The sequence below is a fragment of the Actinomadura sp. 3N407 genome (assembly GCF_052245875.1).
Classification (GTDB): domain Bacteria; phylum Actinomycetota; class Actinomycetes; order Streptosporangiales; family Streptosporangiaceae; genus Spirillospora.
Genome location: NZ_JBQQBP010000023.1, coordinates 1 through 98557, shown reverse-complemented (window position 1 = coordinate 98557; position 98557 = coordinate 1). Strand labels below are relative to the sequence as shown.

Below are 98557 nucleotides of genomic sequence, written 5' to 3'. Positions count from 1 at the left end.
TCCGTCATACCCTGCGGACATAGGGGCCTCCATCCTCGACGGGATTGGTGTGATGACCCCGAGTGTCCGCCGGATACCCGGAACCGTCACGGGGAGCGGAGGCCCCGCTCCTTCATCGCATCAGAGGCCTTGCTTGTGTTGTTGACGAGTGAGGCTTCAGGTCTGGTTGGGCGATATCCGGGCGACGACCTTGTCGCCTGACACCATTCCCGTGTCCCGGACGCCGAGGCCATGATGGTCATTGCCCGGCGCACCCGGACCGATTCGCGCTTCCCTCGCCGCACGATCTGATGCAGCCTGCGGCCTCGGCCAGCCTGCGTGCCCGTACCGGCTCAGCCCACCCACACCACCTCACTCTCGACAACATCACGCTGCTATCGAGGGTGGGCCTCACCGGCCTCGACACCGTGGACGCCGACAGGCGTGTGACGAACGCGGTGACCTTAAGCGGTCAACGCACTAGCCAAATTTGGTTAATGCGAGCCATGCCGGTTACCCTCCCGGAGGAAGCTAACCAAATTTGGTTAGTCGCCTACTGGAGGGGATCGGATGAATCCCGTACGGCTGCTGGTCCTGGGAGCGCTTCGCAGGCGCGGGCGCGCGCACGGCTACCAGCTCCGCGCGGACCTGGAGTCGTGGGGCGCGCACGAGTGGTCCACCGCCACGTCCGGCTCGGTGTACCACGCACTCAAGAGCATGGCCGGCCAGGGCCTGCTCAGTTCGTACGAGACCGTGCCCTCGGAGGCCGGCGGGCCGCCGCGGATCGAGTACGAGCTGACCGGCGAGGGCGAGACGGTGTACTTCAGCCTGCTGCGCCGGGCCTTGGCCGACCGCGAGCCGTCCCTCGACGTGCTGGGCGCCGCCGTCGGCCTGATCGAGGACCTCCCCCGCGAGGAGGCCCTGCGGATCCTGCGCGAGCGAGCCCTGGCGATGGACGAGTGGCGGGCGAGCATCACCGAGCACCTGCCCACCGGCACCGATCTGGAGACATGGGGACCGGTGGGCGAGGTGCTGTCCCTGTGGCTGAGCACCGCCGACGCCGGCGCCCGATGGACCCGCCGCCTGATCGGGCGCCTGGAGGAGGGCACGTTCACCATGGCCGGCGAGGACCCCGCTCCCACGACGGAAGGCAAGTGACGATGGCCGGCGAGATCACCGTGCCGCTGCTGCCCTGCCGGGACATCGACGAGGTCGCCGAGTTCTACGCCATGCTCGGCTTCACCCGCACGTACCGGCAGGTCCGTCCCAACCCGTACGCCGCGTTCGAACGGGACGACTTCCAGCTGCACTTCTTCGGCATGCGGGACTTCGTTCCCGAGGACTCCTACGGGACCTGCCTGGTCCGCGTCCCTGACACCCGGGAACTGTTCGACGCGTTCGCGGCCGGGATGCGCGAGGTCCACGGCAGGCTGCTGGTCTCCGGGATTCCCCGGATGACCAGGCCGCGCAAGCGCCGCAACTCCGGGAACCACTCCGGCTTCACCGTCATCGACCCGGGCGGGAACTGGATCCGGATCATGGCCGCCGGACCCGCCGCCGGGGACGCGGACGCGGCCGCCCCCGGCAGGCTCGCCACGTCCCTGAGCAGGGCGGTCGTCATGGGCGACTCCCACGGCAAGCACGTCCGGGCAGCCCAGATCCTGGACGACGCGCTCAAGCGCGCCAAGGACACCGCCCCACCGACCGAGTTGGTCGAAGCGCTCGCCTACCGTGCCGAACTCGCGCTCCGCGCCGAGGATCGCGCCACGGCCGGGGACGCGCTCGCCCGGGCCCGCGCGATCATCCTCTCCGGAGCCGAACGCGACCGGGTCACCGACGCCCTGGCATCCCTCACCGACGTGGAGAGGGTGCTCGACTCGGGGTGAACGTATGTGGTCACCGCACTAGAAGGTTGGGCTCGATCCTTCCCTGCCCGAGGGCCGCCCGTTCGACGAGCACTGTGAGAGTGATGCCCTGAGCAGAGCTGAGGCTTTCTTTGTTGGGGTGTTTCAGCACTTCCCGGGCGGCGAAGGCGTCGCCGGATCTCATGGGCGCTGAAGTCGGCCGTTGGGATGGTGGAGTGTGCGGCACTGAAGTCACCGTTCATCGCCTGGCTGATGATCGCCATCTGGGTGGCTTCATCGATCCCTTCACCGGGCACCGCGTGTTCGGCGGCGTTGCGAGCCGCTCGCTGCCACTGCCGGGCAGCGACCAGGCCCTGGGTGCCGTCCTCGCGGAGGACGGTCCTGAGCCATGGGCCCACGTTGGCGCGGGCGCCGTCGGAGGTAGTGAAGCCGTCGAAGCAGATTGGCGTGCCGCGGACGTCGACGTCACGCCGTGCTGGACCGCGCCGATTCTGTGGGGCGGCGGGGTCTGCTGGTCGGTCACTGGAGGAGATGCGCGAGTTCGGTGAGCCCCTCGGCATCCCCGTCGAGGAGGCGTGCACCGAGGTCACGCGGGTCGTACCGCAGCGCCGTCCGGCCAGTGCCGATGAGGTGGCGCGGGCCGTGTGGTGGCTGCTCGGGCGGGACGCGTCCGCGGTCAATGGGGCCGTCCTGACGGTCGACGGCGGCACCACGATCGTCGGTCCCGGCACGCTCGCCTTCGACTTCGCCCCGCGAGACGCACGAGTCGCCCCGCCGCAAGGGTCGGTGGCCGGGCGACTCGTGCGGCAACGGTTCTCAGGCGTGGTTGTGGCAGCACGCGCCGTGCTTGAGTCGTGCGGCTCTGCGGGCGTTGCGTCGGGTGACGGCCGCGGGTGCGATGGCCGGGGTGGCCTTGCCGTCGTAAACGACCCTGCCGCCGAGGACGGTTCCGGTGATGGGCAGCTCGACCAGCGAGGACGCGTCGGTGCCAAGGAGATCGCCGCCAACGATGCACACGTCGCCGGCCATGCCGGGCTCCAGCGTGCCCTTCCAGCGCTCGGCGCGGTCCTGCCAGGCGCCCGTCCTGGTGTAGCTCACCAGCGCTTCCCACTCGGCCGTTCGCCGCTGGAAGCGGGGCTCATCTTCCTGCCGTTCTCCGTGACGCTGCTCTTGATCGGTCCGCTGACCGGCAGGCTCCAGGAGAGGTTCCCGGCGTCCGCCCTCATCGCTGTGGGCTTCGCGGTATCGGCGGCGGGGTTCCTCACCATCTCCCGGATCCGGCCGGGCAGTGACTGGCCGGACGTCCTGCCCGGATTCGCCCTCATCGGGTCGGCGGGGCCCTGGCCTACCCCCCGCTGCTGGGCGTGGCGGTGGGCGTCATGACGCCCGCCCGGGCCGGCATGGCCTCCGGCGTCGCCAACTCCTTCTTCCCACTGGGCACCGCCGCGGCGATCGCGGCCTTCGGGACCCTGTTCTCCGGCGTCTTCGCACGACGGATGAGCGACGCCGAGCTCGTCCGGACCGGTGTTCCCGCGCAGCAGGCGGAGCAGTTGCGGGCCGCCGTCACGGCGGGCCGGACCGAAGCCGTGCAAGCTCTTCCGCCCGCGCTCGCCGGGCGGGTCGGCGACCTCGCTCGCGCGACCTTCGCGCAGGCCCTGGCCGACGTGTGCGTCGCCGCGTCCGTCGTCTGCGCGTTGGCCGTGCTGGTGAGCCTCACCCTGGTCCGCGCGCGGGACCTTCGGCACGCCGCCGCGGGAGACGTTCCGGCACCGCCGCCCGTCGCTCCGTCAGCCCCACTCACGATTCGCGTTGAAGAACGTCGAGCAGCGCCTCGATGGCGGCGGCATCGCCGGTGACGGCCGCCTGACCGTCCGCAACGGCCGCCGACAGCGAAATGGTGCGGTTGTGCGTGAGCCGCTGCCAGGTCTGGAAGTCGCATTCGAGCGTCGCGTCATGCGATCCGGTGACACCTTCTGACGCCTGGAAGCCAGCTGCGGTCGCAGCGAGGTTCCAGGACGGCGGCGTCACATCCGGCACCGTCAGCGCCACGCGGACGTCCCGGGCCAGCCCGGCCGGGTCGTAGACGGACTTGAAACCGTCGAGCTGCCAGCGGAAATACGTCGAGGGGTCACCACGGCCGAAGTCCAGCTTCTCGGACGTGCGGTCGGTGGCGATCATCTGGTCGGCCCAGGCCGCGGCCGGGACCTTGATGTAGACCCCCTTGGCCTGGAAGCACAGTTGTGCCGGATCGTCCTGATGGGCATCGAGCCTGACGATGACGGCACGCGTGCGTTCCTGCTCAACCCGCATCCGAAGTGTCAGTGGTCTCTGGGTGAGCGTTGGAGCGCGGAAGTCCAGCTCGACCCGGCGGGTCATCGCGGGCGCACCGGCGACCTCGGAGGCCACCAGCCCCATGGCCTCGTCGACCTGCGCGCCCACGTAGCCCCCGTGGACGACGCCCGGCCCGCCCTCGGTGTCCTGGGGAGGTACATGGACGATGACGCCTTCCTCGCCGTCCCACTCGCCCACGAGTTTCAGACCGGACTCATTGATCTCGCCGCAGCCATAGCAGCGAGGGTAGTGGTGATCCGTTTGGGCCCTGCCATCCCTGCACCTCCAGGCGCCTGTTGAGATCGTTCTGCTCCATTCGGTGCGCGAAGCCTCTAAGGCCGGTCAGCCCAACGCGTTCGACCTCTGGGACCCCGCCAAGCCCTGATCACCACCGTCCCGGCCACCGGCTCCTTCCCTCCCCACCCCGATAGCCGCCGCCCGCGGCCCGGCCTGCGCGCCGAGCACCGGACCGCGGGCGGCACGGAAGGCCTGCCATGCCAGCCGACACCGTGCCGACCGACATCACCCCCGATGCATTTACCAGGCCCTCGCCTTCCTCTCCACCGGCATCTACTTCAGCGGGCTCACCTACATCAAGCTGGCGGCCACGGATACGCGGCTACTCCGCGAACCCCAGCCTCTGCCATTGACACGGGAACCGCTCACCAGCAGAACCTGGCTCACCGGCGCGGCCATGCCGGGCGTCGGAGCCACCGTCCAGGTCCGCGGCGCCGGGCGGAGCCCGCCCGGTGGCGTGGTGCTGGGACGATCTCAACGTCCATCTCGCGCCGGAGCCGGCCGAGCTCAACCGGGCCGAGGGCATCTGGTCCCTGCTCAAATGCGCGACGGTCAACTTCACCGCCGGCGACGTCCGCGGCCTGGTCCGCATCATCAAACGCAAACTGAAGAAGATCCAGTACCCGCCCCACCTCATCGACGGCCGCCTCGCCGAGATCGGCCTAACCATCGAACCCTGGTAGGCGAGCGGGCACTACGAGTTCAACCTGGTTAATGGCACGGAAGATCTCGCATGGGCGACGGCAAAGCTCATCGGCTCGGCCGTGCGTCCCTTCCGGGACGCGGGTAGGTGCTGCCCGCGTCCAGGGAAAGGGCAAAAGGGGGATGCCATGCCATACGTCACCGCTTCGGACGGCACCGAGATCTTCTACAAGGACTGGGGTGCCGGACGGCCCGTGGTCTTCAGTCACGGGTGGCCGCTCAACTCCGACAGCTGGGAAGCGCAGATGCTCTTCCTCGCCGACCACGGGTACCGCTGTATCGCGCACGACCGCCGCGGCCACGGCCGGTCCGCACAGGTCTGGAGCGGCAACGACATGGACCACTACGCCGACGACCTGGCCGCCGTAGTGGACGCCCTCGACCTGCGCGCCGCGACATTGATCGGGTTCTCCACCGGCGGTGGCGAGGTCGCCCGCTACATCGCACGGCACGGCACCGGACGAGTGGCCCAGGCGGTGCTGGTCAGCTCCGTCCCGCCGTACATGGTCAAGACCGACGACAACCCCGGCGGCGTCCCGATGGAGGTGTTCGACGGTCTGCGCGCCGACTCCATCGCAGACCGGTCCCAGCTCTACCGCGATCTGGCCGACGGGCCCTTCTTCGGCAACAACAGGCCCGGCGCCTCGGTGTCGCAGGGAATGCGCGACGCCTTCTGGCGCCAGGGCATGCAATCCGGGCACAAGAACGCCTATGACTCGATCGCCGCGTTCTCGGCCACCGACTTCCGCGGCGATCTGGCCCGGTTCGACGTCCCAACGCTGGTCGTTCACGGCGAAGACGATCAGATCGTGCCGTTGGCGGTCGGCGGGCAGGCCTCGGCGGCCCTGATCAAGGACGCCGAACTCAAGACCTACCCGGCCGCCCCGCACGGCATCACCGACACCCACAAGCAACAACTCTGCGAGGACCTCCTCACCTTCCTCAACACCCACCATCAGTGAGGTCGAGGGGCTTGGTCCGAGCGTCGCCACCGTCCCCACCGGGGACGCCGGCCGGCAACCGGATCGCGTTCGCCGAGGACCGATTCACCCCACATCGCCCGGGTATCGAGCGGTGAGATCGTCTGGGCGCCGACCATCAAGGAGGCGTTCCTGCCGTTCACGCGGGGCAGCGGAATTGCGCTAGGCCGGGTCAAGGGGCATCGGCCCTGGGGTTCAGCGGTTGTCGCGGGCCGCGCGGCGGATGAGGGCGGCGACCTCTTCGGGCTCGGCGACAGCCACCGCGTGAGGCGCCCTTGACGGTGACGGTGCGGGCGTTGGCGCGCTCAGCCCTCCACCGTCGGGCCTTGGTCGGGTCAGGATCGGGCCAGCAGGGGTGTCAAGGGCAGGCGAGTGACCGGTTCGGTGAGGCGATGAGTGCGCGAGCCCGGCTGCAGCCTGGCCACCAGCCAGCCCATCGCCCCGAGCATCACCGGGGTGAAGCGTTCGACGGCGCAGTGCGTCGCATTGGCGACCAGCCAGATCGTGGTGTTGGGAGCGGGGTAGAGCGCGGTGGTGTCGCTCCGCGGGATGTACTGGTCCATTGAGCCGTTGACCGCCAGCAAGGGCGCGAGCGGTGGGCTGTCCAGGAGTCCTTGGTCGCGTAGGGAGAAGCCGTCCACCAACGCGGGTATCTCCTGCGGCTCAGGGAGCCTGTCCCAGCCGATGGCGTGCGCGAGGATGCCGGGCATCCCGTAGGGCAGGGTGAGTACGTCGACGCGCTCGCCTCCCGCACCCGTGGGCCCGCCGATGTCGACGGCCGCGTCCACCTGCCCGAGTATGGCGAGCTTTGCCGCCCAGTGCCCGGCGAAGCTCAGGCCCAGATAGCCGACCGGAAGGTCGTGAACCTCGCGAAGCCGCTGGATGGTCGCGCTGATCACCAGGTCGCTGTCGGGACGTAGCGGGAGCTTCGACTCTCCGGTGCCGGGCATGTCCACCGCGGCGACGAGCAGGCCGGTCGCGCGCGCGAAGATGACCGATAGCCGATGCAGGTCCATCTTCCAGGTGTCCACGCCGCCCGACAGCACCAGCAACCCGCGGCTCGTCCCCCTCGCTCGCTGGAACAGGTGGACCGGCACTGTGGTCGTGCCGTCCTCCTGCGGGACTTCCAGGACGGTGCGCTCGAAGCGGACGGGAAAGGTATCGGCTGCTTTGAGGTAACACGCCAACTGCCGTTGGTAAGCCTGCTGCCGTGCCGGCGTGGCCAAGCAGGGAAATCGTGCCGCGCCCCAGCACAGTGCGGCCCGAAGCCATCGTTCCTCGCGCTCGGCCTGTTCGGCGAGGCTCGCCCACACGGGAGTCCAGCCGTGCGGGCCCTCACTCCACATGTCACGCGTTCGCTTGCGCGCCTCGCTGATCAACCGTGTCGGGATTCCCATTGCTCGGAACTGAGAGGTCCGTTCATCGAAGACCGCGGAGGGGGCGGCAGGAAAGGTGAACATGCCGTCTAGGATGTGAGCAATCCTCAGCATTCGACAACTCGCATTGGGGGCGGGAGTGAGCGTGCCCCGCAAAAGGCCCCGCCAGCAGCGGTCCCAGTTCACGGTCGAGGCGATCCTGGAGGCCGCTGCTCAGCTTTTCCAGCGGTACGGATACGCCGCGACGACCACCAACAAGATCGCCGAACGCGCTGGAGTTTCGATCGGGTCGCTGTATCAGTACTTCCCGAACAAGGACGCAGTGCTGTACCTGCTCGGAGAACGCCACGTCCAGGACATGGAGAAAACGCTGACCGCGGTCCTGGCCGACCTGCGCATCACCGAGCCGCCCCTGGAACCGACTGTCCGCACGCTGGTCACCGCCCTCACCGACATCCACCGCACCGAACCCGCGATGCACCGGCTGCTGTTCGACCAGGCCCCCCGCCCACCCAGCGGGGCCCGCCGGCTCCGCCAGATCGAGAACGCCATGGCCGCCGAGGTCGAGTACCACATGCGCCGTCTCACGGTCGGCGAACCGGATCCCCATCTGACCGCCGTTCTCCTCGTCCAGGCCGTCGAAGCCCAGGTACACGGGGCCGTCCTCGATCCACCACCGGGCCGCACCATGGACGACTGCATCGACGCCATCGTCGACCTGTGCCTGCGCGCCCTCCGCACCTGACCGGCGAAGACGGAACAACGCCACCTCGTTGAACTGGGCGCGTCTGCGGCGAGCTAGGGCGTGTCTCCCAGCACTGCCGCGAGGCCTTCTTGTAGATCCTTGACGAAATACTCGGGAACCTCCAGCGATGGGAAATGTCCCCCGGTTTCGGGCGACCTCCATCGGACGATCCGTCGGTATCGCTCCTGTGCCCAGGCGCGCGGATACTTCTCGATGTCGCGGGGATACATACTGATTGCCGACGGGACGTCGACCCGAAGTTCGGGGTCGAGCGAGTTGTGGCTTTCGTAGTAAATGCGGGCCGATGATGCGCCGGTCCGTGTCAGCCAATACAGGGTGACGTTGTCAAGAACCCTGTCTCTGGAAATCGTCTCGAACGGGCTGTCCTCGGTATCTGTCCACTCAGCGAACTTGTCAAGGATCCAGGCAAGAAGCCCGACTGGTGAGTCGACGAGCGAGTAGCCGATGGTCTGCGGTCGGGTCGCCTGCTGCTTCGCGTACGCCGCGCGGTGGCGCCAGAAATCGCGGGTCTCCTCGGTCCATTCGCGCTCGGCCGCCGTCAGCCCGTCCGTTGTCAACCCGGGCGGTGCCTGCGCGAACGTTGTGTGGATGCCGAGCACGTGCTCCGGGAACCTGCCGCCGAGGATTGTGGTGATCACACCTCCCCAGTCGCCGCCGTGGGCTACGAACTTGCTGTAGCCGAGCCTTCCCATCAGTTTCACCCAGGCGGCCGCGATCTTTTCGGTTCCCCATCCGGTGGTGGCCGGCTTGTCACTGTAACCAAAACCTGGCAGCGACGGGACTACGACGTGGAACGCTGGCGCGTTCGCGCTTTTCGGATCTGCCAGTTCGTCTATTACATGGGTGAACTCAGCAATGCTGCCTGGCCAGCCGTGCGTCAAGATCAGAGGGGTGGCGTCTGCGCGGGTGGATCGGCGGTGCAGGAAGTGGATTCCCAGATCGCCGATGGTCGCGCGGAACTGGCCGATCCGGTTGAGGCGCGTTTCGAACGACCGCCAGTTGTACCCGGTGCGCCAGTAGTTCACGACATCGACGAGGGCTGCGAGAGGAACGCCCTGATCCCATCGGCGCGGGTCGGGCGCGGGGCGATAGACCGTCTCAGCTTCCGGCAGCCGTGCTGCGGCCAGTCGCGCGCGCAGGTCGTCGAGGTCAGTGTCGGTTGCGTGGGCTTCGAATGCTTGCACGTCGCCGGTTCGACGGTTCATGAGATTCCCACGCCGGGGTGAGCTGACGTGGTGACAACGCCACGGTCGAGGGCGACCGCAGCGTCGGTGACGCACCGGTGTGTGGACATGAGACCTCCTGGTCATCGATGGAACCGGCTGGGACCCTGTCGGAACCGGCTAAGATGGTTCTAACAGATCGCGACGTCGGCGTGCAACCGGCTAAGGTGGTTCCATGCGCGCTCAGTTCCCTGACTTCCGTCTCGGCAAGGTGCTGGCGACCAGCTTCACGGCGACCCTGACGGAGCGTCGTGGCAACGCTGTGGAACGCATTCCCACGCCGAACCGACTCGTCGACTGGCTGGCGGTGAGTGGCCTCGCCGTGGAGTCCTGCACTACCGCCCAACTCGAACGCGCTTGGGAGCTGAGGGAATCAATTCACGCCGCCGCGACAGCGGCCGCGCGCCGAGACCCTCTCCCTGTGTCTGCTGTCCAGGTCATCAACGACTGCAGCGCCCAGGGTCGGGCCGCGGCTATCTTGACGCCCGAGGGCAATCGGCGATGGCGACTTGGCTCGGCCTCCTCCGTGGAGGATGCCCTAGGCGTTATCGCCGCCGACGCGATCAGCATCATCGCAGGCGAACGAGACGGAAAATTGGCCTTGTGCGCATCCCCTACCTGCCAAGCAGCCTTCTTCGACACCAGCCAGAGTCGCACCCGCAAATGGTGTGAGATGAACACGTGCGGGAATCGTCAGAAGAAGGCGCGCTTCAATGCCTACAAGCACGAAAACCTCGGATCAGCAAAGTAGTCGTTGCTTCGGTGCATCCAGGTGGGCTCCACGTCTGCGGCATGCCTGTCGTTTTGGGGGCACTCCAACGGCACTACTAAAAGGGCCCGGGGAGGCGGACGCCCGGGACCACCGCGCGATCGCGGTCGCGTTCCGCTCGAATATTGGGGCACGTGGTCTGACCTGTGGCCATGGGGCGTGGTGATACTCGCTGGTCATGCCTCAGATCATCTTCGATCACCTACACCAGACCGACCGACTCCGCTGACCAGACCGAACTTGATCCAGAGGTACTGACTACTCCTCCTGCGGGTCGTGTCCGGCCTGCGTCAGGCCGACGATGGCGAAACGCGTACGAGGGTCTCTCCAGCTCACGCCAGAAACCCGCATACCGGGTTGGCTAGTGCTCATGGCGGCCCCCGGTCAGGCGCCAGCCTTGTCCGCTCGACCGTGCGTGCCAGAGCCTGGCGTAGGACCCGCCGGCGGCGATGAGGGATTGGTGCGTCCCGGTCTCGACAACGCGACCGCCGTCGACGACGGCGATCTGATCGGCGTCGACGACGTTGTTCAGCCTGTGTGCGATGAGCAGTACCGTGCTGTGCTGGGCGAGTTGGCGGATGGAGCGCCGCAGGTAGCGTTCGTTCTTCGGGTCGAGCGCGGCGGTGGCCTCGTCCAGCAGCACGATCGGCGCTCGCTTGAGCAGTGCCCGCGCGATCGAGACTCGCTGGCGCTCGCCGCCGGACAGGGACACCCCGCCTTCGCCGACTCGGGTGTGCCGGCCGCGCGGGAGACGGGCGACGATCTCGTCCACCCCCGCGAGTCGGGCCGCTTCGGCCAGTTCCGGGTCGGTGGCCTCGGGCCGGCCGAGCCGGATGTTGGCCTCCACGGTGTCGTCGAACAGGTAGACGTCCTGGAAGACCAGGGCGAGCTGGCGAGTCAGGTCCTCGGTGCGCAGGTCGCCCACGTCGGCACCGCCGACCCGGACGGCGCCGTGCTGGGCGTCCCAGAACCGGCTGATGAGCCGGATGACGGTCGTCTTGCCGGAACCGGACGGCCCGACCAGCGCGGTCACCGAGCCGGGCGGCACGGTGAGCGAGAAGTCGCGCAGGACCGGCGTCCCCGGCCGGCGAAGCGGAACGCGAGCGCGATCAGCGCGACAGCGGCCGCGGGCGCGACGGCTCCGTCGAGCGCGAGCCGGACGCACGCCAGCATGAGCGCCGTGACCGCGAGCTGCACCGCGAGCCCGCCCACGCTCAGGCCCACCACACCATGGCCGAGGGTGCGGCGGCGGGTTCGCCGTTGCTCCTCGATGGCCTCCTGCAGTGGCCGGTAGCCGTGGGCGCTCCGGCCGAACGCGCGCAGCACCCACTGGTTCCGACCGAACTCGATGACCCGGGTGGCGGCCTCGACGTCGGCGATGTGGTTGCGTGCCTCCCCGCTGGCCACGCTCGCGGCGCCGAAGCGGAACGCCAACGCGAGTACGGGAATGGACAGCGCGGCGGCGAGTCCGAGGCGCCAGTCGTACCAGAACAGGGCGACCGTCACGGTCGCCGGCCCCGCGACGGCGATGATCAGGGGCGCCAGCAGGTGGGCGAAGATCCCGGTGATCATCATGGTGCCGTCGGTGGCCACGCGGGACAGCCGTCCGGTGCGGTCGGAGTCGAACCAGCCGAGCGGGAGGCTCACGAGGTGGTCGCCGAGGCGCTGGTGCATCGTCGACAACGTCTGCAATGCCGCGGCGGAACCGCGCATGGTCTGCACGTACCGCACGACGCCGGCCGCCGCGGTCACGATCGCCAGGGTCAGCAGGTGTGCACCGATGGCGTCCCGGTCACCGGACGCGAGGTCCGCGACCACCGGCACGAGCAGGGCCGCGGCGATGCCGCTGAGCACGCCGTACGCGACACACCAGGCCACGTAGCCGGTCAGGATGTGTGCTCTGGCCGGGCCGAGCACAGCCGCAGATCGCTGATCACGCCGGAACCTCCTCGTGTGCCCACATGCGTGTGTACTGCCGCCGCGCGGCCAGCAGCTCGGTGTGGGTACCGGTCTCGACCACTCGCCCGCGGTCGAGCACGACGATCCGGTCCGCGCGGGTGATGGTGGCGAGCCGGTGCGCGATCACCAGCACCGTGCGTCCACCGGCCAGGCGGGACAGCGCGTCCTGAATCGCGGCCTCCGACTCCGGATCGGCGAAGGCGGTGGCCTCGTCGAGCACCACAACGGGTGGGTCGGCGAGCAGTGCCCGGGCGATGCCGACCCGTTGCGCCTCACCACCGGACAGGTGGGCGTCCTGCCCGACGACGGAGTCATAGCCGCGCGGGAGAGCGGTGACCCGGTCGTGGATCAGTGCCGCGCGACACGCGTCCCGGATCTCGGTGTCGGTGGCTTGTGGTCGGCCGAGCGCGACGTTGTCCCGGATCGAGACGCTCAGCAGCTGCACGTCCTGCAGCACGAACCCGATGTGGCGGTAAAGCTCGGCCGGGTCGATGTGCCCGACGTCGACGTCGCCCATCGCGCTCTTGCGCAACCGTCCGGAGGAGTTCCGCGCGAACCAGCCGAGCGGGACCCGGCCCAGGTGGGCGATCATCCGACGGCGCAGGACCGCCTGCAGCCGCACATCCGCCACATGCGTGATCGTCAACGCCGCGCTCATGAACGCCCCCGCAGCACCAGCCCGAGGACGATCAGCACCGCCACCAGCGCCACCCGGTCCCGGTCCAGCGGCGTCGCCAGCAGCGCCCCCGCCAGCTCGACCAGCCCCACAAAGGGCGCCAGCCCCGCCAACGCGCCCAGGGCGCTGAGCACGCACGCCAGCCTGATGCGGCCGGCGATGGGGCGGCGCAACCGTCTGAGCGCCCGCGCCGCCGTCCGCTGGTCACCGTCGTCCACGGTCTGCCCGGTCATGAGGTCATTCGCCATCGGTCGTGAACCATGTCCACGAGCCTGGCGCGGCTCACCCGGCGGCGTCTTGAACGAATGTTCCGCTGTCGTGGCCGCCCTCATACCAGGCGCGGTACAGCGACGCGGGCGTGTATCCCGCCAGTTCCCTCAGGTCACGGGTGAGATGGGACTGGTCGGCGTACCCGAAGCGCGCCGCGGCGTCGGCGGCCGCCGTCCCCGCCATGATGGCCTCGATCGCGGGGGAAAGGCGCACGATCATCGCCGCCCGCTGGGGGTCACCCCGATCTGGGCGGTGAACCGCGACCACAGGCGCTTGCGGCTCTACCCCGTCTCGGCCGCGAGGTCACCCGTCCGGCGCCGCCCACCACTGGCCACGAGCCCGCGCCAGACGAAGGCCACCTCCGGGTCGACCGAGCGGTTCGTGTGCAGCTCACCGTCGAGCACCAGCACGATCGTCAGCCCCGGCTCGGGCAGCACCCGCATGTCCAGGCCCTGCCCGGCACGGTCGTGGTAGCCCTCCAGTTCCACGCCGTCGTACTCGGGCCGGCCGGCCGGACGACCTCCCAGCCGCCACCCTGCTCAGCGTGCAGAACCATGACGGGGCCGGGCGCCGGTGATGCCGGTGTCGATGAGATCGATGGGTGATCCCGCAGGGCGGTTTCCGTACATACTCCGACAGTATCCATCGAAGAGAAGCCCACCATGCGTTCAGGTGGCTCAGCACCCGGGCACGAGCAGCCTCGCGGGCAGCCTCCGCCCACGCGATCCCCTCCACCGCCGGCCATGGCCGGCCGACCACGCGGCCCGGGCCGCGCCTTCGCCCGCGGCCAGTGGGTCGCACGTCCCCATGCTGAGAGGAGATCGAGCGGAACATTCGTTCAATACCCCGGCGCGCAGCGACGGTGACAGTGGGCTCAAGGTGCACGTGATCAGGCGAAGCCGCCAACGGAAGGGTCCAGGGTCACCGGCACGTCCGCCGGTATTCCTCCCGCGGCACGTGTCAGCCGTAGCCCTCCGGGCGACCGCACGCCGCCTTGAGCTTTGAGTTGTTGATGAGGACGCCCTCTCCCTCGATCTCTTCGCCGTACGCGGCCGAGCTTCTGCCCGGAGGGACCCTGCGCAGGAAGGCGGCGACCCGGTCGATCTTGGCCGCGATCCTCTTGGATTCCGCGGGGCCGTCCTTGTCGAGCCTCTTGCCCGCGTTACGGATCTTGGACGCGGCGTCCTCGAAGAACTGGGCGTCAGAGGAGGAGAGCGGGCGGTAAGGCGAGGAGAGGGCGTAGGGGTCGGAGGGTTTGTATCCGTTGAAGTCGGCAGACCACTTCCTGTGCAGGGCATCTAACTCATCGAAGACGACATTGCACGGAACGAATCTCTCCTTCAGCCCACACCCGGTGGACAGGAGAAGCGCGCCCGAGAGGGCGAGGGCACCGGCGAACTTGAGGGCGGTCATGCGCTGGTCCGTCTCCTTCGGAGAGGTGAGGTGCAGGGTTCCACACGTCTTTCAGGCTTTCTTCGACGCACGAGGATCAAGTCAGGTTCATGACCACATGTAAGAAAGTGGAAGGTTCAAGGTGCTCGCCATACTCGGGGCGGCCCCGAGAGCCCAACCGAGTCACCGTTCCGGCGACCGCGGTAAACGTGGGTCGAAGAAATACCTGCTCACCGAGCGGGCCAGGCCGCCGCTGACTGTTGGATTCCGGCGGGGACGCGACCTCGACCGGCCCGCCTCGAAGGCCTTCGAGGCGGGCCGGAGCCTTCTCAGAGTTCGGAGACCAGGATCTGTGCGAAGGCCCGCATTCCCGTAGCGTTCGGGTGGAACGGGACGGCGAGGCTGGCCGGAATGTAGGGCTCGACCCACCGGTCGGCCGGGGAAGCGCAGGCGGTGTGCCCGCTCCCCCGCCCGGCGAGATCGACGTAGTCGGCGCCGGCGGCGCGGGCCCGCTGGGCGAGCATCGCGTTCAGGCGGTCGACGGTCTGCTGCACGTAGGTGGCGTCACCCGGCAGGATCGGGACGGTCGGGTAGCAGCCGCCGTGCGGTAGGTAGGCGGGGTAGCCGACGACGACGATCCGGGCGTGCGGGGCGCGCTCGCGGATGCCGTCCAGCATCCCGTCGATCGCGGGCGCGAGGGCCTTGATCTGGGACTCCCAGGTGTCGTGGCCGTCCTCTCGGTAGTCGTACCGGCAGGGGTCGGGGTTCGCGCCCAGGGCGAGGCAGTGCGCGACCATCCGGAACAGTGAGATGTCGTTGGCGCCGAGGTGGACGGTGACGAGGTCGGTGCCCTCCGTCAAGGCGTCGAACTGCGGCGGGACCCTTCCCAGCAGGGTGCTTTGGGGTCGAGTCAGGTCGGTCGTCTCGGCGCTGGTGCAGGTCACGTCCGTGAAGGAGCGAACGTTGAGGGCGGCGGCCGTCAGGGACGGGTAGTTGCGGCGGGAGCGAAAGCAGCCGGGTCGGCTCGGGTCCTGGGCGGGGATGAGCGGACCGGCGGCGGCCGAGTCGCCGAGCGCGACGTAGTCGATGGTGCGGGCGTCACCGGCGTGGGCGGGGACGGCTGGGGCGAGGGCGCAGACACAGGACGCCAGACCGGCGATCACACGTCGGATCATGGGTTGGCCTTTCGGGGGTGGGCCTCTCCCGGCGGGACGGCCCGCCGGGAGAGGGGACGGTCAGCCGGGGATCTGGAGGGCCTTGGCGTTGCGGCGCCAGTCCGACCACCGGGTGTCGGAGCAGAGGCCGCAGGACGGGCCGAAGAACTCGGTCCGGGCGTTCGGGTCGTCCATCAGCCAGTGGCGCAGCCAGGCGGTGGCCGGACCGCGGAACCCGCCGCCGCCCCAGGCCGCGGTGAGGTGATTCGCGCCGCGCAGTTCCGCGTAGACGGCCGGGATGTGGTCCGAGTCGTTGTAGAGGGCCTTCACCATGAACGGGAAGACGATGCTGTCCTTCTCACCGGCCATGTAGAGGGCCGGCTCGTCGATCAGGTCGGGGTCGGTGAGCGGGCCGGGTTCGATCCCGACGGCCGTGTCAACCCGGGGGTCGACCGCGGCGTTGATCGCGCCCGCGCCGCCCTGGGAGTGGCCGGCGGAGGCGATGCGGCCCAGGTCGACCTTCTGGTGGAAGACGCTGCCCGGGTCGGCGTTGCGCTTCGTCAGCGTGTCGATGCCGTGCCGCATGCTGAGTCCGGAGTTGGCCTGGGTGGAGTTGGACGCGGCGACGATGAAGCCGTGGCTGGCCCAGTGCCGGAGCAGAGCGCTGTAGACGCCGGGCACGACGAACGTGCCGTTGCCCCAGATGATCACGGGGTGTTTCTCGCCGTGCGTTCCCATGTGGACGGGGCGGTAGAAGGTGGTGACCGCCTCGATGTCCACGTGGACGTCGTAGGGTCCGCGGTCGGCCCACGCGTGGCCGACGGTCGGGATTCCGTGGGGGGTGGTGTCCGCGGCGGCGGGGCCCTGCAGGAAGGAGGCCGTCAGCGCGACGGCCGCCAGCAGGGCGGTTCCTCTTCTCTTCATAGACGCACATCGTGAACGGGCGCCGGGGCGTTGTCTGTCCGCAATCGCGGCAAAGTCCCCGTTCACCGGTTGTGCGTTCGCCCAACGGTCAGCCGGTCAGGTCCAGTGCGGTCAGGGCGGCGACGAGCAGGCGGGAGCCGTCGGGGTCGGCCGGGTCGAGGCCGGTCAGGGCGGCGATGCGGCGCAGCCGGTAGTCGAGGGTGTTGCGGTGGACGTGCAGGTCGAGCGCCGCCTGCCTCCGGTTGTTGCCGTGGAGGGCCACCGCCCGCAGCGTCTCCATCAGGTCGGGCCGGTCCCGGATCGCGTCGAGCTGGGCGGCGAGCTTGGCCAGCCCGTGCCCGGGCCTGGACAGCTGGTACTCCAGCAGCACGTCCTCCAGCCGGTACAGGCCTGGCGGGCGGTGCAACCGGACGACCAGTGCGGCGACCTCGCGGGCCTCATCGGCCGCGGCCGGGATCTCCTGCGGCGCCGCGGCCGTCGCGTGGGCGGCGGTCGCGGGCCGCTCCGCCGCCTTGCCGAGCAGCACGACCAGGTCCCCGAGGCGGGGGTCCGGCGGTCCCGGCAGCAGGATCGTGCCGCCGTTCTCGTCGAACGAGGCCAGGACGTGCGACTGGGCGTGCGCGTTCAGCGTCGTCTCCAGCGCCCGCAGCAGCGGCCGGACGTCGCCGGGCTCCGGGGCCGCGCCGCCCAGCCGCAGCACGACCACCGTGTACTCCGTGGCGAGCGCGACGCCCGCCCGGGCCGCCAGGCCCCGCGCGCGGTCGCCGTTCAGCAGTGCGGTGACCAGGGCGTGCCGGGCCTCCCGCCGTTCGCCGTACAGCTGCTGCTGTTCCTGGACGTGCGCGAGCGTCACGGCGGGCACGACCGAGCGCAGGTGGCCGAGCAGGTGCAGGCCCAGTTCCTGGAGGTCGCCGGCGTCATCCGGCCCGGCCTCCTCGGCCGCCGCCCGCCAGCACACCTCGGTCGCCAGGTGGTAGGCCGACAGGGCGGCCTCCAGCGGGACGCCCTCCTCGGCTCTCCGCGCCGACCAGCTGATGATCTCCGCCTGTTCCTCGACGCTCGGCGCCCGGCACTGCCGGAGCGTCTGCACGATCATCCGCAGGTTCGCCTCGACGGCGAGCCGCACCGGCCCGTCCAGGACCTCCGGCGGCTGGAGCGCGTAGAACGGCACCTGCCGCCGGAACTCGTCCACGATGCGCAGGGCCAGCCGCGGCGACTGATCGGCCAACCAGAAATGTAGTTTCGGCTCGTCCATCATGACTCCAGGGGTGGGGAAGACCGATGCTCTCCCAGTCGCGGGCCACGGTCCATGGGCGATGGCACCATGCCGGAATCCCCCGGCTTGGGCGTGCGCCCAACGGCCGTCAGGACGTCTTCAGCTGCAAGGCCCGGACGGCCGCGTAGAGCGCCGCGGTGTCGCGGGGCCGGTCCGGCGAACGGCCGGTGAGCTGGGCGACGCGGTCGAGCCGGTTGCGGACGGTGTTGCGGTGGCAGTAGAGCCGGGCCGCGACCTCGGTGGTGCTGCCTCCGGTGTCGAGCCAGGCGGACAGGACTTCGAGCAGCGCCTCCCGGTCGGGGTGGGTGAGGACCGGGTCCAGCACGGTCGTGAGGAGCCGGGCGGCCAGGTCGGGGCTCGCCGCCACCAGGGCCGCGGCCGGATCGTCGGCGATGGTGCCGGCGCCGCGCGAGCCGGGCCGCATCGAATCGCGGGCCAGGACGGCCAGACGCTGCGCGTCGGCGGTCTCGCGCATCCCCTGGTAGCAGGGGCTCACCCCGGTCCGGCCGGACGCCGCGCGGTCGAGGGCCTCCATCGCGCGGCCGGCGTCGTCGGCGGCGGGCAGGGCGACCACACCCGCCAGATGGTCGGCGCGGGGCCGCCACACCGATCGCATGCCGTGCCGTTGCAGCGCCCGCTCCAGGGTGGGCGCGTCGCGGCGGTCGGCGACAACGCACAGGTAGGGGCCCCGGGCCGGCAGGCCGATCGCCTGCGGGGTGCCGCCGAGCGTGCTCCAGTCGGCGACGCGCCCCTCGAACAGGGCGTCCAGCAGGATGAGGCGCCGGCGCTCGTCGTCGCGGGCCAGCTCGACGAGCGTCTCCCGGTAGACGTCGTTGACGGTCTGGGACGCGAGGTCGCAGACCGCCCACAGCGTCATCGTCAGCTGGGCGATCTCTTCGAGCGTCACCCCCGGCACGATCTTGGCCCGGCCGATCAGCGCCTCGCACAGCAGCCGGCCGCCGACGAGATAGGCGTGCAGCAGCGAGGCGATCGGAACGCCCTGTGCGGCGCGCCGCCGTGCGTTCTCCCTGGTCGAGTCGGTTCCGATCGGCCGTCCCCGCGACAGGCAGGTCAGCAGCTCGAAGAGGATCTGCTCGTTGAACACCCGGACGTCCGCCCGCCGCTCCCGGCCCAGCCCGGCGTAGAAGGCGTCCTCGGTGAGGATCGCCTGGAAGACGTGGTCGGCGAGGGCCGCCACGTCGTCCAGCAGTTCGCCCGCGCACCGCGCGAGCAGGGGTGAGACCACGATCTCGGCGCGCCCGTCAGTCATGGCGCGCCATCTAAGCAGCGGCCGCGGCCATGTGCCAGTGCCCTGGCCAGGGCGCGTGATCGGGGTCGCCCGCCCATGGACCGTGATCGGTCCGCGCCCCGACCATCGTGCCGTCCCGTTGCGAGGAGGATCATGCTGAACCTGTCGGTCGTGCTGGAGCACGGCGCGCGAGAGCATCCCGACCGCACCGCCCTGGTGAGCGGCGCGGCGCGGCTGTCCCATTCCCGGTTGAACGCTCTGGCCTGCCAGGTCGCCGCCCTTCTGGCCGCACGGGGGATCGGGCCCGGCGACCGGGTCGCGGTGAGCTGCCCCAACATCGCGTTCTTCCCGATCGTCTATTTCGGTGTGCTGAAGGCGGGCGCGACCGTGGTCCCGCTGAACGTGCTGCTGACGTCCGACGAGATCGCCTACCACCTGGCCGACTCGTCGGCGCGGGCCTACTTCTGCTTCGAGGGCACAGCGGAACTGCCGATGGCGGTGCGCGGCCGGGCCGCGTTCGACGAGTCCCCGGACTGCCGGCTCTTCGTCGTCCTGCCCGCGGACCCGCAGGCCGAACTGCACCCGCTCGGCGAGACGCTGCCCACGGCGCTGGCCGGCCTGCCCGAGGAGCACCCGACGGTCGCGACCGCCCCCGGCGACACCGCCGTAGTCCTCTACACCAGCGGCACGACCGGCCGTCCCAAGGGCGCCGAGCTCAGCCACGAGAACATGGTCCTGAACGCGATCGTCGCCGACGACCTCGTCGCCCGCACCGGCCGGGACGCCTTCCTCGTGTCGCTGCCGCTGTTCCACTCGTTCGGCCAGACCGTGCTGATGAACATGGGTCTGCGCAGGGGCGCGACGCTGGTGCTCCAGTCCAGGTTCGACGCGGCCGAGGCACTGGCGGTGATGGACGCCGAACGGGTCACGCTGTTCGCCGGGGTCCCGACCATGTACTGGGCGCTGCTGGGCGAGGTGCGGCCGACGACCGTCCCCCAGCACCTGCGAGTGGCGGTGTCGGGCGGCGCGGCCCTGCCCGTCGAGCTGCTGAACCGGTTCGAGAAGGTCTTCGGCCTCTCCGTCCAGGAGGGGTACGGGCTGTCGGAGACCTCGCCCGTCGCGGCGTTCAACCCGCCCGGCCGCCCGATCCGGCCGGGGTCGGTGGGACGGCCGGTGTGGGGCGTCGAGATGAAGCTGATCGACGACGTCTGGAACACCGTCCACGGTGCCGGGCCCGGCGAGATCGCGGTGCGCGGCCACAACGTCATGAAGGGCTATCTCGGCCGCGTCCACGCCACCGCCGAGGTGCTCCGGGACGGCTGGTTCCGCACCGGGGACATCGCCCGCCGGGACGACGACGGCTACTACTTCATCGTCGACCGGGCCAAAGACCTGATCATCCGGGGTGGTTTCAACGTCTACCCGCGCGAGATCGAGGACGTCCTGGTCTCCCATCCGGAGGTGAGCCTCGCCGCCGTCGTCGGCGTCCCGCACACCGCCCGCGGGGAGGAGATCAAGGCGTTCGTGGTCCGCGAGGCCGGCGCGGACGTGTCGGCGGCGGAGCTGTCCGCCTGGTGCAGGGAGCGGCTGGCCGCCTACAAGTACCCGCGGCTGTTCGAGTTCCGCGACGGCCTGCCGCTCGGGCCGACCGGGAAGATCCTCAAGCGGGAGCTCCGGTGAGCGGGCTGACCGTCTCCGGGCTGGAGGTGTCCTACGGGGCGGCCGTCCGAGCGCTGCACGAGGTGTCCCTGGCGGTGCCCGCCGGGTCGATCGTCGCGGTGCTCGGCGCGAACGGCGCCGGCAAGTCGACGCTGATGCGCGCCGTCTCCGGAACGCTCCGCTTCCACGGCGGGCTGGTGGAGTCCGGCGAGATCCGCTACGGCGGACGCCGGCTGGACGGCGCCGCGCCGCACACGGCCGTCGCCGCCGGGATCGTGCAGTCGCCGGAGGGACGCCGGGTGTTCGGCCGGATGACCGTCGCCGACAACCTGCGGGCCGGTGCCCTCACCGACCGGCGCCACGCGGCACGGGCCCGCCACCGGGTCCACAAGCTGTTCCCCGTGCTCGCCGAACGCTCGGCACAACGGGCCTCGCTGCTGTCCGGGGGCGAGCAGCAGATGCTCGCGATGGGCCGCGCGCTCATGGCGTCCCCGAAGCTGCTGCTCCTCGACGAGCCGACGCTGGGCCTGGCGCCGCTGATGACCGCCCGGATCGCCGAGACCATCACCGAGATCAACGATCAGGGGATCTCCGTGCTCCTGGTCGAGCAGAACGCCGCCCTGGCGCTGCGCCTGTCCTCCCGCGCCTACGTGCTGGACGTCGGCCGGGTCGCGCTGTCCGGCCCGTCGGCCGACCTGGCCGCCGGCGACGAGATCGGCCGCCGCTACCTCGGCGTCACCGATGATCGGGCCCCGCTGGCGGCCCGCCGCGAGATCACGAGGTGGCCCGCGTGACCTCCGGTCCCCCGCCGGCGGACGGGCACGGCGAGACGGCCGGTTCCGGCAGGGCGGTCGCGGCGCCGCCGCCCGTGCCCGCGCTGACCGTCCGCGACCTGACGGTGCGGTTCGCCGGGCTGACGGCGCTCGACGGAATCGGCTTCGCGGTGGAGCCCGGCACCGTCCATGCGGTGATCGGGCCGAACGGCGCGGGCAAGTCGACCTGTTTCAACGTGCTGTCGGGCCTCTACCGGGCCGCGTCCGGGAGCGTCCGGTTCGGTGACCGGGAGCTGACGTCGCTGGCACCGCACGAGATCGCCGGGCTGGGCATCGCACGGACGTTCCAGAACCTGGCGCTGTCGGCGGAGCTCACCGTCGAGGACAACCTGATGCTCGGCCGCTACCGGATGACGCGCACCGGGTTCTGGTCGGCGGGGCTGCGGCTGCGCCGAGGACGCCGGGAGGAGCGGCGGCACCGGGCGCGCGTCCGGGAGATCGCGGAGTTCACGGGCGTCGCGGAACGGCTGGCCGAACCGGCCGGATCGCTGCCCTACGGCGGCCGCAAACGGGTGGAGCTGGCCCGCGCCCTGTGCGCCGAGCCGTCGCTGCTGATGCTGGACGAGCCGGTGGCCGGGATGAACGCCGCCGAACGGCTGGAGATGGCCGAGCTGATCGTCGCGGTCCGCGCCGGCCTCGGCATCTCCGTCCTGCTCGTCGAACACGACATGGGCCTGGTCATGCGGCTGGCCGACGAGGTCACCGTCCTCGACTTCGGCCGCACGATAGCGGCCGGCCCTCCGCGGGACGTCCAGCGCGACCCCGCGGTCCTGCGCGCCTACCTGGGAGAGGAAACCCCTTGACGCGTCTGCTGGAACTACTGGTCAACGGAGTCAGCCTGGGCGCGGTCTACGCGCTCATCGCGCTCGGCTTCGTGATCATCTTCAAGGCGAGCGAGGTGGTCAACTTCGCCCACTCCTCGCTGCTGCTGCTCGGCGCCTACGTGATCGCCATCCTCCACGACGACCTCGGCTTCGCGGGCGCGGTGGCCGCCGGGATCTGCGCGGCGGCGGTCTGCGGCGCGCTGGTCGAGTTCGTGCTCCTGCGCCGCAGCCGGGTCCGCCGGGACGTGCTGGCCATCGCCACCATCGGCATCGACATCGTGCTCACCACCGAACTCGTCCGGCGGATCGGCCCGGACGTCATGTCCCTCGGCGACCCGTGGCGCGACCGGGTCGTCCACCTCGGCGGGATCACGATCGCCCAGACCCGGCTGGCGGCGCTGCTCGTGGCGGCCCTGCTCATCGGGGCGTTCCTCGCCGCCTTCCGGTACACCCCCTGGGGGGTGGCGATGCGGTCGGCCGCGGAGGACTCCGAGACCGCGGCGCTGATGGGGGTGCGGCTCGGCCGGACCATGATGTCGGCGTGGGCGGTCGCCGGGGCGCTCGCCGCGGTGGCGGCGATCTTCCTCACCGCCTTTCCCACGCCGGGCCTGGACCGCACCACCTCGATCGCCGCGCTGAAGGCGTTTCCCGCCGCGATCCTCGGCGGCCTCGACTCCACCACGGGCGCGCTGGTCGGCGGGCTCCTGATCGGGGTGACCGAGTCGCTGGCGAGCGGCTACCAGGGCGACCTGGCATTCCTCGGCCGGGGCCTCGGCGACGTCGCGCCCTACACGGTGATGGTGCTCGTTCTGCTGTGGCGCCCGGCCGGACTATTCGGGACGCGCGAGGTGTCCCGTGCCTGAACGCCTCCTCCTCATCGCGGGCGCGGCGGTGCTGGCCGCACTCCCCTTCCATCTGGACGCGTCCTGGCTCCAGGCCGGCCTCTTCGCGATGGCCGCCGCGATCGGCGCCATCGGGCTGAACCTGCTCAGCGGCTCCACCGGGCAGCTGTCCCTGGGGCACGCGTTCTTCCTGGCCGTCGGCGCGTACGGATACGTCTTCTTCGCGGCCGACGGCACCGCGGAGACCGCCGGGCTCGGGCTGCCGACCCCGGTGGCGGCGGTGCTGGCCGTCGTGTCGGCCGGCCTGGCCGGGCTGCTGTTCAGCCCGATCGCCGGACGGCTCGGGGGCGTCTACCTGGGCATCGCCTCACTGGCGCTGATCTTCCTCGGACAGCATCTGCTGTTCAACCTGGAGAGCGTCACCGGCGGCTACAACGGCCGCGACGTCCCCGCGCTGCGGCTGGCCGGGTTCGCCTTCGACGGCCGGTCCGACCTGTCCGTGCTGGGCGTGCCGTTCGGTGCCATGGAACGGCTGTGGTTCCTGGGCCTCGCCCTGGTCGCCGCGGCGGCCTTCTTCGCCCGCGGTGTGCTGACCGGGCGTCCCGGCCGGGCCATGAACCTGATCCGGGACCAGCAGACGGCCGCCGCGGTCATGGGCGTCCCGGTGGCGCGCGTCCGGTCCGGGGTGTTCACGCTGTCCTCGATGTACGCCGGCCTCGCCGGGGTGCTGCTCGCCCTGGCCTTCCAGCGGACCGTCCCGGACTACTTCGGCATGATCCTCTCCCTGGAGTACCTGGCGATGATCGTGATCGGCGGGCTCGGCTCGGTGGGCGGCGCGATCGCGGGCGCGGCGTTCGTGACGCTGCTGCCGCAGATCCTCACCAGGTACGGCGACTCGCTGCCCCTGGTCGCCGCGCCCGGCACCGACGGGATCACCCCGGCCGACGCGGCCCGCCACCTCTACGGGGCCGCCGTCGTCGGCACCGTCCTCTTCCTGCCCGGCGGGCTCAGCGGGCGGTGGGCGCGGCTGCGCACGCCGCCCGGCCGCCGCCGTGCCCCCTCCCTCCACCACAACGCCGTCATCGCGCGGCCGGATACCGAGGAGCCCAACCCATGACGATCCGCACCTCACTCATCGTCGGCCTGGCCGTCGTGACACTGGCCGCCGCGGGCTGCGGCGGCAAATCCGGGAACGCCTCCGGGCGGACCGGTGACGACGGCGTCAAGGCCGGTCCCGGTGTCACCACCGACAAGATCACGGTGGGGGCGCTCACCGATCTGACCGGGGTCTACGCCTCGCTCGGCAAGAGCCTGACCCAGTCGCAGCGGCTGTACTACGACCAGCTCAACGCCGCGGGCGGCGTCTGCGGCCGGGAGATCGAGCTGCTGGTCCGCGACCACGGCTACGACGTGCAGAAGGGGGTCTCGGCCTACACCGAGATCGCGCCGAAGGTCGTCGGCATCTCGCAGGTGATCGGGTCCCCGATCGTCAGCGCGGTCCTGCCCCGCCTCGCCGAGGACGAGATGCTGGTGATCCCGGCCGCCTGGCCGTCCTCGCTGCTCGACCAGGAGTACGTGCAGATCGTCGGCGGCACCTACGACATCGAGATGATCAACGGCATCGACTTCCTGCTCGAGCGGAAGGGGCTGGAGAAGGGCGACAGGATCGGCCACATCTACTTCGAGGGCGAGTACGGCGAGAACGCGCTCGCCGGATCCAGGTACGCGGCCGGCAAGGCCGGGCTCACGCTGGTCGAGCAGAAGATCAAGCCGACCGACACCGACATGACCGCTCAGGTCACCGCGTTGAAGAGCGCGGGCGTCACGGCGATCCTGCTCAGCGCGGGACCGAAGCAGGCCGCGTCGCTGGCGGGCGTCGCGGCGGCGGGCGGCTTCGCGGTGCCGATCGTCGCGAACAACCCCGGCTATACGCCACAGCTGCTCGGCACTCCGGCGGCGGGCGCGCTCGAGAAGAACTTCTACCTGGTCAACGAGTTCCAGGCACCGAACTCCAACGCCCCCGGAATGAAGGCACTGACCAGCGCCTACAAGGCGAAGTACCCCGGGCAGACGCTCGACAACGGTGTCTCGTTCGGTTACGTCGCGGCGAAGGTGTTCGGCGAGGCGCTCAAGGACGCGTGCGCCGCCAAGGACCTCACCAGAAAGGGGATCCTCAAGGCACACCGCGCAGAGACCGCCTTCGACAGCGGCGGCATCGCCGCGCCGCTGGACTTCTCCAAGGTGGGGCAGGTCGGCACCCGCCAATCGTTCATCCAGCGTCCCGACGCGAAGGCCGAAGGCGGGCTGGTCACCGTCGGAGAGCCCCTGACCTCGCAGCTCGCAACCGGCTACCCGATCCCCTGACCACGACTCGACGCACGCCCAGGGCCCGCCTCACCGACAGGTCAAGGCGGGCCCTGGCCATGAGTCGCCACGGGCAAGTAGGCCAGTCGCAAGAGCACAGCCGCGGTCGGCCAGGTGCCGGGCGGTGAGGATGGAGCGGGCGACTGGACCGCCTACCCGGATGATTTTCAACTTATTGACATTTTGACGGATTTTCTGCGGCGAGAGTGTAGGATTCGGTGGTCTCTTCAGGGTATGCGCCCCGGTCGGGTTCGTATGGAGGTAACTCTTGCCCTGGGGAATGTCCGATCTTGGTCGTCACCGTGCCCCGCGGACGCGCCGGACCCCGCTGAGACACGCCGCTCATGCGGCCCGCAAAGTGCGTGAGGGCGTCACGAGGGCGGGCCGTAGATTACGAGAGCGCGGCAGTCGTTACGGCTTGTACGCGCTGGCCGTCGGGTTGGGCTGCTCGCTGCTCAGCGGGATCGTGGTGTTGCTGACCTGGACTTCCGGCCAGTGGCCTTTCAGGGAGGGCCGGATGATGCTGCCGCTGCCGCTGCCCGAGAGATCGAGTTCTCGATCGAAGGAGCCGTCCCCCTCGCCGTCCGCCTCAAGGGAGACGCTCACCCCCGCCGTCACGCCCTCGGCCAAGCCACGGCGAGGCGGCGGCCCGTCCTCACCGTCGCCGCGGCCGACACCGAGCCGCACGGTGCCCGCGCACTCCCGCATTCAGGCGGAGGACGGCGTGGCGCAGTCGGAGGTCCGGTTCGAGCACACCGCCGACGACGGGGGCGGGCAGAACGCCACCCGGATCGGCGACGGCGACCAGTTGCGCTTCGACCGTGTCGACTTCGGTCCCCACTCCGCACGCCTCCTGCGGGCGCGCATCGCGTCCGGCGCCCCGCAAGGGGTGAGCGGCATGGTGCACGTACGGCTCGACCACCCGAACTCGGTGTCCATCGGAACGTTCTCGGTCGACAACACGGGTGGATGGCAGTCCTGGAGGACGGTTCCCGCCAACATCACCCCGGTCAGCGGGGTCCGCACCGTCTACCTCACGTTCGAGAGCAGCCAGCCCGCCGACTTCGTGAACCTCAACTGGATCAAGTTCGTCAAGAGATGAGCCGCGAAAGCGGCATCGCGGTCTGTGCCGGTGCCGGGGCCACCATGCCCGCACCGGGACGGCGAACGCACCAGCCGCCTGCCCGATTCGCCCCGGTGAGTGTCGTCAAGATCATTCGGCCCCACTGATCGTCATGAGGCCTGGCCCAGCTCGTGGTGTGGTCGGCTGGGCCTTCGTGGCCGTCGACGACTGTTCGGCTACCGCGGGCCTTGAGACGGCCCGGCAGGTGGATCGCCGTCAACGCTCAGGCTGACGCTCGTAGGAGGCGGCGATCGCGGCGGCGCGGTCGCGCAGGGCGGTGCGCAACCACTGCGGGGCCAGGGCCTCCGCGCTCGTGGCGAGCTGCCACAGCGCCCATTCGGCGTGTCTGGGATCTTGGAAGGTCACCTCCAGCCGCAGCCGGCCGTCCGCTTCGGATTCTTCGGCGCGGACGGCCAGCGCGGTGCCCACCAGGTGCTCCCGCCGCGCCGGGTTCACCCGCACCAGCACGGTGACCTGGTCGCCGCCGGCCCGAAACCGCGTGCTGCGTTCCTGCCAGGCCCGGTCCAGATCGACCCGGTCCGGTCGCTGCGCGGGTTCGGCGAGTTCCTCGGCGGCCAAGACCCGGGACAGCCGGTAGGTGCGGTCCGCGCCAGACCTGGTGGCCAGCAGGTAACCCTGGTCGCGCACGGTGACCAGGCCGATCGGGTCCACCGTGCGCCACTTCGGCGCCTGGTCCACCGCCGCGTAGCGGATGCGCAGCTTGTGTCCGGCGAACACCGCGCGCCGGACCTCGGCCACGATCGCGTCGGGCACCTCCTCAGCGACCAGCCGGCGCGAGAGCAGGTCGGTGTCGGGGTCGATGAGCAGTCGCCGGGCCGCGCCCGCCGCGGTGTCCCGATGGCCTTCGGGTAGCGCGTCGACCACCTTGAGCATGGCCGAAGCGAGCGCCGAGCCGAGACCGAACGCCTGCGCGCCGCGCCGCGATCCGGCGACCAGGAGGGCCAGCGCTTCGTCGTGGTTCAGTCCGGTGAGCTCGGTCTGGAAACCGGGCAGCAACGCGAAACCGCCGTGCCGGCCGCGTTCGGCGTAGACCGGGACGCCGGCCGCCGACAACGCCTCGATGTCGCGCAGCACGGTCCGGGTGGACACCTCCAGCTCGCGGGCCAGCACCGTCGCGGACAGCCGACCCCGCCGGCGCAGCAGCAGCACCAGCGATACCAACCGGTCGGCGCGCATACGAGCACTTTACCGAAATACACGACACAGGATGTCGTGATTTGCCGGGAGGCTTATCACCATGACGAAGAAGGTGGCGGCTACCGAGCCGATGGACGTACGTGATGTGGATGAATCGAGTGGAGTCGATGTGGCAATGGAGCGAACGGCGGTCAACCCGTGGGCGTGGTCGGCGGAGCTGGGGTACAACCAGGGTGAGATCGTCTCCGGGCACACGCGGACCCTGTACTGCGCCGGGCAGACCGCGATGAGCGGCGACGGCGAGCCTCAGCATGCCGGTGACATGGCGGCGCAGTTGGGGCTGAGCCTCGACAACCTGGAGGCCGTGCTCGGCGAGGCCGGCATGTCCCTCGCGAACCTGGTCCGGCTCAATGTCTACACCATCGACGTCGATGTGCTTTTCCAGCACTACGGCGTGCTGGCGTCGAGGTTGGGCGCCGCCGGGGTGGCACCGGCCACCACGATGCTCGGGGTGACACGGCTGGCCATCCCCACTCTGATGGTCGAGATCGAGGGGACCGCCGTCGCGTGATGCGGCCTCACCGCCTCCGGCAGGGCTGCCGGCTGAACCGTACGAGTAGCGGGCAGGTGGGTGATTTCCGGTGCCCAGAATGGTGACGATCGGCGTCTATGGCTTCGACGGCGATTCCTTCCTGCAACGACTGCGGCTCGCGGACGCCCGCCTGCTACTCGACATCCGACAGCGCCGCGGTGTCCGCGGACCCGAGTACGCCTGGGCGAACTCACTCCGGCTACAGGCGGCCCTCGCCCATGCCCGGATCGCCTACGAGCACCACCCGGAGCTCGCCCCGACCACCGAGCTACGCCGGCTCCAGTACGCCGAGGATGACCGCCAAGGGGTCGGCAAGCGCTCGCGCCGCGAACTCGACGCCGAGTACACCCGCCGCTACACCACCGAGATCCTCGACCGCACCGACCTCACCCCGATCGTGTCGGGGCTGCCGAGCAGCGGGACCGCAGCGCTGCTCTGCGTCGAGCACGCCCCCGAGGCCTGCCACCGCTCGTTGATCGCCCGGCGGCTGACCGAGCAGCACCGCGTCACGATCGAGCACCTGCGCCCGTTGTGACGCGTGGATTCCTCAGACCGAGTCGGTTGCGTCCACGGAGGTGGTGATGATTTTGCCCTAGTCAGAGGGCGCGTGACGGGAGACGGCCATCGCGTGATCCTTCGAATCGACAAGATCGGAAGGAGAGAACGCGATGGCCGTGGACAACAGCGTGGACGCAGCCGGCCGACCGGGGCAGATCGGTGCGTGTGAGCCCGATGTGCTGCGGTCGATGGTCACGACGATGGCCGGCGCTATTCGGGTCCGGCGGCGCTCTGGTCGAAGAGGTGAACAGCGTTGCCGGCCGGGTCCAGGAAGGTCGCGCCCTTGCCGTCCGGCATCTCGATGTCGCCCCGCCAGTCGAGCTGCGGATGCGACTCCCGGAAGGCGTCCACGCTGTCGACGGCGTAGAAACCGCCGGCTCCCCATCGCGGCCCGGTGTCCGGTGGCACGTCGAACATCAACTCGACCTCCGAACCCGGGATCTTGAACGCGACGGTCGACTCGCCCTCACGCCAGGACTCGTCGAATCCGAGCGAGTCGCGGTAGAAGGCGACCGACTCCTTGAGGTCCTTCACAGGTTGGTACAGGAACGTCAATTTCATGCGACCAGCGTAAACCGATTACGGTCTAGCGTCAACGAGTTATGCTTGCTCCATGCGCGAATGGGTCCCGATCCCCGGTTCGGCCAAGGCCCGGCTCATCGAGGCGGCCATCCATCAGTTCGAGCTCACCGGCTACGAGGCCGTCAACGTCGTCGACCTGGCCGGCAAGGCGAGCGTCACCACTGGCGCGCTGTACCACCACTTCGGCTCCAAGCTCGGCCTGTACCTGACCGTCCGCGAGGACATGGAGAAGCGGATCGTCGAACGAATGGAGGGAGCCGCCGAGGCGGTCGGGAGCCGAGGGCACCCAGCGGTGCGCGCCGCGCTCCTGGTGGCCTTCGACGCCGCCGTCCGGTTCACCGTGTGCCGGATCCTTGGGGAGCAGCCACCGGTAGAGCGCGACGACCCGGTCGCCACCGCGCTGCGACCCTTGCTGCCGAAAGACAAGGCGCCCGCCGCAGACGTACTGGCCGCGGCCTGGCGAGCCGCGCTCATGGCCGTCGCCACAGGCTCGTCCTCGACGGCGGCCCGTGCGTCCCTGGTGTACGTCCTCGACCCACGTGGGTAAGCGCATGCCGATGACCAGGCGCTTGAAGGACGACCACGACGCGGGGAGAGAGGCGACTTGGCGGGACACGCTCTCTGCTGAGTACGCGCTGAAGGCCGTTCTTGCCGATAACGTTCAGCAGCGCAGCCGCATCGGGGAACTCCTCGGCCAGATCCGCGACCTCGAAGCACAGCTTGCCCGACCTTCCACCGACCGCACATGCCGGCCCAGACCGGACCGGGGCCCGGGAGCGTTCGCTCCCGGGCCCCGGCGTGCCGCTCGTTCGAGTCAGCGGTCACTCATCGCGATACAGCGACAGGCACACCATGTCGGGCTCGAAGCCCAGTCCCTGCCAGAACCGGTGGTCGTCGCGGGCATCGGCGCAGGACAAGTAGCGGATCGTGACGGCACCCCGATCCCGCAGCCAGGTGACGGCGGCCTCGGCCAGTGCCCGGCTGACGCCCCTGTCACGCTCCTCCGGCACCACGTACAGGGAATCGATCTCCCCGGAAAGACAGGGCAACAGCCCGTCTCCGTTGTCGGTGCGGCCGTTCACGAAGCCGATGATCTGGCCGCCCTCCACGGCCACGAGGCAGAACGAGTCGCGGTGCCATCCTGCCATCGCGAGCATGCGTGACAGGTTGCGGATGCCCTGCTCGGTGAGCGGGCCACCGTCTTCGATCTCACGGCACATGCGATCCCACAGGCCGCCGACCGTGTCGCCTTCGCTCTCGTGAATCCGTCTGATCTCCATGACCTTCCTTCCGTTCCGTTCGCCTGGTGCGCGTGCGGGAACGGCGACGGAGGAGCTCGAGGCCACAGAGCGTTGCGGTGTCTCTAACGTCAACCTGGCATGGCGCCACCTTAACCCGATACCCAAGCGCAGATCGACGGGATCTTCTCGATCCATATCGATCTTCCGTCACGTATTCGTGGAGTGGCGGGCCGCCCTCGTAAGGGCGGCCGCCCGTGGGTGTCCTATGCGGCTGCCGTTGCGTTGGAGCGTCTAGCCGACGCGTTCGCTTTCTGCCATCTGCGAGGTCTGCAGTTCCCGCAGTCCGGCGGCGAACGACTGGAGTATCTGGGCGTAGCCGTGGCTCAGCTCGGCCGTCAGGGCCAGGCGGTGCGCGGGGAGCCCCCGCTTGATGGTCTCTTCGTGGCGGATGACGGCCTGGCATGCGTCGAACATGCGCAGCAGTGTCCGGCCCGCGTCGGTGAGGCGCAGGGACGGGTCTTTGCGGAGTCGTTCGAAGGTGGCGGCGAGTTCCGAGACCGCCTCGGTCGACGGCTGCTCCGGCGTGTCGAAGGGCTCGGCCCGTCTGGTCTTCACGGCGTGGCGCGCGGGGATCGGGTCGTCGCCGCGGCGGATGCGGTCGCGTACGTCCGCCGCGGTCGCGGGGGAGATGCCGGCCGCGCGGGCGATCTTGCGGAGGGAGGCGTACGGGTCGCTGGCGAGCAGTTCGGCGGCGCGCTCCCTGCCGACGGCGCCGTCGACCGGGCGGGCCCGTCCGTCCCTGCCGATCCGGACGGTGGGCTGCGGGATGTCATCGGCCATCCGCCGCCGCAGCGCGGCGACCTTCTTCCCCGAAAGCCCGACCACGATCGCGACCATCCGGTCCGACCATTCGGGGTGGGTGACGAAGATGCGCTCGGCCGCCGTCATCCGGTCCTGTTGCGAAAGGGGAAGGCCGTGCTGGATGTTGGCGGTGACCGAGAGTACGAACATGTCGGTCTCGGTGCCGTGGAAATAGTGGGCGTCGATCGCCTTCTCGCCGCGCAGCATCGCGGCCCGGAGCCGGTGCATGCCGTCGATGACGGTCCGGGAGGGCATGTGCACCACGATCGGGGGGAGCGTCGCGCCCGACTCGGCCAGGGTGCGCACGTGCTGCGCGTCCTCGCCTTCCAGACGCGGCGATCCCGATGTCACCAGTGAATTGATGGGCACCCGTACCACTGGCGAGCGCTCGATGTCCTCCCGCTGGAGTGAAAGATGCCTGACCAGTGCGCTCTCACTGGAAAGTGAATCATGTACGGTCCTTTCCAAGGCGACCAATCCCCCAATGAAATGGTTGAAGAAGTCCAACAGAGAGAATCACTCACCGCTCACTGCGCCGAGGATCTTGGCAGAGTCCACGGCAACCCAGCGCGGGGAAGTAGGGTCACCAAAAGGCAGCGTTCGGTTACTCCGGTCCGAACCGCCGCGCCGGTGCCGCCAGATCCGGAGGTGCCTCGCTTTCCGGTGGTGAAGGATCCCGGCGCGGTTCCGTGCTCGACGTTACCGAGGGGCCCCTTACCGATCGCCAACCGGCGAGACGGGGGCCGTTAGCCGATCATGGTTCGGAGATAACGCGTGACGGTCCGTCAGGGAACGGATCTGATCGGCTGGACGAGGAGGCCGCTCAGAACGGCCATGCCGGCAGCGAAGAGGAAGAGCAGGGAATAGCCGCCGCGCGCGACGGCATCTGCCGCGATCACCGGGGCGACGGCCACGGCGCTGCTGCCGGCCATGTTCATCAGTCCCAGGTCCTTGCCCCGGTCCTGGTTGCTTCGCAGGAGCTGGGTGACGAGGGCCTGGTCGACGGCGAGGTAGGCGCCGTATCCGGCACCGAGCACGCATGCCGCGACGACGGCCATCGTCCACGTCGAGACGAGCGCCATTCCCGTCAGCGCGGCCCCCATCAGGAGACCGGCGAGGACGACGAACACCTTGCGCCGTTCGAGACGGTCGGACACCCGCCCCACGACGAGGCTCACCACGACGACCCCCGCCGTGTACACCAGGCTGAGCACGGCCACACCCGCCGCCGGGTCACCCACCTTGATCTCGTCGCGGAGGAAGTAGAGCAGGTAGAGCGTGGCCAGCGACGTCGCGAACTGCGCCGCGAACCGTCCCGCCCAGGCCCACGCGAAGTCCCGCCCCAGGGACGGCAGGTCGGGGAACCACCTGGTCCGCGGCGCGATGCGGGCCGGCACGTCCCGTCCGATGAACGCGTACGGCAGGGCGAGCAGCGCGACCACGACGGCGACCAGCAGGTATCCCCGCCGGAAGGAGAAGCCGGAGGCCAGCAGCGTCCCGAGGACGAGCCCGAGCGGCTGGGCGAAGCCGACGATGGCGAACACCGTGCCGCGCCGGTTGATCGGCACGCGGTCCGGGACGAGCGCGCACAGGGTCGCGTGGATGCCGCCGGTGCCGCCATGGACGATGATCCAGCAGACGGCGACGGTGATGATCGATGTCTGCCAGGGAAGGGCGACGAGGGCCGCCACGCAGAGCGCGGTACCGCCGATGACCCAGGAGCGGCGTTTCCCGAACCGCCATCTGGTGCGGTCGGAAAGGGCGCCCATGAGAGGCGCGGCGAGCACGGCCGCGACGGCGCCCAGGGTGGTCACGACGCCGAGCAGCCATACCTTGCGGGACGGGTCGATCGCCTCGATCTGGCTGGGGAGCAGAATTTGCGCGGACGCGAGCAGCCCCATCCACATTCCGAGTGTGACCACGAACAAGGCCAGCACCCATAGGTACGGTAATGGGCTGGATTCCTCACGGCTTTCGGCGGGGGACGCTTCTATGGAAAGGGGTTTCTCCATCCGGATCCCCCGACCCTCCAGCTAGGCGAGCTATGTGGTCCATAACCTAGCAGCGTGACTGCACGTCAGTCAGGGCGTTGCCTTCGCGCCATTCAGTTGATGATCTTGGCATGTCGCGCCGATGACCTCGCCGGATGTTCTCGCGGCCCCGGAGGGCCGCAGCAGGGCGGGGGTGATGTCGGCCAGGGCGCGGACGCCGGCGAGGGACATGGCGTCGGTCAGCTCGCTGAGCAGGATGTTCAGCACGTCCGTGACCCCGTCGGGGCCGTCGGCGGCCAGGCCGTGCAGGACGGGCCGGCCGACGAGCACCGCTCGGGCGCCGAGGGCGAGTGCGGTGAGGACGTCCCGGCCGCGGCGCACCCCGCCGTCGAGCAGGATCGGGATGCGTCCGGCCACCGCCTCCGCGATCTCCGGCAGCACTTCGACGGTGGCGGGGACGCCGTCGAGCTGGCGGCCCCCGTGGTTGGACACCACGACGGCGTCCGCCCCGGCCTCGATCGCGAGGACCGCGTCCGAACCGGTGAGGAGCCCCTTCACGACGATCGGCAGCGGGCTGACCGAGCGCAGCCAGGCCAGCACCGACCAGTCGAGGTCGGGATCGAACTCCTCCCGGGCGTGGCGGGACGGAACCGCGAAGCGGTCGCCGCCGGACAGGTTGGCGGGGACGACGCCCGCCGGAAGCCGGAAGCCGTTGCGCACGTCCCGCAGTCTCCGGCCCAGGTGGGGCGCGTCGACGGTGAGGACGAGCGCCTCGACCCCCGCGTTCTCCGCGCGTTCGATGAGTCCGCGCGTCACCGCACGATCACGCAGGCAGTACACCTGGAACCAGAGGGGAACGCCGCGCTCGGCGAGTTCCTCGACCGCGCGGCCCGCGAAGGTGCTGACCACCACCGGCACCGCCGCCGTGGCGGCCGTCCCCTGGACGGTGGCGACCTCCCCCGCCGGGTGCACCAGGGTGTGGTAGGCCACCGGGGCGACGGCCAGGGGTGCGTCCCAGCGCCTGCCGAGGATCTCGGTCGTGATGTCCGGACTGCTCGCGCCGCGCAGGACCGACGGCCGCAGCCAGTACCGGTCGAACGCCCCGGTGTTGGCCGCGAGGGTCCGTTCCTCCCCGGCGCCGCCTTCGAGGAAGTCCCAGATCGCCGGATCGAGCCGCGCCCGGGCGGAACGCGCGTAGTCGGCCAGCGTCAGTCGCATCGCGTCTCCCCCGCCGTCTTCGCACGGCTCGATCGCGGCCATCGCTAGTCCAGGACGACGGGGCCGCTCGCCCGCTGCCGTTCCACGGCCTCGTACAGAGCGTGGATGTTGTTGCTGCCGAAGGTGCGGGCGCCCCGGCGGTCGATCAGCTCGTAGAACAGCGTGCCCCGGGGGTGCCGCGACTCGGTGAAGATCTGGAGCATGACGCCCGCGTGGTCGCGGTCGGCGAGGACGTTGAGTTCGCGCAGTTCGTCCACGGTGATGCCGATCGGCCCCAGCCGGGGCGTCAGCATGTCGTAGTAACCGGACGGCGTGGCGAGGAACCGCACGCCGCTCTCGGCGCTCTTGCGGACGGCGGTCGCGATGTCCCCGGTGAGGAAGGCGACGTGCTGGACCCCGGCGCCGCCGTGGGCTTCCAGGAACGCGTCGATCTGGCCCGGGTCCCGGGTGACGTCCGGTTCGAGGATGGTCAGGGTCAGCCGCTCGGACGCGCTCTGGACGACCTTGGAGTCCATGGCCTGCGAGCCGACGAGGATCCGTTCCTCGAAGGTCAGGCTCAGGCCGAAGACCTCCTGGTACCGGCGCACGGTGTCGTCCAGGGTCCCCGCGGGGACGCAGACCGCGAAGTGGTCGACCGTCGTGAGCAGTCCCCCGCCGCCGCGACCGCAGCCGACCTCCTGGATGAAGGAGGCGAACGGACCCGCCGGGTCGTCGCGGGAGACGAAGCGGTGCTCGACGTCGCCGAACCCGATCACCGAGGCGAAGACGACCTGGGCGCCGCCGCGGCCGAACGACTCCGGCGGCGCGACCGGAACGGCTCCGCGCACCACCGCATCCGCGAAGGCCGCTTCCGCGTCGTCCACCCGGAGGCCGATGACGCCGACCCCGGCGCCGTGCCGGCGGACGTACTCGGCGGCACGATGGTCGGTGCCGGTGGCGGAGGTCAGCAGCAGGGTGATCTCGTCCTGCCATAACAGGACCGACTCGCATCCGCGCGTCCCCTTGCCGGCGCTGCGGCCCGCGAGCGCGAACCCGAATCCGTCCCGTAAGTGCACGGCCGCTTCGTCGACGTCCTCGACGAACAGCTCGATATGGTCAATCGCTGTGATGTCCACCTGCCACCTCCGTGAATGCAGTCGGTCTCATGGCCGCCCGTGCGCCGGGCGGCGCCGCCCCGGCCTCGGTCTCGATGAAGCGGGCCAGCCGGGAGACGCCCTCGTCCGCTTCCGCCCGCGTGAGGTAGCTGATCGACAGCCTGATCGTGCGGGACCCCCCGCCGTGCGGGTGGAAGTACGCCATCGGCGTCCAGATGACCCCGAAGTCCTCCGCCGATCTGACCAGCGCGGCGTTGTCGGCCGGGAAGGGGACCTGAAGGGTGAGGAAGAAGCCCCCGGTGGGCGCGTTCCAGCACACCCCGAGTTCGGCCCGGCGTTCGGCGGGGAACACGCGTTCAAGGGCGTCCAAGGTGTACCGCATGGTGTCCCCGTAATGGGCGGCGGATCTCGAGTTCAGGTCCGAGACGCGGCCGCCGCACTCCAGCAGGGCGCCCGCGACCGCCGCCTGGCTCAGCGCCGAGGTGTTCACCGTCAGCATGCTCTTGATCTTCGCCAGCTCGTCGGCCAGCAGGCCCCGCGTCCCGTCCTCCCTCAGCACCGGCTGGTCGGCGATCGCGTACCCGACGCGCGCGCCCGGGAAGATCGTCTTCGCGTACGACCCCAGGTGGACGACCCGGCGGCGCCGGTCGAGCGACTTCAGCGACTGGATCTGGACTCCCGGGCTGACCAGCCGGTACGGGCTGTCCTCCAGGACGAGGACGTCGAGCCGGTCGGCGAGGTCGAGCAGTTCGTGCCGGGTCTCCAGCGGCATGGTGACCCCGGACGGGTTGGAGTGGTCGGGAATGACGTAGATGGCGCGAGGCCGGCGCCCCCGCGCCCGCTCGGCCGCGATCGCGGCGTCGACGTCGGCGCATGACAGCCCGTCCTCGCGCTCCTCGACGACGGCGACCTCGGCGTCCAGCAGCCGGGCCGCCCCCGTGATCCCCATGTAGCTCGGGCTGGACACCAGCAGCACGTCGTCCGGGCCGGCCATGAGCGCACGCAGCGCCAGGAACATCGCCTCCTGGCAGCCCACCGTGACCACGATCGAGTCCGGCGGCACGTCGATGCCCTCGTCCGCGCGGAGCGAGGCGGCGATCAGGTCGCGGATCAGGCCCGCGGACGGCCCGTACTGGTAGACGGTCTCGCGCACCTGGGCCGGCGAGCGTCCCCCGGACGCCAGGTGGTCCAGGTAGCGCCGGACATGGGTGAAGATCTGCTCGGTGTCGAAGAACCCGCCGTAGGGCCGTCCCGGGGCGAAGGAGACCGCCTCGGGATATCGCAGCGTCACCTCGTTCAGGAAGTTCATCGTGTCCATGACCGGGTCCGTGACGCTGGCGTGCAGGTCCGCCGCACGCAGCACGCCGCCGCCGCGCGCCGGCTCCGGGGGCGTGGCCGCGGTGTCTCCGGCCGCTTCGACGAGGCCGGTCCCGATGTCGGCGACCGACGCCAGACCGGCGGACGCCATCGCGTCCTCGAACTCCTCCAGCAGGGTCGCCAGCACGCAGTTCACGCCCTCGGCGGCACCGACCGCCAGGCCGTGCAGCACCGGGCGCCCGATCAGGACGGCCTCCGCGCCGAGGGCGAGCGCGGCCAGCACGTCGCGGCCCCGGTGCACGCCCCCGTCGAGGAGCACCGGCACGCGCCCGGCGACCGCCGCCGCCACCTCCGGCAGCACGTCGAGGGCGCCCGCGGCGCCCTCGATCCTGCGCCCGCCGTGATTTGCCACCACGATGCCGTCCGCGCCCGCATCGATCGCGCGCAGCGCGTCCTGGCCGGTCAGGACGCCCTGCACGATGATCGGCAGTGACGTCAGCGCACGCACCCGGCCCACCTGCGCCCAGTCGAGGCCGGGAGCGGACCCGGCCGCCTCCGGCGCGGTGGCGGGGACGCCGGCGGCGAGGACGAGCGCCTCGAAGCCGGCCCGCTCCGCGCGTGCGATCAGGGCCCGGTCCGGTGGACGGTCCCGCGGCCGGCACATCTGGAGCCAGAGGGGGACGGTGCTCTCGGCGGCGAGCTCCTCGACGGGGCGGCCGGCGAAGGCGCTGATCACGACGGGGACTCCGGCCGCGGCCGCCGTCCCCCGGAGGGTCGCGAGCTCCCCCGACGGGTGGGCGAGCGCCTGGTGGGCCAGCGGCGCGATCCCCACCGGCGCGTCCCAAAGCCGGCCGAGGATCGTGGTGGCGGTCTCCGGACGCCCCGCCCCGGACGTGGTCGAAGAACGCAGCCGGACACGGTCGAAGGCGTCCGGATCGGCGGCGAGCGCCCGTTCCGCGCCGGCGCCGCCCTCGAACAGGCTCCAGGTGGCGGGCGGCAGGCGCGCCTCGGCAAGCCGCGCGAAATCGCTCAGGGTCAATTCCATTTACCCGACCTCCGGTACGGGAAGCGCGCACGGCAGCGAAATCGATTGTGGCGACATCTGCGTCTGGCGGATTTTGTCACCGCGGGCGAACGTCCAACATGACCGATGTTCGCGCTCACCGGATTGATCTGCCGGACAATGATCGGCGATCGGCGGGCCCCATGGCCAACTGCGCCGGCGGTGCACTTGAACAGAGTCGCCGAACCATCGCGCCCCGTTCACCGGCGGCAGAATGCGCTGTTCGAAATCCGTTCTCCGATCACCGTGCGCATCGCCGCCGTCACCGCTCGGGCGGGACGGGAAGCGACCACCCGCGGGTGCGGAGCTCGGCGATCAGGTGAGGGGCCGAATCCGGCGCCACCGACAGTTCGACCACGCCGACCGGACGTCCCTGCAGATGCTCGATCGAGATGTCCTCGATGTTGATGCCGGCGACCCCGGCGGCCTGAAGGATCAGTGCGAGCTCACCGGGGCGGTCGGCGACCAGGACCGTGACGGTCGTGAGGCGTCCGGCCGATCCGCCGCGCTTGACCGGGATCCGGCCGTGCCCGGTGACGCCCCGCGCCAGCAGATCGGTGACCGGCGGCTCCCGGCCGGCATGCGCCCGCAACGCCGCCGCGGCCCTGGCCAGGTCGTCCGACACCGCTTCGATCACGTCGGCGACCGGACGGGCGTTGGCCGCCAGGATCTCCTGCCAGAGCGACGGCGCCCCGCCGGCGATGCGGGTGACGTCGCGGGCGCCCTGCCCCGCGAGGCCGACCATGCCCTCCGGCGCGTCGGCGAAGCGGGCCGCCATCGCCGCGGACACCACGTGCGGCGCGTGCGAGACGAGGGCCATCGCCCGATCGTGCCCGGCGGCGTCCATGACGACCGGGGTGGCGCCGCAGCCGGTGACGAGCTCGGTGACGCTCTCCACGGCCGCGCGGTCGGCGACCCCGGCGGGGCACAGCACCCACGGACGGCCGTCGAAGAGGCCGGGACGGGCGGCCAGCGGGCCGGAACGCTCGCTCCCTCCCAGCGGGTGCCCGCCGACGAAGATCCGCAGATCGCAGCCGAGCCGGGCCGCCTCGTCCAGCGGAGGGACCTTGACGCTCGCCACATCGGTGTACGCCGCCGCCAGGCCGCGTTCCTGGGCGTCCAGCAGGGTCCTCGCGACCGCGGACGGCGGGACGGCCAGCACGGCGACGTCGGCCGACTCCCCGGACCACGGGGCTCCGGCCCCGAGCTCCGCGGCGAGCCGCGCGGCCGCCGGGTCCCGGTCGATCAGCAGGACCTCGGCCCCGGCCTGCCGCATCGCCAGCGCGATCGACGTCCCGATCAGCCCGGTACCGATGACCGTGATCCGCTTGAGCGCGAGCCGGGCTCGTCGCGGGACGCTCACGAGGCCGGCCGGGCGGCCCGCCGCCCCGCGTCCGCGGCGAATTCTTCGACGTGATCGATTATGGAGATATTCACGCGCCACCCCATCGGTGCCAATCTCGCCGGACGTGGTCGGTGACAATCACCGCGTGGCCGTTCAACCGTGCGATCGCGGCGCTTGAACACGTCCACATTGCACCGCCGCGTGGCGATCCGCGCGGCGGGTCCCGATTGAATCACCGATCTCTCAGGGCGCGCATCGCGCGACCGCTCTTGACACGGTCAGGGCGCTCAAGAAGGATCCGCGAGGTCAGATATGCGGACGGGGGATTTCTGTTGAGTACACGGGGAGCGTCGCCTGCGCCGACGGGGCGGCCACTTCTCGTGCCGGTCACGATAACCGCCACGAAACCCCTGCTTCCAACGCATGTAAAAGGCTTCCTGTGGGTGGACGCCCTTTTCCGGGCCACACGGCTGGTCGCGGACCCCGAGTACCACTGGAATCCGCGTACCCCCAATCTCACCGGGCAGACGATCCAGTTCTGGGACTACCTCGACCGCCGGCACGGGGGCCTCGACTACGAGGACGTCTCCCCGCACGCCCTCGGGCGGCTCTATGTGCGGTTCCATTCGTCGGGCGATGCGCTCCCGCTGAACACGCTGCGCCACTACGTCGCCAGAGTGGAACGGGACGGCTGGGTCCACCCGGCCACGCGCCGCATGACCCGCCACTGGAAACGGCACCTCGACCTGCTGGGCGTCCGCGACCCCGGTCTCCGGCGGGACCGGCCGCTGGGGATGTCGACCGATGAGGTCGTCGATCGGCTCGCGAGCCGACGGCTGTGCGTGGACAACCGCCGCCACGGCGGCCCCGTCTACCTGGACGGCACGCGGTGGGGCATGCCGTTGCGCAAGGTCATCGGCATGGACGGGCATGCCAACTACCTCCTGGTGATCCTGCGGGACCTGCTTCCACGCCTGGTGCCGGGACGCCGGGTCCTCTTCGTGTACGACGACGACCTCTCCTACGACTACGCACTCCTCAGCCGGGTGACCGGCGCCTTGGGAGCGCGGCCCGCGCGCCTGCCCCTGGGGCGGGTTCCGCTGGACGGAACCGTCCGCGCGAGCCGGTACGGCGGGTGGGACGACGTCACCATCGACCGCCTTTCCGAGCTGTGCCGCACGGAGTTCGATTCCACTGCGTACCGGCTCGGGATGCGTCTGTACTTCATCGCGATGCTGAAGCGGACGTCGGGCGAGCCGTTCCGGCTGGACCTGCTCCGCCGGGCCCTGTCGCGCGCCGAACGGATGGTGCGGGACGCGCATCACGGCGGGTCGCCGTCCGAGCGGGCCGGCGCGTGCGTCAAGCCGTCCGGATGGGTCGATCCCTACCGGCTCACCGACGGCCTGTTCGCCCGGCGCTCCCGCCCGGCTCCCCTGGGCCTGCTCGACGCGGTCTTCCTGTGATCGATTCCGAGGAGAGGCGATGTCCGCCGACGAACGTGCCGATGCCTACCGGCGCAGGGTCCATCTGGAGAGCCGCGCGTTCCTCGGTTCTCTCGGCGATCCCCGCGGAGCCCAGTCAGCGGTGCTCGACGAGATCCTCAAGGCCGGCGCCGGCACCGCGTTCGGCCGCGAGCACGGCCTGGATTCCGTGCGCGACGCCGACGGCTTCCGCCGTGCGGTGCCGATACGCGGTCACGAGGAGTTCGGGCCGTGGCTCGACCGGATCCACGCCGGGGAGAGGCGCGTCCTGACGTCCGAGGACCCCATCGCGTTCTTCGCCAGCAGCGGCACCACCGGGGCCGAGAAGACCATCCCGGTGACCGGCGGCTTCCTGCGCCGCTGCTTCCTGCCGTTCTACTTCGCGGGTTTCGCCCAGCTGGTCGAGCACCACCCGGACCTGCCGGCGCGCGACGACGCCGTCCTCAACCTCTGGCAGGACCCGCACTCTCCGACCGGCCGGACGAGCGCCGGCCGGCCGCACCTCGGACCGAGCCAGCTCGACTACGGCAAGGTCGGCGAGGAGCTCGCCGTGGGGCTCGGCAACCGGGCGCCGTGGAGCCGGCTGCCGGACCGGTTCGGCGGCAACGGACCGTGGGAGCGGACCTACCTCCGCATCCGGCTCGCCGCCGAGCACGACGTGCGCGGCGTCATCGCGGTGAATCCCGCCATCGCCGCGGCCCTCCCCCACCAGCTCCGCCTGTGGTGGCCGCGGCTGGTCCGGGAGATCAGGGACGGGACGCTCGGGGGCGCGCCGTTCCGGCCACCGGCACCCGAACGCGCGGACGCGCTGGAGCGCCGCGCCGAACGCCGGGGACGGCCGGCCCCGGAGGCCGTGTGGCCGCGGCTGGAGCTGCTCCTGACCTGGAACACCTACGTCGCCCGGCTCTACCTGCCGAGCCTGCGGGAGGAGTACGGGGCGCGGATCGCGGTCCGTCCCGCCCCGATCGGCTCCTCGGAAGGGCCGCTGGCCATCCCGGCGGCCGACCGGCCGGCCGGCGGCCCCCTGGCCGTGACGAGCTGTTTCTACGAGTTCGTCCCGGCCGATGAGGAGATCGACCCCCGCGGCGCCACCCTCCTCGCCCACGAACTGGAGGAAGGACGGGAGTACCACGTGATCCTCACCCACCTCGGTGGCCTGTACCGGTGCGCGCTGCGCGACATCGTCCGGGTGACCGGTTTCGCGGCGGCGACCCCCGTCGTCGAGTACTCGTGCCGCAAGGGCCTGGTCTCCGTCGCGGGCGAACGATTGCGCGAGTCCCATGTGCTGCGCGCGATGGCGGACGCCTGCGCCGCGGCCGGCGGGGCGATCCGCAACCTCGCGTACCGCGCGCGGCCCGGCGACGGCGTTCCCGGTCACGAGGCGGCCGTCGCCTTCGACGAACCGCGTCCCGAAGGCAGGCTGCGCGCGTTCGGAGACGCCCTCGACGCGGCGCTGGCGAGGGAGGCGCCCGCCTACGCCGGCGCGCGACGGGCGGGCGGCCTCGCCGCGCCCCTGGTGAGACCGGTGCCTCCCGACGCGTTCCTGCGGGAGTGGCGCCGCCGGGTCGAGGGGGGCGAGCGGCCGCCGCGCGTGAAGGACAGGGTGTTCCAGGACGATCCCGAGTTCTGGGCGCGGCTGACCGCACCCGCGCAGGCTCCCGTCCACGCGGCCGGACCGGACGTGCGCCATGGCTGAGGGAATCGAGGCCCCGGCCGGCACTCCGGGACCTTCCGGCGGGTCGTACCCGGTCATCCCGGGCCGCGGGGAGTACACGGAGCAGGCGAGAAGGGCCAGGCTGGAGTGGCTGCGCGAGACCTCGGGAGCCCCCCTGCGCTCTCTGCAGCACTCGTCGATCGATCAGCGCTCGCTCCCCGGGAACGTGGAGAACGTCGTCGGCGGCGTCGAGATCCCCGTCGGGCTCGCGGGCCCGCTGCTCGTGAACGGCGACCACGTCCAGGGGCTCGTCACGGCACCGCTCGCGACCACCGAGGGCGCGATGGTCGCCTCGGTGGCGCGCGGAGCGAAGGCGATCACCCTGGCCGGCGGGGCCGTGACCCGCGTCATCGCGCAGCGGATGCCCCGGGTGCCGGTGTTCGAGTTCGATGGGCTGGGGACGGCGGCGGAGTTCGCGCGCTGGGTCGCCGGCCACAAGGGCGAGCTCGACCGGCAGGTCGCGGCGGTCTCCCGGCATTCGCGGCTGGTGGAGCTCGACCCCGTGCAGCTCGGACGGGTCGTCCATCTGCGCTTCGTGTACGAGACCGCCGACGCCAGCGGGCAGAACATGACGACCGCGGCGACCTGGCGGGCCTGCCGGTGGATCCACGACCGGCTCTCCGCGACGGCGCGCCCGCTGCCGGTCTGGTTCGCGATCGAGGGGAACCTCAGCGGCGACAAGAAGTTCGCCCACGTCAACATGATCGGGGGCCGTGGCACCCGGGTCATGGCCGAGTGCGAGCTGGACCGCGCGGTGATCCGCCGCGTTCTCAAGACCACCCCGGAGGCGATCGACCGGCTGTACCGGATCAGCGTGGTCGCCGCGCAGCAGGCCGGCATGGCCGGACACGACATCGACGCCGCCAATGTCATCGCGGCCATCTTCACCGCGACCGGGCAGGACATCGCCAGCGTGTACGAGTCCGGAGCCGGGTTCTTCTCCGTGGACGCCGCCGGCGGCGGGCTGCGGGCGACGCTCGTCCTGCCGAGCCTGGTCACGGGCGCGGTCGGCGGGGGCACGGGCCTGCGGCAGCAGCGTGACTACCTCGCGGCGCTCGGCTGCTCCGGCGACGGGACGGCCGCCCGGTTCGCGGAGATCATCTGTGCGTTCGCGCTGGCGCTCGACCTGTCGACCCTCGCCGCGATCGCGGGCGGCCAGTTCGCCGACGCGCACGAACGGCTCGGCCGCGGGCGGCGGGTCGACTGGCTGCGTCCGGCGGACCTCGGCGCGCCGCTCCTCCAGCCGATGCTGGCCGACGTCCTGGACGCCCCGGGCCTCCGCGTCACCGGCGTCGTCCCGATCGAGGACGCCATGGGGTCGAGCCTCGTCACCGAGCTCACCGCGCGCGGCGAGCGGCGCAAGACCGTCGGCGTCCTTCCGCTGCGCGTCACCTGGGTCCGGCGGGACGGCGACGACCCGAAGCAGACCGACGTGGTCGTCAAGGCCAAGCCCCTCGACCGGGAAGTGATCATCGAGGCCGCGAAGCTCGCCTCGCTGTGCGGCGGCAGGCTCGCCGACGTCTATCCCCGCTGGCGCGACTGGACCGGGTTCAAGGGCGTCCACACGCGCGAGCCCGCCGTGTACCGGTCGGCCGAGCCCGCGCTGCGCGCCGTGCTCCCCACCACCTTCGGGACGTTCGAGGACCCCGCCCGCGAGGCGTACGTGATCGCGATGGAGCGGCTCGGCTCCAACGTGATCCTCAAGGACACCGCCGACAGGCCGGGCGGCTGGGAGGAGGCGCACATCGCGGCGGCCGTCCGCGGCATCGCGAGCGTCCACCGCGCCTGGCTGGGCCGCGAGACCGAGCTTCGCGGCGAGGGCTGGCTGGGCGAGGCGCAGACCGCGGAACGGATGACGGCCATGCGGGAGCTGTGGTCGGCCCTGCTCGAACACGGCACGGCCGAGCACCCGGAGATGCTGGACGAGGCGGGATCCCGCAGACTGCGCCAGATCATCGACGGGATCCCCGACTGGTGGGGACGGCTGGAGGCCATGCCGCGCACCCTCGTCCACAACGACTTCAACCCGCGCAACGTCGCGCTGCGCGCCGCCGACCTGAGCCTGGTCGCCTACGACTGGGAGCTCGCCACGCTGCACCTGCCCCAGCGGGACGTGGCCGAGTTCCTGGCCTTCGTCCTGCCTCCGGACGCCTCCGGCTCGGACGTCACCGCTTTCCTCGACCTCCACCGGGAGGCCGTCGGCGGCGGGATCGATCCGGCAACGTGGCGCGAGGGGCATCGCCTGGCGCTGTGGGACTTCGCCGTCACGCGGCTGCAGATGTACCTGATGGTGCACACCCACCGCGCGCTGCCCTTCCTGAGCCGCCTGGTCGCCACGACGCTGCGCCTGATCGCGATCGAGGACGGCGTGCTCGGCGAGGCGGACCGGTGACGGCCACCGGCCCCGCCGCCCTGCGGGTCGCCGTGCTCGGGATCGACGGGTCCGGCAAGAGCACTCTGGTGCGGCTGCTCGCGGATCGGCCGCGGGGCGCCGGGCGCCGCGTCGTCCTGTCGTGCCTGCGCGCTCACGAGAATCCCGACGCCCCGCTGCAGGACCTGTCCCGCCACCTGGACACGCTGTCGAAGGAGGCCGACCGGCTCGACAGCCCCGACCTGAAGCTCGCCGTCCTGTACCTCCAGATGTGCACCTACGGGGTGGCGGAACGCTTCTTCACCCGGGAGCTCGCGGCACGGGTCGTCATCACCGAGCGCCACCCCCTCATCGACGCGCTCGCCTACCTGCCGCTCTATCGCCGGGCCATCGAGCGGGTCGACGGCCCCGGCCGCCCGGCCGTCCTCCGCGAGCAGCTCGCCGGCCTGTCTCCCCCCGCCGCCGAGGCCGCGCTCGCCTGGTGCCGGGCCCTCGGCGAGGGGCCGGGCGGCCGCGCCGTGCGGCTCGACACGCTCGGCGCCGAGCTCACCGGGCTGCTGGAGCTGCCCGCCGAGCGGTGCGTCGCCGAGCTGTCCGCCAGGCTCGGGGTCACCCCGCCGGACGTCGCCGTGCTGCTCGACATCGACGTGGACACCGCGCTCGGACGGGTGGCGTCCCGCGGCGGCCGGCCCGAGATGCACGAGCGCGCCGATGTGCTCGCCCGGGTCCGCGAGAGCTACGACCGGGCGCTCGCGGCGTCCGGCACGGTCCGCGTCCACCGGGTGCCCGTCGACGGGAGGCCGCCCGAGGAGCTCGCCGCCGAGGTCGCTCGGCTCATCGGCGGGTGAGCCGCGGATGCTCTCCCAGGACGACCTGCGCGCGCACTTCGAAGAGCGGATCGGGCGAGCCGGCCGGGCGCTGCCGGACCCGCGCGACGCCGGGCGCATCGGCTCGGTCGCCGTACTGCGGGACTTCGCCCCCGGCACGTTCGTGCGGTCGGCGCTGGCGTTCGCCCGCGGGACGCGCGGGGACCGGGGGGCGGCCTGGTACGGGAACTTCACCAGGACGATCTTCCTTGCCGGGGACCCGCTCAACCTCGCCGAACGCCATCCCTGCGAGCACCTGTCCCCGGACGGGAACATCGCGTGGTACGGCCCCGGGCCGCTGGCGGGCTACGACGCGCTGCGGCGGCTGCTCCGGCCGTTCCAGGGCCCGCTCGGCGTCGCGGTCCCGTTCGCCCAGCAGATCCCGGTCGCCGGCGGGAACGCCGCGGGGAGCGGCGGCGCGCTGCTGGAGGTCTCCGCCGCGGGACTGGCGGTGGAGGACTATCTGATCAACGTCAACCACCTGGTCGCGGAGGCGGTGCTGGACGGCCTGCTCTGCGGCACCGGCCGGCTGCTGATCCGCCATGTCCCCCACGAGCCGTACCGGTCCGCCGGGTACGACCGGATCCGGGTGACCGCCGATCCGCACGTCCCGGGGAGGTTCCGGGCCCACGCCCGCCTGTCCGTCGAATGACGGTCCGGCGAGGGGCCCACGCGGCCGGACAATACTCCAGAGTTTCGAATATTAAAAGCGATGTCCAACTGTGCCGGTGCGGCAGTTGGACGGGCATTGAACCGCCGACAGATCGCATCGGTATTGATCGGTCGGCGTGGGCGATGACATGGTGGGCCCCGGCCCTTTTCTCGGTCACGCGGCGAGCCGCACGCCGTTCAGCGCCATAAGTCCTCAACGAGAAACGAGCAGCCTCTCATGCCATTCGTCAGGACCAACGGTATCCGGCTCTCGTACCAGCGCTCGGGCGAGGGCGAACCGGTGGTGCTCATCATGGGCTCCTCCGCCGCCGCCCACACCTGGAACATGCACCAGACGCCGGCGCTGAACCGGGCGGGGTTCGAGACGGTCACGTTCGACAACCGGGGCATGCCGCCGTCGGACCGCCCCGAGGGCGACTACCGCCTCGCCGACATGGTCGCCGACACCCGGGGACTGATCGAGGGCCTGGAGCTCGGGCGGTGCCACCTCGTCGGGGTGTCGCTGGGCGCGCTGATCGCGCAGGAACTGGCACTCGGCCGGCCGGACCTGGTGCGGTCGGCGGTCCTGATCGCGACCAGGGCGCGGTCGGACGCCCTCCGGCGCGCGCAGTCGGCCGCCGACCGGGAACTGCGCGAGAGCGGCACCCGGCTGCCGACCGGATACCGCGCCGTCACGACGGCGACCGAGATGCTCTCGCCCGCGACGCTGAACGACGACCGCGCGGTCTCGGCCTGGTTGGAGCTCTTCGAACTCGCCGGCGGCGGCACCGCCGGCGGCCAGGCGGCGGCGGCCGACGACCTCGGGGACCGGCGCGCGGCGCTGCGCGACGTCACCGTTCCGTGCCGCGCCATCGCGTTCTCCGACGACCGCATCTGCCCGCCCCATCTCGTCGCCGAAGTGGCGGACGCCATTCCGGAATGCGAATTCCTGGAGATACCCGACTGCGGCCATCTCGGATACCTGGAACGCCCCGAAGTGATCAACTCCGCGATCATCGGTTTTCTCGACGAGAACAGCGACCAGGTCGCGGCGAGCGCGGGCGCCTGAATCCACCCGGTCCCGACGCCGGCCATGACAGGGAACAGGATTTATCGTGACCATGATAGGCGGCCCGCCCGTGGGTCAGCTCAGATCCGAGCCGCGCGACGAGCTACTGAAGGGCAGGCGGGTCGGGCGCGGAACGGCCAGGCGAATACTGCCGTACGCGCGGCCGTACCGGCGGCAGATCGCACTGCTGCTGGCGGCCACGGCCCTCAGCGCCTGCATCGCGGCCGCGAACCCGCTGTTCCTCAAGCTGATCATCGATCACGGCATCATGCCCCGGAAGCTCGGTGTCGTCGTGGGGCTCAGCCTGGGGCTGGCGGGACTGGCCCTGGTGGAGGCCGGAGCCGCCTACCTCCAGAACCGGTACTCGGGCCGCGTCGGCGAGGGTCTCGTCTACGAGCTGCGCACCGAGGTGTTCGCGCACGTGCAGCGGCAGCCGGTGGCGTTCTTCACCCGCGCGCAGACCGGCAAGCTCCTCAGCCGGCTCAACGCCGACATCATCGGCGCGCGGCAGGCCGTGACGACGCTGCTGACGCAGGCGATCTCCGCGGTCCTGACGCTCCTGCTGGTGCTGGGCGCGATGTTCTACCTGTCCTGGCAGATCACCGTGGCGGCCATGCTGATGGTGCCGGTGTTCCTGCTCCCCGCGCGGCTCATCGGGCGCAGGATGCAGCGGCTCACCAGGACGATGATGGAGCACGACGCCGAGATGATCTCCATGATGAGCGAGCGGTTCAACGTCTCGGGCGCGATGCTCTCCAAGCTCTACGGCCGCGCGCCGGAGGAGCAGGAGCGGTTCGCGCACAGGGCCGCGCAGGTCCGCGACGTCGCCGCCAGGACGGTCGTCTGGGGCCGGATGCTCCCGGTCATCGTCATGGTGCTCACCTCCTTCACCACGGCCCTCGTCTACGGGCTGGGCGGTGGGCTCGTCATCGACGGCGCCGTCCAGTTCGGCACCCTGGTGGCGATGGTGGCGCTGCTGCTGCGGGTGTACGGCCCCATCAACCAGCTGTCCACCCTCCAGTCGTCCGCCCTGATCGCCCTGGTGAGCTTCGACCGGGTCTTCGAGGTGCTCGACCTGGAGCCGCTCATCACGGACCGGCCCGGCGCCCGCGTGCTGGCCGTCCCGGCGCCCAACGGCCACGGCCCCGCGGCCGTACCGGACATCCGGTTCGAGGACGTGTCCTTCCGGTACCCAGCCGCCGGGGAGGTGTCGCTGGCGTCGCTGGAACCGGCCGCCGTGAGGGAGTCCGCGCGGGCGGGCGGCGACGCGCCGGTCCTGCACGACCTGAGCTTCCACGTCCCGCCGGGGAGGCTCACCGCCCTGGTCGGCCCGTCGGGCGCCGGCAAGACCACCATCACCCACCTGGTGCCCCGCCTGTACGACGCGACCTCCGGCACCGTGCGCGTCGGCGGGCACGACGTCCGCGATCTGACGCTGGCGTCGCTGCGCGAGAGCATCGGGGTGGTGACCCAGGACGCCTACCTCTTCCACGAGACGGTGCGCGCCAACCTCGGCTACGCCCGTCCCGGGGCCGAGGAGCGGGAGCTGATCGAAGCCTGTGAGGCCGCGCTGATCTGGGACACCGTCCGCGCGCTGCCCGAGGGGCTCGACACCGTCGTCGGCGAGCGCGGCCACCGCTTCTCCGGCGGGGAGAAGCAGCGGCTCGCGCTGGCACGCCTGCTGCTGAAGGCGCCCCCGATCGTCGTGCTCGACGAGGCCACCGCCCACCTGGACTCCGAGTCGGAGGCGGCGATCCAGCGCGCGCTACGGATCGCGCTGGCCGACCGCACCTCGCTGGTGATCGCGCACCGCCTGTCCACCATCCGCGAGGCCGACCAGATCCTGGTCGTCGACGCCGGCCGGATCCGGGAGAGCGGGACCCACGACGAGCTGCTCGCCCTGGACGGCCTGTACGCCGACCTGTACCACAGCCAGTTCGCCCACCAGGCCACCGGCGGGCCGGACGGCCCCTAGCCCACGATCGCCGGGGCCGCGCCCGGGCCCGTCCAGAAGGACCTGTCCGTTCCACCAGAGAGGGAAGGCTCCACCATGAAGACCCGTACCCGTACCGGCGTCCGCGCCCTGGCCGTCATCGGCATCGCCTTCGCGACGATGCCCCTGACCGCCGCGGCCTCCCACGCCGCTCCCCCGTCCCGCACGGACTGCTTCACCACCGAGGAGAGCCACGACTTCGGCCGCGGCGAGGTCACCGTCTGCCCCAACGGCGACGGCACCTACCGCGCCACCGGCTGGGTCGAGGACCTGTTACCCGGGGACGGCGCGTTCAGCGGGCCGGACGGCGGCTGCGTCACCTGGTACCTCTACTCGGCGACGAAGTACGAGAGCTTCACCACTACGGCATGCCCGCACTTCGGCGGTCCCGCGAAGCTGGAGTTCGACAACGTGGTGAAGCCCGACCACCCGATCACGAGGGCGAGCCTGGGGACCTTCTGGGCCTGACGCCGGGCCCGGAGTGAACGGTGCCGCCGGAATCCGCCCCGTCACGAGCGCGCCGTGCCGCGCGCTCCGCGGAGGCGCTCATCGACGGAGGAGCGGCCGTCCGCATCGCCGATGCGGTCGAACAGCTCGCGCGCCTCGACCCAGGCGTCCAGGGCCGCGTCGCAGTCGCCGGCGGCATCGCGGGCGTCCCCGAGGGTGCGCAGGGCCCGCGCCAGGAACGGGACCCAGCCGCGCGTGCGCCACACCTCCACCGAACGCTCCAGGCACGCGACGGCGCCCGGGAGGTCGCCCTCCGCCATGTTCAGCTCGCCGAGCACGCCGAGCCCGTCGGCCAGGTGGTGGCGGAAGTTGCCCGCCAGGCTGAACGACAGCAGCCGCTCCAGCGTCGGCCTGGCCTGCTCGTCCCCGGTCGCGACGAACAGCTTGGCGAGATACAGGAGCGAGAACGCCTCCAGGTAGCGGTCCTCCAGGTCCCGCGCCATCATGACCGACGCGTCCAGCTGCTTCCTGCCCGCATCGATGTCGCCGCACAGGGCACGGGCGGCCCCGAGGAACTGCACGACCGTCGCGATGAAACGCGGATTGCCCAGCTCCTTGGCGACCACGAGCGCCTGCTCCAGGCACTCCAGAGCACTGTGGGGATCGCCCTCCCCGTGCACGACGGCCGTGACCTGCAGGGCGCGGGCCTCCCCACCGACGTAGCCTGCCTCCCGCGCGGCGAGCAGTGCGCGCTCCGCCAGTTCCAGCGCTTCGCGGTGCTCGCCGTCGGCCACCCGGCCCCAGACCATCGCCACCATTGCGTCGACCGTCCCGGCCGCATCGTCCAGCTCGGTGAAGAGGTCGAGCAGCCGCGCGGCCATCGTGCGCATCCGAATCATCGCCGGCCCGGACCCGACCGGGGACGTCCAGGTGGTGACCTCCAGCAGCCCGCGCAGCAGCACGGCCTCGCCGCGCTTGTCACCCGTCTCCCGGCACAGCGCCAGGGCCCGTTCGTGCATGCGGCGCCAGTCGTCGTACAGGCCCCGGACATCGCAGTACCGCTCCAGGGCGGCCGCCAGATCCCAGGCGAACTCGGTGAACCCCAGGTCGACGGCCTGCCCGGCCTCGGCGACCAGCGCCGCCCGCTCCGCGCCGAACCAGCGCATCGGGTCGGCCAGCAGCCGGTTCCTCTCCGGGGACGGCGGCGAGTGACGCGGGGCGGGGCCGTGCATGAGGGCGTAGCAGGGCCCCGGCACGTGCTCCGCGGCCTCCTCGGCAAGCGCCAGCCACCCTCCCAGAGCGCGCCGCAGCGCCGACGCGCGCTTCTCCGCCGGGACGTCGCGTTCGGCGAGCTCACGCGCGTACAACCGGAGCAGGTCGTGCAGCTTGTATCTGAGCTCCCCCGTCTCGTCCACGCCGGCGACCCCCACGAGGTGCGCGTCCACCAGCGTCTCGAGATGGTGCCGCGCGTCGGACAGCGGCAGCTCGACCAGCGCGGCGACCGTCCAGCACGCGAAATCGGGGGCGTCGAGCAGCCCGATCAGCTGGAACGCCCGCCGGGTCCGCGCGGGGAGCAGCCGGTAGCTCATCTCGAACCCGGCCCGCACCTCCAGGTCACCGGCGACCAGCTCGTCGAGGCGGCGCCGCTCCTCGCGCAGGACGCCGGCCAGATGCGACGGCATCCAGTGATCGCGGCCCCTCAACCGGGCCGCCGCGATCCGCACCGCCAGCGGCATGTGCCCGCACAGCCTCGCGATCTCCACCACGACGTCCGGTTCGGCCGCGACACGCCGCTCCCCCACGATGTTGGTGATCAGCTCCACCGCCTGGGCGGACGGCAGGACGTCGAGGTTCAGCAGCTTCGCGCCCTCCAGGCCGATGAGCCGGTTGCGGCTGGTGATGAGCACGGCCGCGTCCGGCGTGCCGGGCAGCAGCGGCCGCACCTGGGTCTCGTCGGCGGCGTTGTCGAGCACGACCAGGATCCTGCTGCCGGCCAAGCGGCTCCGGTACAGCGCCACGCGCTCGTCCAGGGACGGCGGGATGCCCGCGCCGGACATGCCGAGCGTGCGCAGGAAGCGGCCGAGCAGCTCGGCCGGCTCGGCGGGCTTGGCCGAGTCGCCGTGCAGGTCCGCGTACAGCTGCCCGTCGGGAAAGGAGCCCGCGACCCGGTGGGCGATGTGCACGGCCACCGTGGTCTTGCCGACTCCGCCCATGCCCGAGACCGTGGTGACGGTCACGGCCCGCTGCCGCGGCGTTCCCGCGGCCCCGACGAGGCTCTCGGTCAGCTCCGCCACCTCGGCCGTCCGGCCGGTGAAGTCGGGGATGTCGGGCGGCAGCTGGGCGGGCAGCAGCGTCGCGGGCGGCTCGGCCGCAGCGCCCGGATCGTCGACCGTGCCGTCGGCCGACAGGACGCGCATGTGCGCACGCTGCACGTCCCTGCTCGGTTCGACGCCCAGTTCGGCGGCGAGGTGCTCGCTGAGCCGCCGGTAGACATGCAGGGCCTCCGCCGGACGCCCGCCCGCCGTCAGCAGGTCGATGAGAGCGGCATGCAACGGCTCGTCGAACGGGAGTTCCTCCGTCAGCGCGCTGACCGCGGCGACCGCACCCTCGAGGGCGCCCGACGCCAGCGCCGCGGCGGCGAGGTCCATCGCCGCCTCGCGGACCTGGTCCTCGAGACCACGGACCAGCGTGTCCGTCCGGTCGATCCGTGAAAGACCGGCCAGCAACGGCCCCTTGCGTTCGGCGAACGCGACCGAGAGCGACCGGCACCGCCGCTCCGGCTCGGACAGGGATCGCGCCTCGCCGGCCAGCGCCAGGAACCGGCCGAGATCCGACCGGTCCGCCGCACAGTGGAGCAGGTATCCGTCCCGATAACTGATCTCGATCCGGTCCGGCCGCCCGGTTTCGAGGGACGCCAGCCATTTCCGCAGACGCGACACTCCGACGTGCACCGATTCGCGGCTCGTCTCCCGGCCCCGGTCGGTCCAGACGAGCTCGGCGAGCCGGCCGGTCGGCAGCGGCTCCCCCCGCGCCAGGACCAGCACACCCAGGAGCCCCTGGAGAACCGGAGAGCTCGGCGGCGCTACCTCGGCGCCGTCAACGCTGACGGCGAGCGGCCCCAGGACCCGGAAGAAAACACCCTCTGCACCCACGCCTCGACATCCCCGTCGACCGTCAACCAGAAGTCGCCCACCACAGCCCTGTCAGCTAAGCAGCGAAAACGCGAACATCTCGCGGGACTCGAAGCACATAAGAACATCGCGGACGCGCCCGGGGAGCCGACCCGGGCAACACCCCGGCCGTCCACCCCGGTTCCGGCCGCAGAGAAAACACAGGCGCACATGAGCAGTCCGATCCACATTTCGGGAGCGACCGCGGACCGCGAACAGCAGCAAAACCTACGAATACACCAGAAGTGCAAATATCGAAAACCACTTGATGGGAAACGCGCTTACGACAAGAGGTCTCTCCACTGCGAATTCACAAGCCCCGCACCCTCGGCAATGTCGAATGATCTCCGTGATCCGAACGTAGCACAACCTGTGAGGACTCCTCACCCCTTCTACTCGTGGAGATTTCGCCCGATCCGGCCAGGCCGGACACGACCTGGCGGCCGACCGCACGGCGCCACCGAGAAGGGGTCGGCCGTGACCAGGCGTTCTCGATTCCGGCGATACGCGGGCCGCGACTACTGAGTACCACTACGTAACTCTGGGTATTGCCGGCTCGGCACGGGCAGGCCCTGCCCTACCCTTCGAGCCAGCCATGCTTCCGGGCCAGCCGCAGGACCCCTTCACGAAGCCCGAGAATCTGGGATCCGGTCAGCTCGGGAGAACTCGCGAGGAAGAGCTCGGTGAGCTCAGTTCGCATTTCCTCCACGGTCAGGACATCGCAGAGACCGTCCTGATCGTCGCTCGCCGGATCATCGGCGGCCGACGACGCGGCCACGCCGGCGGGGACACCACGCGCCCCAGGTTCCCCACGGGCGAGCCGGATGGCGTACGCCTTCTTCCCCCGTTCCCCGTCCACCACTTCATACGCGACCCGCACCCCCGGCGAAAGCTGCACCTCGTCGCCGTCGAATTCGTTGATATGGAGGAACACGTCCTCCCCACCAGCGTCCGGCGCGATGAAGCCGAACCCACGGCTCCTTTCGAACTGGAGGATCCTACCTGTCTGAGCCACGAGAACACGACCTCCTGAACGGGGCTCCGAACACCCCGGAATCTCTCACACGACCAAGATCGTCGACTGACGATCGTACCCCTGGCGCTCTCCCGGTCGGTCAGCCGTCCAAGTGAGCACCCGCGGCGCTTGGACACATCGCGCCATCCGGCACTTCCGGTGGCGCACACCGGCGCCGGGCCGGCGTCCCATGAACACGGCGTGCCGTGGACACGGCGTTCAATGAACACGGATGGACGTCCGCCACCCGCAAGCTTAAAGTCGAACCCGCACCAGCCCCCTTAGCCCAACGGAAGAGGCAGTCCCCTTAAAAGGGACGAGTTGTCGGTTCGAATCCGACCGGGGGTACCAGTCTCTTCCACCTGGAGCGGCGAACGGCTCGTCCAGGCCATACCCGCACGCACCGGGCGCCATGCGTCCTTCGGCGACGTGGCGTTCCACCGGTCGTTCGCGCCCATGTTCAACTGCCGCACCGGCACGGTCGAACGCGCCGCCGCGCCATGCGCCATCTCGCCGATTCCGCGGTGATCGCGCAATCGGCGCGTCCTGGACCGTTACTCATGGCCCGATTAGGATGCGGCCATGAATCCTGCCGATATTGCCGACGACACCATATGCGAGGCACCCGTATTCGTGCTATCAACGGCCCGGTCGGGTTCGACTCTCCTCAGATTCATTCTGGACAGCCATCCGGTGCTGGCCTGCCCGCCGGAGAGCGATGTCGCGCTGGCCTTCAGATACCTCCTCCGGACCTGGACGATCCTGGAGCAGGCCGCGTCGGGCACAGGAGAGCAAGGGATTCCGGCCGCTTTTCCGGAGCACATCACCGCGGCGGTGCGGGAACCGATCGACAAGGCTTTCGGCGACTACCTGCGGAGCGTCGGCAAAACACGGTGGTGCGACAAATCACCGGATTCCGTCTGGGACGCGGAACTGCTCCCCAGGCTCTATCCGCGGGCGCGGTTCATCTGCCTGTACAGGCATCCGATGGACGTGATCGCGTCGCTGGTCGAGAGCCATCCGTTCGGCCTGGGCGACGGCCTCGCCTCAAGGCACCAGTCCCTCGCCGCGCAGTACCCCGGGAACATGGTGGCCACGGCCGGCGCGTACTGGCAGGCGCATGTCGAGCGGATGCTGACGTTCGAGGCGATGCATCCGGAGCGGTGCCTGCGGATCCGGTACGAGGACCTGGCCACCACACCGGAGGCGACCGCCGCGAAGATCTTCTCATTCCTCGGCATCGCGCAGGTTCCCGGCATCACCGAGGAGTGCTTCCGGGTCGAGCACGCACGGCAGGGCCCGGGTGACAAGAAGATCTGGCTCACCGACCGCGTGTCGGCGGACTCGCTCGGCCGCGGCATCCGCATTCCCGTGACCTTCCTGCCCGCGCCGATGCGCAAGGACGTCAACCGGCTCCTCGAGATGCTCGACTACCGACCGGTGGACAGGGCCTGGAACGAGGCGGTCGGCCGTACGGACCCGCGGGCGGAGCGGGCGCCGAGCCGTCCCCTCGCGAGCGGCGACCGGGATCCGGCCCCTTCCGCCCGCGAGATCGACGGCAGGCTGAGGTCCCTGACTCCGGACGACCTGCATCCGATCAGGGAGCGATGGCCCTTCCTCGCCGGGCAGGTCGTGCGGATCGTCGTCGACGACTCGGACGGCCGATCCCAATCGCTCGACTGGAAGTTCTCCCCCGCCGGGACGAAGGCCGCGTTGCAGCGCCTGCCCTCGGCGCCGTCGCCATCGGAGAGGCGCGGTGACCCGATCACGCTCGCCGCGGACCCGGCGACCTGGGACGCGCTGATGGCCGGTACGGCGAATGTGGACGTCGAGCGGAAGGCCGGCCGGCTCCGCCATTTCCAGCGGGTGCCGGTCCGCGGAGGGGCCGCCACTCGCTGGGACGAGATCCACGCCGTGTCCGCCCTGCTGGGCCTGGCGCCCGTACCAGCCCTCAAGCCCTCCCCTGGCGCGGGCCAGGAGCGCGTCATCGACGGCATGGCCAAGGGGTAGAAGCGTCGAAGCGCCGCACGACCGGTCACGCCGGTCGTGCGGCGCCTTTCCGTGCCCTGCGATCGGCAGGGCGCGGGTGATGGAGTCGCCTTACGGCGGGCGCGGCATCCGCCGACCCACTAGGGCGCCGCCTCGGGCCGGGCCTCCGGCCCCGCGCCCAACGGCCCGCTGTCGATCGCGACCCAGCGGTGCCGCCCGACCGGCAGACCCTCCATCATGTCCTCACTCGTCAGCGTGAGGACCGAACCGCTCTCCCCCACCTCGGAGGCGATCGCGTCCGGGGGCTGTGCCGGGTCGATCCACACATAGGCCGCGCCGGCCCTCCACGCCCCCACGACCGCCGTGACCAGCCCGGCCCCGCGCGGCAGGCACACACCCACCGCCGACCCCGCGCCCACTCCCCGGCCGCGCAGCCACCGCGCCAGCCGGTCCGCCCGCGCGTCCAGCTCCCGATAGGTGAGGCCGTCGGCCGCGACGGCGTCCGGGGTCCGTGCGGCCTGACCCGCGAACACCTCCGGCGCCGACGTTCGCGGCGGCTCGGCCGCGGCGTTGTTCCACTCGACGAGGATCGTGTGCCGCTCGGCCTCGTCCAGCAGGTCCACCGCGCCGACGGGCAGGGACGGGTCCGCCGCCACCGCCGACAGGACCCGGGTCCAGTACCGCGCGATCCGTTCGGCCGCCGGCTCGTCGAAGAGGTCGGCGGCCACCGTCACCGACCCGCGGACGCCCCGCGGCGCGCCCTCGTCGTCGAAGGTCTCCTCGACCATCACGTCCAGGTCGAACTTGGCCGCCGGACGAGCCGTCGACAGCGGCTCCACGTCCAGGCCCGGCAGTTCGAGGCCCGGTATCGAGGACCCCCGCCCGGCCGGCGAGGAGCCGGTGTTCAGCTTGGTGAGGACGACCTGGAACAACGGATGCCGTGCCAGCGAACGGGCCGGCGCCAACTCCTCCACGAGCCGTTCGAACGGCACGTCCTGGTGCGCGTACGCGCCCAGGCTCGCCTCCCGCACCCGGGCCAGCAGCTCGGCGAACGTCGGGTTCCCGGACAGGTCACTTCGGATCACCAGCGTGTTGACGAAGCATCCGACCAGGTCGTCCAGCGCATCGTCCGTCCGTCCGGCGACCGCCGAGCCGATCGGGATGTCGGTGCCCGCGCCCAACCGCGACAGCGTCACCGCGAGCCCCGCCTGGAAGACCATGAAGACGGTGACGCCCGCGCTGCGCGCCACCTCCCGCAACTGCTCGTGCACCCCGCTCGGCACCGCGAGTGCGGCCGTGAAGCCGCGGTGGCCGGCCACCTCCGGGCGGCGCCTGTCGAACGGCAGCGCCAGCTCCTCGGGCGCCCCGGCGAGCGCCTCGCGCCAGTACTCGACCTGCCGCGCCACCAGGCTCCGCGGGTCGCCGTCATCTCCGAGCAGCTCCCGCTGCCACAACGCGTAGTCGGCGTACTGCACCGGCAGCGGCGTCCAGTCCGGGGTGCGGCCCGCGCACCGCGCCGCGTACGCCAGCGACACGTCCCGAGCGAGCGGGCCCATCGACCAGCCGTCACCGGCGATGTGGTGCACGACGACGACCAGCACGTGCTCGTCCGGTCCCGCCTTGAGCAGCCATGCCCTGACCGGGGCCTCCGCGGACAGGTCGAAGGTGTGGCGCGCCGCCTGGGCCACGGTGGCGGCGAGTTCGAGCGGGCCGCCGTCCGGCCGCGGCGGGGGAGCCGGCGGGTCGTCCGGGTTCTGCAGCAGGGCGTACGAGTCGGGCGTCCTGACCACGTCGATGACGGGCAGGTCCCAGGAGAGCTCGTCCATGCCCAGGACCCGCTGGTAGGGCTCGCCGTCCTCGGCCGGGAAGACCGTCCGCAGCGCCTCGTGCCGTTCGAGGACGTCCCCCAGCGCGTCCTTGAGCGCCCCGCGGTTCAGGTCGCCGGAGAGGCCGAGAACGATCGGTGCGTTGTAGGTCGGGCTGGGGCCCTCGATCTGGCCGATCAGCCACAGCCGACGTTGGGCGAACGACAGGGGGACGTGTTCCGGACGTTTCCGGACGCCGAGCGGGAGGCGGGCGGTCCCGCCGTCCCCGATCCGGACGGCGAGGCCGGCGACGGTGGGCGCGTCGAACACGTCGGTGATGCGCAGCTCGGCGCCCAGCAGGGCCCGCACCCTGCCGACCAGGCGGGTCGCCTGAAGGGAGTGCCCGCCCAGCTCGAAGAAGTCGTCGTCGACACCGATCTCCGCCACGCCGAGCACCTCGGCGAACGCGGCGCACAGGGTGGCCTCCCGCACCGTCGCGGGAGCACGGCCGGCGCCTCCGGTGTACTCGGGGACGGGCAGCGCGTCACGGTCGAGCTTCCCGTTCACCGTGAGCGGCAGCGCGTCCAGGGTGACGACCGCGGAGGGCACCATGTACTCGGGCAGCCGCCGTGCGGCCAGGTCCCGGATCGCGGCGCCGAGGGCCCCGGACTCGGCGTCGGCGCCGGCCCCGGCGGGGACGACGTAGGCGACCAGGCGCTCGCCGCGCACGGCCACCGCGGCCCTGCCGACGGACTCGTGGGAGGCCAGGACGGTCTCGATCTCCCCGGGCTCGATCCGGACGCCCCTGACCTTGACCTGGTCGTCGCTCCGGCCGAGGAAGACCAGCTCGCCGCCGGGTGTCCAGCGGACCAGGTCGCCGGTCCGGTACATCCGCTCCCCCGGCGCGAAGGGGCACGCCACGAACCGTTCCGCCGTCAGCCCGGACCGGCCGAGGTAGCCGCGGGCGAGCTGGACGCCGGCGACGTACAGCTCCCCCGTGGAACCGGCCGGGACGGGCCGCAGGGCCTCGTCCAGGACGAAGGCGCGGGTGTTCCAGACCGGGCGGCCGATCGGGACCACGGCACCGTCCCGGCCGGCGGGGCAGGGCCGGAACGTCACGTCCACCGCGGTCTCGGTCGGCCCGTACAGGTTGTGCAGCCCGGCGGCCAGGCGCCGATGGAACTCCGCGACCAGGTCGCCCGTCAGCGCCTCGCCGCTGCACACCACCCGCCGCAGGGACCGGCAGCGCCCCGGCGCCACCTCGGGCAGGAACGCGCCGAGCATCGACGGGACGAAGTGCACCGTCGTGATCCCTTCGCGCTCGATCGTCTCGACCAGATAGGCGGGATCCCGGTGACCTCCGGGGCGCGCCATCACCAGACCGGCGCCCGCGATCAGGGGCCAGAAGAACTCCCACACCGACACGTCGAACCCCGACGGGGTCTTCTGCAGCACGCGGTCGGACGCGTCCAGCCCGTAGCGGTCCTGCGTCCATAGCAGGCGGTTCACGATCGCCGCGTGCGAGACCACCACGCCCTTCGGGCGCCCCGTCGACCCCGACGTGTAGATCACATAGGCGGGGTGGTCGGGCGACACCGGCACATCGAGGTCGGCGTCGTCGTACCCGCGGGCGTCCACGTCCTCAGGAGTGATCAGCAGAGCCGGATCGGCGTCCTCCAGCATGTGGGCGATGCGATCGTCCGGATAGTTCGAGTCGATGGGCACGTACGCCGCCCCGGCCTTCACCACGGCCAGCACGGCCACCACCAGTTCCAGCGATCGCGGCACCATCAACGCCACCCGCTGCTCGGGTCCGCCGCCCTGCTCGACCAGGCGCCGCGCCAGGCGGTTGGCCGCCGCGTTCAGCTGCGCGTAGCTCAGGGTCCGCCCCTCGAACGTCACCGCGGGGGCGGCCGGGCACAGCTTCGTCCGCGCCTCGAACAGCGCCGGGAGCGTCGTCGGCTCCACGGCCCGCTCCCCGCCGTCGGCGAGCGTCCCGAGGACCATGCGCCGTTCATCGTCGTCCAGGAGGTCCACGCCGCCGACCGGGTCGCCGGGGGCGGCCGTCGCGAACCAGTCCACGATCTTCAGCAGGTGCCGGACGATGTCCCGCCCGGCAGCGGGCTCATGGACGTCGACGTTGACGTCGACGTCGAACCGGAGTCCCGGCTCACCGGGCCTTTCGTGGACGTCGATGCGCGCGGAGTCGATCGGACCGGTGGACAGGTTGCGGCCGGTGACGGCGCAGCCGCCGAACATCTCCGGGTAGCCGAACGACATCACGTTGACGTACAGGCCGCAGAGAGGCGTGCCCTGGACGAGCTTCAAGTCCCGGAGGGTGTCCTCGTAGCGGTAGCGCCGGTGCCGGAGCGCCTGCCGGACGCCCGTGCTCACCTGCCGCACGAGGCCGGCGACGGTGGTGTCCCGGTCGATCCGGAGCCGGATCGGCAGGATGTTGGCGGTCATGCCGGGGCCGAAGACCCGCCGGCGCTCCGGGACGCCGTTCACCGGAAGGCCGATGACGACGTCCCGCTCGCCCGTGGCGCGGTGCTGCCGCACCGCGGCGGCGGCGATCATCAGCCCGGCCAGGTGGGTCCTCAGCCGGCGCGCGGTCGCCTTCAGCGCAGCGGCCGCCTCGGCGTCGAGGTCCTCGGTGTGCCGCGCCAGCGCGGACGGCAGCGGCCGCGCGCGGTCCCCGCGCGGCCCGGCGCCCCCGGAGACACCCGCGAGGGCGTCCCGCCAGTACGCCCGGTCCTCGACGAAGTCGGGCGAGTGCCGGTAGGCGCGTTCCGCCTCCAGGAGCGCGGCCAGCGGCTCCAGGGCCCCGTCCGTGCCGGACCGGCCGGCGAGGAGTTCGGCGTAGACGCCGGCGACGCGGCTGACGAAGGTCAGCGTGGCGTAGCCGTCCATGACGACATGGTGGGCACGCTCGTACCAGAGGTGGTGGTTCGGGCCCAGCTTGAAGACGGCCTGGGTGAACCCTTGCCCGTGGGTCAGTTCGTCCGGCGTCTGCACGTCCTCCCGCATCCACGCTTCGGCCGCCGCCCATGGGTCCGGCTCGACGCTGACGTCGAGCACGCGGATCTCGTAGTCGTACGGCGGGACGACGTACTGCCGGGGCTTGCCGGCCACGACCTGGAAGCGCAGGCGGAAGGTGTCGGCCTCGTCCAGAGCCTGCCGCAGCGCCCGGACGAAGATCTCGACGTCGAAGTCGCCGCGAATCTCCAGGTACTCGGCGATGTTGTAGACCGGATTGTCCGGCGCGAACTGCTGTGCCTGCCAGATACCGAGCTGGCCGGCCATCAGGTCATGAAGGTCACCGTCTGAAGCAGCCATTTCCGCCCAATTCCCAGGTGAAGTCCATACTTACGGGCCTGCCCCCGCGTGACCTCGCCGAGAGGATGCCGCACCGCCCGGCAGCGGACGCCGGGCGGGCGGCCACCGGCCGTCACGGGCGGAAGACGCGTGTCACCAGCGCCATTCCCGCCGGCCGTACAGGTGCTCGGCCGGGATGCCCCGCTCCTTGCACCAGGTCAGGAACTCCTCGATCTGCTTCATCTGGTAGGTGTCCTCGTTGTACGTGGTGGCCATGACGTGGCCGAGCCAAGGCTCCTCGCCCATGGCGTACACGTACGCCTCGCCGGCCCCGAGCTCGGTCAGGATGGCGGCGGCCTGCTCGGCGTTGGAGCCCGACAGCTTGCGCGAGTCGCTCATCTTCTTGGTGACCGGGACCGTCAGCAGGGCCTGGTAGAGCCAGGTCAGCGGCGCACCGTCGCACTCCATGCCGAGGAACGCCATGTCGGCGGTGCCCAGGTGCTGCCTGACGTGGCGGTACAGCGCGGGGTCGATCCCGGACGAGTCGGCGCCGATGAAGATCTTCTTGCCGGACAGCTCGGCCCAGTAGGTCGACTTGGCGCGGATGTCCAGGTCGCAGTGCTCGCCCAGGAACGGGGTGGCGGTGATCTTCCCGCCGGGGAAGGGCACCTCGTCGAAGTCGTCGACCTCGATGACCGGGAAGCCCTGGTTGCGCAGCATCAGCGCCAGCGAGGGGTCGGAGAGGTTGCCCCGCGAGGCGCGCGGCACCACCACGGCCCCGACCCGGCCGCGCAGTTGCAGCAGCGTCTCCAGCACGATGTGGTCCTGGTGCCCGTGGGTGATCAGCACCAGGTCGATGTGGTCGGGCAGGTCGTCCAGGGTGTAGCGGTCATCTGCGGAGCTGTCGGCGCTGATGAACGGGTCCACCGCGATGGCCGCCTCAGGGCTCTGCAGGACCAGGCAGGCGTGCCCGAAGTAGCGGATCCGGCCGCCCGCGTCGATGTGCCGGTCCGGCGCGAGACCGGGCCGGTCGCTGAGGAAACCGGCGAGCGTGCCGGCCTGGGCGTCGTCCAGCTCCAGCACCTCGCGCAGGCGGGCCAGCGTCGTGGGGCTCACCCGCGCCTTGAACAGCTCCTCCAGGCCGGGGTGGCCGAACGGGACGCCGAGCTCCAGGACGTCCGGGGAGGGCAGCCGCGGGGTGCTCATGATGAACGGGCGCTCGATCCCCGTCTCGAACGACAGCTGCACCGACTGGCGTGAATCCTGGTAGTAGTCGCTGGTGTAGACGAGCGGCTCGATGAAGCGCATCTGCGCCTGGTTGTCGGTGTCGTAGGCCACCTCGACCAGGCCCCCGAGCTCGGAGGGCAGCTTCGGGTAGAGGGGCGTCAGGTCGAACCCGGTCGCGCTCGTCCTCAGCAGCTCCTGCCCCTCCGCGATCGCCTCGGCGAACCGCAGGATGTGCGCCCGCTCCCGCTTGATCTCGGCCAGCAGGTCGCGGACCTCGTCGGCGCGCTCCCCCGGGATGTTGATGAAGTAGCCGCCGCGCAGCTCCGGATTGCTGCTCGCGGTGACGTGCACCTGCGGCGACTGCAGGTACGACTCCAGAAGCGGCACCTGGAGGAAGGCGAGATTCATCGCCGACTGCACCGGCGCGATCGTGTGCGGCCAGGCGAAGAACCTGTCCACCAGCGGCTCGACAATGACCTTCGACTTGAGGAACAACTGCTCATCGGCCATCCGCGGCATACCTCCAAAAAGCGCAGAAGCAGAAGGGGGCGGTCCATTCGGGACCGAGCGCACCGAACAGCGAGATAGGCGCATCCGGAAACCAAAGGTCCGGCCGCATATTCACGGTAAAAGTGCAGTTGCAGCGTACTCGGAGATTCTCGAATTCGCAGTGATGTTCAACTGTCCGGAAGCGGCAGTTGAACACCGCGCAGCCGAACGGCCGGGGCGCCCGGACGCCCCGGCCCGGTGGCGGACCGATAGGCCTCGGCCACACCGGATTCCCGTCACCGGCGGGCGATCCCCAGCCAGGCGGACATCGCGTCCCAGGCCCGGCCGAGCATGTCCGGGCGGATCATGTCCGAATGCCCGCAGGGCAGGCTCACCTCGGCGATCTTCCCGGAGATGTACGGAGCCCACCGGCCGGCCATGACCTCGCCCTCGCCTCGCCTCTCCCCCGCCACGAGCAGCAACGCGTTCCCGTCGAAGCGGCCGATCTCGTGCGTGCCCCTGATGGTCATGTTGTTCTGGAAGACGCGAGCGAGGGTCCGGTACTCCTCGTCCGAGATGGCCCCCAGGACATGGCCGGCCTCCTTGCGCATTCTCTCCATCAAATGGTCGAGAGTGCCGGTGGCGTCATTCCTGCTCGGTCCATTCCGGCGACCCTCGACAGGATGCTCGGGACCGGTGCCCTCAGCCGATGGATAGGTGTCCATGATGACCAGGGCCGCGACTTCCTCCCCAGCGGCCTGCAACTGAACGGCGATCTCGTGCGCCGGAATTCCTCCGAAGGACCAGCCGAGGAGGTGGTAAGGGCCGGTCTCCTGCACCGATCGGATCTGCGCCACGTAATCTGCCGCCATCTCGCGTACGGAACGGGAGAGCTCGCCGGCCCCGTCCAATCCGCGAGCCTGCAGCGCGTAGATCTGGAAACCGTCCGGAACATACCGGGCCATCGGCATGTAGCACCAGCTCATCCCGCTTCCGGGATGGACGCAGAAGATCGGTGTTCCGTCCCCGCTGGTCCGGATGGGGAGCAGGACGTCCAGGGCGTCCTGGACGGACGCGAGGTTCATCCGGTTCATCAGGCCGCTGACCGTCCGTGCCATCAGCAGGTCCCGCACCGAGATCGCCACTCCCCGCTTCGACAGGCGCGAGACCAGCTTCGCCGCCAGCAGCGAGTGGCCGCCCAACGCGAAGAAGTCATCGTCGACGCCGACCGCGTCCAAGCCCAGGACCTCGGCGAACGCGTCGCAGAGGATGTGCTCGAGTGCGGTGACCCGTCCCCGGCCGGTCGCGCGCGAAGCGGCGGCGGTGGGTGCCGGCAGCGCCTCCCGGTCCAGCTTGCCGGTCACCGTGAGGGGCAGCGCGTCCAGGACCACCACCGCCGACGGCACCATGTACTCCGGCAGCCGGTCCGCGCACGACCGCGCGACCGAGTGCACCAGGTCCTCGCCGTCCTGCTCTGCCGCGCCGCCGGCGGGGACGATGTAGGCGACCAGACGCCGGTCACCCGGGGTGTCCTCGCGGGCGATCACCGCCGCCTGCGCGACCGCGGGATGCCCGGCCAGAACCGCCTCGACCTCTGCGGGTTCGATCCGGAACCCCCGGATCTTGACCTGGTCGTCGACCCGGCCGACGAACTCCAGCTCTCCGGAGGTGCTCCAGCGGACCCGGTCCCCCGTCCGGTACATCCGCTCGCTCGACCCGAACGGATCGGCGACGAACCGCTCCCCGGTCAACGCGGCGCGGTTCACGTACCCGCGCGCCACCCCGGCGCCGGCCACGTACAGTTCACCGGTGACCCCGGGCGGCACCACGCCCAGCCGCTCATCAAGCACGTACACGCGGGTGTTGGCCACCGGACCGCCGATGTGCGGACGTTCCCCCGGCCTCAGCGCAGTGGTCATCGTCGCGCACACGGTCGTCTCGGTCGGGCCGTAGGCGTTCACCAGCCGCCGCCCCGAAGCCCACCGCTCCACCTGGTCCGGCCCCAGCGCTTCACCGGCCGACACCAGGGTCCGTACCGGGGCCAGATCCTGCGCCTGCAACACCGGCAACACCGCCGGCGGCAACGTCACATGCGACACCTCGTGCCGCTGAACGACCTCGGCCAGCCCCGCACCCGGCACCAGCTCCGCCGCCGGCGCCACCACCAGGCCCGCGCCCGCGCACAACGCCATCAACCATTCCCAGGTCGCGGCGTCGAACCCCACCGAGGCGAACTGCAGCACCCGCGCATCCGGCTCCACCCCGAAGTGCTGCACCTGGGCCGTCACCAGGTTCACCGCACCCGCATGCGTGACCCCCACACCCTTCGGACGACCCGTCGACCCCGACGTATAGATCACATATGCCAGCCCGTCGCCGGGCCCGCCCGTACGAAGCCTCGTGTCCGGCGCCGAAGCCACCCGCCCCGCGACGTCCGGGTCGTCGAGCCAGACGACGTGCCCGTCCTCCAGAGCGCCGGCCGGCGTCCCCGGCACGTCACGGCGGCTCACGATGAGGCGCGTGCCGCTGTCGGCCAGCATGTAGGCGATCCGCTCGGCCGGAACCGCGGGGTCGATCGGCAGATACGCGCTCCCCGCCTTCAGCACCGCGAGCAGTGCCACGATCAGCTCGGCACCGCGCTCCATCACGACGGCCACCGGGACCTCGGCGCCCGCCCCCCGGCCCACCAGGTAGCGGGCCAGGCGATTCGCCCTGCGCTCCAGTTCCCCGTACGAGAGGCGGACGCCATCGGCGATCAGGGCGGTCGCCTCGGGAGTCCGCTCGGCATGCGCCGTGAACAGCTCCATCACCGACTCCCCGGCCGGCTCCACCGAGGCGCCGTTCCAGCCCACCAGGATCCGCCTGCGCTCCTGCTCTCCGAGCACCTCCACCTGGCCGACCCGCGTCCCCGGATCGGCGGACAGCAGCCCGAGGACCCGGCTCCAGCGGTCCGCCAGGTACTCGACGGTCCCGCGTTCGAACAGGTCCGCCGTCCCCACCAGCACTCCCCTGATCCCCGCGGGCGCGCCCTCCCGGTCGAACGCCTCGCCGACCACGACGTCCAGGTCGAACTTGGCCGCGGACAGCCCGGCCGGCGGCTGAACGTCCGCATCCGCCGACAGCCCTCCGGCCTCGACCGCCTCCAGGTTCAGCCCTGCCCGTGCGTTGTTCTGCAGCGTGAGCATCACCTGGAAGAGGGGGTGGCGGGCGAGGCTGCGGTGCGGGTCGATCTCCTCCACGAGCCGTTCGAACGGCACGTCCTGGTGCTGGTAGGCGTCCAGGCTCGTTTCCCGGACGCGGGACAGCAGCTCGGTGAAGGTCGGGTCGTTCGACAGGTCGGTGCGCAGCACGAGCGTGTTGACGAAGAACCCGACCAGATCGTCCAGTGCCTCATCGGTACGGCCCGCGATCGCCGAACCGATCGGTATGTCGGTGCCCGCGCCCAGCCGGGACAGCAGGGTTGCGAGGGAGGCCTGCAACACCATGAACAGCGTCACGCCCTCGGCCCTGGCCAGTTCGATGAGCTGGGCATGCAGTTGTGCCGGTATTTCGAGTTCGACCTTGTGGCCACGGTAACTGGCCGCCGCCGGCCGTGACCGGTCCGCCGGTAGCGCGAGTTCCTCGGGGATCCCGGCCAAGGCCTGCCGCCAGTACCCGATCTGGCGGGACAGCACGCTTTCCGGGTCGTTCTCATCGCCGAGCAGCTCGCGCTGCCATAACGCGTAGTCGGTGTACTGCACCGGCAGCGCCGCCCACTCCGGCGCCCGCCCCTGGCTCCGTGCCGCGTACGCCCGGGACGCGTCCCGCGCCAGCGGGCCCATCGACCAGCCGTCGCCGGCGATGTGATGCACCACCAGCACCAGCACATGCTCATCCGGCCCGAGCACCAGTAATGACGCTCGAACCGGAACCTCAACCGACAAATCGAAGGCATCCGACGCTGCATCGGCCACCTGCGCCGCCATCGAGCCGCGGTCCGGTGCGTCCAGGATCTGCAGGTTCCAGTCCAGCTCGTCCATGCCCACCACCCGCTGGTAGGGCTCACCGTCCACCGCCGGATACACCGTCCGCAGCACCTCATGGCGCTCCAGCACATCCCGCAACCCCACAGCCAACGCACGCCGATCCAACTCACCGGTCAGCCGCAACACCACCGGACTGTTATAGGTCGCGCTCGGCCCCTCCAACTGAGCCAGAAACCACAACCGCCGCTGCGCAAACGACAACGGCACCCGCCCAGAACACGCCCGCCCCACCAGCGCCGGACGCGCCACCCCACCATCCACCAGACCCGCGACCAGACCCGCCGCCAACCCGGCCACCGTAGGAGTCTGGAACACCGCCCGAATCCCCACCTCCACACCCAGCACCGAACGAACCCGACTCACCAACCGAGTCGCCAGCAACGAATGACCACCCAAGGCGAAGAAATCATCCTCCACCCCCCACCCGCTCCAGACCCAGCACCTCAGCGAACACCTGACACAACAACTCCTCACGCGCGCCCACCGGCCCACGCCCCCGCTTCACCCGATACTCCGGCGCCGGCAGCGCACGACGATCCAGCTTGCCGCTCCCCGTCAACGGCAACGCCTCCAAAACCACCACCGCCGACGGCACCATGAACCCCGGCAACCTGCCCGCACACCACCGCCCGACCACCGACGCCAACTCTTCGCCACCCCGATACCCCGCACCATCCACCGCCACGACATAGGCGATCAAACGCCGATCACCCGACATACCCCCACCAGCCACCACCACCGCCCGAGCAACCGCAGGATGCCCGACCACCACCGCCTCCACCTCACCCGGCTCAACCCGAAACCCCCGAACCTTGACCTGCTCATCAACCCGCCCCACAAACACCAACTCACCGGCCGCGCTCCAGCGAACACGATCACCAGTCCGATACATCCGCCCACCCGACCGGAACGGATTGGCGACAAACCGCTCCGCCGTCAGACCCGCACGACCCACATAACCCCGTGCGAGCTGCGCCCCCGAGACATACAACTCACCGGCCACTCCTGGAGGAACGACACCCAATTCCTCATCCAGCACGAACAGCTGCGTATTAGCCGCCGGCCGGCCGATCGGCACGACCCCGTCCGCGAGGCTGTCGCGGGTCAGGCGCGCGGTCACCACACCGATCGTGGTCTCAGTCGGCCCGTAATGATTGAACACCCCGCAACCGGCCTCCCCGGCCACCACCAGCAGTTCCCCCAGCCAACCCGGCGAGGCCGCCTCACCACCCAAAACCAACGACCGCGCCGGTAGCACGCCCTTCATCTCAGCGCCCGCCGACAACGCCGACAAGTGCGAGGGCACCGCCTTCACGAAATCGATCTCATGCCGGTCCAGATATCCCGCCACCGCGCTCGGATCAGTCACCATTTCCGCCGGCAGCACATGCAACTCACCCCCACTCACCAGACTGGAGAACACCACCGTGTTCCCCAAGTCCGTGAACAGCGCCTGCAGCAACCCGTACCGGCCCGCTTCTCCATCGGCTCGGAATTCCACCACCGAAGGCACCGATGCGATGTAGTTGGCCAGACCCTCTTGAGTGACGCCCACCCCCTTCGGACGGCCGGTCGAGCCAGAGGTGTACATCACATACGCCAGCCCACCGCCGGACACCTTCAGCCCGAGAGGGCCCTCCGGAAGGCCGTCCACCAGGACCGCCACCGCCGGGTCGTCCAGCGCCACGACGCGCACCCGACCCGCAGGCAGGTCCTCGGCCACCTCCTGCGTCCCCAGCACCAGGACGGCTCCGGCATCGGCGAGCATGAACGCCACCCGGCCCGCCGGCAACGCCGGATCAATGGGCAGATAGGCACCGCCCGCCTTCCACACCGCCAGCAACGCCGTGATCATCTCCACACCGCGCGGCAGGCACAGACCCACCACCGACTCCGGCCCCACACCCTGCGCGGCCAGGTACCGCGCCAGCCGGTTCGCCCGCCCGTCCAACTCCAGGTACGAGACGCACTCCTCCTGCGACACAACCGCCACCGCATCCGGCGAACGCCGCACCCGCTCCTCGAACAGCTGCACCACCGACGCAGCGGGCAGCGGCATCGGTTCGCCGGTCCCCGCAGCCAGCACGCGCTCACGCTCGCCCCGCGACAGCACCTCTACGTCGCTCAGGCGGATCCCCGGCTCCTGGACCACCTGTTCCAGCACCCGCACCAGCCGCGCCGCGATCCGCTCGACCGTTTCCACATCGAACATGTCCGCCGCGCCGGTCACGACACCGCGCAAGCCCGCCGGAACACCGCCCGCGCCGAACACCTCTCCGACCATCACGTCCAGGTCGAACTTCGCCGCGGACCTGCCCGCGAACAGCGCCGTGCTCTCGGCACCGGCCCAGTCCAGCGTCCCCATGCCACCCGCGGCCGAGGTTCCGGCATTCAGCTTGGTCAGGACCACTTGGAAGAGGGGGTGGCGGGCCAGGCTGCGATGCGGGTCGAGCTCCTCCACGAGTCGTTCGAACGGCACGTCCTGGTGCTGGTAGGCGTCCAGGCTCGTCTCGCGGACGCGGCACAGCAGCTCGGTGAAGGTCGGGTCGTTCGACAGGTCGGTGCGCAGCACGAGCGTGTTGACGAAGAACCCGACCAGATCGTCCAGTGCCTCATCGGTACGGCCCGCGATCGCCGAACCGATCGGAATGTCGGTGCCCGCCCCCAGCCGCGATAACAACACCGCCAGAGAGGCCTGCAACACCATGAACAGCGTCACGCCCTCGGCCCTGGCCAGATCCACCAGCCGGGCATGCACGTCCGCCGGGATCTGGAGGTCGACGCTGTGGCCGCGGTGGCTGGCCACCGGGGGCCGTGACCGGTCCGTCGGTAACGCGAGTTCTTCGGGGATTCCAGCCAGGGCCTGCCGCCAGTACCCGATCTGCTGCGACAGCACGCTTTCCGGGTCGTTCTCGTCGCCGAGCAGCTCGCGCTGCCACAGCGCGTAGTCGGCGTACTGCACCGGCAAGTCCGCCCACCCCGGGGCCCGGCCCTGGCAGCGTGCCGTGTACGCCTCGGACACGTCCCGTGCCAGCGGGCCCATCGACCAGCCGTCGCCGGCGATGTGATGCACCACCAGCACCAGCACATGCTCATCCGGCCCCGACGCCAGCAACCACGCCCGAACCGGCACCTCGACCAACAGGTCGAACGCATACGACACCGCAGCAGTGATCTCTTCGGCCACCTGCTCCGGTACCTGGATCACCGGCCAACCCGCCGACGAATCACCACTGAATGCGTCCATCACCGGCAGTTCGATCGGCTCACCACCAGCCCGGCCGCCGTTCCCGTCACCGGACAGGTCCACGATTTGCAGGTCCCAGGCCAGCTCGTCCATGCTCAAGACCTGCTGGTGCGGCTCACCGTCCACCGCCGGATACACCGTCCGCAGCACCTCGTGGCGCTCCAGCACGTCCCGCAATCCGGCTGCCAGCGCCTCCCGGTCCAGTTCCCCACCCAACCGCAACACCACCGGGCTGTTGTAGGTCGCACTGGGCCCCTCCAACTGGGCCAGGAACCACAACCGGCGCTGGGCGAACGATAACGGGATCATCGGGACTCCTCCTGCTCACGCATCGGCCGCAACGCAGGCCTGGTCGACTTCCGATTTCCCACCTGCTGTGCCAGCTCCGCCACCGTGGGGGTCTGGAACACCGCCCGGATCTCCACCTCGGCGCCCAGCACCGTACGAATCCGGCTCACCAACCGAGTCGCGAGCAACGAATGGCCGCCCAGAACGAAGAAGTCATCATCCACGCCCACCTGCTCCAGGCCCAGAACCTCAGCGAACACCTGACACAACAACTCTTCGCGTTCATCGGCCGGACGACGGCTCTGCTTCACCCGGAATTCCGGTGCCGGGAGCGCACGGCGATCCAATTTCCCGTTGGCGGTGAGCGGCAGTGCGTCCATTACCACCACCGCCGACGGCACCATGTACTCCGGCAGCCTGTCCGCGCACAACTGCCTGACCGCGGACGCGGGCCCCCCGCCACCTTGGTCCGCTGCGCTGTCCGCGGGGACGATGTAGGCGATCAAGCGCTGACCGCCCGGGGCGTCCTCACGAGCGACCACCGCCACCTGCGCGACCGAGGGATGCCCGGCCAGAACCGACTCCACCTCACCCGGCTCGATCCGGAACCCCCGGATCTTCAGCTGATCGTCGACCCGGCCCAGGAACTCCAACTCACCAGCGGCAGTCCAGCGGACCCGATCCCCCGTGCGATACATCCGCTCACCCGACCCGAATGGGCACGCCAAGAACCGCTCCGCCGTCAGCCCGGCCCGGCCCACATACCCCCGCGCGAGCTGAACACCGGCCACATACAGCTCGCCCGCCACCCCAGGCGGCACCACACCCAAGCCCTCGTCCAGCACGTACACGCGGGTGTTGGCGATCGGCTTACCGATCGGCGCCGTCCCGCCGGTCACGTTGTCCCGGGTCAGTGGCGTGGTCACCACACCGATCGTGGTCTCGGTCGGCCCGTAATGGTTGAACACCCCGCAACCGGCATCCCCGGCCGCCGCCAGCAGTTCCTCCAGCCAAACCGCCGAAGCCGCCTCACCGCCCAGAACCAACGACCGCGCCGGCAGTACGCCCTTCATTCCAGCACCCGCCGACAACGCCGACAGATGCGAGGGCACCGCCTTCATAAAATCGATTCCACACCGGACCAGATAATCCGCCACCGCACCGGCGTCAGTGAGCGACTCCGCCGGCAGCACATGCAACTCGCCCCCGCCCGCCAGAGTCGAGAACACCACCGTGTTCCCCAAATCCGTGAACGGCGCTTGCAACAACGCAAACCGGCCCGGCCCTTCAACGGCATCGGCCCGGAAACCCACTACCTGCGGCACCGACGCGACGTAATTGGCCAGCCCCTCCTGAGTGACACCCACACCCTTCGGACGGCCGGTGGACCCAGAGGTGTACATCACATACGCCAGCCCGCCGCCAGACGCCTCCACTCCAAGGGCACCCTCCGGGAGGCCGTTCACCAGGACCGCCACCGCCGGATCGTCCAACGCCACCACCCGCACCCGGCCGGCAGGCAGGTCCTCGGCCGCCTCCTGCGTCCCCAGCACCAGCACCGCACCGGCGTCGGCCAGCATGAACGCCACCCGGCTCGCGGGCAGAGCCGGGTCAACGGGTAAGTACGCACCACCGGCCTTCCACACCGCCAGCAACGCCACGACCATCTCCACGCCGCGCGGCAGGCACAGCCCCACGACCGACTCCGCACCCACCCCCTGCGCCACCAGGTACCGCGCCAGCCGATTGGCCCGCGCATCCAGCTCCCGGTACGAAACACACTCGTCCTGCGACACCACCGCCACCGCATCCGGCGAACGCCGCACCCGCTCCTGGAACAGCTCCACCACCGACACACCCGGCGTGCTCACCGGGGCCGGTAGCGAGCGCCCGCCTGCGGCGGAGACGTGATCGCCCGCTTCGGGCCGGTTCAGACCCAGAACTTCGGCGAAGGCCTGACACAACAGTTCTTCGCGCGTATCGGGCGACTCCCGGTCAGGCCCCACCTGGTAATCCGGCGCCGGTAACGCATCGCGGTCCAGCTTCCCGTTGGCGGTCAACGGCAGCACGTCCAGCACCACCACAGCCGACGGCACCATGTATTCCGGCAGTTTGTCCGCGCAGCACCGCCTGGCTCTCTCAGGCAGCTCCGCATCGTCCGCACCGCCTGCGGGGACGATGTAGCCGATCAGGCGTTCGTCGCCTGGGGTGTCCTCACGGGCGATCACCGCGGCCTGCGCGACCGCGGGATGCCCGGCCAGAACCGCTTCCACCTCGCCCGGCTCGACCCGGAACCCGCGGATCTGGATCTGCTCATCGCCGCGGCCCGGCAACTCAAGCTCACCGTCGAATGCAGCCACGCTCGCACACCCCACCGATTCAGCCGACTAACTGGGCAGCAAGTGCCGGCCAGCATCGAGGCATGTCAAATCACCGCACATTTTCGTTCAATAAGGCGGTAACCATCGAGCCGACCGGTCTAGCACAGGAAAGTAGCGCGCATCTGAGCGTGCGTGCAGTCGATCACGTATTTCAGAGGCCGCAGAAGGAATCGGAGTCTAGCTTTGCTCCATGGCTTCGATCAGACTCTTGGGGCGCAGATCGGTCCAGTTCTTCTCGATGTAGTCGAGGCACTCCTGACGTCCGGCCTCTCCGAACACGGTCTTCCACCCCTCGGGAACATCCGCGAACACGGGCCACAGAGAATGCTGCCCCTCCTCGTTGACCAGGACAAAGAAGTTGGCATCAGGATCGTCGAACGGATTCATTACCCACCATCCCCTCGTGTTCGTGACCAGATCAGCGACACTCACTCGCCAGCGCCGCAGCGTAGCCGAGAAAGACGCTTCGGCGGCTGGGGCAATCCGGGGGGGCCGCGGCAACCTCGCCGCCACCGCAACCAGTTCCGGTCCGATTCGGACCCCAGTCGCCGCTCACTATGCAGGAGAGACACGGGCTGATCAACACCTGCGCCCCCGCCGGCACCGCCTCCCGGGCAATCGACGCAGACACCATGCGATCTGCACGCGACATGCGTTCAACTGGGCCGATGCGTCAGTTGAACGCCCTCCGGAGAAACTGTGTCACTGTCACCCGGCCAGCGTCCAACCGCCTCAACGTGCCCACACGCCCTCACCTCCTCTAAGGTGACAACCTTCGATAGCGGTCAGCCTTTCGAACTCAGCGTTACTCGGCGAAATCCAATGGATTCGCAAACGAACATCCCTGGAACACGGGCCCGAGCCAGGGCCGATCGGTGTTGCCACGACACGTGCCGACAAAAGTTCTGCTGGACGTGCACCAAGTGGCGCAAGCAGAACTGAGACGAGAACCTTTCGTTTCCTTCTCAGAAGGTCGTGGATCTGCTTGCCCACTGGCGTCTGACCTGCGGCAAGCACTGCGGGGTCGCGGCACCCAACGCCCACGTCATCCCGGCGACGCGCTGCCCGCCGGTCTGCGAAGACGTGGCGTGCGAGAGCCCAACGACTCTGCGGGCGCCGAGCGGCCCCGCAGCCCCGTCATGACGGCGGTGGCGTTGTCCACCGAGTGCAGGACGGCGGCCGGCACCATCATTGGCGCGGTGGCGTGTCAGACCGGTAGAGGCGTGCCGTCAGCTGGGGATCGGCCGCAGACCGGATACCGGTGGAGGGCGGGAGCGGCCGCCCGGGCCGCGAAGGAGTCTCGGTCCTCTCGTTTCCTGTCGCTGCTGGATCGGCAGCGCATCGCTGCGAGTGGTCCTGCTGAGGCGTGGGGTTTTGTCTCCGGCGTCGGCGACCGGGTCCTGCCGCTCTAAGCGCTGCGGCGCATCTTGCGCCCGGCCCCGATGGTTCGGCCGGTTGGCGCCACCCTTGGCACGGCGTTTGGAGCCGGGCACAACCCGGCGTTCCCTTCATCACGTGGGCCGCGCTCATCCGGATCATCGCGGTCGCCAGCCGTTCGGCCAGACGGGCGCCCGGCCGGCGCCAGCGCGCTCGCCCGCAGTGCTTCACCGGCCGCCACCGACCGGCGGCCGTAGCGCACGGTCAGCCCGGGAACCTGCTCGGCGAAGGTCCTCTTGCCGCAGCTGTCGTTGCGGCACAAGAACCGGTGTACCTGAAGATGCATCAACAACTCCCGATCGCCCACCGCGGTATCGGACAGCCGCTGCTCATAGCGGCTATGCCTGTACCGTGGCGGCGTCCCAAAGCTCGTACACGACGCGGCGATGGTCCACCGTGCAGGGCATTGGCTTCAGCCGGCAAATCGTCATCGGACCACGTGACGGCGGTTGGCTAGGGCGTGCGGGTGATGCGCCGGGCGGCCGGCTCGGTGGCCGCGGATTCCATGGGGCGTAGCGGCGTCCAGCCACACCTGCGCGTTCGGCCCGGCTTCGAAGCCGGCACCTGGGCTCTGATGGCCCGCGAGACGCCCAGGTGCTCGACCGGCGGGTCCGATCGCCGCGTCGTCGCTGCCGGTGGGCTATTCAGCGACCTTGGTCCGCATGGTCCAGCGGAAGACCGGCGAACCATCGCCGCCCGGCCGTGCCTCGTCGACCAGCTCAAAGTGCTCGTAACCACCGCGACAGGGGATCTTGACCCTCTTGGCGGCCAGGTCGTTCCGCCGGAGGCGCAACTCGGACGGGAGGCCGCCGGGGCCACCTTCAAGAACCACACGGACGGTCTCGCAACCGTCGGGACGAGGGGCGTCCATGAAGGTGTCGTTCAGGCTCATGCCTCCAGGGTCACCGACCGAGCTAACGCGGCTCTAAAACGACGCCGCCAAGGCCGTCATCTGCGGTGAGGCCCATGAGCTGCGCAGCGCTCGGCCCACCACCGCGGTGCGCCAGGGCGCGAGCGCCGGAGGGGTGGGAGCTGATCAAGGCGTGGCACGCATTTTTTGCATGACGCGCATATGATCGTTTAGCATACGGACTCTCGACACCCTCGCCAGCTCCCGGGGAAGGGGGCCACATGAAAAAGACCGCGCCCAGTCGAAGGACGAAGACAGGACAACGTCGTGATCATCGAGTGGGCCCATTGCGACTCAATGATGACGAGTTGAGAGCCGTCCAACTGGCGGCCGACAGAGCTGGACTTTCCTTGGGGGCATACGCGACCGAGGCGGTTGTCGGAACAGCACGCGCCGAGCTGGACGGGCCCCCGTTAGAACGTGAAGTCCTGGAAGCGCTACACGGCGTCCAGACCGAGCTGATCGGCCTGATGATGGGCTCTATCCGCACCAAATGCCGTGGCGACTCGATGGATCGGCTCATCAAAGTTCTATCCGACGCGCTGGACGATCTCCAGCACGCCAGGAACGCTCCGGCGCATCGGCGGCCCGCGATTGGGCGGTACCTGCGATAACAAGACGGATCGGCCTGGAGCGCGCCAACCTTCACGGGCGGATCCGTCCTGCCTCACGCGCAGTGGGTGATCCCGCACCATTTGCCCAGCTCTCTCGCCACCACCCGGCATCCCACGGGGCACATGGCCGAGTTGCCGGCGAGTGGGCAAATGAACGTGATCACGTCCGACATGGATAGCGCCATGTCCGACAAGCTGTGGTACAGCCGAGTTAACTTCCAGTAAGACTCCCAGCTTGACATGCATTCCCCCCGACTGTGATTCAGATCACATTCTGCTGGATCTTCTCTCGATTCGCCCAGATTGTTAGCGTGCTTGAGTTCGCGCCGAACGAGGGGCAACGGGGCCAGGAACGGGGGTGTCGACAGGCGCCGGGGAGCGGAGATAACACGCTCACGCGAAATCAGCTCAACGTATTCGCCACATCACTCAAGGTATCACCAAACGTGATGAGGTGATCGTGAGCCCCCTGCTCTGTCATTTCGAGTTTTCGAATCATGTTCAGCCATCGAACTTTCGATCGCCAGCATGTCTCTCCATCGCAGGTTCGCGAATGTTGGAGGTCAAGAATTGAGATACGAGATCTTAGGACCCGTCCGCATCGCGGTAAACGGTGAGTCATCCTCCGTTGGAACGTACAAAATGGAGGTCCTATTGCGGAGCCTGCTGGTCCGCAACGGACAGGTCGTGTCGCTCGACCAGCTGACGCAGGAACTGTGGGGGGAGGCACCGCCCGTGCGTGCTGACGCCTCGCTCCACGTCTACGTTTCGCAGCTTCGCAAGGTCCTCAACAAGTTCTCCCTCAACCGCGATGTCATAACCACACGCGCACCCGGCTACATCCTGAATCTGGGACGTGACGAGCTCGATCTAGACCTGTTCGTCGCACTCCTGGAGAAGGGGCATCTGCAGATGAGCATGCACGACCATGCCGGCGCGTCCGAAAGCCTGACCCAGGCGCTCGGCCTCTGGCGCGAACCCGTCCACGGGTCGTCCTACGAAGGGCCGATCATCCGGGAGTTCGCCAACTGGGCGGACGAACTCCGCGTCGAGTGCGTCGAGCTCCTCGCTCGTTCACTGCTGGTATCGGACCAAGCGAGGGAAGCCATTCGCATTCTCTATTCCCTTATCACCGAATACCCTCTGCGGGAAGATTTCTACGCTTTGCTCATGGAAGCGCTCAGCCGGTCAGGACGTCGGGCCGACGCCCTGGAGGTATACCAGACCGCACGGAAACGGATCCGCGACGAACTGGGCCTGGAACCGTGCCGATTCCTTCAGGAAACGCAGGAGTTCGTCCTTAACGACAGGCTCGACAAGTTCCAGATCATGCACGCACCCAACGGCGGAAAACGCGTACCCGCCAACTGACAGCCGACACCATCACCGCACGACCAGCCCTCCCCGCCGCCCTCCGCCGAAGGGCGATCCCTTCAACACGTCGTTCGGCGCTCGGGTGACTCCGATGAAGACTCCAGCAATCGAAGGAAGCCACCATGGACGGTATTGAAATCTCGGAGACGTCCATACCCGGCGCGTACCGGATCAAAACGAAGCACCTCTCGGATCGGCGCGGCGAGTTCTATGAGGCATGGCGCTTCAGCGAACTCCTCCAGCAGGCCGGCCACCGCTTCGAGATTCGGCAGGTGAACTACTCGGTCTCCAAGAAGAACACGCTCCGCGGCATTCACGGCACCACGCTCCCGCCCGGCCAGACGAAATTGGTCACCTGCGTACGTGGCGCGGCAATGGACGTGGCGGTCGACCTGCGCGTCGGGTCCCCGACATTCGGCAAATTCGACGTGACGCTCCAGGAGGCGGAGGCCGGAGTCGGCGTCTATCTCGCCGAGGGCATCGGGCACGCGTTCCTCGCGCTGACCGACGATACGTGCATGAATTACCTCTGTGGCGCCGAATACGTGCCGGGCACCATGATCGATGTCCAGGCGCTCGATCCGGCGATAGGAATCCCCTGGGAGCTGGATGGTGCACCGATCACGTCGGACAAGGACGCGGCGGCCCCCACCCTCGCCGAGGCGGTCGAACGCGGCCTGCTGCCGACTCACGAACAGGCGCTGGCGTCCGCGGAACCGCACCTTCTCTGAGGCGATCACCCAACCGCGCACCTTCATCGAGTCATCACCGAGATCTGCATAGGAGTTCTCATGGAGCATTCGGGGAACGTCACCCCGGTTCGTGTTGGAGTGATCGGGTGTGCCGATATCGCATGGCGGCGCGCGTTGCCCGCGCTGGAGGCCGAACCGCTCACCGAAGTGACGGCCATCGCCAGCCGGCAATGGGACAGGGCAAAGCGATTCACCGAGCGGTTCGGGGGCGAGCCCGTTGAGGGCTACACCGCGCTGCTGGAACGTGACGACATCGACGCGGTGTATGTGCCTCTTCCGGCCGTGCTGCACGCGGAGTGGATCGACCGGGCGCTGCGGGCCGGCAAGCACGTGCTCGCGGAGAAACCACTCACCACCGACCGGGACCAAGCTGAACATCTCTTCAAACTGGCCGGGGAACGACGGCTGCTGCTGATGGAGAACTTCATGTTCCTCCACCACCCCCAGCACCGGCAGGTCGCGGCCATGCTCGAGGAAGGCGCCATCGGAGAGGTCCGGTCGTTCGCCGCCGGCTTCACGATCCCTCCCAAGCCGCAGGGCGACATCCGATACCAGGCCGACGTGGGCGGCGGCGCGCTGCTGGACATCGGCGTCTACCCGATCCGCGCGGCCAGTCTCTTCCTCGGGATGAACCTGGACGTCGCGGGGGCGGTTCTGCGTCATGAACGGTCGCTGGGCGTCGTGGTCGGGGGCAATGCGCTCCTGACCACCGAGCGAGGAGTGACCGCACAGCTCACGTTCGGCATGGAGCACTCCTACACCAACGGTTACGAGTTCAGGGGCAGCACCGGCCGCCTATGGCTGAACCGTGTCTTCACGCCTCCGGCGACCTATCTGCCGGTGGTCCAGATCGAGCGGCAGGATCATGCCGAGCAGATCGTCCTGCCCGCGGACGACCAGTTCGCCAAGAGCATCCGCGCCTTCGCCCAGGCGGTTCTCGACGGAGAGCACCCCGAAGACTGGTCCAGGGACTCGCTGAGTCAGGCGTCCCTGGTGGACGCCGTCCGAGCGAACGCGCGAAACATCTACTTCTCCTAGACGCCTGTTTCACAGCATCGATCGGCGCTGCCGCACTATCGCAAGGGATCCTTTCATGCGGGTTCTGTTCACCTCGGCCACCTTCGCGTCGCACCTGTACCCGCTGGTCCCACTGGCGTGGGCATTCCGCGCGGCTGGGCACGAGGTCCGGATGGCCGTTCAGCCACCGCTCCTCGACGAAGTGACCGCGGCGGGCCTGCCCGCGGTCGAGGTCGGCCGCGGCTTCGACTTCATCAGTGAACTGAAGCAGGCCGTCAGCGGCACCGTGGCGCAGTCCGGCGGCGCCCCACCGAGCATCGAGCGGATCGTCGTCCCGCACATCCGGAACGCCGAGGCCATCGCGGACGACCTGGTCCCGTTCGCGCGCCGCTGGTCGCCGGACCTCGTCGTCGCGGACCCGGCGGCCTTCGTAGCGCCGGTGATCGCCAGGGCGACGGGGGCGCCTCTGGTCCTGCACACCTGGGGGCCGATGCCGCCCCAGCTGTGGGCCGACATAACGTCCGAGCAGCAGGTGCGCGCTAACTGGCCCAAGGACCTGGTCGCGTTCTTCGACGAGCGGGACGTGCCGCTCGGCCCCGACTACGCGGCCCATGTTGTGGACCCCTGCCCGGACGAGCTGCTCGCGATCCGGATGCCGAACCGGCAGGCGGCGCGGTTCGTTCCGTACAGCCGGTCCGCCGTCGCACCGTCCTGGCTGAACGAACCCGCGCGATGGCCGCGGGTGTGCATCACCTGGGGCACCACCACCGGCCAGTTCGCGGGTGGCGAGGCCCTGAAGGCTCCACTGCTCATCATGGACGCGTTGGACGATATGGACGTCGAGGTCGTCGCGCTTCTCGGCAACGTCGATCCCGAACTGCTCGGCACACGCGGCGAGCACGTCCGCGTGGTGGACTGGTTGCCGCTCTCCACCCTGCTCCCGACCTGCGACGTGCTCATCGACCAGGGCGGCCCCGGCACGGTCCTGGCCGCCGTCGCCTACGGCGTGCCACAGCTCGTCGTACCCTCCATCAGCGCCCAGCCGATGGGCGCCGAACTGCTGAGGGCGAGCGGAGCCGGAACGTCGATGAAACCCGAAGAACTCACCGCGGACACCGTCGCGGACGTGGTCTCCGAGCTGCTCACCGGAACGTCCTTCCGGGACGCGGCCCGATCGATGAGCGAGCGAAACGCCGCCCGGCCCTCCCCCGCCGAGACCGTCACCACGCTCGAGGCGCTCGCCACACGGACATGACCTTCCTCGGCCCCCACGGCCGGACCCGCCCACAAGCCGGAGGAAGAACGATTTAGAAGCTTTTCAGTCGGGCTGCCGATACTCGGAATAAATGGAGCGGTCTGTGTCGGGAGTCGCGTCATGATTAATGTCACCCAGCCCAGTGTCGGCGCGGAGGAACTCGCAGCGATCGGCGAGGTGTTCGACAGCAAGTGGCTCGGGTACGGACCCCGCACCCAGAAATTCGAGGAACAGTTCGCCCGGCACCTCGGAGTACCGGCCGAACACGTACTGTTTCTCAATTCGGCGACGTCGGGGCTCTTTCTCGCCGTGGAGCTCCTCGGCATCGGGCCGGGTGACGAAGTCGTGCTGCCGTCGAACGGGTTCGTCGCCAACGCCAACTCGGTGGTGGACGCCGGTGCCCGTCCGGTGTTCTGCGACATCGACGAGTTCGGCCTCAACCCCAGGCTCGAGGACGTCGCCGCCGCGATCACTCCGCGCACCAAGGCAGTGATGATCCTGCACTACGGGGGTTACCCCGGTGAAGTGGAGAAGATCGCGGCCCTGTGCGCGGAGCGCGGCATCGCGCTCATCGAGGACGCCGCGGTGTCGGTCGCGTCCACCGTGCACGACCGAGCCTGCGGCACGTTGGGCGACTTCGGCGTGTGGAGCTTCGACGCCCGCAAGGTCATCACCACCGGCGACGGAGGCATGCTCTACACGCGCGACCCCGAGGTGGCCCGCCGGGCGCGTCGGCTCGCCTACCACGGACTTGAGGACCGCAGCTCCTTCACCACAGCCGCCAAGTCGCCGCATCTGTGGTGGAGCTTCCAGATCGAGGACGTCGGGCGCCGCCTCATCGGCAACGACATGACCGCGGCGATGGGTCTGGTACAGCTGGGCCGGCTCGTCGAGTTCGTCGATCGGCGGCGGGCGATCGCCGCCCGGTACGACCGCGCGTTCGCCGACACTCCGGACGTCCGGGTCCCACCCCCGCTGCCGCAGGGCCACGTCTCGACCCATTACTTCTACTGGGTGCAGTTCGACGGTACCGACACCCGGAATGAAGTGAGCGAGAGTCTGCTGGACAAGGGCATTTACACGTCTTACCGCTACTACCCGCTGCACCGTGTTCGGCGGTACGGGGCCACGGACGCCCTCCTGCCGAAGACGGACGCCGTGTCGGACAGGTCCCTGCTGCTGCCGGCACACCAGGCCCTGCTCGACGAGGAGGTCGACATGGTCGCGCAGGAAGTGATCAAGGTGGTCGAGTCCCGTGGCGGGTCCCCGGCCTGAACGAAAATGCGCGCAACGAAAATGCGCGCGGCCCGTTGAAAGGCCGCGCGCATCGGTCGATCAGGAAGCCGACTAGCCGGGCAGCCGACCGATCAGGTGAAACATTCTCGCGGTGCACGGGTAGGGCATCTGGTCGGCCAGGGCGAGTTCCAGCTTCTCCAGCCTGGCGAAGAACTGGGGGTCGAACTTGATGTCGTTGTCCGCGATGAGATTACAGACGTTCATGACACCGTGATGGCCGATGATGACCAGGCCGACGTCGCGGAGGTGGTCGCCGATCTCGTCCGCGGTCAGGACGGGTACGTCCTGGCCGTACACCTGGTTGGGCTTGACCCTGGAGTCCACGGCGTGCAGGGCCGCGTCAAGGTCCAGTTCGCGAACGGCGGCCTCGAGCGATACGGCGTGAGCGTTGGGCCCGACCACGGACAGCAGGCCGCCCGGCTTGAGGCATCGCACGACCGATCTGACCACGGCAGCGCGGTCCGGCACATATTGAAGCAGGTTGTGGCACAGGATCAGGTCGAAGGTTTGTCCTTCGAACATGGCCGCTACGCCGGCCGCATCACCTTCCCGGACTTCGACGCGGTCGGCGACTCCGCTCCGGGCGGCGAGTTCCCGGGCGCCGTCAAGGGACACCGGCGCGATGTCCACGACGGTGACATGGTGGCCGCGCGCGGCGAGCCGAACGGCGTCCCGGCCGTTGCCGCCCGCCACGTCCAGGACGCGCAGCGGCTGCTCGCCGATATGGCGGAGCACGTTGGCTCCGACGATCGAATAGCGCAGCCGTCCCCACGGGGTTTCCTGCCACTGCTGGAAATTGGAAAGGCGCTGGTCGAAAACCATGTTGTCGATCATGCTACCTCCGAAGCGGGGTGGTGGACGGCCTCACCCGGGCCGATGACGTCATTTTTCTCCAATTGATATCCCGGCTCCCTAAAACGGCACTAAACCAGAAAGGGGCTCGGCGGCTCCGGCCGGCACACGATCGCCGGCGGGCGCAAGGCCGGCTTTAGCCGTTCGGGTGACCATGAACGGACGGCGACCGGACCGTGCCGTTCGGCGGAGCACTCGCGGAAGGATTCGCATGGCGAAGAGCCAAATCGAGCCGCGCGACGGTCTGCTCGGTGCGCACCGAGCAGACCCCGATCCGACCGAGTTCCGCCGGGTGCTGGGGCATTTCGCGACCGGTGTCGCCGCGGTCACCGGAATCGACGTCGACGGCCCGGCAGGGCTGCTGGTCAACTCCTTCACCTCGGTCTCACTCGACCCGCCCCTGGTCGCGTTCTGCGTCGGGCGCGACAGCGTGAGCTGGCCACGGCTGAACGCGGGCCGGCGGCTGTGCGTCTGTTTCCTGGCCGCCGACCAGCGTGATCTGGCGCGCCGCCTCGCCGTTTCGGGCGCCGCCAAGTTCCACGGTGTGTCCTGGTCACCGTCCCCGTCCGGACTGCCGGTCGTCGACGGCGTGCTGGCGTGGCTGGAATGCGCGGTGGAGGCCGAGTACACGGCGGGCGACCACGTCATCGTGGTCAGCCGCGTCAACCTTCTCTCCTGGCCCGACGACAAGGCCCGCGCCGGGCCGCTGGTCTTCTATCGCAGCGGGTTCGGACGGTTCGTCGCGGAATGACATCGCGGGCGACCAGCGCCGGAGCGCGATACGCGACCCGGGTGCAAGCCCCGTCCCGCCCGTTCTTAGATCTCCTTAAGAAGCCTTTTGTGTCACAACAATAGACTGCTCGGCGATTGCATTCTGCGACTCGCACAATTAGACCAGAGGTGCCGCCCGTGAAGGGAATCATTCTGGCCGGGGGTACGGGAACGCGTCTCCATCCGCTGACCGCCACCCTCTCCAAGCAATTACTTCCGGTTTACGACAAGCCCATGATCTACTACCCGTTGTCCACGCTCATGCTGGGCGGCGTGCGGGACTTCCTCGTCATTTCGACGCCAACGGACCTTCCGATGTTCCGGAGGGTGCTCGGCGATGGCGTGGAATTGGGCCTGCACATCTCCTACGCCGAGCAGCCGCAGGCCGCCGGCATCGCCGACGCATTCCGGCTCGGCGCCGACTTCATCGGCTCGGACCCGGTGTCCCTCATCCTGGGCGACAACATCTTCCACGCCCCGGAACTGCCGGACGTCCTGTGGCGCAGCCTGACGGACGTCGACGGCTGCACGCTGTTCGGCCACACGGTGTCCGATCCGCGGCCGTACGGCGTGGTGGAGAAGGGGGCCGACGGACGCGTGGTCGGCATCGAGGAGAAACCGTCCCGGCCGCGCAGCTCGGAAATCGTGACGGGCCTGTACGTGTACTCCCACGACGTCGTCGAGATCGCCCACCAGATCACGCCGTCGGCACGCGGGGAACTGGAGATCACCGATGTGAACCGCGTCTATCTGGAGCAGGGCCGGGCTCGGCTCCACTCGCTCGGGCCGGGCAGCACGTGGCTGGACGCGGGCACCTACGACGGGCTGCTGAGCGCGGCGCATTTCGTCCGGGAGCGGCAGAGCCGGGGAGGCCGGATCGCCTGCCTGGAAGAAATATCGCTTCGCCTGGGCTACATCGACGCCGACGCCTGTCATGCCCTTGGCCGGAAACACAAGAACTCGGAATACGGCCGGTACGTAATGGAGATCTCCAGCGAGAGGAACCGGGGCAGGCTGGAACATGTCGCCGAATAATCGCGTGGTGGTCACGGGAGGCGCGGGATTCATAGGGTCGCACTACGTGCGGCAGATGCTGACCGGCGCGTACCCGGAATTCGATGACGCCTCCGTGGTCGTGTTCGACAAGCTGACCTACGCGGGCAACGAGGAGAACCTGGCCCCCGTCCTCGACGACCACCGGTTCGAGCTGGTCGTCGGCGACGTTTGCGACGCGGACCTGCTGAACGAGGTGCTGCCGGGCGCAGACGTCGTCGTGCACTTCGCGGCGGAATCCCATGTGGATCGGTCGATCATCGGCCCGGCCGACTTCATGCACACCAACGTGCAGGGAACCCACACCCTGCTGAACGCCTGTCTGGACGCGGGCGTGCGGCGGGTCGTCCAGGTGTCCACCGACGAGGTCTACGGCTCGATCAAGACCGGTTCGTGGACCGAGGACCACCCGCTCGAGCCGAACTCGCCGTACTCGGCGTCCAAGGCGAGCGCGGACCTGGTGGCCCGTTCCTTCTACCGGACGTACGGACTACCGGTGTGCGTGACGCGGTGCTCCAACAACTACGGCCCCTACCAGTTCCCCGAGAAGATCATTCCACTGTTCATCACGAACCTGCTGGAGGGCGAGACCCTTCCCCTGTACGGCGACGGCGGCAACGTCCGGGACTGGCTGCACGTGGACGACCACTGCCGCGCCATCCAGCTCGTCGTGGAGGGCGGACGGCCCGGCGACGTCTACAACATCGGCGGCGGGACCGAGCTCACCAACCGTGACCTCACGGCGCGGCTGCTGAACGAGACGGGCGCGGACTGGTCCGCGGTCCGGAACGTTCCCGACCGTCCGGGACACGACCAGCGGTACTCGGTCGACTGGACGAAGATCAAATCGGAGCTGGGCTACACGCCGCGCATCGACCTGGAGGACGGCCTCGCCGAGACGGTTCGCTGGTACGTCGAGAACCGCTCCTGGTGGGAGCCGCTGCGCAGAGCGGCGCCCCGGCCGCACGCCGACTCCCCCGCCGGGGTGACGGCCTGACCCCCGGGTGCGCGTCCAGACGATCGGGCGGCCGGCAGCGGACGACCGAGAGCACACCGATGACCGCCGACGGAAAGAGTACGGAGCACGTCATGACGGAGCAGGTCATGTCCCCGAGGACGGTACGCCGGGACACGACGACGGGACTCGATGCACCGGTCACTCCCGAGGGCCGCCTCCTGATGGAGCGGCTGGCCGGGCATCTGCCGCGGATGCGGTCCACCGCGGCGGAGAACGACCGGGACGGCAGGTTCCCCACCGAGACCTTCGCCGCACTCCGCGAAGACGGCCTGATGGGCGCGACGGTTCCGGCCGAGCTGGGCGGACTGGGGGTGGACCGCCTGTACGACGTGGCGGTGGCGCTCCTCCACGTGGCGCACGCCGACGCCTCGACCGGACTCGCGTTGCACATGCAGCTGAGCCGGGGCCTGACCCTCGGCTACGAGTGGCGGCACGGTGATCCGCACGCCCGTGCCCTGGCCGAGCGGCTCATGCGGATGATGGTCGCGGGCGACGCGGTCGTTTGCTCGGGCATCAAGGACCACCATTCGGCGGTGACGACGCTGACGCCCGACGGTTCGGGCGGATGGCTGCTGTCCGGCCGCAAGACGTTGGTGACCATGGCGCCCATCGGCACGCACTTCGTCATCAACGCGTCCACGGAGGGGACGGGCGAGCCGCCGAGACTGGTGTCCCCGGTCGTCTGCCGCGACACTCCCGGGTTCACCGTGCTGGACAACTGGGATGGTCTCGGGATGCGGGCCTCCGGGACCGTGGACATCGTCTTCGACAAATGCCCCATCCCGGCCGAGGACGTGCTGGTGCGCGACTTAGTCGGCGCCCGGAACGACGCGGTGCTCGCCGGTCAGACGGTCAGCTCGGTCTCCATGCTGGGGAGCTACGTCGGCGTCGCGCAGGCCGCGTACGACCTGGCGGTGGAAGCGCTCTCGCGCCGGTCCGGCGCCCCGCAGCCGGCGGCGCGGACCCTGGTGGCGGAGCTGGACGCCCGCCTGTACGTGCTGCGCGCGACCGTCGGGACGGCGCTGACCGTGGTCGACGCCCTCAACGCCGACCTGTCCGGGGAACCCGGCGAACGCGGCAGACAGATGATGCGGCATTTCCAGCGCGCCAAGCTGACGGTCAACCAGCTGGCCCCGTCGATCGTCAATGACTGCCTCACCCTGCTCGGCGGCGCGTCCTTCACCGGGGCCCATCCGTTGTCCCGGCTCTATCGCGACGTCCGGGCGGGCGGGTTCATGCAGCCGTACGCCTACGTGGACGGTGTGGAGTTCCTGAGCGCGCAGGCACTCGGGATCGAGCGGGACAACAACTACATGAGCACTTGGGCGGCCCGCCACAAGAGCGGCACAAATTCAGCGGACTCATCGCGTTCTACGCCAATGTCACGGTGAGGGAAATGACGACTCGTGTATGGGATTACCTGCCGGAGTACGAGCAGGAAAAGGCGGACCTTCTGGCGGCCGTGGAAACGGTCTTCGAGTCCGGGCAGCTGATTCTCGGTAAGAGCGTGCAGGGCTTCGAGGCCGAGTACGCGGCCTACCACGGAGTGGCGTACTGCGTCGGCGTCGACAACGGCACCAACGCCGTCAAGCTGGGGTTGCAGGCACTGGGGATCGGGCCCGGCGACGAGGTGGTCACGGTGTCGAACACCGCGGCCCCCACCGTGGTCGCGATCGACGGCACAGGCGCGAGGCCGGTCTTCGTGGACGTGCGCGAGGACGACCACCTGATGGACACCGACCTGGTCGCGGACGCGATCACACCGCGCACCAAGGCGGTGCTGCCGGTGCACCTTTACGGGCAGTGCGTCGACATGGCGCCGCTCCAGCGTCTGGCCGCCGAGCGCGGGCTGGTGATCCTGGAGGACTGCGCGCAGGCGCATGGCGCCCGCCGGGACGGCAGGACGGCGGGGACGATGGGTGACGCGGCGGCGTTCTCGTTCTATCCGACGAAGGTGCTCGGGGCTTACGGCGACGCCGGGGCGGTCATCACCGACAACGCGGAGACCGGCCGCAATCTGCGGCAACTGCGCTACTACGGCATGGACAAGGTCTACTACGTCGTCCGGACGCCGGGGCACAACTCCCGTCTCGACGAACTCCAGGCCGAGATCCTGCGCCGCAAGCTGCGTCGCCTGGACGCCTACATCGCGGGTCGCCGCGAGGTGGCGCGCCGATACGAGGAGGGCTTGGCCGACCTCACCGGCCCCGGCGGGCTGACCCTGCCGTCGGTGACGGAGGGCAACGAGCACGTCTACTACGTGTACGTCGTCCGGCATCCCCGCCGGGACGAGATCATCGAGCGGCTCAAGCGGTACGACATCTCGCTGAACATCAGCTACCCGTGGCCGGTCCACACCATGAGCGGGTTCGCCGGGCTCGGGTACGCCGAGGGATCGCTGCCGGTCACCGAGCGGCTCGCCGGCGAGATCTTCTCGCTTCCCATGTACCCGTCGCTGCCGCGGGACCGCCAGGACAAGGTGATCGACGCGCTGCGCGAGGTCTTGGCCGAGCTGTGACGTTCCGGAACCCGTCCCGAGTCCGAACCTCGGCCGGCCGCCGGGAGTCCGTACCCACCGAAGGAGTTCGATCATGCCTGGAGCGACCGACGCGACCGCACCGGTCTCCTGCCGCATCTGCGACGGCGACGTCGAAGAGTTCCTCGACCTGGGTCGGCAACCGCTGTCCGACCGATTCCCGGCGCCGGACGACGAGGGCGAGGAGTTCTTCTACCGGCTCGGTGTCGGCCGGTGCCGCACGTGCACCATGGTGCAGCTGACCGAGGAGGTTCCGCGGCACCTGATGTTCCACGAGGACTACCCGTACCACTCGTCGGGCTCCTCGGTCATGCGGGAGCACTTCGCCAAGGCCGCGCAGCGGTTCCTCGCCACCGAGCTGACCGGACCGGACCCGTTCGTCGTGGAGGTCGGCTGCAATGACGGGATCATGCTGGGCACGATCCAGGCGGCGGGCGTCCGGCATCTGGGGTTCGAGCCCTCGACGGGCGTGGCCGAGGTGGCGCGCTCGAAGGGGATGCGGATACGCACCGACTTCTTCGAAGCGGCGACCGCCATGGAGGTACGTGCCGCCGAGGGGCCCGCGGACGTCATCTACGCGGCGAACACCATGTGCCACATCCCGTACCTGGAGTCGGTTCTGAAGGGTGCCGACGCGCTGCTCACCCCGGACGGCGTGTTCGTCTTCGAGGACCCCTACCTCGGCGACATCGTCGCCAAGAACTCGTTCGACCAGATCTACGACGAGCACTTCTACCTGTTCTCGGCCGGTTCCGTGCGGGCGATGGCCGAGCGGTTCGGGTTCGAGCTGGTGGACGTGGAGCGGTTGCCCGTGCACGGCGGCGAGGTGCGCTACACGCTCGCGCGGGGTGGTGCGCGCACGCCGACGGCGGCCGTCGGGCGGCTGCTCGCCGACGAACGCGACCGGAAGGTCACCGACCTCGCGTCGCTACGGGCGTTCACGGCGGACGTTCACAAGATCCGCGACGATCTGGTGGCGCTGCTGGAGCGGCTGCGCGCGGAGGGACGCCGCGTGGTCGGGTACGGCGCGACCGCGAAGAGCGCCACCGTGACGAACTTCTGCGGGATCGGCCCCGACCTGGTGTCGTTCGTGTGCGACACGACGCCGAGCAAGCAGAACCGGCTGACCCCGGGCCGGCACATCCCGGTCAGGCCCGCGGCGGCATTCTCCGACCCGTACCCGGACTACGCACTGCTGTTCGCCTGGAACCACGCCGAGGAAATCATAGCCAAGGAGCAAGAATTTCAGCAGTCCGGCGGTCGCTGGATCCGCTATGTACCCGAGGTGCACGTGACCTGATGAGGCAATGACAATCAGTGACACCCTAGCTTGAATTAAGGCCCTGCTGCGCATGATGCTTTGGCGGGCATTCCTTCCGCCAAAGCGTCGCAACCTTAGAAGGGACTTTCATGCACCTGGAAAATCTTCGCGAAGTCTGCCACACGACGGTGCACCGGGAGACCCGCCCCGGTGTCGGGCACCACGTCACTTTCACCGAGGAGCTCTACGACCCGGACGGCAATCTGGTGTCCACTTCGGAAGGCATGGCCGTGGTGTTCGGAAACCCCGAGGACGGCGGCCTGATGCAGCTGATGACGGCCACCGAGAAGCTCGCGGACGGCGTCATCAGCTGGACCGGGACGGTCCGCCAGGAGGATCCGAACAGCGGCGAATTCGCCGTCAACCGGCTTCCCGCGATCGGCGTCAGCGGCCGTTACGCCGGAAAGACCGGAACGCGGACGTTCAAATTCGTCGAACGGCCCGACGACCACACGACGATCGCCGAGGCCACCATTTACATGGAGGACTGAACCGCCAGGTGTGCGAGGAAGGCTGCCAGGACGCCATGACGGATTTCGCTGAGTTGGGGGGCGCACGCCCGGTGTCGAATGACCCGATCGCCATTGTCGGACTGTCCTGCCGTCTGCCCCAGGCGCCGGATCCGGCGGCGTTCTGGCGGCTGCTTCGCGACGGCCGGTCGGCCATCACCGAGACCCCGGCCGACCGCTGGACCGGCGCGGCGCGGACGGCCGGGCTCCGGCACGGCGGGTTCCTCGACGACGTGGACGGGTTCGACCCGGCGTTCTTCGGCATCTCACCCCGCGAGGCCGCGAGCATGGACCCGCAGCAGCGGCTGATGCTGGAACTGGCCTGGGAGGCCCTAGAGGACGCGATGATCGTCCCTGCGACGCTCGCGGGCGGCCGCACCGGCGTCTTCGTCGGGGCCATCGGCGACGACTACGCGGCCCTGCTGCACCGGCGCGGCCCCGAGGCCGGCACCCAGCACACGCTGACCGGGACCCGCCGGGGCATCATCGCCAACCGGATCTCGTACGCGCTCGGGCTGCGCGGCCCGAGCCTCACCGTGGACACCGCGCAGTCGTCGGCGCTGGTGGCCGTGCACCTGGCCTGTGAGAGCATCGCGTCGGGCGAGTCGGCCACGGCGCTGGCGGGCGGTGTCAACCTGAACGTGGCGACCGGGACGGCCCTGGAGACCGAGCGGTTCGGCGGTCTGTCGCCGGACGGCCGATGCCACACCTTCGACGCCCGCGCCAACGGTTACGTGCGCGGTGAGGGCGGCGGGTTCGTCCTGCTGAAGCCGCTGTCGCGCGCGCTGGCCGACGGCGACCCGGTCTACTGCGTGATCCGCGGAACCGGCGTGAACAACGACGGCGCCACCGACGGCCTCACCGTCCCGAGCGTGGACGCTCAGCGGGACGTGATCCGGCTGGCCCACCAGAAGGCGGGCCTGGAGCCCGGCGATGTCCAGTACGTGGAACTGCACGGGACCGGCACCAGGGTGGGCGATCCCATCGAGGCCGCGTCGGTCGGTGCGGCTCTCGGCGTTGCCCGCTCGGACGGGCCCGTGCACGTCGGCTCCGCCAAGACCAACGTCGGCCACCTCGAAGGCGCCGCCGGGATCGTCGGTCTCATCAAGACCGCGCTCAGCGTGAAGCACCGCCAGATCCCGGCGAGCCTGAACTACGCGGCGCCGAACCCGAGGATCGACCCCGCCGCGCTCAACATCGAGGTGCGCACCGCCCTCGGCCCGTGGCCCCGGCCGGACGCGCCGCTGGTGGCGGGCGTCAACTCGTTCGGCATGGGCGGGACGAACTGCCACGTGGTGGTGGCCGAACCACTGGCCGTCGCGCCGGACACGGCCCCGGCACAGGACACGGCCCCTCCCGCCATGCCGGTAATACCGTGGGCGTTCTCCGCGAGGGACGAGAAGGCGCTCCGCGCACAGGCCGCGGCGCTGCGGGCCGGCGTCGAGGAGCGGACGGATCTCGAGCCGGTCGATGTCGGCTGGTCGTCGCTCACCACCCGGTCCACCTTCGAACACCGCGCCGTCGTCCTCGGCGCCGACCGCGACGGGCTGCTGCGCGGTCTGGCGGCGGCCGCCGAAGGGGAGGACACGGCCGGCCTGATCACGGGCCGGATCACCGAACCCGGCAAGACGGTCTTCGTGTTCCCCGGGCACGGCACCCAGTGGCCCGGCATGGGGCTGGACCTACGGGAGAACTCGGCGGTGTTCGCCGAGCACCTGCACGCCTGCGACGAGGCCCTGCGACCGCACACCGGCTGGTCGCTTCTGGACGTCCTGCGCGGCGGGCCCGGTGCCCCGGACATCGACCGCGTCGACGTCGTCCAGCCCGCCATCTTCGCCGTCACCACCGCGCTGGCGCGGCTGTGGCAGCACCACGGCGTCACTCCCGACGCGGTCGTCGGCCACTCCCAGGGCGAGATCGCCGCCGCCCACATCGCCGGAGCCCTCACCCTCGACGACGCCGCGAAGATCATCACGCACCGCGGGCTCGTCGCCCGGACCATCGCCGGCACCGGCGGCATGGCCGCCGTCCCCCTCCCCCCCGACCGGGTCACCGATGATCTGACCCGCTATTCCGGGCTGAGCGTCGCCGGGGTCAACTCTCCCCACGGCACGGTCGTCTCCGGCGATCTGGACCCCCTCAGGCGCCTCCTCCACCACTACCGAGAGCGCGGCGTCAACGCGCGTCCGGTTCCGATCGGCTACGCCTCCCATTCGCCCCACATCGATCCTCTCCGCCAACAGCTTCTCGAAGCCTTCGCCGACATCACCCCCACCGAGCCCCACATTCCCTTCCACTCGACCGCTCGCCCTGGCACGACCCCCGCGTTCGACGCCGAATACTGGTACGACAACCTCCGCAACCCCGTACAGTTCCACACCGCTCTCACCGGGCTTCTTGATGCCGGTCACACATATTTCATCGAAACGAGCCCCCATCCGGTTCTCGCCACGTCCGTCCACCACACCATCGACGCCACCGACGGCGACGCGGTCACGGTCGGCACACTCCGGCGGGACAAGCCGTCCTGGCCGGCGTTCGTCACCTCCATGGCCCGCCTGCACGTCCAGGGCGGGCCTGTCGACTGGGAATCGCTCTTCGAGGGACGGCGGCCTCAACGGGTGCCGCTGCCGACCTACCGCTTCCAGCGGAGTCGCTACTGGCTTCCGTCGGAGGCCGAGCAGCGCGAGACCCCTGAACCCGAGACGACGGCGCCGGAGAGGCCGAGCGCCCCCGTACCGCAGTCGGCGGCCGACCGCCTGGCCGCTCTGCCGAAGGCGGAACTGAAGCGGGCGCTGGTGGACCTGGTGCGGAAGAGAGCGGCCGCCGTCCTCGAACACGCCGATGACGCGGGCATCGACATGGGGCGGTCGTTCAAGCGGCTCGGCTTCGACTCGCTTCTCGCAGTGGAACTGCGGAACAAGCTGGTGGCCGCGACCGGGCTCGATCTGCCGGCGTCCCTGCTGTTCGACCATCCGACGCCGGCGGTCCTCGCCGAGTACCTGCACGACCGGCTCACCGGAGCCACCGACGCGCCACCGCGGGACGCACCGGCGATGACGGTCACCGCCGGTCCGGACGACCCCGTCGCCATCGTGGGAATGGCCTGCCGCTTCCCCGGCGGCGTGCGCTCCCCCGAGCACCTGTGGCGGCTGGTGGAGACCGGGACCGACGCCATCTCGGACTTCCCCGGCGACCGCGGATGGGACCTGAACGCCCTCTTCGACACGGACGCGGACTCCTCGGGCACCTCCTCGGTCCGGCGGGGCGGGTTCCTGATGGACGCCGACATGTTCGACCCGGCGTTCTTCGGCATCAGCCCGCGTGAGGCACTGGCGATGGACCCGCAGCAGCGGCTGCTGCTGGAGGTCTCCTGGGAGGCCCTGGAACGGGCGGGCATCGACCCGCTGTCGCTGCGCGGCGGCCGGACGGGCGTGTTCGTCGGGGCGATGTCGCAGGAGTACGGGCCGCGCCTCACCGAGGGAACCGACGGGCTCGGCGGCTTCCTGCTCACCGGCACGACGGCCAGTGTCGCCTCCGGTCGCATCGCCTACACGCTAGGGCTGCAGGGCCCGACGCTGACCGTGGACACCGCCTGCTCGTCATCGCTGGTGGCGCTGCATCTCGCCCTCCAGGCGCTGCGCGACGGGACATGCCCGCTCGCCATCGCGGGCGGGGTGAACGTGATGGCCTCGCCCGGCATCTTCGTCGAGTTCAGCCGCCAGCAGGGGCTGTCCCCCGACGGCAGGTGCAAGGCGTTCGCCGACGCGGCGGACGGCACCGGCTGGTCGGAGGGCACCGGGATGGTGGTGCTCGAACGGCTCTCGGACGCGCAACGCAACGGCCACCGGGTGCTGGCCCTGATCCGCGGGTCCGCGATCAACTCCGATGGGGCGAGCAACGGGCTGACCGCGCCGAACGGGCCGTCCCAGGTGCGGGTGATACAGCAGGCGCTCGCCGGCGGCGGTCTGGCGCCGTCCGACGTGGACGCGGTCGAGGCGCACGGCACCGGCACCAGGCTCGGCGATCCGATCGAGGCGCAGGCCATCATCGAGACCTACGGGCGGGACCGTCCGGTGGACGCGCCGCTGTGGCTGGGCTCACTGAAGTCGAATATCGGCCACGCGCAAGCCGCGGCCGGGGTCGGCGGGCTGATCAAGATGGTGATGGCGCTCCATCACCGGTCGCTGCCCCGCACCCTGCACGTGGACGCGCCGACCCGTCAGGTCGACTGGTCGGCGGGGGCGGTCCGGCTACTGACCGAGGCGCGGCCCTGGCCGGAAACGCCGGTGCGGCGGGCGGCGGTGTCGTCTTTCGGCATCAGCGGCACCAACGCGCACGTGGTGCTGGAACAGGCTCCCGAGGAAGACGCGGCCGACACCGGCGCGGCCGGGGACGGCGAGGTGACCGTCCCGTGGCTGCTGTCGGCCCCGTCCGAGCACGGGCTGGGGGACCAGGCGGCACGGCTGCTCCGGTTCATCGACGCCGACCCGGACGCCTCCGTCGCCGACATCGGCAGGGCGTTGGCGACCACCCGTGCTTCGTTCGCCCGCCGCGCGGTCGTCTCCGGCACCGACCGCGCCACGCTGCGCACCGGTCTGGACGCCCTGACGAGCGGAGCGTCCGCGCCCAACGTCACCGTTGGCACGGCGCGTGATCGCGGCAAGGTCGTGTTCGTCTTCCCAGGGCAGGGCTCGCAGTGGGTCGGGATGGCGGCTCAGCTGATGGAGACCTCGCGGGTGTTCCGGGAGGAGGTCCTCGCCTGCGCGGACGCGCTACAGCCTCACCTGGACTGGTCCGTGCGGGACGTCCTGCGCGGGGACGCCGAGACCGCCGGGTCACACCGGTCCGACGTGGTGCAGTGCACGACGTTCGCCGTGGTGGCGGGGCTGGGCGCACTGTGGCGTTCGGTGGGCGTGGAGCCGGACGCGGTGATGGGCCACTCGCAGGGGGAGATCGCCGCCGCCTACCTGTGCGGCGCGCTGACACTCTCGGACGCCGCCCGGGTGGTCGCGCTGCGCAGCACGGCGCTGCTGTCCCTGGCGAACACCGGCGGGATGGTGACGGTGTCCGCCTCCCACGACGAGGTGAAGGCCCTGATCGGCCGCTGGGAGGGACGGCTGTCGGTCTCGGCGGTGAACGGTCCCTCCTCGACGGTGGTCGGCGGGGATGTGGACGTGCTGGAGGAACTGCTGGCACACTGCGACGCCAACGGCGTGTGGGCCCGGCGCGTCCCCGTGGACTACGCCTCCCATTCCCCGCACATGGCGGCGCTCGAGGACGAGCTGACGGAGAGGCTCGCATCGGTCACGCCGCGCACGCCGCGTCTCGCCTTCCGCTCCACCGTCCAGGGACTCCGGCACGAGCCGTTCCGCACCGACGGCGAGTACTGGTACCAGAACCTGCGGCGTCCGGTGGAGTTCGAACCGGCCGTCCGTGCGCTGCTGGCCGAGGGGTTCGGCACCTTCATCGAGGTCAGCCCGCACCCGGTGCTGGCCACGACGATCGAGCAGACCCTGGAGGCGGCCGGCGCCGCGGACGCCGTCGTCGTCGAGTCGCTGCGGCGGGACGACGGCGGCTGGGCCCGCTTCGCCACCTCCCTCGGCCACGCGCACGCCCACGGGATCGACGTGGACTGGCACGCCGTCTTCGACGGGCGCCCGGCGCGGCACGTGAACCTGCCCACCTACCCGTTCCGGCGGCAGCGGTACTGGATCGAGCCGAGCGCCGGCGGCGGGAACGCGGTCGGGCATCCCTTCCTGCACACGGCCACGGAACTCGCCGAGGGCGACGGGCACGTGTTCACCGGCAGGCTGTCACGCTCGGCGCGGCCGTGGCTCGCCGACCACGCCGTCCGGGGCGCCCTGGTGGCGCCCGGCACCGCGCTCTTGGACATGGTCGCGTGCGCCGGGGTCGAGCTGGGCTGCGGCACGGTCGACGAGTTGACCCTGGAGGCGCCGCTGCCGGTGCCGGAGGACGACGACGTCCACATCCAGGTCGTCGTGGGGGCCGTCGACGAGTCGCGGCGCAGGCGGGCGAAGCTGTTCTCCCGGGTCGGTGACGGCGAGTGGACGCGGCACGCCACCGGTCTCGTCTCGGCCGAGTCGTCCGGCGTCGAAACCGTGCCCGCGTCCGAGGTGTGGCCTCCGCAGGGCGGGACGGAACTCGACGTCACCGAGTTGTACGACGGCCTCCGGGAGCACGGCTACGAGTACGGACCGGCGTTCCGGAACGTCCAGGCCGCGTGGCGGCTCGACAACGCCCTGTTCGCCGAGGTCGCCCTCCCGGCGGCGCTGCGGGGCGAGGCGAACCGAACCGGCGTTCACCCCGCGCTGCTCGACGCCGCACTCCACCCGCTGGCGGCGATCGGACTTCTCCGCGAAGACGAGGGCGGGATGCTCCTGCCCTTCTCCTGGACCGGCTTCTCGGCGGCCTCCAGCGGCGCGGAACTGGTGCGAGTGCGCCTCACCCCCACCGGGGCCGGCACCGTCGAGGTCGTCGTCACCGACGACACCGACACCTCCGTCGTCGCGGCGGGCTCTCTGGCCCTGCGGGCGACCGGCGTCGAGCGGCTCGCCCCCGCCCGGACCGTTCGGCACCTGTACGGCGTCGAGTGGCAGCCGCTGCCGCTCGGCGTCCCGGAGACCACCCGCTGGGCCGTGCTCGGCAACGACGCCGCGCCCGCCATTGCACGCGCCGGCGGGCTGACCGCCGACGCGTACCCGGACCTTGCCGCTCTTCGGGACGCGGTCGGCAACGGTGCTCCGGTGCCCGACCTGGTCCTCACCGGTCCGCTGAACGGCGTCGCTCCCTTGGAGGATGGCGTCGCCCCGGACGCGGCGGCGCACTCGATCGCCGAGCGGACGCTCGCGCTGGTTCAGGCATGGCTCTCCGACGAACTCCTGGACGCCGCACGGCTGGTCGTCGTCACCCGAGGCGCGGTGGCCGTCGATGGCGCGCCGGAGGCTCCCTCTCCGGAGGGCGCGACGGCGTGGGGCCTCGTCCGTACGGCGCAGACCGAGCACCCTGGACGGTTCGTCCTGCTCGACCTGGACGACGACGAGGCTTCCGCGCGGGCCGTCGCGGCCACCGCTACGAGCGGCGAACCCCAAGCGGCCGTCCGCGCCGGAGAGGCCCGCGTGCCGCGACTCGGGCCGGTCTCGCGAGCGGAGCCGCCGGACGCGGACGTCCCGGCGCTCGACGGCACCGTGCTGATCACCGGCGGCACCGGCCGGCTCGGCGGTCTGGTGGCCCGGCATCTGGTGAGCTCCCGCGGGGCGCGGCGCCTGCTGCTGGTCAGCCGCCGCGGCGACGCCGCCGACGGCGCCGCGGAACTCGCGGCCGACCTGCGCGCCCTCGGCGCGGAGGTCGCGTTCGCCGCCGCCGACGCGGCCGACCGGGCCGCACTGGCCGAGGTGCTCGCCGCCGTCCCGGCCGACCGTCCGCTCCGCGCGGTCGTCCACCTCGCGGGCGTCCTCGACGACGGGACCGTCACCGCCCTCACCCCGGAGCGGGTCGACGCGGTGCTGCGCCCGAAGGCGGACGCGGCCTGGAACCTGCACGACCTCACCCGCGACCTGCCCCTCACCGCCTTCGTGCTGTTCTCCTCCGCGATCGCCACGGTCGGCGGCCCCGGGCAGGCCAACTACGCGGCGGCCAACGCCTTCCTGGATGCCCTCGCCGAGCACCGTCGTGCGGCGGGGCTCCCGGCCGTCTCGCTCGCCTGGGGCCTGTGGGCCGAGGCCGGCGGCATGACCGTGCACCTCACCGCGTCCGACCGGGCACGGCTGCGGCGCGGCGGCATCGCCGCGATGGACACCGGCGAGGCGCTCGCGCTGCTCGACGCCGCGCTGGCCGCCGACCGGCCCGTCGTGATGCCCGCCAGGCTCGACCTGGGCGCGCTGCGGGCAGAACACGACGAGGTCCCCGCCGTGTTCCGGCAGTTGCTGCCCCGTACGGGCCGGGCGGCCGCGCCGACCGCCGGCCGGAGATCCGCCGCGCTGCCCCGGCGGCTGGCCGGGCTGTCCCCGGCCGAACGGGACGGAGCGCTCCTCGATCTCGTCCGCGCGGAGGCGGCCGGGGTGCTCGGCCTCGACGGGCCCGGCGCACTCGAACCGGATCGGGCGCTCCGGGAGCAGGGCCTGGACTCCCTCACCGCCGTCGAGTTGCGCAACAGGATCGGCACGGCGGCCGGGCTCCGGCTGCCGCCCACGGTCGTGTTCGAGTACCCGACGGCGACGGCGCTCGCCCGGTATCTCGGCGAAAAGATCACTGGTACGGGGGGCGCGGAGCGGGTCGCCGCGGTGGACGTGCGCGGCGACGAGCCGGTGGCGATCGTGGGCATGGCGTGCCGGTACCCCGGCGGTGTCCGGTCCCCCCAGGACCTGTGGCGGCTGGTGGCCGACGGTACCGACGCCATCGGCGAGTTCCCCACCGACCGGGGCTG

At 70.3% G+C, this 98557-nt stretch carries 75 protein-coding genes, 1 tRNA gene and 1 pseudogene; 42 read left to right on the top strand and 35 right to left on the bottom strand.

From position 1 onward, the window contains the following. Positions 1-549: 549 nt before the first annotated feature. From ACTWPP_RS38820 to ACTWPP_RS38810, 3 genes and pseudogenes are all read left to right on the top strand, one after another. Positions 550-1137, top strand: coding sequence for a PadR family transcriptional regulator (locus tag ACTWPP_RS38820; protein WP_443109437.1), 588 nt, complete (start codon positions 550-552; stop codon positions 1135-1137). 2 nt (positions 1138-1139) lie between these two features. Beyond that, on the top strand, positions 1140-1865 hold the full coding sequence (locus ACTWPP_RS38815; protein WP_443109443.1) for a VOC family protein: 726 nt from the start codon (positions 1140-1142) through the stop codon (positions 1863-1865). Between the two features lie 186 nt (positions 1866-2051). Continuing rightward, positions 2052-2498, top strand: a pseudogene (locus ACTWPP_RS38810) (hypothetical protein); the annotation flags it as partial. A gap of 162 nt (positions 2499-2660) precedes the next feature. Here the strand turns inward: ACTWPP_RS38810 and ACTWPP_RS38805 are convergent. After that, on the bottom strand, positions 2661-2942 hold the full coding sequence (locus ACTWPP_RS38805; RefSeq protein ID WP_443109436.1) for a hypothetical protein: 282 nt from the start codon (positions 2940-2942) through the stop codon (positions 2661-2663). Positions 2943-3002: 60 nt separating this feature from the next. Here ACTWPP_RS38805 and ACTWPP_RS38800 point away from each other — a divergent pair, with 60 nt between their 5' ends. Further along, entirely contained in the window at positions 3003-3227 is a 225-nt protein-coding gene (locus tag ACTWPP_RS38800; RefSeq protein ID WP_443109445.1) for a hypothetical protein, read from the top strand. Further along, positions 3224-3700 (top strand): hypothetical protein, encoded by a 477-nt coding sequence (locus ACTWPP_RS38795; protein ID WP_443109435.1) that lies wholly within the window; start codon positions 3224-3226, stop codon positions 3698-3700. Before ACTWPP_RS38800 ends, ACTWPP_RS38795 begins: the two co-directional genes overlap by 4 nt. Here the strand turns inward: ACTWPP_RS38795 and ACTWPP_RS38790 are convergent. Continuing rightward, positions 3642-4373 carry a PaaI family thioesterase gene (locus tag ACTWPP_RS38790; RefSeq protein ID WP_443109434.1) on the bottom strand — a complete coding sequence of 244 codons (732 nt, stop codon included), beginning with the start codon at positions 4371-4373 and terminating at the stop codon, positions 3642-3644. The two genes, ACTWPP_RS38795 and ACTWPP_RS38790, sit on opposite strands and share 59 nt — an antisense overlap. A 551-nt stretch (positions 4374-4924) precedes the next feature. Between ACTWPP_RS38790 and ACTWPP_RS38785 the strand changes: the two genes are divergently transcribed. Together ACTWPP_RS38785 and ACTWPP_RS38780 are read left to right on the top strand one after the other, a co-directional pair. Next, positions 4925-5155, top strand: coding sequence for a hypothetical protein (locus tag ACTWPP_RS38785; RefSeq protein ID WP_443109433.1), 231 nt, complete (start codon positions 4925-4927; stop codon positions 5153-5155). A gap of 147 nt (positions 5156-5302) precedes the next feature. Further along, a complete protein-coding gene (locus ACTWPP_RS38780; RefSeq protein ID WP_443109432.1) occupies positions 5303-6136 on the top strand; it encodes an alpha/beta fold hydrolase in 834 nt (277 codons plus the stop codon). Positions 6137-6489: 353 nt separating this feature from the next. Here the strand turns inward: ACTWPP_RS38780 and ACTWPP_RS38775 are convergent, their stop codons facing one another. Next, positions 6490-7614, bottom strand: coding sequence for an alpha/beta hydrolase (locus ACTWPP_RS38775; protein WP_443109431.1), 1125 nt, complete (start codon positions 7612-7614; stop codon positions 6490-6492). Between the two features lie 61 nt (positions 7615-7675). Here ACTWPP_RS38775 and ACTWPP_RS38770 point away from each other — a divergent pair, with 61 nt between their 5' ends. After that, positions 7676-8275: a TetR/AcrR family transcriptional regulator gene (locus ACTWPP_RS38770; RefSeq protein WP_443109430.1), complete on the top strand. Its 600-nt coding sequence runs from the start codon at positions 7676-7678 to the stop codon at positions 8273-8275. A gap of 53 nt (positions 8276-8328) precedes the next feature. Here ACTWPP_RS38770 and ACTWPP_RS38765 read toward each other — a convergent pair whose 3' ends face one another. Then, on the bottom strand, positions 8329-9501 hold the full coding sequence (locus ACTWPP_RS38765; protein WP_443109429.1) for an epoxide hydrolase family protein: 1173 nt from the start codon (positions 9499-9501) through the stop codon (positions 8329-8331). Between the two features lie 193 nt (positions 9502-9694). Between ACTWPP_RS38765 and ACTWPP_RS38760 the strand changes: the two genes are divergently transcribed. Beyond that, complete coding sequence (locus ACTWPP_RS38760) at positions 9695-10270, top strand: CGNR zinc finger domain-containing protein (protein WP_443109428.1); 576 nt, start codon at positions 9695-9697, stop codon at positions 10268-10270. A gap of 379 nt (positions 10271-10649) precedes the next feature. On the opposite strand, the gene ACTWPP_RS38755 is transcribed toward ACTWPP_RS38760, so the two are convergent. The 11 genes from ACTWPP_RS38755 to ACTWPP_RS38705 all read right to left on the bottom strand — a co-directional run bounded on the left by ACTWPP_RS38755 (position 10650) and on the right by ACTWPP_RS38705 (position 19209). Then, positions 10650-11321 carry an ABC transporter ATP-binding protein gene (locus ACTWPP_RS38755; protein ID WP_443109427.1) on the bottom strand — a complete coding sequence of 224 codons (672 nt, stop codon included), beginning with the start codon at positions 11319-11321 and terminating at the stop codon, positions 10650-10652. Further along, the gene (locus tag ACTWPP_RS38750) at positions 11318-12166 is read right to left on the bottom strand and encodes an ABC transporter transmembrane domain-containing protein (RefSeq protein ID WP_443109426.1); all 849 of its coding nucleotides are present in this window, start codon (positions 12164-12166) and stop codon (positions 11318-11320) included. The genes ACTWPP_RS38755 and ACTWPP_RS38750 overlap by 4 nt, the downstream gene beginning before the upstream one ends. A gap of 55 nt (positions 12167-12221) precedes the next feature. Next, positions 12222-12905: an ATP-binding cassette domain-containing protein gene (locus tag ACTWPP_RS38745; protein WP_443109425.1), complete on the bottom strand. Its 684-nt coding sequence runs from the start codon at positions 12903-12905 to the stop codon at positions 12222-12224. After that, on the bottom strand, positions 12902-13171 hold the full coding sequence (locus ACTWPP_RS38740; protein ID WP_443109424.1) for a hypothetical protein: 270 nt from the start codon (positions 13169-13171) through the stop codon (positions 12902-12904). Before ACTWPP_RS38740 ends, ACTWPP_RS38745 begins: the two co-directional genes overlap by 4 nt. 34 nt (positions 13172-13205) lie before the next feature. Next, positions 13206-13412, bottom strand: coding sequence for a hypothetical protein (locus tag ACTWPP_RS38735; protein WP_443109423.1), 207 nt, complete (start codon positions 13410-13412; stop codon positions 13206-13208). 62 nt (positions 13413-13474) lie between these two features. Next, a complete protein-coding gene (locus ACTWPP_RS38730) occupies positions 13475-13681 on the bottom strand; it encodes a hypothetical protein (protein WP_443109422.1) in 207 nt (68 codons plus the stop codon). Between the two features lie 472 nt (positions 13682-14153). Continuing rightward, complete coding sequence (locus ACTWPP_RS38725; protein ID WP_443109421.1) at positions 14154-14606, bottom strand: hypothetical protein; 453 nt, start codon at positions 14604-14606, stop codon at positions 14154-14156. A gap of 308 nt (positions 14607-14914) precedes the next feature. Beyond that, a complete protein-coding gene (locus tag ACTWPP_RS38720; protein ID WP_443109420.1) occupies positions 14915-15748 on the bottom strand; it encodes an SGNH/GDSL hydrolase family protein in 834 nt (277 codons plus the stop codon). Positions 15749-15820: 72 nt separating this feature from the next. Beyond that, the gene (locus tag ACTWPP_RS38715; protein ID WP_443109419.1) at positions 15821-16663 is read right to left on the bottom strand and encodes a poly(ethylene terephthalate) hydrolase family protein; all 843 of its coding nucleotides are present in this window, start codon (positions 16661-16663) and stop codon (positions 15821-15823) included. Between the two features lie 88 nt (positions 16664-16751). Then, positions 16752-17891, bottom strand: coding sequence for a PucR family transcriptional regulator (locus ACTWPP_RS38710; protein WP_443109417.1), 1140 nt, complete (start codon positions 17889-17891; stop codon positions 16752-16754). 136 nt (positions 17892-18027) lie between these two features. After that, positions 18028-19209 (bottom strand): PucR family transcriptional regulator, encoded by a 1182-nt coding sequence (locus ACTWPP_RS38705; protein ID WP_443109416.1) that lies wholly within the window; start codon positions 19207-19209, stop codon positions 18028-18030. 132 nt (positions 19210-19341) lie between these two features. Here ACTWPP_RS38705 and ACTWPP_RS38700 point away from each other — a divergent pair, with 132 nt between their 5' ends. The 6 genes from ACTWPP_RS38700 to ACTWPP_RS38675 all read left to right on the top strand — a co-directional run bounded on the left by ACTWPP_RS38700 (position 19342) and on the right by ACTWPP_RS38675 (position 25710). Then, positions 19342-20868, top strand: a complete 1527-nt coding sequence (locus tag ACTWPP_RS38700) for a long-chain-fatty-acid--CoA ligase (protein ID WP_443109415.1) — start codon at positions 19342-19344, stop codon at positions 20866-20868. Further along, positions 20865-21641, top strand: a complete 777-nt coding sequence (locus ACTWPP_RS38695) for an ABC transporter ATP-binding protein (protein WP_443109414.1) — start codon at positions 20865-20867, stop codon at positions 21639-21641. Before ACTWPP_RS38700 ends, ACTWPP_RS38695 begins: the two co-directional genes overlap by 4 nt. Positions 21642-21715: 74 nt before the next feature. Beyond that, positions 21716-22483, top strand: coding sequence for an ABC transporter ATP-binding protein (locus ACTWPP_RS38690; RefSeq protein ID WP_443109442.1), 768 nt, complete (start codon positions 21716-21718; stop codon positions 22481-22483). After that, entirely contained in the window at positions 22480-23367 is an 888-nt protein-coding gene (locus ACTWPP_RS38685; protein ID WP_443109413.1) for a branched-chain amino acid ABC transporter permease, read from the top strand. Before ACTWPP_RS38690 ends, ACTWPP_RS38685 begins: the two co-directional genes overlap by 4 nt. After that, positions 23360-24463, top strand: a complete 1104-nt coding sequence (locus ACTWPP_RS38680; RefSeq protein ID WP_443109412.1) for a branched-chain amino acid ABC transporter permease — start codon at positions 23360-23362, stop codon at positions 24461-24463. The genes ACTWPP_RS38685 and ACTWPP_RS38680 overlap by 8 nt, the downstream gene beginning before the upstream one ends. Beyond that, on the top strand, positions 24460-25710 hold the full coding sequence (locus ACTWPP_RS38675; protein ID WP_443109411.1) for an ABC transporter substrate-binding protein: 1251 nt from the start codon (positions 24460-24462) through the stop codon (positions 25708-25710). The genes ACTWPP_RS38680 and ACTWPP_RS38675 overlap by 4 nt, the downstream gene beginning before the upstream one ends. A gap of 411 nt (positions 25711-26121) precedes the next feature. Here ACTWPP_RS38675 and ACTWPP_RS38670 read toward each other — a convergent pair whose 3' ends face one another. Then, positions 26122-26418: a hypothetical protein gene (locus ACTWPP_RS38670; protein ID WP_443109444.1), complete on the bottom strand. Its 297-nt coding sequence runs from the start codon at positions 26416-26418 to the stop codon at positions 26122-26124. Here ACTWPP_RS38670 and ACTWPP_RS38665 point away from each other — a divergent pair. After that, a complete protein-coding gene (locus tag ACTWPP_RS38665) occupies positions 26399-26812 on the top strand; it encodes a carbohydrate-binding protein (RefSeq protein WP_443109410.1) in 414 nt (137 codons plus the stop codon). The two genes, ACTWPP_RS38670 and ACTWPP_RS38665, sit on opposite strands and share 20 nt — an antisense overlap. A 237-nt stretch (positions 26813-27049) precedes the next feature. Here the strand turns inward: ACTWPP_RS38665 and ACTWPP_RS38660 are convergent, their stop codons facing one another. After that, entirely contained in the window at positions 27050-28030 is a 981-nt protein-coding gene (locus ACTWPP_RS38660; RefSeq protein ID WP_443109409.1) for a helix-turn-helix transcriptional regulator, read from the bottom strand. A gap of 136 nt (positions 28031-28166) precedes the next feature. Here ACTWPP_RS38660 and ACTWPP_RS38655 point away from each other — a divergent pair, with 136 nt between their 5' ends. Together ACTWPP_RS38655 and ACTWPP_RS38650 are read left to right on the top strand one after the other, a co-directional pair. Further along, a complete protein-coding gene (locus ACTWPP_RS38655; RefSeq protein WP_443109441.1) occupies positions 28167-28562 on the top strand; it encodes a RidA family protein in 396 nt (131 codons plus the stop codon). 79 nt (positions 28563-28641) lie between these two features. Beyond that, the gene (locus ACTWPP_RS38650) at positions 28642-29118 is read left to right on the top strand and encodes a DUF488 family protein, N3 subclade (RefSeq protein WP_443109440.1); all 477 of its coding nucleotides are present in this window, start codon (positions 28642-28644) and stop codon (positions 29116-29118) included. A gap of 233 nt (positions 29119-29351) precedes the next feature. Here ACTWPP_RS38650 and ACTWPP_RS38645 read toward each other — a convergent pair whose 3' ends face one another. Beyond that, positions 29352-29702 (bottom strand): VOC family protein, encoded by a 351-nt coding sequence (locus ACTWPP_RS38645; RefSeq protein WP_443109408.1) that lies wholly within the window; start codon positions 29700-29702, stop codon positions 29352-29354. A gap of 52 nt (positions 29703-29754) precedes the next feature. Here ACTWPP_RS38645 and ACTWPP_RS38640 point away from each other — a divergent pair, with 52 nt between their 5' ends. Beyond that, positions 29755-30270 carry a TetR/AcrR family transcriptional regulator gene (locus ACTWPP_RS38640; protein ID WP_443109407.1) on the top strand — a complete coding sequence of 172 codons (516 nt, stop codon included), beginning with the start codon at positions 29755-29757 and terminating at the stop codon, positions 30268-30270. 274 nt (positions 30271-30544) lie between these two features. On the opposite strand, the gene ACTWPP_RS38635 is transcribed toward ACTWPP_RS38640, so the two are convergent. The 7 genes from ACTWPP_RS38635 to ACTWPP_RS38605 all read right to left on the bottom strand — a co-directional run bounded on the left by ACTWPP_RS38635 (position 30545) and on the right by ACTWPP_RS38605 (position 39871). Next, complete coding sequence (locus tag ACTWPP_RS38635; RefSeq protein ID WP_443109406.1) at positions 30545-31003, bottom strand: GNAT family N-acetyltransferase; 459 nt, start codon at positions 31001-31003, stop codon at positions 30545-30547. A 252-nt stretch (positions 31004-31255) separates the two neighbouring features. Beyond that, entirely contained in the window at positions 31256-32176 is a 921-nt protein-coding gene (locus tag ACTWPP_RS38630; RefSeq protein ID WP_443109405.1) for a hypothetical protein, read from the bottom strand. A 434-nt stretch (positions 32177-32610) separates the two neighbouring features. Then, positions 32611-33762, bottom strand: coding sequence for an MFS transporter (locus ACTWPP_RS38625; RefSeq protein ID WP_443109404.1), 1152 nt, complete (start codon positions 33760-33762; stop codon positions 32611-32613). A 144-nt stretch (positions 33763-33906) separates the two neighbouring features. Continuing rightward, positions 33907-35034 (bottom strand): alpha-hydroxy acid oxidase, encoded by a 1128-nt coding sequence (locus ACTWPP_RS38620; protein WP_443109403.1) that lies wholly within the window; start codon positions 35032-35034, stop codon positions 33907-33909. A 44-nt stretch (positions 35035-35078) separates the two neighbouring features. Further along, positions 35079-36149: a 4-hydroxyphenylpyruvate dioxygenase gene (hppD, locus tag ACTWPP_RS38615; protein ID WP_443109402.1), complete on the bottom strand. Its 1071-nt coding sequence runs from the start codon at positions 36147-36149 to the stop codon at positions 35079-35081. Continuing rightward, on the bottom strand, positions 36130-38490 hold the full coding sequence (locus ACTWPP_RS38610; protein ID WP_443109401.1) for an aminotransferase class I/II-fold pyridoxal phosphate-dependent enzyme: 2361 nt from the start codon (positions 38488-38490) through the stop codon (positions 36130-36132). The genes hppD and ACTWPP_RS38610 overlap by 20 nt, the downstream gene beginning before the upstream one ends. A gap of 280 nt (positions 38491-38770) precedes the next feature. After that, positions 38771-39871 carry a prephenate dehydrogenase gene (locus ACTWPP_RS38605; RefSeq protein ID WP_443109399.1) on the bottom strand — a complete coding sequence of 367 codons (1101 nt, stop codon included), beginning with the start codon at positions 39869-39871 and terminating at the stop codon, positions 38771-38773. A gap of 425 nt (positions 39872-40296) precedes the next feature. Between ACTWPP_RS38605 and ACTWPP_RS38600 the strand changes: the two genes are divergently transcribed. The 8 genes from ACTWPP_RS38600 to ACTWPP_RS38565 all read left to right on the top strand — a co-directional run bounded on the left by ACTWPP_RS38600 (position 40297) and on the right by ACTWPP_RS38565 (position 50466). After that, positions 40297-41316 (top strand): hypothetical protein, encoded by a 1020-nt coding sequence (locus ACTWPP_RS38600; RefSeq protein ID WP_443109398.1) that lies wholly within the window; start codon positions 40297-40299, stop codon positions 41314-41316. A gap of 19 nt (positions 41317-41335) precedes the next feature. After that, positions 41336-43030, top strand: coding sequence for a GH3 family domain-containing protein (locus ACTWPP_RS38595; protein ID WP_443109397.1), 1695 nt, complete (start codon positions 41336-41338; stop codon positions 43028-43030). Then, a complete protein-coding gene (locus tag ACTWPP_RS38590) occupies positions 43023-45440 on the top strand; it encodes a phosphotransferase (RefSeq protein WP_443109396.1) in 2418 nt (805 codons plus the stop codon). Before ACTWPP_RS38595 ends, ACTWPP_RS38590 begins: the two co-directional genes overlap by 8 nt. Next, on the top strand, positions 45437-46267 hold the full coding sequence (locus ACTWPP_RS38585) for a dTMP kinase (RefSeq protein ID WP_443109395.1): 831 nt from the start codon (positions 45437-45439) through the stop codon (positions 46265-46267). Before ACTWPP_RS38590 ends, ACTWPP_RS38585 begins: the two co-directional genes overlap by 4 nt. A gap of 7 nt (positions 46268-46274) precedes the next feature. Continuing rightward, positions 46275-46937 carry a DUF6182 family protein gene (locus tag ACTWPP_RS38580; protein ID WP_443109394.1) on the top strand — a complete coding sequence of 221 codons (663 nt, stop codon included), beginning with the start codon at positions 46275-46277 and terminating at the stop codon, positions 46935-46937. Between the two features lie 237 nt (positions 46938-47174). Beyond that, entirely contained in the window at positions 47175-48005 is an 831-nt protein-coding gene (locus ACTWPP_RS38575; protein ID WP_443109393.1) for an alpha/beta fold hydrolase, read from the top strand. A gap of 52 nt (positions 48006-48057) precedes the next feature. Further along, positions 48058-49980 (top strand): ABC transporter ATP-binding protein, encoded by a 1923-nt coding sequence (locus ACTWPP_RS38570; protein ID WP_443109439.1) that lies wholly within the window; start codon positions 48058-48060, stop codon positions 49978-49980. A 75-nt stretch (positions 49981-50055) separates the two neighbouring features. Next, complete coding sequence (locus ACTWPP_RS38565) at positions 50056-50466, top strand: hypothetical protein (protein ID WP_443109392.1); 411 nt, start codon at positions 50056-50058, stop codon at positions 50464-50466. A 41-nt stretch (positions 50467-50507) separates the two neighbouring features. On the opposite strand, the gene ACTWPP_RS38560 is transcribed toward ACTWPP_RS38565, so the two are convergent. Continuing rightward, a complete protein-coding gene (locus ACTWPP_RS38560) occupies positions 50508-53597 on the bottom strand; it encodes an AfsR/SARP family transcriptional regulator (protein WP_443109391.1) in 3090 nt (1029 codons plus the stop codon). A gap of 595 nt (positions 53598-54192) precedes the next feature. Further along, positions 54193-54630, bottom strand: coding sequence for a cold-shock protein (locus tag ACTWPP_RS38555; protein WP_443109390.1), 438 nt, complete (start codon positions 54628-54630; stop codon positions 54193-54195). Between the two features lie 275 nt (positions 54631-54905). Here ACTWPP_RS38555 and ACTWPP_RS38550 point away from each other — a divergent pair. Beyond that, positions 54906-54981 (top strand) — tRNA-Leu (locus tag ACTWPP_RS38550). Between the two features lie 231 nt (positions 54982-55212). Continuing rightward, positions 55213-56640 (top strand): sulfotransferase family protein, encoded by a 1428-nt coding sequence (locus ACTWPP_RS38545; RefSeq protein WP_443109389.1) that lies wholly within the window; start codon positions 55213-55215, stop codon positions 56638-56640. Between the two features lie 119 nt (positions 56641-56759). Here ACTWPP_RS38545 and ACTWPP_RS38540 read toward each other — a convergent pair whose 3' ends face one another. From ACTWPP_RS38540 to ACTWPP_RS38510, 7 genes are all read right to left on the bottom strand, one after another. Beyond that, complete coding sequence (locus ACTWPP_RS38540; protein WP_443109388.1) at positions 56760-61760, bottom strand: amino acid adenylation domain-containing protein; 5001 nt, start codon at positions 61758-61760, stop codon at positions 56760-56762. A gap of 132 nt (positions 61761-61892) precedes the next feature. After that, positions 61893-63476, bottom strand: coding sequence for an MBL fold metallo-hydrolase (locus ACTWPP_RS38535; RefSeq protein ID WP_443109387.1), 1584 nt, complete (start codon positions 63474-63476; stop codon positions 61893-61895). Positions 63477-63751: 275 nt separating this feature from the next. Beyond that, positions 63752-67843, bottom strand: coding sequence for a non-ribosomal peptide synthetase (locus ACTWPP_RS38530; protein WP_443109438.1), 4092 nt, complete (start codon positions 67841-67843; stop codon positions 63752-63754). 43 nt (positions 67844-67886) lie between these two features. Continuing rightward, positions 67887-71036: a non-ribosomal peptide synthetase gene (locus tag ACTWPP_RS38525; protein ID WP_443109386.1), complete on the bottom strand. Its 3150-nt coding sequence runs from the start codon at positions 71034-71036 to the stop codon at positions 67887-67889. Beyond that, the gene (locus ACTWPP_RS38520) at positions 71033-73375 is read right to left on the bottom strand and encodes an amino acid adenylation domain-containing protein (protein ID WP_443109385.1); all 2343 of its coding nucleotides are present in this window, start codon (positions 73373-73375) and stop codon (positions 71033-71035) included. The genes ACTWPP_RS38525 and ACTWPP_RS38520 overlap by 4 nt, the downstream gene beginning before the upstream one ends. Positions 73376-73573: 198 nt before the next feature. Then, positions 73574-73783 carry an MbtH family protein gene (locus ACTWPP_RS38515; RefSeq protein ID WP_443109384.1) on the bottom strand — a complete coding sequence of 70 codons (210 nt, stop codon included), beginning with the start codon at positions 73781-73783 and terminating at the stop codon, positions 73574-73576. Between the two features lie 1690 nt (positions 73784-75473). Further along, entirely contained in the window at positions 75474-75725 is a 252-nt protein-coding gene (locus ACTWPP_RS38510; RefSeq protein ID WP_443109383.1) for a DUF5988 family protein, read from the bottom strand. Positions 75726-77011: 1286 nt separating this feature from the next. Here ACTWPP_RS38510 and ACTWPP_RS38505 point away from each other — a divergent pair. The 5 genes from ACTWPP_RS38505 (at position 77012) to ACTWPP_RS38485 (ending at position 82030) form a co-directional block, all read left to right on the top strand. After that, positions 77012-77728: an AfsR/SARP family transcriptional regulator gene (locus ACTWPP_RS38505; RefSeq protein ID WP_443109382.1), complete on the top strand. Its 717-nt coding sequence runs from the start codon at positions 77012-77014 to the stop codon at positions 77726-77728. 125 nt (positions 77729-77853) lie between these two features. Continuing rightward, entirely contained in the window at positions 77854-78462 is a 609-nt protein-coding gene (locus tag ACTWPP_RS38500; RefSeq protein WP_443109381.1) for a dTDP-4-dehydrorhamnose 3,5-epimerase family protein, read from the top strand. Between the two features lie 60 nt (positions 78463-78522). Continuing rightward, positions 78523-79521: a Gfo/Idh/MocA family protein gene (locus ACTWPP_RS38495; protein ID WP_443109380.1), complete on the top strand. Its 999-nt coding sequence runs from the start codon at positions 78523-78525 to the stop codon at positions 79519-79521. Between the two features lie 55 nt (positions 79522-79576). Then, entirely contained in the window at positions 79577-80755 is a 1179-nt protein-coding gene (locus ACTWPP_RS38490) for a nucleotide disphospho-sugar-binding domain-containing protein (protein WP_443109379.1), read from the top strand. A 120-nt stretch (positions 80756-80875) separates the two neighbouring features. Further along, a complete protein-coding gene (locus tag ACTWPP_RS38485) occupies positions 80876-82030 on the top strand; it encodes a DegT/DnrJ/EryC1/StrS family aminotransferase (protein ID WP_443109378.1) in 1155 nt (384 codons plus the stop codon). A gap of 72 nt (positions 82031-82102) precedes the next feature. Here the strand turns inward: ACTWPP_RS38485 and ACTWPP_RS38480 are convergent, their stop codons facing one another. Continuing rightward, positions 82103-82885, bottom strand: a complete 783-nt coding sequence (locus ACTWPP_RS38480) for a class I SAM-dependent methyltransferase (protein WP_443109377.1) — start codon at positions 82883-82885, stop codon at positions 82103-82105. A 229-nt stretch (positions 82886-83114) separates the two neighbouring features. Between ACTWPP_RS38480 and ACTWPP_RS38475 the strand changes: the two genes are divergently transcribed. The 8 genes from ACTWPP_RS38475 to ACTWPP_RS38440 form a co-directional block, all read left to right on the top strand. Next, positions 83115-83654: a flavin reductase family protein gene (locus tag ACTWPP_RS38475; RefSeq protein WP_443109376.1), complete on the top strand. Its 540-nt coding sequence runs from the start codon at positions 83115-83117 to the stop codon at positions 83652-83654. A 158-nt stretch (positions 83655-83812) separates the two neighbouring features. Then, a complete protein-coding gene (rfbA, locus tag ACTWPP_RS38470; protein ID WP_443109375.1) occupies positions 83813-84709 on the top strand; it encodes a glucose-1-phosphate thymidylyltransferase RfbA in 897 nt (298 codons plus the stop codon). Continuing rightward, entirely contained in the window at positions 84696-85724 is a 1029-nt protein-coding gene (gene rfbB, locus ACTWPP_RS38465) for a dTDP-glucose 4,6-dehydratase (protein ID WP_443109374.1), read from the top strand. The genes rfbA and rfbB overlap by 14 nt, the downstream gene beginning before the upstream one ends. Positions 85725-85816: 92 nt before the next feature. After that, a complete protein-coding gene (locus tag ACTWPP_RS38460) occupies positions 85817-87136 on the top strand; it encodes an acyl-CoA dehydrogenase family protein (protein WP_443109373.1) in 1320 nt (439 codons plus the stop codon). Positions 87137-87141: 5 nt separating this feature from the next. Continuing rightward, on the top strand, positions 87142-88263 hold the full coding sequence (locus ACTWPP_RS38455; RefSeq protein WP_443109372.1) for a DegT/DnrJ/EryC1/StrS family aminotransferase: 1122 nt from the start codon (positions 87142-87144) through the stop codon (positions 88261-88263). A gap of 73 nt (positions 88264-88336) precedes the next feature. After that, positions 88337-89581 (top strand): methyltransferase domain-containing protein, encoded by a 1245-nt coding sequence (locus ACTWPP_RS38450; RefSeq protein WP_443109371.1) that lies wholly within the window; start codon positions 88337-88339, stop codon positions 89579-89581. Positions 89582-89691: 110 nt separating this feature from the next. Next, on the top strand, positions 89692-90093 hold the full coding sequence (locus tag ACTWPP_RS38445) for an allene oxide cyclase barrel-like domain-containing protein (protein WP_443109370.1): 402 nt from the start codon (positions 89692-89694) through the stop codon (positions 90091-90093). Between the two features lie 71 nt (positions 90094-90164). Beyond that, on the top strand, positions 90165-98557 hold an 8393-nt coding region (locus tag ACTWPP_RS38440; protein WP_443109369.1), incomplete at its 3' end, for a type I polyketide synthase.

Excerpts from the sequence above, each read along its gene's own strand:
- ACTWPP_RS38820 (WP_443109437.1), top strand. The coding sequence starts at position 550 with ATGAATCCCGTACGGCTGCTGGTCCTGGGAGCGCTTCGCAGGCGCGGG.
- ACTWPP_RS38815 (WP_443109443.1), top strand. The coding sequence starts at position 1,140 with ATGGCCGGCGAGATCACCGTGCCGCTGCTGCCCTGCCGGGACATCGAC.
- ACTWPP_RS38795 (WP_443109435.1), top strand. The coding sequence starts at position 3,224 with ATGACGCCCGCCCGGGCCGGCATGGCCTCCGGCGTCGCCAACTCCTTC.
- ACTWPP_RS38780 (WP_443109432.1), top strand. The coding sequence starts at position 5,303 with ATGCCATACGTCACCGCTTCGGACGGCACCGAGATCTTCTACAAGGAC.
- ACTWPP_RS38775 (WP_443109431.1), bottom strand. The coding sequence starts at position 7,614 with ATGTTCACCTTTCCTGCCGCCCCCTCCGCGGTCTTCGATGAACGGACC.
- ACTWPP_RS38765 (WP_443109429.1), bottom strand. The coding sequence starts at position 9,501 with ATGAACCGTCGAACCGGCGACGTGCAAGCATTCGAAGCCCACGCAACC.
- ACTWPP_RS38760 (WP_443109428.1), top strand. The coding sequence starts at position 9,695 with ATGCGCGCTCAGTTCCCTGACTTCCGTCTCGGCAAGGTGCTGGCGACC.
- ACTWPP_RS38745 (WP_443109425.1), bottom strand. The coding sequence starts at position 12,905 with ATGAGCGCGGCGTTGACGATCACGCATGTGGCGGATGTGCGGCTGCAG.
- ACTWPP_RS38740 (WP_443109424.1), bottom strand. The coding sequence starts at position 13,171 with ATGGCGAATGACCTCATGACCGGGCAGACCGTGGACGACGGTGACCAG.
- ACTWPP_RS38735 (WP_443109423.1), bottom strand. The coding sequence starts at position 13,412 with ATGATCGTGCGCCTTTCCCCCGCGATCGAGGCCATCATGGCGGGGACG.
- ACTWPP_RS38725 (WP_443109421.1), bottom strand. The coding sequence starts at position 14,606 with ATGACCGCCCTCAAGTTCGCCGGTGCCCTCGCCCTCTCGGGCGCGCTT.
- ACTWPP_RS38715 (WP_443109419.1), bottom strand. The coding sequence starts at position 16,663 with ATGAAGAGAAGAGGAACCGCCCTGCTGGCGGCCGTCGCGCTGACGGCC.
- ACTWPP_RS38705 (WP_443109416.1), bottom strand. The coding sequence starts at position 19,209 with ATGACTGACGGGCGCGCCGAGATCGTGGTCTCACCCCTGCTCGCGCGG.
- ACTWPP_RS38700 (WP_443109415.1), top strand. The coding sequence starts at position 19,342 with ATGCTGAACCTGTCGGTCGTGCTGGAGCACGGCGCGCGAGAGCATCCC.
- ACTWPP_RS38675 (WP_443109411.1), top strand. The coding sequence starts at position 24,460 with ATGACGATCCGCACCTCACTCATCGTCGGCCTGGCCGTCGTGACACTG.
- ACTWPP_RS38670 (WP_443109444.1), bottom strand. The coding sequence starts at position 26,418 with ATGCGGGAGTGCGCGGGCACCGTGCGGCTCGGTGTCGGCCGCGGCGAC.
- ACTWPP_RS38660 (WP_443109409.1), bottom strand. The coding sequence starts at position 28,030 with ATGCGCGCCGACCGGTTGGTATCGCTGGTGCTGCTGCTGCGCCGGCGG.
- ACTWPP_RS38655 (WP_443109441.1), top strand. The coding sequence starts at position 28,167 with ATGGAGCGAACGGCGGTCAACCCGTGGGCGTGGTCGGCGGAGCTGGGG.
- ACTWPP_RS38650 (WP_443109440.1), top strand. The coding sequence starts at position 28,642 with ATGGTGACGATCGGCGTCTATGGCTTCGACGGCGATTCCTTCCTGCAA.
- ACTWPP_RS38645 (WP_443109408.1), bottom strand. The coding sequence starts at position 29,702 with ATGAAATTGACGTTCCTGTACCAACCTGTGAAGGACCTCAAGGAGTCG.
- ACTWPP_RS38640 (WP_443109407.1), top strand. The coding sequence starts at position 29,755 with ATGCGCGAATGGGTCCCGATCCCCGGTTCGGCCAAGGCCCGGCTCATC.
- ACTWPP_RS38635 (WP_443109406.1), bottom strand. The coding sequence starts at position 31,003 with ATGGAGATCAGACGGATTCACGAGAGCGAAGGCGACACGGTCGGCGGC.
- ACTWPP_RS38620 (WP_443109403.1), bottom strand. The coding sequence starts at position 35,034 with ATGCGACTGACGCTGGCCGACTACGCGCGTTCCGCCCGGGCGCGGCTC.
- ACTWPP_RS38610 (WP_443109401.1), bottom strand. The coding sequence starts at position 38,490 with ATGGAATTGACCCTGAGCGATTTCGCGCGGCTTGCCGAGGCGCGCCTG.
- ACTWPP_RS38595 (WP_443109397.1), top strand. The coding sequence starts at position 41,336 with ATGTCCGCCGACGAACGTGCCGATGCCTACCGGCGCAGGGTCCATCTG.
- ACTWPP_RS38590 (WP_443109396.1), top strand. The coding sequence starts at position 43,023 with ATGGCTGAGGGAATCGAGGCCCCGGCCGGCACTCCGGGACCTTCCGGC.
- ACTWPP_RS38580 (WP_443109394.1), top strand. The coding sequence starts at position 46,275 with ATGCTCTCCCAGGACGACCTGCGCGCGCACTTCGAAGAGCGGATCGGG.
- ACTWPP_RS38575 (WP_443109393.1), top strand. The coding sequence starts at position 47,175 with ATGCCATTCGTCAGGACCAACGGTATCCGGCTCTCGTACCAGCGCTCG.
- ACTWPP_RS38570 (WP_443109439.1), top strand. The coding sequence starts at position 48,058 with ATGATAGGCGGCCCGCCCGTGGGTCAGCTCAGATCCGAGCCGCGCGAC.
- ACTWPP_RS38565 (WP_443109392.1), top strand. The coding sequence starts at position 50,056 with ATGAAGACCCGTACCCGTACCGGCGTCCGCGCCCTGGCCGTCATCGGC.
- ACTWPP_RS38545 (WP_443109389.1), top strand. The coding sequence starts at position 55,213 with ATGAATCCTGCCGATATTGCCGACGACACCATATGCGAGGCACCCGTA.
- ACTWPP_RS38540 (WP_443109388.1), bottom strand. The coding sequence starts at position 61,760 with ATGGCTGCTTCAGACGGTGACCTTCATGACCTGATGGCCGGCCAGCTC.
- ACTWPP_RS38535 (WP_443109387.1), bottom strand. The coding sequence starts at position 63,476 with ATGGCCGATGAGCAGTTGTTCCTCAAGTCGAAGGTCATTGTCGAGCCG.
- ACTWPP_RS38525 (WP_443109386.1), bottom strand. The coding sequence starts at position 71,036 with ATGATCCCGTTATCGTTCGCCCAGCGCCGGTTGTGGTTCCTGGCCCAG.
- ACTWPP_RS38515 (WP_443109384.1), bottom strand. The coding sequence starts at position 73,783 with ATGAATCCGTTCGACGATCCTGATGCCAACTTCTTTGTCCTGGTCAAC.
- ACTWPP_RS38510 (WP_443109383.1), bottom strand. The coding sequence starts at position 75,725 with ATGAGCCTGAACGACACCTTCATGGACGCCCCTCGTCCCGACGGTTGC.
- ACTWPP_RS38500 (WP_443109381.1), top strand. The coding sequence starts at position 77,854 with ATGGACGGTATTGAAATCTCGGAGACGTCCATACCCGGCGCGTACCGG.
- ACTWPP_RS38495 (WP_443109380.1), top strand. The coding sequence starts at position 78,523 with ATGGAGCATTCGGGGAACGTCACCCCGGTTCGTGTTGGAGTGATCGGG.
- ACTWPP_RS38490 (WP_443109379.1), top strand. The coding sequence starts at position 79,577 with ATGCGGGTTCTGTTCACCTCGGCCACCTTCGCGTCGCACCTGTACCCG.
- ACTWPP_RS38485 (WP_443109378.1), top strand. The coding sequence starts at position 80,876 with ATGATTAATGTCACCCAGCCCAGTGTCGGCGCGGAGGAACTCGCAGCG.
- ACTWPP_RS38480 (WP_443109377.1), bottom strand. The coding sequence starts at position 82,885 with ATGATCGACAACATGGTTTTCGACCAGCGCCTTTCCAATTTCCAGCAG.
- ACTWPP_RS38475 (WP_443109376.1), top strand. The coding sequence starts at position 83,115 with ATGGCGAAGAGCCAAATCGAGCCGCGCGACGGTCTGCTCGGTGCGCAC.
- rfbB (WP_443109374.1), top strand. The coding sequence starts at position 84,696 with ATGTCGCCGAATAATCGCGTGGTGGTCACGGGAGGCGCGGGATTCATA.
- ACTWPP_RS38460 (WP_443109373.1), top strand. The coding sequence starts at position 85,817 with ATGACGGAGCAGGTCATGTCCCCGAGGACGGTACGCCGGGACACGACG.
- ACTWPP_RS38455 (WP_443109372.1), top strand. The coding sequence starts at position 87,142 with ATGACGACTCGTGTATGGGATTACCTGCCGGAGTACGAGCAGGAAAAG.
- ACTWPP_RS38450 (WP_443109371.1), top strand. The coding sequence starts at position 88,337 with ATGCCTGGAGCGACCGACGCGACCGCACCGGTCTCCTGCCGCATCTGC.
- ACTWPP_RS38445 (WP_443109370.1), top strand. The coding sequence starts at position 89,692 with ATGCACCTGGAAAATCTTCGCGAAGTCTGCCACACGACGGTGCACCGG.